Here is an 81,482-nt window from a genome sequence, read left to right on the forward strand (position 1 = left end):
CCGACGACGAGCCGCACGGCGTCGACGATGCCCGCGGGGGTCCCACGCACGCGGTGGATGGCGGCGGCCCCGGCGACGATCTCGCGGCGCCGCTCCACCGACCACGTGTCGTCCACCTCGATCCCCACCCACTCCGCGAGCCAGTCGAGGAAGTCGGGCGGCGCGAGCTCGGGGTCGACGTAGCAGGCGAGGGTGTCGAGGGTGAGGAAGAGCGGGGCGAACGCCGCGTCAAAGGCCTGGACGAAGCGCTGGAGGAACTCGTCCTCCTGGTAGACGGCCGGCAGCCGGTGCGCCACGGGCGCGACGCTGGGCAGGCGGGGGACGGTGCCGCGCACGTCATCGCCCCCCGACGACGCGCACCTGGTGCTGGTAGGAGAACACCAGTCCCTGCGGGTCGATGTCGATGCGCTGGACCGGTTCGCCGCGCTTGCCGGTGATCGGGTCCGCGCCGAAGAGCTTGACGTCCTCGACGATCTCGGTGCCGCGCAGCGCCTGGAGGACGGCGTAGACCTCCCCGGCGTGGACGGGGCGACCGAAGGGCCAGCCCTCGGCGTCGGGCCCGCCGGAGACGGGGTCGAAGTAGGTGTTGAGCGCGGTGACGGCCTCGCGCTCGAGCCGCTCGACGTCCGCGCGCGGGCGCGCCGCGAGCCGCGCCACGATGGTCACGCCCTGGTAGAAGGGCGGCTCGACGAGGAGCCGGGCCCCCACGGGGCGGCGGCGGTCGAGGTGCTCGGTGATCCGGGCGAGGGCCTCCTCGCTGGGGACGAGGTCCTCGAAGCGCAGCCGGCCGGTGTCGTCGGGCACGGCGGAGGGCACGACGAGCAGCCGGACACCGCCGGACTCCTCCGGCGTCGTCGCCGGCACGCAGCGCACCCGCGCCACCGAGGGCTCGGCCCGCAGCGCGAGCTGCTCGTAGTCCTCGGCGGTGATCGCGCGGTCACGGGTGCGCAGGAGCAGCGGGCCGCGCTGCCTCGCCTCGGCGACCGACTCCCCGGCCACGCCCCCGAGCGCCGGGCGGCGGTTCTCCACGCGGTCGACGAGCGGGATGGGGGTGCGCATGTCGGTGATCGTCCGCGCGGAGACGTTGCCCCGCGGCCCACCGCCCGTCCGGTAGACCGGCACCCGCAGCGGTGCGCCCTTGGGCGGCACGGCGCCGTAGGAGCGCAGGGTGCCGTCGGCCTGTCGGACCGCCGGCCCGAAGTGCACCTCGCCGGTGGCCCGGTCGAGGAGGAAGACCTGGTCCTCGGGTCCCGCGGAGGCGAAGGACTCCACCTCCACCCACTCGTCCCAGCCGCTGCCGGCGGCCACCTGCACGACGACGTCGCCACCGGCGACCACCGGGCTGCGGTCGAGGTGGAACACCTGGGCGGGCACCCCCTCGGACAGGCCGAGGATCTCGTCGCGGACCAGCTCGGCGTGGCTTGCGGGGACGGTGCCCCCCATCGTGAAGGCGGAGACCGCGCCGATCGTCGGTGAGGCGCTGTAGCGCGGGTAGCCCTCGGGCGGGTCGACGACGCGGCAGCGCAGCCAGCCGGCGCGCTTGCCGTCGATGATCGAGGCCCGGTGGTCGGGCACGTGCAGGACGACGTCACCGGAGCGGTTGAGGCCGCCGGTCCCGTCGGAGTCCACGTCACAGGCCCGCCAGCCGGTCCCGGTCCACGCCTCCCAGGTGATCGGCGGGAAGCGGGGGTCCACGCCCACGCCGCGGACCTCGCTGTCGAAGCGCAGGACGACGATGCACGACGGCGCCGCGTCGTCCAGGCCGAGGAGGACGACGTCGTCGTGCGCCGGGGTGTCGGTGAAGACGGCGAAGCGCTCCGCCGCCCGCAGCGCGTCACCGCGGTCGACGACGCCCCCGCCGAAGCCCTGCGTGAGGACGAGGGACAGCGACCGCGGGGGCACGACGAGGTCGCGGGTGGTGCGGAAGACGACCGGCTCCTCGGTCTCCGTGCGAGGCGTGACGGCCTCCGACTGGGCCGGGACGACGACGATCTGGTCCTGGGCGGCGGAGAGCCAGTAGGTGAGCTCCGCGGACGCGGCCGTCGGCGGGTGCAGCGTCATCCCGAGGAGGTCGAGGAAGGAGACGTAGAGCTTGTCCGGCACCCGGTTGAGCCGGTAGGACAGCTGGTCGACCATGAGCGCGAAGGTCTCCACGAGGGTGACGCCGGGGTCGGAGACGTTGTGGTCGCTCCACTCGGGGCAGGTGGCCTGGATGTGGCGCTTGGCGTCGTCGACGAGCTGCTGGAAGCGGCGGTCGTCGAGGTTCGGGGCGGGGAGCACGGCTAACCCTCCTCGTGCTGGGGGATGACGTAGAACGGGAACACGAGGTTGCGGGGGTCGTTGGTGCCCCGCAGCGTGTAGGCGATGTCGATGTAGAGCACGCCCTCGTCGATCGCGTCGAAGCGGACGACGACGGCGGCGAGCTCGATCCGCGGTTCCCACCGCTCCAGCGCGACACGGACGCTGTAGGCGATGTCGCCCGCGGTGGCGGCGTCGGCCGGCGCGAAGACGTAGTCGTGGACGGAGCAGCCGAACTCGGGGCGCATCGGCCGCTCCCCCGGTGAGGTCGCGAGGATGAGCCGGATGCTCTCCTCGATCTCGCGCTCGCCGGCGACGAGCGCGATCCGGCCGGTGGCGTCCGTGCGCAGCGGGAAGGCCCACCCGGTGCCGATGAACTCCTGTCCCATGACGAGCCCCCACTAGTTGATCTTCACGAGGGAGCCGCGGACGGTGGTGACGCCGGCGCTGGTGAGCTCGGCGGTCCCCTTGGCGTCGACCTTGACCGTGGCCCCGGTGAGGGCGGCGCTGGCCTGCGCGTCGGCGCTCAGCTGCGCGGCCATGAGTGCCAGCTTCGCGCTGGCCTCGATCGTCACGTTCATCGCCTTGAGGGACAGGTCCCCCGTGCTCGTGGTGACGGAGACGTTCTTCTTCCCCGTGACGGTGATGTCCTGCTCGGCGGTGACCTCCAGCGGCCCCTGGGAGATGAGGACGACCCCCTTCTGCCCGGTCTGGGTGAGGGTGAGGTGCTGGGCGCCGTTGTTGGTGGAGACCGTGAGGGCGTCCTGCTGCCCGTCCTCGAGGAACTCCACGACCATGCCGGTCCGGGAGGTGAGGGCGCGCCGCTTGACCGAGCCGTCGCTGTGGACGTGCGCGGCCCAGCCCGCACCGGCCACGTCCTTGCCGTTGTACAGGCCCCCGAGGACGTAGGGCTCGTCGAAGGAGCCGCCGAAGGCGACGAGGACCTCGTCGTTCACCTCGGGCAGCCACGACACTCCGCGCTGCGCTCCGGCACCGAGCTGGACGGGCCGCGCCCACCAGCTCTCGTAGCCGTCCGCGAAGGGGAACTTCACCTTGACCCGCCCGTGGTTGTCCGGGTCCTTGACGTTGGTGACGAGGGCCGTGGTGGCTTTCCACCCGGCGGCCGCGGGCGGCTGGCCGCCGGCGATGACTCCGTAGACGGAGCGGTCCGAGACGTCCGCGGCGCTGAAGGAGGTCACGTAGCCCTCCCGTTCCGCGAAGTCGTGCCGCACGGTGGTGAGGACGTACTTGCCGCTGAACTCGGGCCCGACGTCCACGACGTTGACCGCCGTCGCCGCCCGCAGCCGCGGGTTGCCGCGCACGAGCCCCTCGACCTCGGCGAAGCCGCCGGCACGGGCGGCCGCGCTCACCGTCGCCGCCGTGCGGGCCGCGTCCAGGGTGGCGAGCCCGGACACCGGGAGGAGGTGCTTGGTCCCCTTGAGGTCCCGGGCGAGCGCGACCGGGGTGGTCTGGAGCACGGCCGCCTGCGTCTCGACCCGTCCCGGGGCGACGACGTCGCGCTTGGCGGTGTAGTCCCAGCCGCGGGCCTCGACCTCGGGCACCTGGGTGGACGCGGTGACGGTCGCGCGGAAGGAGAGGAGGTTGCGGCCGGCGGAGAGCACCTCCGGCGTCACACGCGGGTCGGTTCCCGACGGCGCGGTGCTCGCCGTCGTCGGGGTGTCGAAGTGGACCGTCCGTCCCCGGACCCAGACCGCGGCGCCCACCGTCCGGGCGAGCCGGCAGAGGAGCTCCCAGTCCGACTCCCCGTCCCGGGACAGGTGCTTGTGCTTGGTCGTGAACGGACCGACCTGAGCCTGCAGCCCGGCCTCCCGCAGCACCTTGCCCACGACGTCCGTGACGGACATCTCCGTGAAGGCCTCCACCTTGGCGCCGGACTGGAGCCGGCAGCGCACGTCCAGGGCGCGCACGGTGGTGAAGGCGCCGGTCTCGTCGATCTCCTTCTCCAGCGCGGTGACGTCCCCGTCGAAGAGCGGGACCGGAGCCCCCTGTCCGCTCTGCTGCACCGCGACGGACACGGCGGCGCCGATCTTCGCCCCGATGGTGCCGAGGATGTCGTGGTGTGCGTCGCTGAAGCGAAGGACGGCCATGCTCGGGACGTGGACGGAGTCGTCGACGTAGGCGGAGGCGAGCATCGCCGTCGCGGCGGGCGGCAGCGCCGTCCCGTTGACGGACACGACGACCTGGCTGCTGTGCTCCTCACCGAAGGGCACGGGACACCTCCCCGCCCACCGGCGCGAGCTCCTCGACCGCGGGGAGCATGACGGCGGTGCCCAGGCGGACCCGGAAGGGGTCGTCGATCCCGTTCGCGGCCGCCACTGCCCGCCACAGGTCCGGCCGGCCGTACTCGCCGTAGGCGAGTGCGGGCAGCGTGTCCCCCTCGGCCATGACGTGGACGCGGCGCGGGACCAGGCCGCCGGACGTGGGGTTCTGCCCGGACGGGTCCCCGGACAGCTCCTCGAGCACGACGGAGACGACGGCGCGGATCGGCACCCCGCCGCTGGTGAAGAGGGTGTACTTCGCCGACACGCTGGAGATGTAGGAGAGGAAGCCGGTGATCCCGCCCCACCGGAAGACCGCCCACGGCGGGGAGTCGCGCTTCTGGTCGTGGGAGCTGGTGGTCGGCACGCAGCAGCCGAGGAGCAGGTCCACGGCCTTCACCACCGAGTCGTCCTGGGTGTCCGACGCGTCGAGGAACATCTCGAGGTTGAGCTTGGAGGGCTGCGGGCCCTTGTACTGGGGTGGTCCGCTGCTCCGGTTCCCGGTGCCGGTGGCGCGGGCCCAGGTCGCCGCCTTGGCGATGGTCAGCTCCTTGGGGTTGAACTGGAACTGGACCCGTTGGAGCGCCGCTCCGGGCTTGGCCAGCGAGCCGTCGCGCGAGGGCTCGTACAGCTGGAGGTAGGCCTTCTCGAACTTGCTGGCGCTGCCGGCCGACGCGGTCGCGGCTTCCAGCCCGGGGTTGACCATTGCCGCTGCCCTACTTTCCGGAGTCCAGGAATCCGTGGTGGGCGAGCTCGAGCGTCTCGGTGAGGACCTTGCCCTGGTCCGCGGTGAGCGAGGGGCCGGTCCACCGGACGGGGACGACGCGCTTGAGCTTCCACTCGGCGACGACCGTGCCCGACGCCGTCATCGCCTTGATCGTCCCGGTCACCTCCTTGTAGCCCCTCGCCACCCCCGCGATCCACGAGGCGATCTTGCTCGTGTCGGCGCCCAGCGGCCGGCTCAGCTTGATGTTCGAGTACTTGATCCGGGTGGGCAGCTGCCACACGAAGCGGTTGTTGCCGCCCTCCTCGCGCGTCTCGAGGACGAACTCGCAGCCGAGCCCCTCGCAGCTGCTGAACGCGCCGAGGTTGGCGTGGTCGATGGTGACGACGTACCGCACCGAGACCGCGGTGTCGGTCTCCGCCAGGACGGTCATGGCCATCTCCGATCTGTCCGCAGCCCCCGACGTTCGCGGTCGAGGAGGATCTCGTGCCGCATGCGTCGCAGCAGCGGCGGGAACAGCGCGTCGACGAGCCCGGCGAGCTGCGCCGGGTCCGGCACCGCGGCCGGGCTCGACCCGGCCGGCGCGTCGGCGGGGGCCGCGTCGGTGACGACGACGTCGGTCGTCCCCGTCGGCGCGTCCTCGGACGGCTCCGGCACGACGGCGGCGGGCGGCGTCTGCACGGCGACGTCGGCCGGCGCCGGGGAACGACGCCGGTGCTCAGCCAGGGGGCGAGGGCGCAGCCCGCGACCGCTCACCTGGCCGGGGACGAACTCCCCCTGCACGGTCGCGGCGTCCCAGCTGTCCGGGTCGCGGTGGGCCGAGGTGCCGGCGAGGAGCGGCAGGGCGCCGGACGGCACCTTACTTCCGGCCCAGACAGACACGGACGAGGTGGCGACGGACCGGGCCACGGCGGGCAGGTCCAGGGACCCGGCCATGGCCGACGTGCCGACAGGCCGTGCCGCGGCGGGGAGGTCGACGGACCTGGCCACGGGCGAGATGCCGACCGACCGGGCCACGGCGGGCAGGTCCAGCGACCCGGCCATGGCCGACGTGCCGACAGGCCGTGCCGCGGCGGGGAGGTCGACGGACCTGGCCACGGGCGAGATGCCGACCGACCGGGCCACGGGAGGAAGCTCGGCAGACCCGGCCATGGGCGAGATGCCAGCCGACCGCGCCACGGTGGGGAGCTCGACGGACGCGGCGAGCAGGTCACCGGCCCGGACGACGGACGGCATCCCGACGGAGCCCGTCCGTACGTCACCGGGCCAGGAGGCGCCCTGCGTCGCCGCGGGACCGACGGGCACGTCGGGGGACCGGTCGTCGGTGGGGGCGCCCGGAGCCCGGGCTGCGCTGGTGGCGGTCCGACCCGCCGACGGGACGTCGACGGACCGGGCCACGGCCGGCGCACCGGCGGAGACAGCGACCGGCCGCGCACCTCCGGACGTGCTCACGGCGGACGTCGCCGACCGGGCGACCGAGGCCACGGCACCTGGGCGGGACCGTGCGGACGACGGATCGCCGATGCCGAGCTGGCGGGCGGCGGTCGCAGCCACTCCTCGCTGCAGGGGACGCAGCCACTCCGCGAGCGTGCCGGTGACGGCGGAGCGCTGTGCCGCGAGCGGGGCCTCCCCCGGCGCCGGGTCGACCGCTCGGGGCGCCACGGTGCGCCACGGCAGAGGTGGCGCGGCGGCACCGGCCGCCACGCGGGCGACGACCACCACCGCCCGGCCGATGCCCTCTGCGCCAGGCGCCCCGGCGAGCGGCAGCTCAGGTCTGACGGCTCCGGCGGGCACGGCCGTGCTCCCCGTCCCACCGGCCGACGCATCGAGCGTCAGGTCCAGCGCCGCAGCAGGTTCTGCCAGGGTCGGCCCGGATCCCCCGGTGTCCGTTCCGGAGGCGGCACCGACGGACCCGTCGAGTGCGTCGGGAGAGGAACGACCAGCGGCAGGCTCGGCGCTGGGCTCGGTACCGGCCCGCTGGACCGACCACGCGTCAGGCGAGGCGGAGTCGGCCGCAACTGCGGCGTCCTCGCCGCCCGGGAGCGGGACGCTCGGCCGGGCGTCGGCGCCATGACCGCCGGGGACCGAGGCAACCGGGAGCTGCGCGTCAGCACGCTGAGCGACCGCCGTCGGGACCGGCGGCCCTGCACGACCCGTCGTCGTCGATGCCTCGCCGAGCGTTCCCGCCGTTCGGTCCTGCACCCGGGGCAGGCCACCGAGGGCGGGCGAGATCCCGGTGCCTGACGCCTCCGGCGACGACTCGAGCGCGGGCGTCGGCAGGTCCTCCGCGGAACGCTGGAGGGAGTCGGTCCGGCTCACGCCGCCGCCCGATGCCTGGCCCACGGCGGGCGGACCTGCTGCCGCCGCACCCGAGACCGGCGGTGGTGCTGCGTCCGGCCCGGCCACGCTCCTGCCGGCGACCGGCATGGCGGCGACGCCGAGTGCGGCGGAGGGCGGGGCGATTCTGCTTCCGGGGGGCGGTGCCGCGGGCGGTGTGCTGGCGGAGAGCAACGGCGCGGTGACCGCGGCCTGCGAGCTCGGCACCGAGGGTGGTGCCGCGGGAGCAGTGTCCCGGCTGACGGAGGACGGCGAGTCGGTCGCGCCCCGAGCCGACGGCGACTGCGAGGCCCCGGTGGCTCGGCTCACGGAGAGCGGCAGTGCGGCTGCCTGGGCCGGAGCTGATGGTGCCCCGGTGGCTCGGCTGACGGAGAGCGGCGGTGTGGTTGCCTGGCCCGGACCTGATGGCGCGCCCGTGGCAAAGCTGACGGCCGGTAGTGCAGCGGCCTGGCGCGGGGGCGATGGCGTCCCGGTGCCACGGCTGACGGAGACCGGCAGTGCAGCGGCCCGGCCCGGACCCGAGGCCGCCCCGGTGGGACGACTGACGGAGACCTGCGGTGCCGCCGCCCGGTCCGGAGCCGATGGCGCCCCGGTGGCGGCGGGGGTCAGCGGTGCGACTGGCTCGGCCGGAGCCGATGGCGCCCCGGTGGCGGCGGGGGTCAGCGGTGCGACTGGCTCGGCCGGAGCCGATGGCGCCTCGGTGGTGCCGCTGACAGTGGCAGTGGGTGTGGCTGTCGGACTCGGCAGCGACGGCGGTGTGCCGGGCGCGGTGTCCCCGCTGGGGGTGAGGGGCGCTGCGTCTGCGGGATCGGGCCGGGCGGGCGCTGTCGTCGCCCCGGCGGGACCGTCGGCACCGGAGCCTCGTGCCGCAGCGGCCACCCGGTTCACGGGGAGCTCTGCGGACCGGCTCACCGTCGGTGACGGCACCGCTCCCCCGCGTGTCGGCGCCGCAGCGGTGGTCGACGGGAACCGCGGGGAGCTCTCGCCGTTCCCGCCCGCAGGTGCTCGGCCGGCAGCGCTCCCCGGAGCACCGATCGTCCCGACGTCGTGGACGGCCGGGCCGTCGTCCGCCCCGGCCTGGGCAGCGGGAGGGTGCGAAGGTCCGGGCAGGGCGACGGCTCCGTCCGACGGACCTGCCGCCCCGACATCGCTCGAGGCGGCAGTGGGTGGCGCCACGGCACGCTGGACCGGCCGGAGGTGTGGCGCGTCGATGGTGACCCCGGCACCGGGCGAGGCGGCACCCGACGCCCCACCGGCCTGCCCGATCGGGGCCGCGGGACCGTCCGGTGAGCCGGCGCGGACGTCGGGCGTGGCTCGGCTCCCCGGCTCGACCCCACGGGCCGGCTGCCGGACGGGCGATGCGGGGCTGGTGCTGAGCGGGGCGCCCAGACCCAGGCGCCGCGGGACGCTCCGCTGCGCCGTCGGTCCTGCACCACCCGCGCCGTCACCGGCCACGGTCGGAGCCGTCCCGCCGGTGCTGCGCTGCACCGGCGGCGGGTCGAGAGGCCGACCGGGGCTGAGCGGGATCTCGACGACCGTGCCGTCGTCGAGCTGCAACGGGTTGGTCCACGCGACCGGCGGCTGCCCGGCCGCGTCGGGTGCCGCGGCCTCCTCCCGCCGCTGGACCGGCGTCCTGTCGGCCGCCGGCGGGGGCGGCAGCGGTCCGGGAGACGGTGCGAAGTGCACCACCGGCACACCCGGCGCGGCCGTCGCCCGGGTCAGCGGGCCACCGGTGGCCCCGCCGGTCGCCACCGTCGACGTCCCGGCAGCCGGAAGCCCTGTGGACGCGGCACGCGCGACGGTCGCCAGCCCACCGCCGTCGCCGTCGACCACCCCGGACCACGACGCCGCGCTCACCAGGTGCGACATCCGGCCGGTGAAGCCGATGTCGTGGCTTGTCGTGGTCCAGCCCGCCGCGGTGCCCTGGTGGACGGAGGTCATGGGTGCGATGGTCCGTTGCAGGGGCGCGTGGAACGCCCAGCCGCTCGGGCTCGGGGCCGGCCGCGCAGGGGCGCTTCGCGGCGTGGCCGCCGGTTCACCGCCGGCGGGCTCCGTCGCCCGCCGCTCCCAGGGCCACCGCATCACTCACCGCTCCTCGGACAGGCGCGTGTTGATCTGCGCGATCTCCCGGACGTACCGGAGCCGCTGGGCGTGCTCGAGGTCGAGGATGTCGTCGAGCGGCCAGTGGAAGTGGTAGGCGACGTACGCGACCTCCTCGTAGATGCTGTCGGGCGCGTACGTCACGATTCCCCCAGGCGGCCACCGGAGAGGTCCAGGGTGAAGCGGTGGGAGCACTCGGGGCAGGTGACCGCGGCGCGGGTGTGCCCCTCGGCGTTGACGCGGCGGTAGAGGTCCTGGAGGAAGGCGACGTCCGAGGCGAACATGTTCTCCACGACCGTCGCGTCGACCGTGGTGAGCGTGCCGAGCCGGGTGATGACCCGACCGAGGAGGACGACGGTGGTGTAGGCGGCGTTCTCCTGCACCCGCGCGTCGTACAGGGGCAGCAGCTCGTCGCGTGCCGTGGCCAGGCGCATGGTGCCGGACCGGTGGAGCGCGCCGTCGGCGTCGAGGTAGCCGCGGGGCAGCTCGAAGTCGAACTCGGTCCGCAGCGTCTCGCGCCCACCCGGGGCGGCCGTCTCCTCGACGGCCGCCTCGGGCAGGACGAGGCCGGGGGATCCTCGTCGCATCAGGCGAACTCCATCTCGTCCCAGCAGATCGTGAACGTCTCGGTCATGGGCTCGGTGGACCCGGCCTTGAGGGTGCCGCCCACCTCGACGTCCTTGATCCAGCAGTTGCGGTAGTTCAGCGTGCTGACGATCGCGCCGTCGGAGGACATGATCTTCACCGCTGCCGTCTTGCGGGAGCCGGCCAGGTCGCCCTTCATGATCTGGGCGAGCCAGCTGGTGATGGTCTTGGAGTCGGTGAGGCCGCGCTTGACCTTGAACTCCCCCGGCTTCTGCCGGCCCATCATCTGGCGGGTGATGAACTTCCCGCTCGAGTCCTGGTGCTGGTAAGCGATCTTGTCGACCTCCGCCTTCAGGCCGCTGACCTCCATCACGTAGGGCACCTGCACCCCGTCGATCGTCACGCTGAACGAGTACGCCGGGGCGAGGTCCATGGCATCTGGGAGAGGCATGGCGTCTTCACTTCCTTCTCAGTCGGTTTCTGGATCACTCGGAGACGAGGCTCGTGCCGCCAGAGAACTGCGCGAGCTGGAAGATGACGAACTCGGCGGGCTTCACCGGGGCCACCCCGATCTGGCAGGTGACCTGGCCGGCGTCGATCGCCTCGGCCGGGTTCGTCTCGCGGTCGCACTTGACGTAGAACGCCTCGTCCGGCGTGAGCCCGAACAGGGCTCCCTTGCGCCACTCGTTGACGAGGAACGCCGCGATCGTCCGCTCGATGCGCGACCACAGCGCGTCGTCGTTCGGCTCGAAGACCACCCACTGGGTGCCCATGAGGATGGACTCCTCGAGGTAGTTGAACAGCCGCCGCACGTTGAGGTAGCGCCATGCGGGGTCGCTCGACAGGGTGCGGGCGCCCCAGATCCGGATGCCGCGCCCGGGGAAGCTGCGCACGCAGTTGATCCCCACCGGGTTGAGGAGGTCGTGCTCGGCCTTGGTGAGGTTTGTCTGCAGGGCGATCGCCCCACGGATCACCTCGTTGGCGGGGGCCTTGTGGACGCCGCGGGAGTCGTCGTTGCGCGCCCACACCCCCGCGACGTGCCCCGACGGCGGGACGAACCTGTTGCTGCCCGTCGACGGGTCGAAGACCTTGATGTAGGGCCAGTACAGGGCGGCGTACTTCGAGTCGTAGCCGGCACCGTCCACCCGCCAGTCCTTGATCTGCTGCGGGGAGAGGTTGGGCGGCGGGTCGAGGATCGCCAGGCGGTCCCCCATGAGCTCGCAGTGGGCGATCATCGCGAGCTGGACGGCCTGGACGGTCTCGAGGTCGATCGCACCCTGCTCGTAGGCGGCCATGAGGTCGGGGACGGCGAGCATCGTCACCTCGTCGATCGCCTCGAGGCCGGCGAAGCCGGTGCGCTCGGCGGCATCCCCGACGTAGTCGTCGGCGCCCAGCCGCTCGGTCGTGACCGGCGCGGGATCCGGGGCGGGGGCGACGAGCTCGGTCTCACCCTTGTCGGGCCTCATGAGCGCGCTGCCCTGCGCGACCTCCTCGACGAGCACGAGCTTGGACTCGGCGCTCACCTTGGTCGCGAGGTTGTCCCCGCCCTTCTTCGTCGTGAGGCCGTCGAAGGTCTCGGCCGGCTTGCCGTCGACGTTGATGACCAGACGGAAGCGGTCCTCGGGCGCCTTCTCGTCCTCCGGTGTGGCGACCGAGACGGTGAGCCGCTTCGTGCCGGCCGACTTCGCCACCACCCGGTAGCCGCCGAGGAGTGCCTCCGGCCGTCCACCGACCTGCTTGCGGCCGTTGCCCGACTGCCCGTTGCCGCTGTCGGCACCGACCCGCACGACGTAGCAGTTGCCGCCGCCGTTGAGGAAGTAGCCGTAGACGCTGTGGGCGAGGTAGGAGGTGGGGACGAAGTCGCCGAATGTCTCGGCGAACTGGGTCCAGTTGGACACGAGGGTGGGCTCGTTGACGGGCCCCTTCGACGCGAGCCCGACAAAGGCCGCGACGGCGGTGCCTACGCCCTCGATCGGTCGAGACCCAGCCTCGACCTCCTCGACGTACACACCTGGTGACAGATAGGTCGGCATGATCGTTCCTCCGGGTACCGGCGAGCGTGTGGGTAGAACAGTGCGGGTGGTGCGCCGGCCGCCCGTAGTCCGCCGGGCCGCCGTCGCGGGTAGGCCGGGCTGCACGAAGGGGCATGCCCGGAGGGCCGGGTCAGCCCGGGTCGGCGCCCGGCACCTCCTCCTCGACCTCGTCACGCTGGACGAAGGCGCCCTGCAGCTCCTCCTCGTCCTCCTGCCGCTGGACGAAGGCGCCCTGCAGCTCCTCCTCGTCCTCCTGCCGCTGGACGAAGGCGCCCTGCAGCTCCTCCTCGTCCTCCTGCCGCTGGACCGGCGCTGGCGCCGGTCCAGCCATGACGGCCTCGGCCGTGGACGCCGCCTCGCGCTCGAAACGGTCGCCGGGGTCGGAGACCCGCACGCCCGTGCCGGTGTCGCTCCCGTCGACCGGCCCGCTCCGCTGCTGGACGACGTGGGTGAGCTCGTGGGCGAGCATGGTGCGTCCCGCCGTCGAGGACGGGTCGTAGCGCTGGAAGACGACGTCGGAACCCACCGTGTAGGCGTGGGCGCCGACGGCGCGGGCCGAGTCGCTCGCGGCGCCGCCGCTGTGGACGCGCACGTCCGTGAAGTCGGCGCCCAGGCGGGCCTCCATGTCCGTCTGCACGTCGGGCTCCAGCGCCTGCCCGCCGCCGGAGCCCACGACGTCGAGGACCGGGGACCGCTCCTGGAGCACCTCCCCGGTGGCCTCGTTCCCCACCAGCCGCTGCAGCCCGAGCAGGCCCTCGGCCCCGAGGACGTCCGGGCGGTGCGCGGCCGCGGCGCGCAGCAGGTGGGGCTCCGGTGCAGCCGGCCGGGAGGTCCGCGTCGATCGTTCCCCGGCCGGGGCCCGCTGGTCGTGCTCGCGCATCGTCACCCCTCGGTTCGGCTGCGTCCAGGGTTTCAGCGGGCGCCGAGCCGGTGAAGGGTCCGCGGTCCGTCCCAAGGGGAAGCGGCACGTGCCCGAACGGGCGCCCACTCACCGCACGAGGGGCCAGTACCCGCCGAACTCGCTGGGCACGGTGAGCCGGCCGAGCTTGCGGTACTCGCGCTGCACGGCGGTCACGACGTGGGCCATCGTCACCGTGCCGCCGTCGTCGGCCGCGAAGTACGCCGCGGTGACGGCGGCGGACCGGATCGCGCCCCCGGCCAGCTCGAAGGCGCCGGCGCAGAAGCCCAGGTCCAGCTCCGCCGCCCGGGGCAGCGTGGTGCCGAGGCAGCGGTCCCACAGCCGCTGCCGCTGGGCGACGTCGGGCACGGGGAAGTCGACGACGACGTCGAGCCGGCGGGTGAAGGCGTCGTCGATGTTGGCGCGCAGGTTGGTGGCGAGGACGGCGAGGCCGTCGAAGCTCTCGAGGCGCTGGAGGAGGTAGGCGCTCTCGATGTTGGCGTAGCGGTCGTGCGCGTCCTTGACCTCCGAGCGTTTGCCGAAGACGGCGTCGGCCTCGTCGAAGAGGAGGACGGCGTTGACGCCCTGCGCGGCGGCGAAGATCCGCTCGAGGTTCTTCTCCGTCTCCCCCACGTACTTGTCGACGACGGTGGCCAGGTCGACGACGTACAGGTCCAGCCCCAGGTCCTGGGCGACGACCTCCGCCGACATCGTCTTGCCCGTGCCGGAGTCACCCGCGAAGAGGGCGACGACGCCGCGCCCGCGGGCGCCGCCGGGTCGCATCCGCCACTCGCCGAGGACCTGCTCGCGGTGCCGCGCGCGCAGCGCGATCTCCTGCAGGCCGGTGAGCGCGGGTTCGGGCAGCACGAGGTCGGCCCAGCCCACCGCGGGCCGCACCCGGCGGGCCAGCCGCTCCAGGGCCGTGCCGTTCTCGGCGCGTGCGCCGGCGAGGAGGTGCTCCACCCCCACACTGCGCTCCCCGGCCAGGCGCGCCTGCACCCGCGCGGCGTGGGCGGCCCGCACGACCTGCTCCGGCCGCAGCCGGAGCTGGGAGGTGGCGGCCACCTCCTCCGGACCGACGCCGTCGGCGGCGAGCTCGGCCAGCCACAGCGCACTGCGCTCGCCGACGGTGCTCTCGGGGACGTCGACGAGGAGCGGCACCTCGGCCGACCACGCGGGGTCCCAGCTGCGGTCCCCGACGAGCAGCACGGGTGCCTCCCCCGCGGTGAGGACGTCGAGCACGCCCGCCGGGGGCGCCTCGACCGGTCCGGCGACGAGCCCGGCGCCGCGCAGCCGGGCCTCCCGCAGCACGAGCCGGGCGAGCTCGACCGGCTCGGGCCGGGCAGCGAGCGCCGCGAGGTCGACGTGGACGATGGCGCGCCCGCTCGCGCGCAGCGCGCGCACGGCCAGGGCACGTCCCGAGCCGGTGGCCGGCTCACGGAGGTAGGCCAGGCGCGTGCCCTCCTCCAGGGCGCGGGCGAGCGGCGCGGGGTCGCCCCACGCGACGTCGGGCAGCGCGCGCAGGAGCGGCGCGACGACCGGGTCAGGCGTGTCGTCGCCCAAGAGGTGCCCGACGACGCGGTCCGGCACCCGCAGGGCGCGCCCGGTGAAGGCGCGCTCACCGTCCTCGACGGTGAGCAGCCGCGCCGTCGTCAGCGGGCCGTGGAGGAGGCGGGCCCGTACCTCCGCCGCGGCGAGCGGGACCCCGCACAGCGCGAGCGCGACCTCGACGCTGGGCCGGCGGCGGGTGACGTCGTCGTTGAGGTAGCCGTACAGCGCCTCGAAGCGGACGTCGAGGTCCCCGGCGAGGGCGACGAGGAGAAGCTCCTCGTCCAGCGGCGTGAGGCCGAAGCGCCGGGTGAGCTCGCGCAGCCGCACCCGCTCACCGCGCGCCTCGGCGGCGTCGGCCAGCGCCTCGGCGGCCGCGAGTCCTCGCGCGTCGGTGGGTGGGCGGGGGGCGGCGGGCCCGGCCTCGAGCAGCCGGGTGACCATCTCCTCGCTGAAGTAGAGCCCGCGGAAGGGGTCGTCAGGCTGGGGGTCGGTGGCGCGACGCTCGGCGACGAGGTCACGCACCCGCTGCTCGACGACACCGAGCCGGGCGAGGAGGTGGGCGATCACGTGGGCTTCCTCGGCTTGCGCGCGCGCTTGGCGGGCGTGGTCGGCCTGGTGGAAGTGGTGGGCGGGGCCGGCTCCTCGGGACGGGTGCGGCGCCCACCGGCGCGCTCCTGCGCCGGGCCGCGCAGGTCGGAGATGCTGACGACGGTCGGCTCGGCCACCGGCGGACCGACCGGGAGGTCGGCACCGGAGCTGAAGGGGGCGGTGAGGACGACGTCGATCGACGGCTTGAGCTGGCCGCCCAGGGAGGACCAGACGTCGGCGAAGCCGCGGTCCTCCGGCGGGGGCAGGCCCACGGTCAGCGGCACGCGGACGCCCTCGAGGTCACTGCCGAGCATCTCCGGGGGCAGGATCTCGACGGCGAGGAGCGCGCCGAGCAGGGCGTCGAGGAGCCGGTGCTCGTCCTCGGGGCGCGCCGTCCACGCGGTGACGAGGTAGGAGAGCTTGAACAGCCGCGGCGCGGGCACCCGGCCCGTCACCGTCCCGTCCGCACCGGCACGGGGAGCCCAGCCGCGCTCCCGCCAGCGGGTGTCCTCGCGCAGGTCGTAGAGGTAGAGGTTGACGGTGGGGGCGTTGCGACGCGCGGCCCAGTCCGTCGTCGGCGCGTCGAGGACGACCTCGACATCGGAGCCGTCGAGCGCGCGCGTGCGCACGAGCTCGCGCAGGGCCTCGTCGATCTCACGGATCACGGCTCACCCCCGGGTGAGGAAGTCGGGCGGGGCGGAGGTCTCGGGGACGACGAGCATCGCCGGGGCGGCCACGTCGGCGAAGCCGGGACCGGACTCCCAGGTGGCAGTCGCGACCCGCTCGCCGAGCAGGTCACCGGGCAGGACGAGCAGCGGCGAGCGGACCGTGCCGTCCGGGGCGACGGTCACCGGCCGCACCCACGCCGTCAGGCCCGGCGCCCACGACAGCGTCAGCCGGGCGCCCGGCGGGAAGTCGGTGCCGTAGGCGAGGGTCGCCTCCCCGGGCTCCCCGACGGACGGCAGCAGCCGCAGCTCGGGCTGCAGGACGGTGAGCTCGGCGGCGCCGGTGTCGTTGCTACGGGTCAGGTCGAGCGCCGTCGTCGTCACCGTGGCCGTCACCGGGCCGGCACCCGCCGTCACCGGTTCCAGGGCGACGACGACGGTGCGGCTCGCTCCCGGCGCGAGCGTCCCGAGCGCGCACGGCGCCGCGGCGAGGCAGGCGTCGGCGCCACCGGCCGTGACGGCGTCGGGGTGGGCGAGCGTGAGGCGCACCCCGGTGGCCGGGCCCGCCGCGTCGTTGGTGACGACGAGCCGCGCGGCGACCGGGTCACCGCCCACCCAGGCGGTCGGCTGCCCGAGCTCCACCCGCACCGCGACGTCGGCCACGAGCGTGACCCGCGGCGGGGCGACGACCTCGACGGCGGCCTGGGCGGTGTCGTTCTCGCCCAGCGGGTCGATCATCCGGGAGGTGACGGTCGCGACGGTGACGTGGCTGCCCGCGACGGCGATCTCCAGGGGCACGGTGACGGTGTACGTGGCGTCCACGGGCAGCGCCTCCGGCGCCGCGCAGCTGAGCCCCGTGGCGGTGGCCGCGCAGCCGGCGGGGACGTCGACGAGGTGCTCACCGCCGCCCGGCAGCGTGATGTCGAGGCCTGCGCCCCAGGCCGGTGAGGGGCCGTGGTTGGTCGCGGTGACCGTCAGGTCGACCTGTTCCCCCACGTCGACCTCGGTGTCGGAGGCGGTGGCGACCACGGCCAGGTCGGCCCAGGGCTGGTGGTCGAGGTCGGCGAAGCCGTGGCGCTGGCCCGGGACGACCTCCCCGCGCAGCACCACCGGCTCCCCGCCGGTGGCCGGGACGGAGAGGAGGGCGTCGGCCCCGTCGGCGCCGGCGGCGCGTCCGACGACGGCGATCGAGCTGCCGTCCAGGGACCAGTCCGGGTCGGCCGGGGACCAGGACTGGTCTCCGGCGCCCGCAACTCGCAGCAGCTCCCCGACGCGGTAGGCGCCGCCCTCCGGCTCCCCCGCGACGGCGACCGTGTACAGCGCCTCCCAGTAGAGGTCCTCGGAGGCGACGAAGGCCAGCCGGGTGCCGTCCGGGGACCACGCGGGCATCCACCCCGTCAGCGGCTGGTCGCAGGACCCGGGCGGACCGGGGCACGTCTCCGGCACGACGACGACGGGGCTTGCGTCCTCGCCGTCGACGTCGACCACCCACAGCTGCCCGCCGGCCTCGACGGCGAGCCGTTCCCCGTCCGGCGACCACGCCGGGGCGGTGACGCGGCCCGGCAGCCCGGCGTCGAGGAGGCGCACCTCGCCGGTGGCGAGGTCGACGAGGGCAAGGCTGCTGCCCTCGCCGGAGGACCGGACGAAGGCGAGGCGGGTGCCGTCGGGCGACCACGCCGGTTCCTCATCGCTCGCCTCCGGGTCACGCTCGTAGTCGAGCGGCGTCACGTCGACGAGGCCGGTCTCGCCAGCCTGTGTCGTGCCGACCATGAGGCGCTGGCGCCCCTCAAGGACGTAGGACTCGCCCCCGGTGCCGTCGGTGACGAGCTCCCGGTCGGCGGCAAAGGCCAGGCGCCGCCCGTCCGGGGCGTAGCTCGGGTGGGTCTCGTGGGCACGGTGCTCCTGCCCGAGCGGGTCGGTGGGCCGCTCGTCGGCGAGGACCCGGAACTCCTCGCCGTCGGCCCAGAAGACGTCGGCGAGGTCGGAGGGCAGCTCGCTGCCGAGGTCGGGGACGTGACCGAACGCGAGGCGCGGCTCGACGCCCGTGCCCGGGACGCGGTCCTCGACGACGACGGCGGTGCTCGCCGTGTCGTTGCCCAGCACCAGGTCCAGGGTGCTCGCCGTGACCGTGCCGGTCACCTCGTGCTCCCCCGGAACGTCGAGGACCACGGTGAAGGTCAGCTCGAGGTCCGCCCCCGGCGCGAGCGGTCCCGCCTCCGTGCACGTCGCGGAGGCGTCCGAGACCGAGCAGTCGGCAGGCGCGTCGACGACGCGCTGCCCGGCCGGCAGGGTGAAGGTCACCGTCAGCCCCCACGCCGCCGAGGGGCCGGCACTGGTGACGACAGCGGTCAGCTCGGTGGGCGTGCCCGCGACGACGGCGCCGGCCGCTGGGCGCAGGATGATCCCGACGTCGCTCCACGGCTGGTAGGCCGGGTCCCCGTAGCCGCCGGGAGCGTCGTCGCCCCACTCGGCCACACGGACCTCGGGCGTGCCGCCACCCGCCGGGACGGCGTACAGGGCGGGCCACAGCCCGTCCACGACGCGGCCGACGAAGGCGATCTCGGTGCCGTCCGGTGACCAGGCCGGGTGCCAGGCAGCCTCGAGCGTCCCCGGTGGCTGCTCGCCCTCCGCGTCGGCCAGCCGGCCTGCGAGCACGCGGGAGCCGCCGACGGCGTAGAAGCCGTCCACGGGCTCGGGCGCGATGTCGTGGACGACGACCGCCGAGTACTCCGGGGCGTCACCGAAGACGGTGCCGTCCCCGGCAGCGACCTGCGCGCCGTCGGGCGACCACGCCGGCGCCACGGCCGCCACCGGGTCGAGGCACTCGAGCGGGCCAGCCGAGCAGCCCGCGGCCGGCGTGCCGGCGGGGTACCAGCTGCCGTCGTCGAGGTGGACGACCCACAGCTCCTCGTCCTCGGTGCGGTAGCCGTCGACCGCGACGGCGAGCCGCTGCCCGTCCGGCGCCCAGCTCGGGTCGGCGGCGCCGGAGCCGGCTCCCTCGGGGAGCTCGAGCTCCCGGGTGGCGCCCGTGGCGACGTCGAGGACGAGGAGGCGCGGGTTGAGCCCGTAGAAGCTGTCCTGGCGGGTGAAGGCGATCCGCGTGCCGTCCGGCGACCACACGGGTGCGAGGTCGCTCTGCCCCGGCTCCGTCACGTAGCCGAGCAGCCGCAGGTCGGTGACGGGCGTCTCTCCGGCGGGTACCGGCTCGGCGGCAAGGTCGCCCACGGCCAGGCGCAGGTCGGCAGAGACGGCGCCGTCGACGACCTGCGCGGCGCTGAGAGCGAGCCGGGTGCCGTCCGGGGAGTAGGCCGGGTGGCGCTCCTCGAGGTGGACCAGCTGCCCGTCGTCGGTCGTGACCGCCCGGTGGACGAGGAGCCGCGCGTGCTCGGCGCCCTGCGCGGGGACGTCGGCGAGGTCGGCGCTGTCGTCCCCGCCGGCCCGGTTCGCCCACCGGGTGTAGGCAAGGTGCGGCTCGAGCACGGGCGGCGGCACCTCCACCTCGAGGGTGACGACGGCCGCGTCGTTGCCCGGCTCGGGGTCGACCGACGCGGTCGCCCCCTCGGCGCGGACCGGCTGACCGCCCGGGGCCACGGCCCGCAGCTCCACCGGCAGCGTCACGGTCTCCCCGGCCGGCAGCGTGCCGGGGACGACGCACGTGAGCCCTGCGGCGTCCGGCGTGCACTGCGCCGGCCACCCCTCCAGCGTGGCCTCACCGGCGGCGACCGCGGGCAGCTCGACGGCGACCTCCACCTCCCAGGCGGGCGAGGGGCCGAGGTTGGTCACGGCTGCCGTCACGGTGGCGGGCTGTCCGGCGTCGACCGGCGAGGTCACCGACAGCTCGACACCGACATCGGCCCAGGGCTGGTAGACCGGGTCGCCCACGTCCGGCGCGACACCGGGGAGCTCCCGCAGGAGCGTCAAGGCCCCTCCGTCAGCAGGCACCGACAGGAGCTCACCCAGGCCGCTCGGCCCCTCGCCGACGACGGTGACCGAGCTCCCGTCCAGCGCCCACGTCGGTTCACGGAGCACGGGGTAGTCCTCGGGGTCCGGTTCCGAGACCAGCTGGGGCGGTGGGACGAGGTAGACCTGCTCCTCCCCCATGACGGTGAGGTCTTCACCGACCGTCACGGTGGACAGGCCGTCGACACCTTCCCCTGCGGACGCCGTGTAGGCGATGCGGTCACCCTCGGGCGCCCACGCCGAGTCGCCGCCGGCGACCGGTGCGAAACAGCTCTCCGGCCCTCCCGTGCACCCGGGCTGCTCCACCATGACGTCGTAGGCCGCGCCGTCGTCGGCGTGGACGACGGTGAGCCGCCGAGGTCGGAACTCGTCGAGGACGGGACTGGTGACGATCAGGCGCGTGCTGTCGGGGGACCACGAGACGTCGGTGGCGGGCACCTCCCAGTCCTGGACGGTGCCGGACTCGAGATGGAGGACGGCGAGCGTGGGCGTCCCGTCGCCCTCGCGGCGCAGGTAGGCGATGCGGGTGCGGTCGGGGGACCACGACGGCCGGGTGGCCGCGACACCGGGCTCGTCGGTCGGTGCCAGCACCTCCACGTTTAGCGCGCCCGCCGGCCCGACGTCCGCGACGAAGAGGGTGGGCTCGTCCGGCAGCTCACCGTCGCCGAGAACGTGACGCTCGCTGCTGAGGACGAGTCTGCGCCCGTCCGGGGAGTAGGAGGGGTGCTCCTCAGCAGGCCGCGCCAGGCTCTCGCCGTCGTCGACCACCTCGTCGACGAGGATGCGGAAGTCCGAGGCGTCGGCAGCGAGGACGTCAGCGACGTCGGCCCGACGGTCGTCCGCCGTGCTGTGCCGGTAGGAGAAGGCGAGGCGAGGTTCGGTGCCCACGGCGGGAGGGAAGGGCGCGTCTAGCGCGACCGTGGCGACGTTGTCGGTGGTGGCAGGGTCGGGCGCGAGGGCGTCGACGCGGACATCGGTGCGGTAGCTGCCGGGCTCGGGGACGGCGACAGTGACCGTGAGCTCCACCGTCTCCCCCGCGGCCAGCGGCTCGTCGAGGGTGCAGGTGAGGTACCCGCCGTCGCCGCTGCACCCCGGTGGCCAGCCGACCGCGGTCTCCATGCCCTCCGGGCCGCCCGGGAGCTCGTACTCCACGCTGACGCCCCAGGCGGTCGACGGCCCGGGGTTGGTGACGGTGGTGATGAGCTCGACGAGCTCACCCAGCCCGATCCCGGTCGTCCGGGAGGACTCGAGGGTCACCGCGAGGTTGCTCCAGGGCTGGTGGTCCGGGCCGGTGAGGTCTGTCCAAGCACCCGGTTCGACCACGGTGCGGTAGTCACCGCCCGCAACGGGGATCGCGAACAGGCCGAGTCCGGCCGGGTCCTTGCCGGTCGGCTCCTCGAAGGCTGCCACGGTCACCTCGGTGCCGTCCGGGGACCAGGAAGGGTCACGGAGGCTCGAGAGCGCCCCGGCCCCGTCCGGAGGTTCGTAGAGCGGGACCGGACCAACCACCACTGGGGCGTCCGGCGTGCCGGTGGGACCCTCGAGGACGGCGGTGACGAGTGCGCCGCTCCCCGCGTCGACGTAGGTGAGCTGCGTGCCGTCGGGCGACCACGCCGGCCCCTGCCCGACGACCGGCTCCAGCCCGTCCTCGGTCTCCTCCACCAGGGGGCGCAGCTCCCCCGCCTCCTCACCGAGGAGCCAGAGCTCACCGACGTCCCCCTCGAGCGGAGCGACGAAGAGGATGCCGGCGCCGTCGAGCGACCACACCGGGGACACCGCCACGACGTCGCCGGCGCCCACCGCCTCGAGCGGGTCGGTCACGGTGCCTGTCTCCAGGTCGAGGACACGTAACCCCGGGCCCCCGTCCTCCGGGTCCGTTCGCGTGAAGACGATCCGGTCCCCCTCCGGGGACCAGTCCGGCTCGCTGTCCGCAATCCCCGACTCCCACCCCGTGTCGAGCGGCTCTGCCTCGGCGAAGGGGTCGGCCGCCGGGTCACCGGTGGTGAGGTCGGCGACGTGGAGGCGGCTGCCTGCCTCGGGCTCGTCACCGGCCGCCGCAGTGAGGACGACGCGGGTGCCGTCAGGCGAGTAGGAGGGGTGGGTGTCGCCGAGAGGACCGTCATCGGCGGTGGAGGTGTCGACCAGTCGGCGCGGCAGACCGCCCGCCGCGAGCACGTCCCACACGTCGGCAGCAGAGTCGGCGGAGGCGGCGCTCGTCTCACCGGCGAACACGAGTCGCGGCTGTTCCGCCGCCGGCGGGAGGAGCTGCGTGACCGCGCCCGACGCCGGGGAGGCGAGGGGCAGGGCGGCGGGCGCGAGCAGGCTCCCCACCACCCCGAGCCCGGCGGCCGAGGCCACCACTGCGCGTCTCACCTCAGAGCCTCCACGGGTCCACGGTGTCAGCGGCCGGCAGCCCGGTCAGCGAGCGGCGGACAGCACTTCGGGCAGTCCCCGCCGCACGAAGGGGCACCGCCCCGACCTGGCGGTGGGCAGGGTTGTCCCCTGGGGTTTCTAGGTCTGTTCGTGCTTGGCGGTGATGAGCTGGCCGTGGCGGGTGTAGAAGTGCCAGCGCCCTGCGGCGCGGACGATGGTGGTGCCGTAGACGTGGACCCAGTCGTGGTGGTGCCAGCACAGCAGGATGCCGTGCTCGACGCAGGTGTCTCCGCCGTCGCGGTACCACTGCAGGGAGTGGTGGATCTCCCCGACCCCGGGTGGCTGGTCGCAGTCGGGATACTGGCACGTCTTGTCCCGGGCGATGATCGCGCGGACCATGTGGGCGGGGAAGATCCGCTGCTCCCGTCCCACGTCCAGGACGGTGGAGTCCGGTCCGAACACCACCCGCGAGAGCGCGGACTCGCACACCAGCCTTGCCAGCATGGCCGGTGGGATGGGGGTGCCGTCCTCCAAGGTGGCCGGCTTGATGCCGGTCACCGCTCGGGGGTCGATGGCGGTGGAGATGACGTGGGTGTCACCCGGCTGCCAGGCGTCCATCCAGGCCTGCGCCTGCGGTGAGAGCTGGAACGGATCCTGCGCGCTACGGCTGGGGTCGCGGGGACCGCCGGGTGCGGTGAACAGGGCCTCTTCCCAGAAGCCGAGCTCACCGCCCGGCTCGTGCTCCCGCCCACCGGCTGTGACCGGCGGGCGGGGTGAACCGGTGGCCCCAGCGAGGGCGCGCAGGGTCTCGATGTCGGCCGTGACGCTCACGTGGGGCCGGATACGGGCACCCTTGCCCTGCTCACCGGCGTCCAGTGACTGCCGCGCCAGCGACGTCAGCGCCGCCGCCCGGCGCTGGGCCGGGGTGCGCTCATCACCCTTGGCCTTGCGACCCATGTGCGCACGCAGCGCGGTGTCCACGCTCTGCCCCGACAGCTCATCCAGCCACCCGTTCAAGTGGTAGCCGTCCATGGTCCGCGACAGGGTCAGCTGCTCCTTGGCGCCGTCCTCCCGCCAGGCACGGTCGGCGGCCTCCGGGTCCGATGCGATCGCCCACGTGCCCACGAGCTTGGCGAAGGACCCGGCGTCCATCCGCTGAGCCTGCTCCACCAGGAACGCCTCACCGAGCTGATCGTCGGACAGCTGGACCCGCAACCGGTCCGTGGCGGTCGCCCCGCGCACCAGGACACCGACGTGCTCCTCACTGATCCGCCCCTGCGCCAGCGCCGCCCGCGACAGGGGCAGCAGGTCCCGCAGCGCACGCGCGTGACGCACCTGCCGCGACGCACTCTGGGCGGTCGCGTCGGTCTGCGTGCGCAGCCACGCGGCGAAGGTCCGCTGCCCGTCCAACGCCCAAAACCCGTTCGCCTCGATTGTCACCAGCTGCGCCGAGCGCACCCCGGCCAGGCGCCGCTCGATCTGCTCACCCCGCTCGAACGCCTCGTGCAGGCGATGACCGTCCATCTCGTGCCAGCTCATCGACTCCAGCCGCGTCAGGCACGCCAGGATCGTGTCCAGCTCACCCACCGCATCGGCCGCCACCACCCCGGTGGCCGGCCCGCGCCCGGAGGCGGGACCCGCGCCGTCGACCATCTCCTCGGTCACGGTCCCCACCCCCTCACACTCTCGATGTGCTGCTGGTCACATCGTCTCAGGGGGGTCTGACATTCGACGGCGCGGACGCGGCACTCAGATGAGACCCTCCCGCAGTGCGTAGGCGACGGCGTGGGAGCGGTTGCGCAGCTGCAGCCGGCTCGTCACGTCGTGCAGCACGTTCTTCACGGTGCGCTCGGAGTAGGAGAGCTGTCGGGCGACCTCCCCCGTGTCGTAGCCGTCCGCGATGAGGCGCAGCACCTCGATCTCGCGGGCCGCCAAGCCGGTGAAGGTGAGCCCTCGGGGCTCGAGGACCTGCCGCTGCAGCTTGCCCACCTGATCCATGAGCCGGCCCAGCAGGTCGGGCGGGACGGTGCCGTCCCCGGTCGCAGCGGCGCGGATGACCGCGACGAGCCGGTCGGACGTCGCCTCGCTGCGCCGCACCAGCCCGACCACGCCCGCCTCGATCGCCGTGACGAGGTCACTGTCCTCGAGCTGCCCGACGACGAGCACGGTGCGGGTAAAGCCCTTGCGCTGGACGGCGCGCAGCATCCGCAACGTGTCGCCGTCGAGGCTGTCGCTGATGACGACGGCGACGAGCGCGTCGTCGTCCTCGTCGCGCCCCACGATCCGCACCTCCGGGCGCGGTCGCAGCTGGCTCACCACCCCCGCCTCGGAGATCGGGTCGCGGGCGCTGACCCAGACCGGCACTCGTTCCATCATCATGTCCTCCTCCACCCCAGCACGGCAGCACCGCCGCGTGCGCCACACTCTCCGCCTGAGGACTCTTCGTGCACTCAACGCGGACTCAACGGGCAGAACCGCTGCCCCGCGAGCCGCCGTTTCGCCCTCCGACGCACGTCACCGCGGTCCTACCGTCTGACCATGACCACGACTGCGCGCCTGGAGCGCCCCACCGTCCAGCTGACGGCGGGCACGGTGGAGCAGGTGCCCCTCCAGATCCGCAACGACGGGGAGATCGTCGAGGGCTACCGGATCGAGGTGCTCGGCGTGCCGGGGGCGTGGGCCTCCGTCGAGCCGGCCGAGATCACCGGCCTGTTCCCCGGCGCGGAGACGACGGCGACCATCTCCTTCGCGCCGCCGCGCTCGGCGTCCGTCCCCGCCGGCCAGCTGAGCTTCGGCGTGCGGGTGGTGCCGACGGAGCACCCCGAGCAGACGGTCGTGCCCGAGGGCATGGTCGAGGTCCTGCCCTTCCTCGAGACCACCGCCGAGCTCGTCCCTCGCACCTCCCGTGGCCGGCGCGGTGCCACGCACCACGTGGCGGTCGACAACCGCGGCAACGTCCCGGTCACCGTCCGCCTCGACGCCCCCGACCAGGACGCGCTCAGGGTGGAGGCCCGGCCCCCGGCGCTCACGGTGCCACCCGGTGAGGCGGCCTTTGCCGACCTCCGGGTGGCCCCGCGGAGCCGGATCTGGCGCGGGGCCTCCGTCACCCACCCCTTCACCCTCACCGTCCACACCGAGGAGACGACACCGGTCACGCTCGAGGGCACGCACCTGCAGGAGGCGGTCCTGCCGCCGTGGTTCCTCAAGGCGCTGCTCGCCCTGCTTGCCCTGCTGCTCCTCCTTGCGGCGCTGTGGTTCCTCGTCCTGCGCCCCACGATCGAGTCGACGGCGCGGCGAGCTGTCGAGGAGGAGGTCGCCCAGGCGAACGAGGCCGCCCAGGAGGCCGCCGTCGCGGCGCAGCAGGCCGGTGAGGAGGCCGGGCAGGCGTCCAACGCCGCACAGGCCGCGCAGGGCGCGGCGACCGAGGCGGGCTCCGCGGCCGTCGAGGCAAACGAGCTCGTGGGTTCGCCCACCCTGGACGACCTCGTCGTGCCGGTCGGTGACCGGTTCCAGGTGAACACCGCGCCCGGGGCCACCCAGTCACCGGAGCCCTTCGTCGTTCCCGCGGAGGGGACGGTCCGGCTCACTGACTTCGTGCTGAGCAACCCGCAGGGTGACTTCGGGCGGGTCGAGGTCACCCTGGACGGGCGCACGCTCCTCGACCTCGCGCTGGAGAACTTCCGCAGCGTCGACTACCACTTCCAGGAGCCGATCGTCGCCGGGGAGGGCGCCGAGCTGACGATGACGGTGCGCTGCGACGAGGTGGGTGTCCCGCCCGCGCAGGACCCGCCGCCCACCAACTGCGACACCTCGGTGCTCTACGGCGGCACCCTCCTCCAGCCCGTCGAGGACTGAGCGGTGCCGATGGGGCCGGCGCTGCGGGCAGGCGACACGGCGCTGTGCCCCCTGTTCGACGGCCCCAAGCCGCACGTGGGTGGCCCGGTGACACCGGCAGCGGCGGTGCCGACCGTGCTCATCGGTGGGATGCCGGCGGCCGTCGCGAACGCCGTCCCGGGCGGAACCGTCTGCGTCTCCCCCGCCCCGAACGGGATCGCGATGGGCAGCATGACCGTCCTCATCGGCAACTTCCCCGCCGCGCGCCTGGGTGACCAGTCCCTCCACGGCACGCCGATCGCGCCCGGCCCGGGCTGCCCCACCGTCATCATCGGCGGCTGAGCCGCCTCGACACCGTCGCGCACCCGGCGACGACGTGCGCTCTCGATCACAAGTCATCGTCGGCGGCGGTGGGGGGCGGCGGGCGTGAGCGAACTGGTCGAAGGACGGAGCGGCCCTCCTCCGCTCGTCGGACCGGCACGCGCCTCGACCTGCGAGACGGCCGGCCGCGGGCGACGATCGAGGTCCGCCCACCGCCTGAAGGAGAACCATGGCCACGAGCATCGCCGAGCACCTCGTCCGCCAGCTCGCCGCCGCCGGCGTCGAGCGCATCTACGGCATCGTCGGGGACTCCCTCAACCCGGTGGTCGACGCCGTCCGACGCACCGACGGCATCGAGTGGGTCCACGTCCGCCACGAGGAGGCGGCGGCCTTCGCCGCGGCGGGCGAGGCCGAGGTGACCGGCCGGCTCGCCGTCTGTGCCGGGTCCGCCGGGCCGGGCAACCTCCACCTCATCAACGGCCTCTACGACGCCAACCGCTCACGCCTGCCCGTCCTCGCCATCGCCTCGCACATCCAGAGCAGCGAGATCGGGACGCAGTTCTTCCAGGAGACCCACCCCGACCGCCTCTTCACCGAGGCCTCCGTCTTCTCCGAGCTCATCTCCACCCCCGCGCAGCTGCCCCGCGTCACGCGCAGCGCGATCCAGCACGCCGTCGGCACGCCCGGCGTCGCCGTCCTCACCCTGCCCGGCGACGTCGCCGACGCCGAGCTCGACGACGACGGCCAGCACCTCGTCCCCGCCACGGGCGCGGCCACCCTCGTCCCGGCCGAGGAGGACGTCGCCGCCCTCGCCGAGGCGATCAACGCCGCTGGGAAGGTCACGCTCTTCGTCGGCGCCGGGGCGCGCGGCGCCCGCACCGAGGTGCTCGCCCTCGCCGAGCAGGTCGGCGCGCCGGTGGGCCACTCGCTGCGCGGCAAGGAGGTCATCCAGTACGACAACCCCTACGACGTCGGGATGTCGGGGCTGCTGGGCTACGGCGCCTGCCAGGATGCGATGGAAGGGGCCGACCTCCTCATCCTCGTGGGGACCGACTTCCCGTACACCGACTTCCTGCCGGCCGACGTGCGCACCGCGCAGATCGACGTCGACGTCACCCACCTCGGGCGACGCACGCGCCTGGACGTGCCCGTCCACGGCGACGTCGGCGCCACGCTGCGCATGCTGCTGCCCCTGGTGCGGCGCAAGAAGTCGCGGGCCTTCCTCAAGGACATGCGGGGGCGACACGAGAAAGTGATGACGAAGGTCGTCGGCGCGTACACGCGCAAGGTCGAGAAGCACCGCCCCATCCACCCGGAGTACGCGGCGGTGAAGCTGGACGAGGCCGCCGGGCCGGACACCGTCTTCACGGTGGACACCGGCATGAACAACGTGTGGGCCGCCCGCTACCTCACCCCCAACGGCCGGCGGCGGGTCATCGGCTCCTTCATCCACGGCTCCATGGCCAACGCCCTGCCGCACGCGATCGGCGCCGCCTTCGCCGACCCGGGCCGCCAGGTCGTCGCACTGGCCGGTGACGGCGGGCTGTCGATGCTCCTGGGCGAGCTCGTCACCCTGCGCCACTACGACCTGCCGGTCACCGTCGTCGTTTTCAACAACGCCTCCCTCGGGATGGTCAAGCTCGAGATGCTCGTCGAGGGCCTGCCCCACCACGCGACGGACTCCCCCGCCGTCGACTACCGCCATGTGGCCCAGGCGCTCGAGATCCCGGCCGTGCGGGTGGAGGACCCGCGCGAGCTCACCGACGCCTTCCGCGACGCCTTCGACCGGCCCGGTCCGGCGCTCGTCGAGGTCATGACCGACCCGAACGCGCTGTCGATCCCGCCGAGCATCTCGGCGGGGCAGGTGCGGGGCTTCGCGACGTCGATGACCAAGCAGATCTTCGGCGGCGGCTCTGGCGAGGTCATGGCCATGGCGCGCTCCAACCTCCGCAACATCCCCCGCCCGTAACTCCTTTGCACCTCGGCCTGACACACGTCAACCCTTGACGTAGGCCGTCGCCCTTCGTCACAGTGGGAAGTGCCGGCGAGGACGCCGGGACCTACGGGAGGGGATGGTCATGCGCAGGCTGCTTGCTGTCGGTGCGACGCTGGGCGTCGTGATCACGGGGGCGGTGCTCCCCGCCGCGGGAGCGCCGGACGACCGGGTGGGCTGGGACCGCACCGGCGCCACGCAGCGGGTGCTGCGGGACGGCACCGCGGAGGAGGTGGGGCTGATCGCCCGCGAGCTCGAGCAGATCGAGGCCGCGCTCCGCGAGGGCCTCACCCGCGAGCCCACCCCCTTCTACCCCGGTGCGGTGGCGCTCGTCGCGGCCGAGGGGGTCGTCGTCGAGCGCACCGCGGTCGGTCACGCCGTGCGGTGGGCGGACACGACCACCGAGCTGCCTGCCGAGGAGCAGGTCGAGATGCGCACCGACACGATCTTCGACCTCGCCTCCCTGTCCAAGCTCTTCACCGCCGTCGCCGTCATGCAGCTCGTCGAGGCCGGCGACGTCGAGCTCGCCGACACCGCCGCCACCTACGTCCCCGCCTTCGCCGCGAACGGCAAGGAGGCGATCACCGTCGAGCAGCTCCTCACCCACACGGCCGGCCTGCCGGCGTGGATCAACCTGTGGAGCGCGCCGGACGAGGCCGCCGCGCTCCAGCGGGTCTGGGACGTGAGGCCGACGAGCACGCCGGGCACGGGGTACCTCTACAGCGACCTCGGGCTCATCACCCTCGGCGAGATCGTCGAGCGGGTCTCCGGGCAGGGGCTGGACGCGTACGTCGCGGAGCACATCACCGGCCCGCTCGGGATGAGCGACACGATGTACAACCCGCCGGCCGAGCTGCTACCGCGCATCGCCGCCACCGAGTACCAGGCGACGCCGGCCCGCGGGCTCGTGCACGGCGAGGTCCACGACGAGGCCGCGTGGCGGCTCAACGGCGTGGCAGGGCACGCCGGCGTCTTCTCCACCGCCGACGATGTCGCGGTCTTCGGGCAGATGCTGCTGAACGGCGGCAGCTACGACGGCGCCCGCGTGCTCCAGGCGGCGACGGTCGAGCTGATGATGCGGGACTACACCGGCCGGCTCTCCTCCTCCCACCGCGGGCTCGGCCCGGAGCTGGAGGCGTGGTTCTACCACGACGTCCTCACCAGCGCGGAGTCCGCCGGGCACACCGGCTTCACCGGCACCTCGCTCGTCATCGACCCGCACACGGAGACCATCGCGATCCTCATGACCAACCGGGTCCACCCGAGCCGCGACTGGGGCAACATCAACCCCGTGCGACGCGCCGTCGCGCGCGCCGCCGGCCTGGCCCGCCCGATGACCGGCTTCACCCGGGGCGCCGCCTGGTACTCCGGCATCGGCGACGCGATGGAGCACACCCTCACCGTGCCGGTGACGCTCGACGGGGACGACGAGCTCGTCGTCGACCTGTGGTTCCACACCGAGCCGACCGACCTCCTCCACGTCGAGGCCTCGACCGACGACGGCGCCACCTGGCAGCCCCTGGACGGCACGCTCACCGCCGGCGGGCACACCGTCGCAGCGGCGGGCAGCGTCTCGGGCGACGGCGAGGGGCGCTGGTGGGAGGGCCGCTTCGACCTCGCGGGCCTCACCGGCGACGTCCAGCTGCGGCTGCGCTACGCGACCGACGCCGTCTACTCGGGCCGCGGCGTCTACGTCGACCGCATCGAGGTCCCGGGCACCTTCGACGACCGGGACCCGGCCGACCGGGCGACGGTGGTCGCGGACGGCTGGACGCGGGTCACCGCGGACGGGTCCCTCGGGCCCACGGACCCCGCCGGCGCGCTGAGTGGGCTGGACGCCGCGCTCGCGCGGCACGTCGCCTCCGGGGACGTCGCCGGGCCGATCGCCCACCAGCTCGCGACCGCGCTCGACCAGGCCCGCAGCCGCCTCGACGGCGGCCGCGAGTCTCAGGCGGTGCGCTCCCTGGAGCGGGTGCTGCGACACCTGGACGGCCCGCGCCGGACGGACACCCTGAGCGGGGACGCGCGGTCCGAGCTGCGCGGCTGGGCCGTCCTCACCCTCGACCTCCTCATGCCCTCCCCCGTAGCGATTGCGGACGCCGTGTGACAGGGGCCACACTGAGTAGACGCCGAGAGTGTGAGGTGACGTCGTGGACGCCGACATCGAGATCCTGCCCATGCTGTCGCGGGGAAAGCACCGCAGTCCGCGCAGGGGCGCCTGTTTCATGGAGCTGGCCTCCTACCTGGCCGGTGAGCGGTGGAGCGACAAGCCCACCTGTACCCATCCGCTGCTCGCCCACCTGGCGCGGCTCGTCAACGACCTCACCGAGGACGCCGAGCGGCCGCGGCTCGCGACGCTCATCCCGGCGGTCATTGGGCTGCGCAGCGGGGACCCGCGGTGGGACGACGAGCTCACGCTGCTCGCCGCCTCGCGGGCCCTGCCGGTGGTGAGTGAGCACCACCAGCGGGCCCTGGCGGTGGGCATCCTCAGCTGCGAGCGCCGGCGCGCCGAGCGGGCGGGGGCCGACGCCGGCCTGCACCCGGCGAGCCGCCGCGCGCTCGAGGCGGTCCCGCTCGCCGAGCGCTGGGCCCGCGCCTTCGTCGAGCAGGTGGGGGGCGTGGGCGCCCACCACCCGGGCTCCGCCGTCGTCGAGATCGCGACGGTGGGGCTGGCCACGGCCTGCGTCCCCGACCCCTCGGAGATGCTGCGCGACCTGCTCGCCGACGCGATCACCCTGTGCGAGCACCTCGCGGGGCGCGAGCAGCAGCGACGTGAGCCGCTGGCCCCCGAGCAGTGGCGCGAGGTCGTCACCCCCGCACCGGTCGCCTAGACCGCCAGCGTGGGCGCCGCGGCCTCGAGCTCGCGCCGCTTGCGGTGCAGGGCAACGCGCAGGACGAGGGACAGGAGCAGCGCCACGGTGCCCGCGACGACCGTCACCCGGTAGGCGCCGGTGTAGCCGGCGACGTCCGCCAGCCGCCCGGCCGTGCTCGAGCCGAGCGCGTAGCCGAGTGAGGTGGCGGCGGCGAGGATCATCATCGCGGCACCGAGCCGCGAGGGGTCCACGACCCGTTCGCACGCCGAGTACAGCGTGATCATGTAGGGCGCCACCGCCAGGCCGAGCACGGCGAGGACGGGGGCGAGCGCGCCCAGCGAGCCGACGACGAGCAGCGGCAGGGTGAGCACGGCCAGGCCCGCCGCGAAGACGGGCAGCCGGTCGGCGAGCCGGAAGCGCACCGGCAGGATGACGATCGTCAGGCCCGCGACGACGCTGCCGACGCCGAGGACCGCGTGGAGCAGCCCGGCGAGACCGGGCTCACCGGCCTCGGTGGCCATCGCCGTCGTCCCGGCCTGGACGGAGCCGAAGATCGTCCCGACGATGAGCTGCCCGGCGCCCAGCCCGACGAGGAGCGGGCTCACCCGGGGGCCGGTGGCCCCGCTCTCGCCGCGGTGCCCGCGCACGAGCTCGACCGTGGGGTGGACGGCGAACCACGTGGCGAAGACGGCCAGGCCGCCGGCCGCGACGAGGAGCGCACCGGCCGGGGAGACGAGCGCCGCCATCGTGCCGACGATGGCCGGGCCGAGGACGAAACCGGCCTCGTCCGCCGCGCCCTCGTAGGAGAAGGCGGTGGACAGGAGCGTGAAGCGCTCCTTGCCGCGGGTCTTGGTGAGCTCGCGCCAGCGCACCCGGGCCATCGTCCCGATCTGCGGCACGAACAGGCCCGCGACCCCGCTGACGACGGCAAGGACCTGCCACGGTACGTCCTGCCCGGAGAGGACGACGAGGGCGACCAGCGCGAGGGAGCCGCCCGCGGACTGGACGAGGAGGACGGGGCGCTGCCCGATCCGGTCGGTGAGGGCACCGGCGACTGGCGAGGCGACCGCGTTGACGATGGCGAAGGCGCCGGCCGCGGCGCCGCCGCCGCCGTAGCTGCCGCTCACCTCGGCGACGAGGAGGAGCGTGCCCATCTGCGCCATGGCCAGGGGCAGGCGCGCGACGAGCGCGACGACGACGTAAAGAGGACCCGTCAGCGAGAAGAGGCTGCGGTAGGAGGACAGGGCGGACAATCGGTCTCCACGGAGGATCGTTCCGCGCTCCTCCCACCCCGGAAGCGCTGCGAACCCTGTCGCGGCTCAGTCTAGCCGAGCGCGGACCCGCTCGACCTGCGAGACAGGCCACTGCAGCCGGGCGGCGAGCTGCGCCGTCGTCGCGGCCTCGCCGAGCGCGCGGGCGGCGTGCGCGACGAGACGGCGGCGCAGCACCGTCCGGCGCCGGCGGCGCAGCACCGCGGCACCGACGAGCCCGTGGCGCGGCGCGGCGAGGAGCGCGAGGAGGAAGGCCGCGCCGACGGCGCTCGCGATCATCCCGGCGATCGACAGGTCCCACACGACGGCGAGCCCGTACCCGCCGAGCACCGCGACGGCCCCCACACCGAACGCGGTGACGAGCATGAGTCCGAGCCGGTCGGTGAGGAGGTAGGCGGTGGCCGCGGGGCCGGCGAGGAGGGCGACGACGAGGATGGCACCCACCGAGTCGAAGGCGCCGACGACGGTAACGGACACGAGCGCCATGAGCACGTGGTGGACGAGCACCGGGGAGATCCCGACGACGGCGGCGAGCGCCGGGTCGAAGGTCGTCACCTTGAGCTCCTTGTACAGCAGGGCGACGACGGCGACGGCGAGGACCGCGACGGTTCCCGTGGTCCACCACGACCGGGGCCCGAGGTCCACCCCGCCGACGGTGAGGACGTGGAGCGGCGCGAAGGCGATCTCCCCGAAGAGGACGTGCTCGAGGTCGAGGTGGACGTTCCCGCCGTAGCGGGCGACGAGGAGCACGCCGAGAGCGAAGAGCCCGGTGAAGACGATCCCGGTGGCGGCGTCGCCGCGGACCTTCCCGCCGCGCTCGAGGAGGTCGACGAGGACGACGGTGAGGAGGCCGAAGGCGGCGGCTCCGGCGACGGCGGCGAGCGGGCCGAGGGAACCGGTGAGCAAGAAGGCGAGGACGATCCCGGGCAGGGCGGCGTGGGAGATCGCGTCTCCGACCATGACGCTGCGGCGCAGCAGGAGGAAGCAGCCGAGCAGCGCGCACGGGGCGACGACGAGCAGGGCGGTGACGATGATGACGACGTCGACGCTCATGCCGCCTCCCCCACGGCCGCGCGCCGGGCACCCGCCCGGGCGCGCAGCCGGCGCGCGGGCAGGGACAGGACGAGGACCGCCGTCGCGACGAGGACGACGAGCGGGCCGGTGGGCAGGTCGGTGGTCGTCGCGCTGAGCACGGCCCCGGACGCCCCGCTGAGGGCGCCGATGAGAGCGGCGAGCACGATCATCACCGCGAGCCGGTCGGTCCACTGCCGCGCGGCCGCCGCCGGGGTGATGAGGAGCGCCGCGACGAGCACGACGCCCACCGTCTGGATCCCGACGACGATCGCGACGACGAGCAGCACCGTGAGCAGCGCCTCGACCCGCCGCACCGGGTAGCCCACGGCCCGGGCGAAGGCCGGGTCGAAGGCGACGAGCTTGAGCTCCTTGTACGTGAGGGCGACGACGGCGAGCACCACCGCCGTCGCCACCGCCATGACCCGCACGTCGGCGGCGACGAGGCTGGCGGCCTGCCCGAGGACGAAACGGTCCAGACCCGACTGTCCCGAGGCACCGGTGCCGGCGACGTAGGTGAGCAGGACCGTGCCGGCCCCGAAGAACACCGACAGGACCAGGGCCAGGGCGGCGTCCTGCTTGACCCGCGTCCGCTGGACGACGACGAGGACGAGCCCGGCGGCGAGCGCCGCCGTCGCCGCCGCGCCGAGCATGAGCCCGGAGCCGGAGGTCGTGCCGGTGAGGAGGAAGCCGATGACGACGCCGGGCAGCGTCGCGTGGGCGAGGGCGTCGCTGAGCAGGCTCTGGCGGCGCAGCACCGCGAAGGTGCCCAGGGTGCCGCCGAGCAGGCCGAGGACGGCGGCGCCGAGCGCGACGGTCCGCAGCGTGTAGTCGCCGAGGAAGGCGCTGAGCTCACCCACGGCGGCCCGGCTCCGGCTCGTGGCGGGCCGCCCCACCATAGGTGCGGGCGATGTTCTCGGGGGTGAAGACCTCCGCCGTCGGGCCGGCGGCGACGAGCTCGCGGTTGAGGAGGACGACGGTGTCGAAGTAGTCGGCGACGGTGGACAGGTCGTGGTGGACGACGACGACGGTGCGCCCCTCGTCACGCAGCTCGCGCAGGAGGTCGACGACGACGCGCTCGGTGAGGTAGTCGACCCCGACGAAGGGCTCGTCGGCGAGATAGAGGCGCGCGTCCTGGGCCAGGGCCCGGGCGAGGAAGACGCGTTGCTGCTGCCCGCCGGACAGCTCCCCGATCTGCCGTCCGGCGAGGTCGAGCATGCCCACGCGCTCGAGGCAGCGCTCGGCGGTGCGGCGCTCGGCGGTGCCGGGCCGGTGCAGCCAGCCGAGCCGTCCGTAGGTGCCCATCTCGACGACGTCGCGGGCGTCGGTGGGGAAGTCCCAGTCCACGCTCCCCCGCTGGGGGACGTAGCCGACCTGGCCGCGAACCCGCTCGAGGGGCCGGCCGAAGATCTCGACGCCGCCGGCGACGGGCCGCACGAGCCCCATGGCGGCCTTGAGGAGAGTCGTCTTGCCCGCCCCGTTGGGGCCGACGACCCCGACGAGGCGGCCCTCTGGCACGGTGAAGGACACGTCCCACAGGACGGGCTCGTCGCGGTAGGCGGCGGTGAGCCCGTGGACGGACAGCGGCGCGGTCATGACCCTCCCAGGGCGGTGGCGATGGTCTCGGCGTTGGCGCGGAGCATCCCGGCGTAGCTGCCGGTGGGCGTGCCGGGCTCACCGAGGGCGTCGGAGTAGAGGCCCCGCTCGGGAACGCGCACCTTCCAGCCGCGGTCGGCGGCGGCCTCCCGGACGGCCTCGATGCTCGCCGGGGAGACGCTCGACTCGGTGAACAGCGCGGGCACCTGGCGCTCGACGAGGAGGTCGACGAGGCTGCGGACGTCCGCGACGCCGGCCTCGTCCTCGGTGGACAAGCCCTGGACGCCGCGGACCTCCAGGCCGTAGGCGCGGCCGAGGTAGCCGAAGGCGTCGTGGGAGGTGACGAGGACGCGGCGCCGCTCGGGCACGGCGGCGAGGAGCTCGGTGGCCTCGGCGTGGGCGGCCAGCGCCTCCTCGACGTAGGCACGCCCGCCGGCGGCGAAGTCCGCGGCGTGCTCGGGGGCGATCTCGCTAAGCTCCGCGACGACGGGGTCGACGACCTGCACCCACAGCACGGGGTCGAACCACACGTGGGGGTCGTGCTGGTCGGTGTAGTCGGCGGAGGCGAGGAGCTCCGCGCGGGGCAGGGTGTCCGTCAGCGCGAGCACCCGCTCGAGCGCCCCGGCCTCGAGCACCTCCTCCATCCGGCCCTCGAGGAAGAGCCCGTGGTAGACGACGAGGTCAGCTCCGACGAGGGCACGCACGTCACCCTGGCTCGCGCGGTACAGGTGCGGGTCCACACCCGGTCCCATGAGGGCGGTGACCTCGACGTGCGCACCGCCGACGGTGCGGAGAAGATCTGCCGCGTGCGTCGTCGTCACCGTGACGTCCACGCGGCCGTCGTCGGCACCGCCCGCCGGGCCGGCGCACGCCGCGAGCAGCACGAGGCCCGCCGCGAGCGCGACACGGTTTCGGATACCCGAACTCATATGGCAAGGCTAGCCGAACTTTTTCGTTCCGTGCACCTGGGCGCCGTGCGCCCGCTCGCCGTCCCAGCGGGCGCACGGCGCCGACGGCCGGTCTAGGCCGGCGTGAGGACCTCGGCCTCGAGCCGCGCGTAGCTCGTCTCCATCCCGTCGACCATGCCGGTCCCGAGGACGGCGTCGCGCGTCTCGGCGTCCGGGTAGGTGACGACGACGGTGAGCAGGGTGCCGCCGCCGACGGGCGTGAGGGTGAGCTCGTTGACCGCACCGGGACCCTCGACGCCGATCATCCGCTCGGTCGTCACCTCCCGGTACGGCGGCGCGGACTCGAGGAGCTCGCCGGTGAAGCCGAAGCGGTCCCCGCCGCCGTCGCGCTCCCACTCGCTGCGGAAGGTGTCCCCGACGCTCGTCGCGACCTCGCACACCGGCATGCTCCACCCGTCGGGACCGAGCATCCAGCGGCGGATCAGCGCGGGGTCGTGGTGGGCGTCCCACACGGTCTGCACCGGGCCGTGGATGACGCGGCTGATGCGGACGCGGGTGTCATCGAGGACGTGCGCCGCAGTGGGCATGTCCGCGCTGAAGGAGGCGAGGTCGGCGAGGACGGCGTCCACCTGCTCCATGGCGGCGGTCAGGCCCTCCTCCATCCCCATCGAGAGCAGCTGCTCGAGCGCCTCGAGGGAGGGGAAGACGGTCCGCGTCAGCAGCCGCGAGCCGGTACCGGTCGGCTCGAAGGTGTAGACCATGCGCGTGGAGGGCAGGCCGGCGTCGGGCTCGCCGTCGGGTGTGGCGAAGCCGTCGCGGACCTCGAAGGACCGGCCCGGCTCGACGGTGAGGAACTCCCAGTACCCGCCCGCCCGCTCGCCGTCCGGTCCGGTCATGTAGTAGTCGGAGCGGCCACCGACGGTGACGTCGTGGCGGGTGAAGGTCGCGGGCCAGCCGGGCGGGCCCCAGAACTTCTCGATCTGGCGGGGGTCGACGTAGGCGTCCCAGAGCCGGCTGACCGGCACGGGGAAGTCGGCGACGACGGTCATGGTGAGCGCGTCGAGGTCCTTCTCGACGGTGGTGACGGGCATGGCGGTGCCTTTCTGGCGGTCACTCGTCCTCGGTGAGGAGCGAGTCGAGCCGGGCGACCCGTCCGCGCCAGAGCTGCTCGTACTGGTCGAGCAGGAGCTGGGCCCGGCGGATCGTGTCGGGGTTGCCGCGCACGAGGCGTTCGCGGCCCTGCCGGTGCTTGGTCACCAGACCAGCTCCTTCCAGGACGGCGACGTGCTTCTGCACGGCCGCGAACGACATGTCGTAGTCGCCTGCCAGCTCGGTCACGGTCGCCTCCCCCACGAGGGTGCGCCGGACGATGTCGCGCCGGGTGGCGTCGGCCAGGGCCCGGAACACCCGGTCCGTCGCGGCGTCGTCCAACACGTCTTGTACAACCATGTGGTTGTACATTAGTGGCGAGCGACGTGTCCGTCAACCCCCGTAGCGCCGGGCGACCTCCACCGTCCGCGGGCCGTAGTGTCCGCCGAAGATCACCGCGTGCATGACGAGCATCGTCAGCTGGTGCAGCCCGACCCGCTCCTGCCAGCCCGCAGCCAGCGGGGAGACCTCCTCGTAACCGGCGAGGATGTCGGGCAGGCGGTCGACGCCGAAGAGCGCGAGCGCCGCGAGGTCGGTCTCGGCGTGCCCGCCGTGGGCCGCGGGGTCGATGAGCACGGCCTCGACGGCGCCGTCCCGCTGGGTCCACACGACGTTGCCGCCCCACAGGTCACCGTGCAGGCGCGCGGCTCCGTCCCCGACGAGGGCGGGCTGGTCGTGGTCGAGGTCCCCGGCCGCGAGCCGGTCGGCGACGCGCTCGAGGACGCGGGCGCCGTCGTCGTCGATGGAGCCGTTCGCCAGTGCACGCGGCACGTACGGGCGCAGCTGGTACTCGGCGTAGAACTCCCCCCACCGGGTGAAGGGCCCGTCGGCGTCGTGCTCGTGCAGCGGCATCGGGCCGGAGCTGCGCGGGACCTCCCCGCGCCACCCGGGCGGGGAGCAGCCCAGGGACGGGGCCCCGGCGGCGTGCGTGCGGGCCAGGCCGCGGCCGAGGGCGGCAGCGGCCTGCGCCGTCGGCTCGGCCGCGGGCAGGTGGACGAGGTCCATCCACCCCTCCCCCTCGGCGAGGATCTCGACGACGGGCGCGCCGCCCGCCCCCACCGTGAGCCAGCGCAGGCCGGCCGCCTCGAAGCGCAGCGTCACCGGCTCGTCGGTCTTGTGGAAGGTGCTCATGGGGCCATCGTGGCAAGGCGTGGGCCGCCCGGCGAGGGTGAGCCCGGTTCGCTACAGTCGTCACCGTGAGTGAAACGGGCGCGCGGGGCAACGCGGTGGTCATCGAGGACGACGCTGACATCAGGTTCCTCCTCGAGGTGACCCTGGGACAGGCGGGCTTCGAGGTGACGTCGGCGCCGAACGGCCAGGCGGGCGTCGACGCGGTGCGCGAGCTGCAGCCCGTCATCACCACCCTCGACATCTCCCTGCCCGACTTCGACGGCTTCGAGGTGGCGCGGCGCATCCGCGCCTTCTCCGACACCTACATCCTCATGCTCACCGGACGGGCGGACGAGATCGACACCCTCCTCGGGCTCGAGGCCGGGGCCGACGACTACGTGACCAAGCCCTTCCGGCCCCGGGAGATCCGGGCCCGCATCGAGGCCCTGCTGCGCCGTCCGCGCACGGTGGCCGGAGAGGCGCCGCCAGCGGCGGCGGCCGCTGCGCTGCCCGCTGCGCCGCCCGCCGCGGCCGAGGCCACGCAGGACGACGACGCCCTGCTCGTCCACGGCGACCTGCGCCTGGACCGCGACGCCCGCCTCGTCGAGCTGGGCGGGACACCGCTGGAGCTCACCCGCAGCGAGTTCGACATCCTCACCGCGCTGCTGTCCAACCCGCGCCGCGTGCTGAGCAAGTCCCAGCTCGCCGGCGTGCTGTGGTCCGAGGGCTACGACACCGGTCTCGAGGCGACCGACGCGGACCGCCGCTCGGTGGAGGTCCACGTCGCCAACCTGCGCCGCAAGCTCGGCGAGGACGCCACCAGCCCGCGGTACGTCGAGACGGTCCGCGGCGTGGGCTACCGGCTGGCGCTCAGCGCCCGCTGAGTGCGGCGCGCGCCCCGCGCAGCGCGTGGCACGTGGGCCCGGCGAGGGCCTCGACCTCGGCCAGCGCCCGTTCGGCGGCGGCCCCCTCCGTCGTACGGCACCGGGTGGCGGCGTCCGCGAGGTCGCGCGCCCCGAGCATCTGCGCGGAGCAGGCGAGGCTGAGGGACACGTCCCGCAGGTCCTCGCCGGTGGCGACGGCCTGCCGGAGCCGGGCGAGCCGCTCGCCGGCCATGTCGAGGAAGCGGTCGATCATCCCGACTGCGGCGCCGGTTCCGACCTGCTCGACGAGGCCGGTCAGCGGCCCACGGTCCAGCGGGCCCCCGGTCACGGCGTTCGTCCGTGCTCAGCCACAGTACGCCGCGCCGATGCCGACGCGCTCGACCCGGACCTTGGTGCTCGACGGCGCCGGGACGGTCGTGCCGTCGGTGAGCACCGCGGCCACGCGCAGGGTGTAGCTGTCGAAGCTGACGAAGTCGAACTGGTAGGGGCTGACCGTCGTCGTGCGCTGGCGGGCGGGGACGGTGCCGACCTCGCGCCACGTCCCACGGTCCTCGAGCTGGAGGCTCCACCGGGCCACGGTCTGGTTGAGACCGCCGGCGTCCCAGTCCCAGGCCAGGGTCACCCACTGGTTGAGCCAGCCGGGCGTGCAGCGCATGGCGGAGACGCTCGGGGCGGCCGGCAGCTGGTGGGTCGCGGTCCAGGTGTTCGCGGCGGTCCACGTGCCCGCGGTGGCGACGCCGTCGACGGTCGTGGCGAAGGCGAGGGCACGCCCCCCCAGCTGGACGCGGACCTGGTCGGAGGGGACGAAGGTGAGGCACAGGGTGCGGGCGCCGCTCATGCGCTCACCGCCGGTGACGGTGAAGGAGGTGCGGGCGCCGCTGAGGCCGGCGGTGTAGGCGACCGGGTCCGTCGCGGCGCAGGTGCCGTTCTTGCCGGCGAGGCGGTAGTCGACGCGGGAGCCGTCGAGCTCGGCGCCGGTGAGGGCGCGTCCACCGGAGGTGACGGTCACGGCGCCGGGGCGCCACGTGCCGCTCGTGTCACCGGACATGCCGAGCGTGGCCGTGGTGCCGGTGCCGGCGGTGGTGACGTCGACCTGGACGCCGCCGGTGCGCAGCTGCGGCACGGCCACGGTGGCCTCGTCGCTCCACGCGGCCAGGGTGGACTCGCTCGGACGCAGGAGGAGGACCCCGCCCAGCACGACGGCAAGGGCGAGGAGGCAGGCGGTGAGCCGCGTGGTCATGGCATCTCCTGGGTGAGCGTCCAGCGGATCGCGCCGGCGTCGAGGGTGGTGTGCTGGGCGACGGCGGCCGGGACGGTGAGGTCGACGACGGCGGTGACGGTGGCGCCGTCGTCGGCGGGCGTGACGGTCCAGCCACGCGTGCCGGCGGCCCGGAGCGTCGTCGTCACCCGCGGGCCGGAGCGGGTCAGGCCCTGCAGCCCGGTGACCTCGAGGCCGAGGGTGCCGGTGAGGAGCTCACCGGCCGCGCTCACGCTCACCGTGGAGGAGAGGCGCACGACGTCACCCGGAACCAGAGGCGTGCTCGCGGGCAGCGGCTGGGAGGTGCCGGGCCGCACGACGACGGTGCTGGCGCTGACCGGCTCGACGGTGAGCTCACCGGCGGAGACGACCTGGCCCTCGCGGAGCTCGGCGTCGTTCCACCCGGCGAGGGTGGTGCCGCTGCCGGAGAGGAGGACCACCGCCACGACTGCGGCGAGTGCGGCGCGGGTCAGGCGGCTGGGCACGATGGTTCTCCTCTCCGGTGGTGGGTGTGGTGCGGGTGCGTGGTGCGGGTCAGGCAGCGGGGACGGTGTCCTGCGTGAGGGTGACGTCCAGGCCGCCGAGGGAGACGTCCTGGCCCTGGCCGACGAGCTTGGCGGTGGTCGCGTCGAAGGCGACGGTGACGGCGACGGCGAGCGTCTGCTTCTCGTCCTCGGCGACGACGGCGGCGGACGTCCCGGTGACGGCCTCGCCGTTGAGGGACATCGTCGCGTTCGCGCGCAGCTGGGCGAGGAGCTCGGCATCGCCGGTGAGGCCCTCGAGGTTGTGGCGAACGGTTGCGCGGAGCAGGTCGCCCTGCGCGTCGATCGTCATGGTCTCGCGGTAGGTGAGGGCGTCGCCCGGCACGACGAGGTAGGACCCGTCCGCGACGGCGGCGGTGACGTCCGCGCCGGCGACGTTGGTCCACGTGCCCTGGCCGGCGGCGAGGTCGAGGACACCGGCGGTGATCTCGGTGTCGGTCGCCGCGGCCTCGGAGTCGGACCACTCGGCGAAGGTGGCGCCGCCGGCGCCCAGGACGACGATGCCGACGGCGGTGGCCGCGACGGCCTTCCAGGTGGTGCGGGTGGGGCGGGAGGTGGTGGAGCGTGCCATGGTCGTGCCTCTCGGTGCGGGGGCCGGTCTGTCCGGCGCTGCACCAAATATCGGTGGCCGACCTCAGCGGTCCCTGTCCCTCACCTCAGTCTCACCTCAGGACTGGCTCAGGATTCCTCAGAGCCAGCTGAGGACCCGGTTGCCGCCCTCCGCCACGGCCCGCTTCGCCCGCCGCGCAGCCAGCTCGCGGAGGGCGTCGAGCTCGTAACCGGTCTCGGCGTCGGCGGCCACCCCCAGGCTCACCCGCAGGCGCAGCCGGGCGCCGTCGACCTGGAGCGGCACGGCGATGACACGACGGCGCAGGTTCTCCGCCCACGCGTGGGCCTCGACGCCGGTGAAGCCGCGCAGGAGCACCTCGAAGACGTCGCTCGCGTCGTCGTCCACGCGCCCGGCGAAGGAGTTGGACGGGGGCGCGAGGACGCGAGCACTGTCGACGACCGCGACGAGCGCCGCCTCGGCGACGTCACGGTGGAAGCCCGTGGTGAGGTCCCCACGGCCCTCGACGACGACGACGACGACGGCCAGCGGGTCCCCGGCCCGCTTCGCCTCCCGGGTGGCCTCGGCCGCGCGCGGGAGGAACGTCGCCGGCGTGCGCAGGCCTGTCTGCGGGTCGAAGGCGCTGGCCCGGATCTCCCGGGTGTGGACCTCGTCGGTGCGGATGACGACCATGCAGTACCCGGCCGTGGTGATGAGGACGATGAGCACGAGCAGCGTCGTCGACGTCCCCAGCGCGCGCGTGAACGTCGGGGAGTCGGGGCCCTGGGCCAGGTACACGGCCAAGCGCGCGCTGTAGTACACACCAACGAGCAGGAGGACCCCACCGAGGACGACGCCCAGCCGGTGCTGCATCCACCGCCTGCGCAACGCCTCGACACCCCCCAGCAGCCCGCCGGCCGCCGTCCCGAGGAGCACCGCCCAGCCCCCTCCCCACTCACCGGCGTCCGGGCCGGCGAGGAGCGTCGCGAGCGCTGTGACCGCGGCAGCACCGAGCGTGACACCCAGCAGCGGGCGGCGTCCGCCGTCGGCGCGGATGCCGTTCCACATTGCCAAGGTGGTGACGACGGAGGACGCGTTGCCCAGCGCGACGAACCACCAGAGCGTCCCGCTCGCCGTGGCGGCGACGTAGAAGACGGCGGTGGTGGCCGCGCTGCTGAGCGCGAGGGTCCACAGCAGGTCGACGGGTGAGCGACCACGGCTGGCGACCTCGACGACGAAGGTGGTCGCGACGATCGTGACGACGACGATCGAGACGACGTAGAGCGTCGTGGCGTCGAGCATCAGCGTCTCCCCCCGCACGGCAGGACGACCTCGACGCGTGTGCCGCGGCCGGGCTCGGACGCGAGGGAGATCGAGCCGCCGAGGGCCTCGACGATCTGGCGGCTGATGTGCAGGCCCAGCCCGGTGCCCTGCACGGAGGTGTGCCGCACCTGCGGGGCGCGGTAGAAGCGGCTGAAGAGCTGGGCCTGGTCGGCGGCGGGGATGCCCGGGCCGTCGTCGGTGACGGTGAGGCAGACGCTGCTGCCACTGCCCCTGATCTCGATGTCGACGTGACCACCGTGGTGGGAGTACTTGACGGCGTTGGAGACGACGTTGTCGACGACCTGGGTGAGCCGCCCGACGTCCGAGCGGACGACGGCGGTGCCGGTCGTGGACACGGCGATCTCGATGTCGCGGTCGGTGGCACGCGGGGACTGGGACTCCACGACGTCCTCGACGACGGCAGTCAGGTCCACGTCCGCCCGCGAGCCTGCGTCGGACGCGGTGCGTGCGGCACCGAGGAGGTTGTCGATCAGCAGGCGTAGCCGGCCGGCGTTGCGCTCGGCCACCTCGAGGTAGCCCTTGACGTGCGCCGGCAGGTCGGGGTCGTCGATCGCGAGGTCGAGGTAGCCGGTGACGGACGTGAGCGGGGTGCGCAGCTCGTGGGAGACGGAGGAGACGAAGTCGTCTCGTTCCGAGAGCGCGAGCAGCTGGTCGGTGATGTCGTGCAGGGCCACGACCGTGCCCTCACCCTCACCGCCACCGTCCTCGTGCGGCAGCCGACCGGTGCTGATGCTGAAGGCGACGCGGTTGTCGGGAGCCTGTTCCCACCACACGACGCTGCGGTCGATCGCCTCTCCCCCGGCGACGGCAGCCAGGCGCTCCCGGTCCACGGGCGTGGTGCCGTCGGCGGAGAAGAGCCGGGGGGCAGCATCGACGAGGTGGGACCCGACGGCGAAGCCGCCGCCGCTCGCCTCGCGCAGCGCCCTGTTGACGACGACGACGGTGCCCTCCGGGTCGAGCACGGCGACGCCCGCGTCGATCGTGTTGAGCACGCCCTCGAGTCGCGCCCGGTCCAGTGCCGTCTCCTCGAGGATCTCCTCGACCAGCGCGCTCTGCCCGGCGAGGAGCTCGCGCCGCGCGGCGGACCGCTTCTCGGACAGGTGCAGGGAGCTGGCGACGGCGACGATGGCGGCGGGCACGGTGAACATCCGGCCGGCGTTGTCCGGGGTGATGGACAAGGCCCCCACCTCGAACGCGCGGACGATGTCCACCCCCATCGAGGCGACCACGCCGGCGAGGACGGCCGTCACCGTCGCGCCCCACCCCATCCGCGCGAGCCACACAACAGGCAGGAGGAGGAGCACCGAGGCTCGCGCCCCGACGCTGAGCACACAGACGATGGCGAGCATGTCGAGCAGCGGGACCACACCCTCCACCCGTCGCGGCAGCTGCTGCCAGGGCACCGCGGCGGCCAGCGCCGTGGCGACGAGGTTGATCGCGGCGCCGACGAGGACGGCGTCGGGCGTGCCCGGCCCCTCCTCCTCCCACGCGAGGAGCGCGACGGTCATGACGCCGAAGGCGACGAAGAACGGGAGCTGACGCCCGAGGACGGCGAACCGGCTGTGCGTGGTCTCGTCGGAGGAAGGGGCTAGCTGGCGCGACACGCTCCGAGCCTAGGCTGCCCGGCGTAGGGTGGCGCGAGCGGCGCGCGGCTGCCAGGACGGGAGGCGTGGTGGGCGGCGTTCTCGTCCAGGCGGTGTCGCTGGTCGCGATCATCGCGCTGGGGCTCGGGGTCAAGCGGCTCGGCTGGCTGTCGGTCGCGCACTTCCCCGTCCTCGCGACGATCGTCCTGCGCATCACGCTGCCGGCGGCGATCATCACCAGCGTCAACGACTTCGACCTCACCTGGGCGCTGCTGTCCCTGGCGGTGGTGGGCCTCGTCGTCAACGTCCTCCAGCAGGGCACCGGGATGCTCATGGGGCGCCGGCGGGGCCGGGAGGCGCAGGCCTTTGGCGTCCTCAACGTCGGCAGCTACAACATGGGCGCCTTCGCCATGCCCTACCTCGCCGGCTTCATGGGCCCGCAGGCGCTCGTGCTCGCCTCGCTCTTCGACGTCGGCAACGCGGTGGCCGCCGCCGGCCTGGGCTACGCGTGGGCCATGGCCCTGGCGCCCGGCGATCGGCGCATGGGCGTGGGCGGCTTCGTGCGGACGATGCTGCGCTCGACGATCTTCGTCACCTACCTCGTCATGCTGCCGCTGCGGCTGCTCGACCTCAGCCTGCCCGGCCCCGTCATCGGGCTCACCGGCACGATCGGTGCCGCCAACACCTTCCTCGCCATGTTCATGATCGGCGTGGGCCTGGAGCTGCGGCTGCCGCGCGCCAAGTACCGCCAGGCCCTCATGCTCCTCACGGTCCGCTACGGCTACGCCGTGCTCTTCGCGCTGGGGACCTGGCTGCTGCTGCCGGTGCCGGCCGAGGTGAAGGTCGTGCTGTGCATGGTGTACTTCGCGCCGATCGCGGCGATGGCCCCGGGCTACACCGCCGAGGTGCGTGGCGACGTCGAGCTGTCCACCTTCATGACGTCGGTGACGATCCTCGTCGGCATCGTCGCCATGCCCGTCGTCCTCACCCTGCTGGCCTGAGGCCTGCCCCACACCCCCGCCCTCCCTCACCCACCCTCCCGCCGACAGCCGGATCTCGCCGACAGCCGGATTCCGCCGACAGCCGGATTCCGCCGACAGCCGGATTCCGCCGACAGCCGGATCCCGCCGGTCGTCCGTCAGCCGACGAGCTCGGCGACCAGCTCCGGCACGAGCCTGGCGGCCGGCCCGGTCCGGACCTCGTCGAAGTAGCGCGAGACCTCGCTCGGCTCGAGGTTGAGCTCGAGCGTCCGGGCCCCGCTGCTCGCCGCCAGGGCGACGTAGCCGGCGGCCGGGTACACCGCGCCGGACGTGCCGACGGCGACAAAGAGGTCGCAGCCCGTGACGGCGCCGTGGATGCGGTCGAGCTCGTAGGGCACCTCGCCGAACCAGACGACGTCGGGGCGCAGCCGGGCCTGTCCGCACCTGGGGCAGGGCGGCGCGTCGAGGAGGTCGGCGTCCCAGACGGGCCGGGCGCCGCAGGCCTCGCAGCGGGCGCGGCGCAGCTCGCCGTGCATGTGGACAACCTGAAGGGAGCCGGCCCGCTCGTGGAGATCGTCGACGTTCTGCGTGACGACGAGCAGGTCCTCCCCGAGCGTCCCCTCCAGGGCGGCGAGCGCCCGGTGCGCCGGGTTCGGCCCGACGAGCGCGAGGTCGCGGCGGCGGGCGTCGTAGAAGCGGTGGACGAGCCCGGGGTCCCGGGCGAAGCCCTCGGGGGTGGCGACGTCCTCGACGTCGTGGCCCTCCCACAGCCCGCCGGAGTCGCGGAAGGTCCGCACCCCCGACTCAGCGGAGATCCCGGCACCGGTGAGGACGACGACGCGCATCCCCCCATTGTCGGCCCGCGGCTAGGATCGGCACATGAGCCCAGAGCCGGTCCGTGTCGTCGTCGCCGACGACCAGCCGCTCATGCGGCGAGCCATCGGTGAGCTCGTCGAGAGCGAGGCGGACCTCGAGCTCGTCGGACAGGCGAGCAACGGCGCGGAGGCCGTGCGGACCGTCCGCGAGACCGGTGCCGAGATCCTGCTGTGCGACCTCGACATGCCCGTGATGAGCGGCGTCGAGGCGATCAGGGAGCTGTCCGCCACTGCCGCGGTGCGGAGCATCGCGCTGACGACCTTCTCCTCCATGGACCTCGTCCTGGCGGCCCTGCGCGCCGGGGCCAGCGGTTACCTCGTCAAGGACGCCACGCCCGAGGAGATCGTCGACGCCGTGCGCCAGGTGCGCGAGGACTCCATGGTCCTCTCCCCGTCGGTGGTCAAGCTTCTCGCGGCGCACGTCACGACCCTGCCGGCCGCCGCCGTCAGCGAGCCGGCACCCGACGCGCCGGAGCTCTCCGAGCGCGAGCACCAGGTCCTGCAGCTGCTCGCCGGCGGCCTGAGCAACCGTGAGATCGGAGCCGAGCTGCACCTGTCGGAGGGCGCCGTCAAGCTGCACCTCGGCCGCGCGTGCGACCGCCTCGGGGCGCGGGACCGGGTCCAGCTACTCGTCCGGGCGGTCGAGCTCGGGCTCGTCACGCCCAGCCTGCTCAAGCCGGAGACGGCGATGGACCGCTACCGCTGACGGTGCCACCCGCTGGCCGACCGTCCAGGCGACAGTGGACGATGGGCCATCGCGGTGCCCGCTGCACCGGGGGAAGACTTGGAGACGTCACAGCGACCCCAGCACAGGAGGTTTCCACCGTGAGGCTTCGCCGCATCGCCGCCGCGTCCCTGGCCCTGTCCGTCACCATGCCCGTCGCCCTCGGGGCACCCGCCCTGGCTGCCGACGCGGGCCCGGCCGTCAGCGTCTCGGCTCCCGCCCCGCCGACCGCCGCCCCCGCGACCTTCCTCGGCGACCTCGCGTGCCAGGTGCTCGGCGACTTCTTCGAGAAGTGCTGACCCGGCCCTGAGTCCCGCCCGGGACACCGGGCCTCCCGGCGCGCGCCGGTGCTATCGTCCCAGCGATGGCGGGCGACGGTGAGCCGAGGAAGACTCCCCGCCGGCTGGGGCGCGTGCTCCAGGCGGCTCCCCGCCCGCTGTCCAAGGTCGCCACGACGGTCCTCGCGCTCCTCGGCGCCGTCCTGCTGCTCGACTTCCTGCTCGACACCCCCGTCGTCACGCTCGCCGAGCTGCTCCGCTGCGTGCTCTTCGGCCTCGCCTGCCTCGCCCTGCCCGTCAGCACCCGCCACCCGGCCGCTGCCACGGTCCTGTTCCTGCCCGGCAGCGCCGTCGCCGCCGTCGCCACCGACCGGATCGGCATCGTCACGATCATGGCGTGCGTGCTCGTCGCCGTCGTCGCGACCGTCACGAGCGCCCGGGCGGCCGCCGTCGTCCTGGGGGTCCTCACCGCGTGGGCGGCCGGCGTCTCCGTCGCCGTGTACGGCGACCTCACCCACCTGGGTCCGTACCTCCTGTTCGCCGTGCCCGCCATGGTCGTGGGACTCGCCTTCGGGCGCCTGCGCCTGCACACCCACCGCACCGAACGGCACAACCGTGAGCTGCTGCAGCGCCAGGCCGAGGTCCGCTCCCGCGAGCGCGCGTCCCTCGCCCGCGACCTCCACGACGTCGTCGCCCACCAGCTGACGCTCATCTCGCTCGTCGGCGGCAGCAGGGCGCGCAGCGCGGACCCCGAGAAGCTGCGGTCGGCGCTCGTGGAGACCAGCGAGCTCAGCCGCGAGGCGCTCGTCGAGCTGCGCAAGCTCCTGCGGGTGCTGCGGGACCCCTCCAGCCTCGCCACGGACGCGGAGCCCGCTCAGCGCGGGCTGGTCGACGTGGGCCTGCACGACGGCGTGCAGCTGCTCGTCCAGCGCCTGCTCGACCTCGGCTTCACCGTCGACCTGTCCTTCGACGCCCCCGCGCAGATCCGGGCGCCACGGACCACCGTGGAGTCCCTCCTGCGCATCCTCCAGGAGGCGACGACGAACGTCGTCAAGTACGCGGTGCCCGCCTCCCGCGTCGTCGTCGGCGTCCGTCTCTCCTCCGAGTCGCTGTCCCTCACCGTGGAGTCCGAGGTGGCGAGGGCACGTGGCCGCGTGAGCCCCGAGCTCGCGACCGGCCAGGGGATCATCGGCATGCAGGAGCGGGCCGCCCTGCTCGGCGGCGAGGCCATCATCGGCCCGGTGGGCCAGACGTGGTCCGTCCAGGTGGCCCTGCCTCTCCGCTGACCCCGGCGGCGCGGACGCACTGACCGATCGGCCTGCCCGAAGGCCTGCGCGCCGGCGACGTTCCGCACGCCCGGTCTGGACGGACGGGCATTGGCCGCGCCCCCCGTCCTGCGGTGGTGTGGTGCCTGTCACCGACGACCCAGCCCACGGTGGACCGGGAGGTGACGCACCCCGGGGAGTCACCCCACACAGCTCGACGAAGAGAGTGAGGAGTCCAATGAGCAAGCCCGAGTTCAGTCCCAACGCCGACGTCCTGATGGAGATCGACGACCAGGCCGTGACCGCCGACCAGGCAGGTCAGGGCTGGGGAACCATCGTGACCACGCTGACCTGCTACGGCGTCAGCTGGGCCATCGGCAACGACGGCAACTTCTGCACCGCCACCGTGGAGTGTCAGAAGAACTGTTCGTGAGGTCCGGTGCCGGTGCCCGCGAGCCGGGCACCGGCACCGCCGCCCAGTCCACCCACTCCGTCCGCCGAGGGGCACCCATGACTGTCGTGAGCACCGCCGGCCTCGACCAGGCCGTGGCCACCTACGTCCCCGAGCTCGCCGGGACGAGGCGTCCGGGCCTGGCCGCCCTGCTCTCCCACCACCGCCTGGACCGCCACCAGACCTTCGGCGGCAGCGACCGCACGGGCACCGCGCAACAGCTGCTCGCCCCGTTCATCGACCCGGCCCCCGGCGCAGACCCCGGGCCCGTCCCAGGCCGCGACCTCCGGTTCCTCGGCTGGACCCGGACGCTGGTGGACGCGTGGCTGCGGCCCGAGCACGAGTCGCTGTCCTGCCACCCCGCTCTCGCCGACGCGCCGGCGTTCACCGGCCCGCACGTCGAGGACGGCGTGGCGCTCGCGAGCGAGACCCTCGTCCGGACGCTGGTCGAGGTCCTGGCCGAGCGCCGGCAGGCGGGCGCGCTGCGTGGAGCGACGCCCGAGTCGCGCTTCGACGACTTCCGGGCGTGGATCGGCTCCCCCGACGGCGCCCGCGCCCTCGCCCGCCGCTACCCCACCGCGGTGATCCGGGCGCACGCCCTCGTCATGCGCCGCTCGCGGAGCGTGCGCGAGATCCTCGACCGCTTCGTCGACGACCTCCCCGACCTGCGGGCCACGCTGCCCGGCCTGGACGGCGACGCCCGCGTCCACGCCCTGCACCTGGGAGCCGGTGACAGCCATGACGGCGGACGGACCGTCGGCCTCCTCGACCTGGGACCGCACGGCCGCCTCGTCTACAAGCCGCGCAGCCTCGCCGCCGACCGAGCCTTCGCCGCTCTCGCCGGCGGTCTCAACGCGGAGGTCGGGACGTCGCTGCGGGTCCCGCGCACCCTCACCCGTGAGCACCACGGCTGGGCCGAGCTCATCGACGGCGACGACGCCCCTGCGGCCGACGGCCGCCACCCCTACCGCCTCGGCGAGCTGGCCGCCGTCCTGTACCTCCTGCGCAGCACCGACATGCACTACGAGAACGTCGTCACCGACGCGGCCGGCCGGCCCGTCGTCGTCGACGCCGAGACCATCCTGTCCGCCTCGCCCGTGCGCGAACCTACCTACGCGGACGGCGCCGGCTCCCGGCACGCGCGGGCGCTGCTCGAGGACTCCGTGGTCGGCGTCGGCCTGCTGCCCCTGCGCGTCAGCGTGCCCGGGCGCCCGGAGTCGCTGGACATCGGCGCCTCCGGCTCGATGGCCGCCGGTCAGGTCTCCCCCTTCCGCAGCCTGGCCCTGCGGGAGGTCGGGCGCGACGACATGCACATCGCCCTGGAGCCGGGGCGCGTGGGCTCGGGCAACGCCAACCCGCACGCGGGTTCCGACGACGTGGTCGCCTTCCGTGACGGCGTGCGGCACGGTCTGGAGGACACCCTCCGCCGGCTGCTGGACCGCCGTGACCTCGTCGCTGCCCTGGTCCGTGGGGAGTTCGCCGGCGTGCGGCTGCGCCACGTCAACATCCCCACGGTCTTCTACGCCCAGCTGCTGCGGATGTGCTCCCACCCCGCGCTGCTCGAGGACCCCTGCGCCCACCTCGCCGTCCTGGGGCGCGTGAGCCTCCGGAACGGCGCCGCCCGCTCCGCGGCCGGCCACGAGGTGACCCAGATGCTCGGGGACGACGTACCGCTGTTCACCGTCGACGCCCACGGCCGGGACCTGCTCGACGCGCGTGGCCGCACCCTGGTCCCCGGCTTCTTCGACGCCACCCCGGTGGACCGCGTGCTCGCGCGGCTGGACGCGCTCGACGAGGCGGAGGTCCAGCGGCAGGCCGAGCTCGTCAACGTCGCCTTCGTCCCCCGCGTCCCCGACGGCGGGGAGCGGACCGCGCCCCTCACCCGCACGCCCGCGCCCCGGCCGCCCACGCGGGAGGTCGTCACCGCGGCGGTCGACAGGATCCTGTCCCGCTGGGTGCCGGCAACGGACGGGGCCCACCCCGGCACGTTCTGGGGTCCCCTCGTCACCACCGCCGACGCCTCCCAGTGGACCCCGGGCTCCCTGGGCTACGACCTGTACGGGGGGAGCGTGGGCGTGGCCCTCGCGCTCGCCGAGGCCGGCCACCTGCGCGACCTGCCCAGGGCCCGGGAGGTGGCGGCGGCCGTGCTCGACCCGATCCGGGCGCAGATCCTCGGCGGCGCCCTGGAGGGGCACCCCGTCTCGGCCGGGGGGATGACGGGCATGGGCGGCACCGTGTGGGCCGTCGCCGCCTACGACCGGCTGTCCGGCAGGGGGACCGGTGACCACGCCCGGCTCCTCGACGCGCTGTCGTCGACGGTGGGACCGGGCACCGTCCCGGACCTCACCGCCGGCCTGGCCGGCGCCCTGGCTGCCGCCTGCGGCGTCGTCGAGCAGACCGGGGCCGCCCATCGCGAGGCCGTCACCACCGCCCTCGCCGGGCTGGCCGTCCGCACACTGCCCGGGCTGGAGCAGGTGGCCACCGGCTCCCCGGGTGACCAGCCGCTCTTCACCGGCTACGCGCACGGACTCGCGGGGATGCTCGCGCCGGCCCACCGCGCCGCGCACGCCCTGTCCCAGGCCCACCCCGGGCTGGCCGCACGCCTCGGCGCCGTCGGGTCCGCCCTCCTGGGGGTGCTCCTCGAGCAGACCGACGACGACGGCGACCTCCCCCGGACGGTCGGGGGCTCGGACTCCTCGTGGGCGTGGTGCCACGGCGCCCCGGGCGTCCTCCTGGGCCTCCTCCAGGCCGCCGAGCTCGGCGCCGACGTCCCCGAGCGGCTGCTCGTCGGACTCGGCCGGCAGACGCTGGAGCGGGGACTGGGCAACAACCCCACGTACTGCCACGGCGACCTCGGCTCCCTCGCGGCGCTGCACCGCCTGGCCGTGCACACCGGGGACGACGTCGCCCGGCATCGGTGGACGGCGGAGACCAGGTCCCGCGCCGCACGCACCGCCGTTCGCGACCACTCGACCGCCCGCGACCGCTACGCCGGCACCGACAGCCTCATGGTCGGCCGCGCAGGAGCGCTGCACGCGCTGCTGCGCACCACGGCCCCGACCGCCTGCCCCGACGTCCTCAGCCTGGAGTAGGGGCCCACAGCTCAGCCGGCCGACCCGGCCGGCTGACCCGGTCCACCGCGGCCGGGAGCACACCGCACGACGTACGACGAACGAGAGGAGAGCACCATGTTCACCACGAAGGACTACACGAGGGCCAACGGCTACGTCAGTGACGCCGAGCTGGTCGAGCTGACCGAGGACACCGCCGTCGACGCTGCCGCCGGGACCACCACCATCCCCTGCGCGATCGGCGGCGGCGTCATCGCCATCTCGGCCGCCCTGCCCGACTTCTGCCCGACCGGCGCGTGTACGACGCGCTGCTGAGCTGAGCCCGCCGACGAGCCGGGGCCGCGCCCCGCACGGCCCCGGCTCGTCGCACGCACCCACAAGGGACAGGGAATGGACATGACCAGTACCGCCTCGGCGTCCCTCGACGCGTCCGTCGAGCTCGCCCTGCACGCCGTCGACGGCAGGTTCCCCACCTTCCACCGCGCCCACCTGCGCGAGGCGGCGCAGCGGCTCGACGCCGTCCTGCGGGACACCGACGCGACGACGGTGCGCACCGAGCTGCTCAGCGACCTCGCGCTGCGTCTGGACACCCTGGCGGTCCGGACCCTCATCACCCTCTTCCAGTCCCGGCGCAGCTGCGACGCCGCCCTCGACTACACCGCCTTCGACGCCGGCCTCGCCGACCCCGCCGTCCGTGCCGAGCTGCGAGCCGGGCTGCCCGAGCTGGACCGCCTGCTCGACCTCACCGTGACGCGCTGGCTCGACCACGTCACCTGGGTCCTCGCCGCGGCCACCGCCGACCGTGCGCACCTCGCCGAGCGCTGGGGCACCGGCGGACGGCTCACCGCGGTCCGCCTCGGCCAGGGCGACCCCCACTGCGGGGGGCGGTCCGTCGCGATCCTCGAGTGGACCACCGGACCGCGGCTCGTGCTCAAGCCCGCGGTCAGCAGGGTGCACGCCGCCCTCGCCGAGCTCGTGCACCTCCTCGACGAGGACGGCACCCTGTTCGGTCCGGTGCTGCCCGACCGGCTGGGCCGCCACGGCCACGAGTGGCAGCGCTTCGCGACCCCAGCGACCTTCACCCACGCCTCGGCGGCCCGGTACCTGCGCCGGTACGGCCGGCTCTCGGCCCTGCTCCACGCCGTCGGCGCCACCGACATCCACCGCGAGAACGTCGTCGCCACGACGGAGGGGCCGGTCGTCGTCGACACCGAGACGCTGTGCAGCCTGCCCTCCTTCGAGCGCCGCGGCTCCGCCCACGAGGTCCTGGCCCGCTCCGTGGAGGCCGGGGTGCTGCGCACGATGATGTACCCCTCCCGCTTCCTCGGCGCCCGCATGCCCCTCGACCTCTCCGCCCTCGGTGTGCCCTCGGAGGCCGCGGGGCGCTACGAGGGCACGACGGTCACCGACGCGGGGACCGACGAGATCCGCTTCGACACGTCCCACCTGCCCCTCGAGGAGGTGCAGAACCGGCTCTGCACGGACGGCGGGGAGCAGATCGACCCGCGCCGCTACGCCGCCGAGCTGCTCGACGGCTACGCCGAGGGCATCACCCTCCTGCGCCGTCGTCGTGACGCACTGGGGACGGTGCTCGGCCGCCACCGGCTCGGCTTCCGCCAGGTCTTCCGCGCGACCTGGCGCTACGCCCGGCTCCTCGAGTCCTCGACGCACCCCTCCCGGCTCGTCGACCCGGACCGGCGGCTGGCGACGCTGGGACTGCTCACCCCCACGGCGCGCGGGGTGCCGCCGGAGGTCCAGGAGGCGGTGCGCGACGCGGAGGTCGACGCGCTGACCGACGGCGACATCCCCTACTTCGAGGTCACCGCGACCGGTGCACTCCACGCCAACGGCTCGCCCGTCCCGCTCGCCCAGCTCGACCGCACACCCGCCCAGATGATGACGGCGTGGTGGGACCACGTCCTCGACGCGCCCCTCGAGGACGAGCTGCGCACCCTGCGCCTGGCACTGGACGCCGCCGCCGACGACGCGTGGCAGGCCGGGCCGGACAGGGGGGTCAGGCAGGACCTCACCGTCCCCCCGCCTCCCCCCTCCGCGACCCTGTCCGAGGACGGCCGGACCGCCACCTGGCTGAGCAGCGTCCAGGTGGGCGACGGCCTCTACCTCACACCGGTCTCCACCTCCCTCTACGAGGGCGGCGGGGTCCTGTGCACCCTGTGGGAGACCCGCGCCCCGGGACGGACGGCGGCCACCCGCCAGCTCCTGCGCGGCGTCGTCGCCGGCGCAACCTTCCACGCGGTGCCGGCCGAGCCCGACGACGTCCACGAGATCGTCTACTCCCCCTACACCGGGGCCCTGGCCGACACCGTCGTCGACGCCGAGCTGGCCGTCCGCGGAGTCCTCACGCCGGACCGGGCGCGGGAGGAGCTCACCCGGACCGCGCTCCAGCTCCCCGCCCTGCTCGAGGAGCTGGGCCGCCGCTACACCGGTGAGCTGCTCGGCGGCGCGGGCGGGACGTTCACCGCCCTCAGCAGGTTCCGTGACCTGTGGTGGACGGGCGCCGAGAGCGTCCCGCCGCGGTGGCCCGCGGAGGTCGGGGACGCGCTCGCCCGGGTCATCGGGAGGCTGGACTCCCTGCTCGACGCTCCCGAGGCCGGGATCGCCCACGGCAACGTCGGCCGGCTGCTCGGCGTCGCCGAGGCCGTGGACCTCGTCGCGGCAGTCACCGGACGGGACCTGGCCGGCTGGCGGGCCGAGGTGGCCACCCGGCTCGATCGGGTCCTCGACTCCCTGCCCGGTAAGGACGCCTTCGTGGACCCACGGTCACGGCAGAGCTGGTGCCGGGGCGCGTCCGGCATCGCGCCCGCCCTCGTCCGTGTCCACGCCCTGACCGCCGAGGAGCCCGCGACGGCGTACGAGGCACGTCTGGAGATGCTGCTCGGAGTCCTCCTCGCCGACCCGCCCGTCGGCGCACGGGACCTCAGCCTCTGCCACGGGGCCGCGGGGCACGTCCTCGCGCTCACCACGCTCGGGCGCGACCTGGGCCGGCCCGAGCTCCTCGAGCACGCCGGTGCGCGGCGTGACCGCCTCCTCGAGGAGGTCGCGGGCCCGGGCTGGACCTCGGGCCTCGGACGCGGTCCCGCCGCGGAGGGCTTCTTCGTCGGCCGTGCCGGCTGGGACCTCGCCTGCGCCTCGCTGGCGGACCCCGACGTCCGGGTCCCGCGCCTGGTGGGCCTGACGTGAGGGCCCCGTCGCACCAGCGCGTCCCCGTGGTGCAGCAGTACGCGCAGAGCGAGTGCGGCCTGTGCTGCGCGGCCATGGTCCTCGGCGCGTGGGGCCGCCGGGCCGCCATCCGCAACCTCCGGGCGGAGGTCGACCCGGGCCGCGACGGCCTGTCGCTGCGTGACATCGCCTCGATCCTGCGCGGGCGAGGGATGCAGGTCTCGTTCTTCCGCGCCAACGTCGCCGGCCTGTCCCGCATCGACACGCCCGTCATCGCGCACTGGAACGGCAACCACGTGGTCGTCGTCGAGAAGGTCACCCCCCGGGGTGCGTGGATCGTCGACCCCGCCTCCGGGCGGCGGCACGTCGGGCTCGAGGAGCTCGAGGAGTCCTTCTCCGAGCTCGTCCTCGTGTGCACCCCCACCGAGGCCTTCGAGCGCGGTACCGAGGACTCGCGCTCGGTCTGGCGCGAGGTCATCGGGGCGGTCCGCCTTGGCACCGGGCGGCCGATGCTCGCCGCGGGAGCACTCTCGCTCGTCCTGTACTCGGTCGTGCTGGCCGTCCCCATGGCCACCGAGCGTCTCGTCAACGGCGCCGGGGCCGAGTTCCTCTCCGGCCCGGCGTCTGCGCAGATCCTCGTCCTCTGCGTCCCGGTGCTCGGCTACGTCCTCATCGCCGCGGTCCGCTCGAAGATCCTCGCGGCGCTCGTCGCCACCGTCGGGTCCTCCCTCATGTCCGCGACCTTCGGGCGACTCATCACGCTGCCCTACCGGTACTTCGCCACCCGGTCCCAGGGCGAGCTCATGATGCGGCTCAGCAGCGTGTCCCAGATCAGGGACATGCTGTCCAACCAGGTCACCGCCGCCCTGCTCGACGCGGGGACGCTCGTCGTCGCCCTCCTCTACGTCACCCAGAGCTCCGCCGGCCTCGGCGCCGTGACGATCGCCCTCATCGGCGTCGTCGTCCTCGTCAACACGATGACGTGGGGACGGCTGCGCCGTCGTACCGACCAGGAGATCACCGCTCTCGCGGAGGCCTCCGGTGTGCAGATGGAGGCCGTGTCCTCGATCGCCGCGATCAAGACCTCGGGCATGGGCGAGCGGTTCTACGCCAACTGGCGCCTCCGGTACGCGGCGGCCGTCCACCACGGACGGCGGCGCATGGAGCTGCAGGGCTACGTCTCCGCCCTCGTCTCGGGCGTCCAGATCTTCGGTCCCTTCGTCATCCTCGTCGTCGGGCTCAACATGGTGCTGTCCGGGCACGCCGACCTCGGTGCTGTCATCGCCAGCCAGGCGCTGGCTGCCACCGCCCTGGGCACCACGACGTCCCTCACCTCCACCGTGGCCCAGTTCGTCCAGGCGCAGGCACAGGTCCAGCGCATGGGCGACATCCTGCTCCAGCCCGCGGAGGAGACCATCTTCGGCACCGGTGCCCACGAGCCGCGCGGTGCGATCGCCGCCGAGGAGCTCAGCTTCTTCTACCCGGGCTCCAGCCGGCCGGCGCTCCAGGGCGTGAGCTTCCGGGCCGAGCCGGGCGAACGTGTGGCCGTCGTCGGGAGCACCGGCTCGGGCAAGTCGACCCTGGCCAAGGTGCTCGTGGGCCTGTACCCGGCATCCTCGGGCACCATCCGCCTGGACGGCCGCCCGATCGGGACCGTCCGCGAGACCGACTTCCGCGGCGGCGTGGCCTACGTCCCGCAGGACGTGGTCCTGAGCAACCGCAGCATCGCGGCCAACATCGACTTCTCCGCCGGGGAGCCGGACATGGAGCGGGTGCGCGAGGCGGCCGCGCAGGCGCACGTGCTGGACGCCGTGCTCGGCATGCCGCTGGGCTTCGACACCGAGATCCGCGAGATGGGCGCGAACGTCTCCGGCGGGCAGCGCCAACGGATCGCGCTCGCCCGGGCGCTGGCCCGGCGGCCACGGGTCCTCGTCATGGACGAGGCGACCTCGGCCCTCGACAACGCCACGGAGAACCAGGTGGCGCAGTCGCTGCGGGAGCTGCGGTGCACCCAGATCATCATCGCGCACCGGCTCTCCACGATCCGCGACGCCGACCGGGTCGTCGTCATGGACGACGGCCGCGTCGTGCAGACGGGCACCCCGGGCGAGCTGGCGGCCGTCCCGGGCCCCTACCGGCGGTTGGTCGAGCCCGCGGCCGGTGAGAACCGGACATCCGGACTAGACGAATGGCTCTCCCCCTCCCACGCCGATCCTTCCTAACGTGGTGGGAGAAGCCCTGCCCCACCCGGCCGACCACGAAGGACGAGCCCATGGACAGCACGACGACGGCGACGAACCGGCACGAGCCGACGAGCCACCAGGCGACAGTGCCCGTGATCATGGCGCGCAAGCTCGGGCGAGCCTTCGGTGACGTGCGCGCGGTCGACGGGATCGACATCGACGTCCACCGCGGACGCATCGTCGGCTTCCTTGGTCCCAACGGCTCGGGCAAGTCGACCACCCTGCGCATGATGCTCGGTCTGCTCGAGCCGACCACCGGCGGCGTGACGATCCACGGCGTGCCCTACGCCCGGCTCGAGTCACCGCTGACGACCGTGGGTGCCTCCCTCGACGGCCAGGCCTTTGCGCCCTCGCGGACCGGGCGCCAGCACCTGCGGTGCTGGGCGGGGCTCGCCGGCGCCTCACGCGAACGGGTGGACGAGCTCCTCGACCTCGTCGGGCTGTCCCGTGCCGCCGAGCGCCGGGTCGGCACGTACTCCCTGGGGATGAAGCAGCGGCTCTCCCTGGCCACCGCACTCCTCGGCGACCCGCAGATCCTCGTCCTCGACGAGCCGTCCAACGGGCTCGACCCCGAGGGCATCCTGTGGCTGCGCCGGACCCTGCGGGAGCTCGCGCGCGAGGGACGCACCGTCGTCGTCGCCTCCCACCTGCTCAGCGAGGCACAACGGATGGTCGACGACGTCCTCCTCATCCGCGACGGCGTCGTCCTCTACCAGGGCGCCCTCGCGGAGCTCCTCGCCTCGGTGCCCGCCCCCGAGCGCGGCGAGAGCGACCTCGAGCACGCGTACCTGCACCTCACCCGGCAGCGGGAGGTGGCGGCCTGATGGTGACGCAGCTGTCCTCGGAGCTCCGCAAGCTCACCACGACGTGGAGCTGGTGGGCCATCGGCGCCGCCATGGTCCTGTGCACGACCGCGCTCGTGGCCGTCCTGCTCCTCTCCGGCCTGCACGTCGAGCAGTCGCCGCTGGACCTGTCCACCGTCGCCGGCGTCAAGGCCGTCTACAGCCTCGGTGCGGGCATCACCTACGTCTTCACCCTCGTGGCGGGGATCCTCGTCGTCACGAGCGAGTACCAGACGGGGACGATGGCCCAGACCCTGCTCGCCAACCCGGACCGCCGCTCGGTGTACCTCTCCAAGGTCCTCGCAGCAGCCGTGTCGGGGCTCGTCTTCGGCGCCGTCACCCTCGCCGCGAGCGTGGCCACCACCGCCGCCCTGCTCGCCTCCGAGGGGCTGAGCCCGCAGCTGGGAGAGGCGGCCGTCACGCGGGGGCTCGGGGGGACCGTCGCCACCCTCACGCTGTGGGCGGTCATCGGCGCGGGCCTCGGCGCCCTGGTGCGCAACCAGCTTGTCGCCGTCGTCGCGGTGGTCGTCCTGAGCCAGGCGGTCGAGCCGATGCTCAGGATCGCGCTGCCGGGACGCGCGGCCGACTACCTCCCCAGCTCCATCGCCGACGCAGCGAGCGGGGGGACGGTGATGTCCCTCGCGATGGGCAGCAGCGCACTCGACCAGAGCACGGCGCTCGGCCTCATGCTTGCCCTGACCGCCGTCGTCGCGCTCGTAGGGGCGCACCGCTTCCGCCGCTACCAGGTGACCTGACCGACCGAGGAGAGGAACCGTCATGGACCAGCACACCCGTCCCGGAGTGTCCGAGATCGTCACGTTCGTCGCCGCCGCACTCTGCGCCGTCCTCGGCCTGCTCGTCTCGCCCAGGTACGGCGGGGCCACCTGGCTGGTCCTCGCGGTCGCCGCGCTGCTGCTGTGGCAGGGCGTCACGCTGCGGCGGCGCCGCACCGGCTCGACGAGCGAGTCCTAGCCGGGCGCCGCCCGCCGGGCTCCGCGCGGGCCTACCCTCCCGCGGTGACGGTCCGGTTGTGCTCGAGCGCGATCTCCAGCCAGGACGCGAGACCGTCTCCCGCCAGAGCGGTCGCCGCGACCTCGACCCAGCCCGGGCCCATGTCCCGGTCCGGTCCCATGACCGCCTGCGCCGCACCGGGCCGGGCGAGGAGCTCCTCGTGGCGGTCGGCGTCGACGCGCAGGAGCAGCCCGCCGTCCTTGACGGCGCTGGCGACGAGCTTCTCCCTCACGAGGAAGGAGCGCGTGCCGAACATCGTCACCTCCCGGACCGGCTCCTCACCGGCGAGCAGCGCTCGCACCCGCTCGACGAGCTCGGTCTGTGCGCTCATCACGGCTCGCTCGTCCCGGCGGACACTGCCCGAGGACCAGTCTGCCGCGGACGGGTGGGCTCCGGAGCGGCTTTCCGGTGCAGGAACGCCAGAGGCGCGGCACCCGGTGGGTGCCGCGCCTCTGACCAACTGTGGAGCTAGGGGGATTCGAACCCCCGACCTCTTCCATGCCATGGAAGCGCGCTACCAACTGCGCCATAGCCCCTTGCTGCGTCACCGAGTCTAGACGACGGCCGACCTCGCTGACCAATCGCTCGGCCGTGGTGCGCACCACACTGCTCAGGCGGTGAGGTTGTGCGCGGTGAGCCGCCAGCCGGGGCGCCGGCCGGGGTTCGGCGCGACGAGCGCCCACGCGCAGTTGTCCAGTCCGCTGAGCCCGAACCAGGCCCCGGCGTCGAGGTCGAGCAGGTGCGTGAGCCCCAGGGTGACGGCCGCTCCGTGTGCGACGGCGACGAGCACGCCGTCGTCCTCGACCTCACCGGCCGTCTCGAGGAGCGCTGCCGCGACGCGCCGCCCGACGTCGACTCGCGTGTCCGCCTCGATCCCCTCCGGCTCCTCCCCCTGCCGCCAGGCACGGAAGGCGGTCGGCCAACCGTCCTGGATCTCGGCCTGGGTCAGGCCCTCCCAGTGGCCGAAGGAGCGCTCCCGCAGCCGCGGCTCGGGCTCGACGGGCAGGCCGGTGAGCTCACCGAGGGGCGCCGCCGTCGCCAGCGCACGCTGGAGGTCGGAGCTGATGATGCGGGCCGGCCCCAGCTCGGCGATCCGGGCGGCAGCGGCCTCGGCCTGAGCGGTGCCGGTCTCGTTGAGCGGGATGTCGGACTGGCCCTGCAGCCGCCCGGAGGCGTTGAAGTCGGTCTGTCCGTGCCGCCACAGGACGATGGTGCGGGCGGTCATGTCGTGGCGCCGGCGTCGTCCTCCTCGGCCGGCCCGTGGAGGTCGGCGGGCAGCTCGATGACGGGGCAGTCCTTCCACAGGCGCTCGAGGGCGTAGAACTCACGGTCCTCGGTCTGCTGGACGTGGACGATGATGTCGCCGTAGTCGAGCAGCACCCAGTGCGCCTCGGTGACGCCCTCCTTGCGCATCGCCTTGGCGCCCTCGCCGTGCAGGGCCTCCTCGACGCCGTCGACGATGGCGCGGACCTGGCGGTCGGTGGCTCCCGACGCGACGACGAAGGCGTCGGTGAGCACGAGGCGCTCGCTCACGTCGAGCGCGACGATCTCCTCGGCCTTCTTGTCTGCGGCCGCGCGGGCGGCGACGACGGCAAGGTGGCGGGCTCTCTCGTCAGCTGGCACTGGACTCCTCGGGTTGTGTGGTGGTGGCGATGGTGGTGGTCAAGGCGTCGGTCGAGCCGGCGAAGGCGTCGGTGGCGAGCAGCCAGATGAGCGCGCCGATGATGGCGGCGACGAGCACGAGCACGGCGACCTTGATGATGGTCACCGCGGGGTTGTGCTCCTGGGGCGCCCGCGTCGCGGGGGCGGGCTGGGCGTCGGGCTCGGGCGCCGGGTCGCCGGCGCGCAGCGAGCGGCGCGAGGGCGCGGGGCCCGCGGCGGCGTCGGGGCTGGCGCCGGAGACGGCATCGATGGCCACCCACCGGGGCCGCAGGAGGACGTCGTCCTCGGTCTCCTCCGCACTCTCCGCCGTGTCGGGCTCCGGCAGCGCGGCACGGGCCGCGCGGGCCGGCCCGTCGAGGTTGAGGGAGAAGGTGGCGCGCTCGGACCAGACCGCCGGTCCGGTGGCCGGCTCCGCGTCTGCCGCAGCTGCGGTGGGCTGGGATCCTGGCGCGTCCGGACGGACGACGGGCTGGATGCCGGTGAGCTGGCCCGTGGCGTCCAGCGCCCGAATGCCCTGGGCGGTGCTCGGGGTGCGGACGACCGGTCGCCGGCCGGTCGCGGTGCGCTCCTGGGGGCGCTCGGCGGTGTCCGGCTGGGGTGCGCGTTCCCGCAGGGAGCGACGGCTGGGGATCCGCGGTTGCTCGGAGCCGGGCCGCGCGCCGCTCGAGGCGGCGGAGGCGGCCGACGGCGCGCTGACCGGCGACGGCGCGGAGACCGCCGTCGTCCCGCTCGCGGAGGCGGAGGGTGCACTCGGTGCGGACGCGGGCTGCGGCGTCGCGGCGGCGGACGTCGACGGCGCGGAACCGGCCGACGGCGCCCACTCAGAGGTCGTCATCGGCGGCGGGACCGGGCGCTCGTGGTGCTGGCCGAGCGGCAGCTCACCGGTGGCGATCGCCTCGAGGCGCGCGGCCTCCTCCGCCTGCTGCCAGCGCAGCTCACGACGGGTCAGCGGCCGGTCGCCACCGGTCTGCTCGGCGGCGCGGGCGGCGGCACGCTCGGCCTCCCGGCGACGGCGGCGCTCCCCCGCGGGACGGTCCGTCCCCTCAGTCATCGGCTCGTCCTCCTTCACGGCTGGGCGGCTTCGCACCGGCGCCGGAGGCGACCGGCGACCGGTACAGGTCGTGCTTGTGGATGTACTGCACTACGCCGTCGGGCACGAGGTACCAGACGGGCATGCCCTCCCGGACCCGGCGGCGGCAGTCGGTGGAGGAGATCGCCATCGCGGGCACCTCCATGAGCGAGACGCCGCTGCTCGGCAGGCCGGTGTCGTCGAGCTGGTGGCCCGGGCGGTTCACCCCGACAAAGTGGGCCAGGGACCACAGCTCGTCGACGTCCTTCCACGACAGGATCTCCGGCAGCACGTCGGCACCGGTGATGAAGTACAGCTCTGCGTCCCGGAAGGCGGCCTTGAGGTCGCGCAGCGTGTCGATCGTGTACGTGAGCCCGGGCCGGTCGATGTCCACCCGCGAGACGGTGAACCGCGGGTTGGACGCCGTCGCGACGACAGTCATGAGGTAGCGGTGCTCCGCGGGGGTGACCTCGCGGTCCTGCTTGAACACCGGCTCACCGGTGGGGACGAACAGGACCTCGTCCAGCGAGAACACGTCGGCGACCTCGCTCGCGGCCACCAGGTGGCCGTGGTGGATCGGGTCGAAGGTGCCTCCCATGACGCCGATCCGCCGCGCCTGGTGCTGGGTCATGCTCAGCGGCGGCGCGTGTGCACGTTGCGGTAGGCCAGCGTCACCAGCAGCAGGAGCAGGAGGATCGCAAAGGCGATGATCCCGTACATGATCGCCGGCATCGGGAGGTGGTTGGCGTGCTCCTCGGTCTGCTGGGCGAGGTTCACGAGCGAGCTCGTCATGGGGTCGGCTTCCTTCCGTCGAGACGTGCTACCCAGTCTCCCACGGTCAGGGAGGTGGGACCGTAGGGACCTTACTCGCGCACGTGGCCGTCGCCGACCACGATCCACTGGGTGGTGGTGAGCTCCCCCAGGCCCATGGGGCCGCGGGCGTGGAGCTTCTGGGTGGAGATGCCGATCTCCGCGCCCAGGCCGAACTGCCCGCCGTCGGTGAAGCGGGTGGAGGCGTTGACGATGACGGCGGCGGAGTCGATCTCACGGGTGAAGCGCTCCGAGGCGCGCAGGCTGGTGGTGCAGATCGCCTCGGTGTGGCCGCTGGACCAGCGGCCGATGTGCTCGATGGCGGCGTCGAGGTCGTCGACGACGCGCACGGCCAGGTCGAGGCTGAGGTACTCGGTGGCCCAGTCCTCGTCGGTGGCGGGGGTGACCTCCACGCCCTGCGGGGTGAGGGCGGCGGCGTCGTCGTCGGCGTGGATGCGCACGCCGGCCTCCCCGAGCGCGGCGAGCGCGACCGGGAGAAAGTGCGCGGCGGCGGCGCGGTGGACCAGGAGCGTCTCGGCTGCGTTGCACACCCCGGTGCGCTGGGTCTTGGAGTTGAGCACGATGGCGAGGGCCTGGGCGACGTCGACGTCCGCGTCGACGTAGACGTGGCAGTTGCCCACGCCGGTCTCGATGACCGGCACGAGGGACTCGCGCACGACGGTGCGGATGAGGTCGGCGCCCCCGCGCGGGACGAGGACGTCGACGAGCCCGCGGGCGCGCATGAGCTCGACGGCGCCCGCGCGGCCGTGGACGTCGATCGACTGGACGAGGTCGGCGGGCAGCCCCTGCGCCTCCAGGGCCTCGCCGAGGACCTCGACGATGACGGCGTTGGAGGAGGCCGCGGCCGAGCCGCCGCGCAGGATGACGGCGTTGCCGGACTTCAGGGCCAGGCCGGCGGCGTCGACGGTGACGTTGGGCCGGGCCTCGTAGATCATCCCGACCACGCCCATCGGCACGCGCACCTGGCGCAGGGTGAGGCCGTTGGGCAGGGTGGAGCCGCGCACCACCTCACCGACGGGGTCCGGGAGGGCGGCGAGCTCGCGCAGGGCCTCGGCGATGGCGGCGATGCGCTCGTCGGTGAGGGCGAGGCGGTCGAGGAGGGAGTCCGTCATGCCGCCCGCGCGGCCGCGGTCGAGGTCCTCGGCGTTTGCGGTGACGATCCGTGCGGACGACGCGACGAGCGCGTCCGCCATCGCGTGCAGGGCGGCGTCCTTGGTCGCGCGGGTGGCGGTGGCGAGCACCCGGGAGGCGGTCTTGGCCGCCCGTGCGACGTCCTCCACGGCGGCGCGCACGTCCCCGGTCACCGGCGCGGTGGGACCGGGGTCGGCGACAAGGTGGGCGGGCTCGAGCACAGGCGTGTCCGTCATGCCCTCCAGGGTAGGCCGGACCACCGACAGCCGGTAGGCGCGTCTCCCGGAGCAGTCACGGCGCCCCTGTGGCGCCCGGGCAGTGACGCCCGTCCCAGCCGTCGCCGCACGCTGGCGACGTACCCTGGTGGGGTGACCTCGACCAGTCCCCTGCCCGCGTCGGCCACACCCCCGGCCACCGCCTCCCCCGGACCGTCCCGCTCCCGCGACGGCCTCGTCGACCGCCTCACCTGGGGGCTGGCCGTCGCCAACCTCGTCGCGCAGATCGGGATCATCGTCACCGGCGGCGCCGTGCGGCTCACCGGCTCCGGGCTCGGCTGCTCCGAGTGGCCGCTGTGCGAACCGGGCTCCTTCACCCCGACGTTCCACGGCGAGAGCGACCTCCACCAGGCGATCGAGTTCGGGAACCGGACGCTCACCGGTCTGCTCGGGATCATCGCCCTCGCCCTCGTGTGGGCGGTGTACCGCCGCCAGCCGACCGCCTCGCGGCCCCCGTCGCTCAAGCGGCTCGCGCTGCTGCCGCTCGCCGGGATCGCCCTCCAGGCGTTCGTCGGTGGCGTCACCGTGTGGGTGGACCTGCACCCCGCGATCGTCGGCTCGCACATGCTCATCTCGCTGGCCCTGGTCGCGGTCTCGACCTACCTGCTGCTGCGCCTGGCCTCGCCCGATGCGCCCGCCCGGGCCGCGTCCTCCGGCCGCCTACGCACCGTCGGCGGGCTGGCCGGGCTCGTCGGCGTCGTGCTCCTCGTGCTCGGGGTGGTGACGACGGGCGCCGGGCCGCACTCCGGTGACGAGACCGAGCCCTACCGCTGGGCGCTGGACCCCGCGTTCATCTCCAGGCTCCACGCGCTGTCGGTGTGGACCTTCGTCGTCCTCGTCGCCGTCGGCCTGGTGCTCGCCCGCCGCGAGGGCAACACCGCGGCGCTCCGCGCCTGGGGCTGGCTGCTCGCGGCCACGCTGCTGCAGGGAGTCATCGGTTACGTCCAGTACTTCACCGGCCTGCCCGAGGTCCTCGTCGGACTCCACATGCTCGGCGCGGCGCTCACGGTCGTCGCGATCGTCTACGCCGTCGGCGCCCTCGCCACCCGCACCCCCGCCCCCCTCCCCGTCCACAGCTGACCCACGGCTCCGTCGCCGACAGCCGGATTCCTCGGCCGCCCGACGGGACGGGGAAAGCTCCAGCTGTCGGCGGACGCGGTGGGAGCGGAGGAATCCGGCTGTCGGCGAGGGAAGGCGGCAGGGGGCGAGGGCTAGCGGAACCAGGGGGCGTCGGCAGGGCGCAGGGTGGCCCAGCCGGCGGCGCGGGCGCTGGCCGCGGCGAGGATGCCGACGACGGCGCTCGGGTTGTGCAGCCGGCCCTCGTGAACCGCGGCGAGGGCCTCGTCGAGGGGCACCCACCGGGTGGTCATGTCGCGCTCCTCGTCGGCGCGCTCGTGCCGCTCCGCCTCGGGGACCTCGGTGACGTCGCGCGCGAGGTAGATGCGCAGCGACTCGTTCGAGCCCCCCGGTGAGGTGAAGTAGTCGACGAGGACGTCCCAGCGTCCGGCCTGCAGGTCGGTCTCCTCGGCGAGCTCGCGCTGCGCCGCGACGAGGTAGTCCTCGCCTGCGACGTCGAGCAGCCCGGCCGGGATCTCCCACAGCACGGCGCGCACGGGGTGGCGGTACTGGTCGACGAGCGCGACCTCCTCCCCCTGCGGCCCCTCGCGCAGGGCGACGACGGCGACCGCGCCGGGGTGGTCGAGGAACTCGCGCACCACCGGCTCGGCGTCGTCGCTCAGGCGCACGTCCTCACCGGCGAGGTCGAAGACCTTGCCCTCGTGCAGGACCCGCCGGGCGACGATCTCGCGGTCGGCGTCCCGCCGGTCGGCGATCGTCACGCGCCGGCCTTCCGGGAGGCCGGGGAGTGCTCGGCCGCGCCGGGCGCGGGCGTCTCGTCGACGAGGTCGGTCGTGCGCGGCACGCCCGCCTCGTCCACTCCGGTGCCGCTGGGCGCGGCAGGGACGCCGTCGCCCTCGACCTCGAGCAGCCGGGTGGCGCGCTGCCGCTCGAGCGCCGCACCGACGAGCCCGTGGAACAGCGGGTGGGCCCTGGTAGGCCGCGACTTGAACTCGGGGTGGGCCTGGGTGGCGACGTAGTACGGGTGCTTCTCGCGGTCCAGCTCGACGAACTCGACGAGGGAGGAGTCCGGGGAACGCCCGGAGATCTGCAGCCCAGCCTCGACGAGCGCGTCGCGGTAGTTGTTGTTCACCTCGTAGCGGTGGCGGTGACGCTCGGTCACGCGGGTGGTGCCGTAGGCCTCGGCGACGACGGAGCCGGGGGTGAGGACCGCCTCGTAGCTGCCCAGGCGCATGGTGCCGCCCATGTCGCCGCCGCCGCCCTCGACGAAGTCGACCTGCTCGGCCATCGTCGCGACGAGCGGGTCCGGCGTGCCGGGGTCGAACTCGGTGGACGAGGCGTTCTCCAGGCCCAGGACGTTGCGGGCGTACTCGATGACCATGCACTGCAGGCCCAGGCAGATGCCGAGCGTGGGCACCTGGTTCTCGCGCGCCCAGCGCAGCGCGCCGAGCTTGCCCTCGATGCCACGCACGCCGAAGCCGCCGGGCACGAGGATCGCGTCGACGTCCTGGAGGGCGCGGCGGGCGCCCTCGGGGTCGGCGCAGTCGTCGGCGGGCACCCAGCGGACGACCACCTGGGCGTGGCGGTGGAAGCCGCCGGCGCGCAGCGCCTCGGTGACCGAGAGGTAGGCGTCGGGCAGGTCGACGTACTTGCCCACGAGGGCGACCTCGACGGTGTTCCGCGGCTTGCGCACGCGCTGCAGGAGGTCGTCCCAGTCGCTCCAGTTGACGTCCCGGAAGGGGACGTTGAGGCGACGCACGACGTAGGCGTCCAGGCCCTCGCGGTGCAGGACGGCGGGGATCTCGTAGATGGAGGAGGCGTCCTCGCACTCGACGACGGCCTCGCGGTCGACGTCGCACATGAGGGCGATCTTGGCCTTGACGCCCTCGGGCAGCGCACGGTCGGTGCGGCAGACGATGGCGTCGGGCTGGATGCCGATGCTGCGCAGCTCGCTCACCGAGTGCTGGGTGGGCTTGGTCTTCAGCTCACCGCTCGCCTTGAGGTAGGGGATGAGGGAGACGTGGACGAAGAAGACGTTGTCGCGGCCGAGGTCGTGGCGCACCTGGCGGGCTGCCTCGAGGAACGGCAGGGACTCGATGTCACCGACCGTGCCGCCGATCTCGGTGATGATGACGTCGGGTGCCTGGGCGCCGTCGACCGGCTGCGCCTGGGCGCGCATCCGCGCCTTGATCTCGTCGGTGATGTGCGGGATGACCTGGACGGTGTCGCCGAGGTACTCCCCCCGGCGCTCCTTGGCCAGCACGGTCGAGTAGACCTGACCGGTCGTCGTATTGGCGGCGCGGGACAGGTTCACGTCGAGGAAGCGCTCGTAGTGGCCGATGTCGAGGTCGGTCTCCGCCCCGTCCTCGGTGACGAAGACCTCACCGTGCTGGAAGGGGTTCATCGTGCCGGGATCGACGTTGATGTAGGGGTCGAGCTTCTGCATCGTGACGCGCAGGCCGCGCGCGCGGAGCAGCTGGCCCAGGCTGGAGGCCGTCAACCCCTTGCCGAGGGATGACGCGACACCACCGGTGACGAAGATGTGCCGAGGGACTGTGTCGCCGCTAGTGCGGTGAAGGGTGACCACGGAATTCCACCTTAGCAGTCGGTCGGTCAGGTCCGGTCCGTACCGCGAGTGCGCTGCGGCACCACGGCTCGAGCGTAGACGTCGCGCAGCTGGGTGACGACGTCCTGTGGAGTGGGGAGGCGACCCGCCCGGGCCCGTGCGGCGTCCCGCAGCCGGTCGCGCTCGGCGTCGTCCGTCAGCAGCCGCGCGACGGCAGCGGAGAGCTGCTCAGCCCGCGGCGCGACGAGGACGGCGGCCTCGGCCGTCACCTCGCGCGTGCCGCCCACGTCGGTCGCGACGATGGCGGCCCCGGCCTGCAGGGCCTCCTGCAGGGCGAGCGGCTGCCCCTCCCACGTGCTCGTCGACACCACGACGTCGGCGACGCCGTTGAGGGCGGCGACGTCGTCGCGGCGGCCGGCGACGACGACAGGCAGCGCCTCGGCACGGACACGTCCGGAGAGCTCATCGGCGAGGGGCCCGTCCCCGACGACGACCCACCGGAAGGCCGGGGCGCCGTCACGCACGAGGGTGGCGGCGGTGTCGGCGAGGAGTCCCAGGCCCTTCTGCGGGGCCAGGCGCCCGACGGTGAGCACGAGCCGCTCCTGCGCCGTGAGGCCGAGGGAGGCGCGCAGCTGCTGCCGGGCGGCCTCGTCGAGCGTGCCCGTCTCGGCGCGGGCCGGTGCGGGGACCAGTGCCCGCTGCGCGGAGGCGCCCAGGCGGGTGGCGCGGGCGACGAGGTCGCCGCTCACCCCGAGGACGAGGTCGGCGCCGCGCGCGACGACGCGTTCGAGGACGGCCGCCACCGCCTGCACCTTGGGCCCTCCCACGGGAAGGTTGTGGAGGGTGACGACGACAGCGGGGCGCCCCCGCATCGCGCGGGTGGCGAGCACGGCGGCGGCCCCGGCGCGCAGCCCGTGGGCGTGGACGAGGTCGGTGCCGGCGAGCACGCCGCGCAGCCGCTTGAGGGCCGCGACGTCGCTGGGACGCGGCCGGTCGGCGATGTCGACGACGGCGGTCGGCACCGGTGACTCGGCGACGACGTCGGCCGGTCCGGCGAGGAGCACCTGCTCCCCCGCGTCCGCGAGGAGTCCGGCGACCTGACGCGCGTGCCGGGCGACGCCGCCCGCGCTCGTCGAGGTCAGCTGGACGATCCGCATGGCCCTCACCATGTCACGGCCTCACGACCACCGCGCGGGACGCAGCGCGGTGCGGTCGGCAAGCACCACCGCGAGCGCGCCGAGCAGCGCGGCGCACAGGCCGCCGGCCGCGGCGGCGAGCAGCCCGGACAGCAGCTGGGGCCCCACCGCCCCGAGGACGGCGTCGGTGACGAGCCGGCCGGCCAGTCCCCCGGCGGCCGCACCGACCGCGCCCACCGCGATCGTCCGCACGAGCCCGCCGAGCGCTGCGTCGGCACCGAGGGCACGCCGCAGCGCCCACAGCAGCAGGAGGCCGGCGACGGTCATGCCGATCGACGTGCCCAGCGCGAGGGACCTGAGCGTGGCCGGCCCGTTCCCGCCGTCGGGCGCGGTCATCTGGACGAGGACCGCCGCGGCGACGCTGACGACGAGCCAGCCGGCCGCCGTCGCCGTCACGGCGGCCCGGCCGCGGTCCAGGGTGTACAGGCAGCGAGACACGTGGAAGACAAGCCCGTAGCCGACGACGGCCGGGGTCAGCCAGGTGACCGCCGTCGTCATCCCCTCCATCGTGCCGCTGAGGGAGAAGACGGCCGTGACGCCCGGCGCGACGGCCGCGAGGATGCCCGCACCGACGAAGGACGCGGCGAGCACCGAGCGGGTGGAGCCGACGGCCATGGCCGCGAAGGCAGCCCGGTCGTGGCCCCCGGAGAGCTCGGCCAGCCGCGGGAAGACGGCAGTGGCCACCGGGACCGCGAGGACGGCGTAGGGCAGGAAGTACACCGCGCGGGAGTACTCCCAGATCGTGATCGTGCCCTCCACTCCCCCGGCGCGCGCCAGCACGATGAACACGACGACGCTCACCTGCTGGGCGAGCAGCGCGCCGATCCCGGCCGCGGCGAGGTTGAGGGCGCGGCGGCCCACGCCGGGCGGGAAGTGGAGCGCGGGACGCAGGCGCACGCCGCTGCGCACGACGGGCACGAGCAGCGGCAGGCTCATCGCCGCGACGCCCAGGGTGGTGCCCCAGGCGAGCCAGTCGAGCGCGGACTGCGCCAGGCGCTCGGGGTCGTCGGCCATCCCGCCGGAGAGCATCCCGAAGGCGAGGTAGGCGCCGATGACGACGACGCTGGACAGGAGCGGGGCGATCGCCGGGAGGAGGAAGCGCCGCTGTGCCTGGAGGACGCCGGTGAGGACGACGCCCACGCCGTACAGCGGGATCTGCAGCGCGAAGATCCGCAGGAAGTAGGTGGCCAGCTGGCGCTGCGTCTCGACGTCGGAGCCGACGGAGTCGGGCAGCAGCCCGACGATCGGGCCGGCGAGGACGGCGACGAGGAGCCCGAGCGGCACGAGGACGGCCAGCGTCCACGTGAGCAGCGCCGAGGCGATGCGATCGACGTCCCCGCGCAGGTGACGGGCGAGCGGGGCGGCGAGCAGCGGGACGACCGCACCAGCGAGCGCACCGCCGGCCGCGACCTCGAACAGGACGTTGGGCAGGGTGTTGGCGGTGGAGTAGGCGTTGGCGGTGGCGGAGTCGCCGAGCGTCGCCGACTGGACGAACCACCGGACGAAGCCGACGGCGCGCGAGAGCACCGTGACGGCCGCCATCATGCCCGCGGCGCCGGCGACCCCGGAGAGGATTCGGCGGCGGCCGGTGACCGGTTCGGTCACCTCCCGGCCACCGGGCTCACCGTCGGCCCCACTGGTCCAGGGCGTGGAGGGCCGGGGTCTGGTCGATGACGCGGGAGAAGCTCACGCGCTCGCTGAGCAGCGTGAGCCCGACGACAGCGGTCAGCGCACCGCCGCGTAGGGCACGGGACGGGTGCGCGGCCAGCGCGGTGCCCAGAGTGGCGCCCAGGGCGTTGGCGCCCGTGTCGCCGAGCATGGTGCGCTCGGACAGGTCGTCGCGCAGCCCGGCGGCGGCCGCGCCGAGGGCGGTGGCGGCGACGGGCGCACCCGGCCCACCGGCCAGCGTGGTGACCGCCGCCGCGGCGCAGGTGACCTTGAGCGCCCGGCCGGGGCGCAGGTCGAAGAGGTTGAGGAGGTTGGCGGTGCCGGCGATGAGCGCGGCGCTCGTGCCGCGGTGGATGAGGCGCGCGACGGGCCCCGTACCCCGGGCGGGCAGGATCAGCGCAGCGAGCAGCGCGCCGCCGCCGATCCCGGCGATCTTGAGCGCCCCGGTGGTGACCTGGCCCGCGCGCAGCGCGCCGAGGTGGCCGCGCAGGCCCTTGACGTGGCGGTCGGCCTCCCGCTCGGTGAGGTCGTCGACAGCGCCGAGCGCGCCCGCGGCCCCCGCGGCGACGACGGCCGCCGCGCCGGTGCGACCGGAGCCGAGCAGCGCGAGGCTCGTGCCGCCGGCCTGCGCGAGCCCACCGAGGAGGCTCACCTGCCGGCCGGCGTAGTTGGTGCGTTGCCAGCGCTCGGCCCCGCCGGGCGGTGTGCCCTCGACTGCCGCGGTCACCGCTCCGGTGGCGGCGACGCCGAGCAGCGCGGCCCGCAGGCGCCCCATCAGGTGGCGTCCTCGGTCTCGTCGGCAGCGGCCTCGTCCTGCTCGGGCTCGGGCACGGCCGGCGGGGGCAGGTAGACGGCGGGCGGGACGGGCGCGGTGGCCTCGGCTCCGACGCCGTAGTGACCCACCTCCCCGGAGATGTCGACGGCGAGGGCCATCGGCACGCTGAGGCGACCGGTCAGCTCGCTGACGGAGTCGGTGGTCGTCACGGTCGCGGCGGCCTCGGAGTCGGCGCGCACGGCGCTGACGAGGTCGAGCTCGGTGGCGGCCGAGCCGGCCACGACGGTGCCCTCACCCGTCGCGGCGATGCCGCGGGCCAGGGCGACCTCCTCGGCCAGCCGCTGCTCACGGGTCTCGACGTCGGCGGGCTGGGGGCTCTCGCCGGGGCCGGTCGCCTCGCTGCGCGGGGCGACGACGACGGTCGCGTTGGCGGCCTGCTCCGGCTCCTCGGTGACCTCGACGAGCGGGTCGTCGGCGGAGACGAGGAGCTCGAGGAGCGTCTCGGCGTCGGCCGTGGGTGTGCCGTCGACGTCACCGCGGGTGAGTGCCTGGCCCAGGGCGGTGCCGAGGATGACGCCGGCGTCGGCGCCGTCCGCGGGCGCGGGGTCGAGGTAGCCGAGGATCTGGCCGGCGAAGCTCGAGCGGAAGGTCGCGGTCGCCGGGTCGGTCCACGCCTCGGTCACCTGGACCTGACCGGTGACGGTGGCGCCGGCCTGCTCCAGACGCAGGCGCACGTCGGCGACGTCGTCCTCGTCCGCGGCGGGCAGGACGACGACGGCGACGCTGCGGCCCTCGAGGCGCGAGCCGAGGGTGGCGGGGGCGACCTCGTCGAGGAACTGGTCGCGGTTCTCGCGCTCGACCTCGCTGACCTCGAGCTCGGTGCGCAGCCGGTCACGGTCCTCGCGCAGCTCCTCGACCTGGCCGGTGAGCTGGTCACCGAGGGGCTGGTTGAGGGGGCCGGCGCCGAGGAGGATGCCCAGTGCCAGGGCCAGGAAGACGGCGATGAGAGAGACGAGGTGGTAGCGGAAGTCGATCATCGTGCTCCTACGAGGTGGGCGCGGGCGGGGCGATGCCCAGCAGGTCCTTGATGGCGGCGAACAGGCCGTCGAGCCGCGCCATGACGATCTGGAACAGCGCCTGGCCGAGCTCGGTGGAGAAGAGCGCCACCCCGATGGCCAGGAGCCCGGCGAGCGCGAGCAGCACGATCTGCAGCGTCGAGATCCGGGTGCGGTAGAGCTGGGAGACGCCCTTGGCGTCGACGAGCTTGGAGCCCACGCGCAGGCGCGTGAGGAAGGTCGAGGCCATGCCGGCGCGGCCCTTGTCGAGGAACTCCACGAGGGTGGCGTGGGTGCCGACGGCGACGATGAGCTCGGCGCCCTTGTCGTCGGCCAGCAGCATGGCGACGTCCTCGCTCGTGCCGGTGGCGGGGAAGACCACGTGGTCCACGCCGAGCTGCTCGACCCGGGCCATGCCGGGCGCGCGCCCGTCGCGGTAGGCGTGGACGACGATCTCGGCGCCGCAACGCAGGGTGCAGTCGGACACGGAGTCCATGTCCCCGACGATCATGTCCGGCGTGAGCCCCGCCTCGATGATCGCGTCCGCGCCGCCGTCGACGCCGATGAGGACGGGGCGGTACTCGCGGACGTAGGACCGCAGCATCGCCAGGTCCTCCTTGTAGTGGTAGCCGCGCACGACGATGAGGACGTGGCGGCCCTCGATGGCCGTGTGCACCTCGGGCACGCCGACGCCGTCGAGGAGGAGGTCGCGCTCCCGGTTGAGGAAGTCCATCGTGTTCCCGGCGAAGGCCTCGAGCTGGACGGACAGTCCCTCCCGGGCCTCTGCCATGGCCGCGGCGACGCTCTCCTCGGTCTGCTCGGTGCCCTCGGCCACGAGCACGTCGCCGGAGTAGACGGCGCTGCCGTCCACGCGCACGGGCCGTCCCTCACGCAGCGCCATCACCGAGCCGCCGAGGTCGTCGACGAGCGGGATGCCCTCCGCGACGATGATCTCCGGGCCGAGGTTGGGGTAGCGCCCGGAGGTGGACTTGGCGGCGTTGAGCACCGCGGCCGGGCGGCAGGCGACGAGCGCCTCTGCCGAGACACGGTCCAGGTCGAGGTGGTCGATGACGGCCACGTCACCGGGCTGCAGGCGCTTGGTGAGGTTCTTCGTGCGCGGGTCCACACGCACGGGACCGGTGACACCGGGCCCGGTGTCGGGAGGCGTGCGGCGACGGAAGAGGGGACTCACGCGAGTCATCGTGCCACGACGGCACGGTCGAGCAGCTCTGCGGCGTGGCGGCGAGCCACGTCGGAGTTCTCCTGCCCGGACAGCATGCGCGCCAGCTCCTGCTCCCGCTCGGGCCCGGTGATCTCGCGCACGTCGGTGATCGTTGTCTCGCCCGTGGATTTGCTCACGAGCAGGTGGGTGTCGGCGAAGGCGGCCACCTGGGGAAGGTGGGTGACGACGACGACCTGCGCCACGCGGGCCAGGCCGGCGAGCCGGCGGCCGACCTCGATGGCAGCCCGGCCGCCCACGCCGGCGTCGACCTCGTCGAAGACGAAGGTGGGGCGCACGGCCGCGTCCCCGTCCGGCGTGGCGACGGCGACCTCGAGGGCGAGCATGACGCGCGACAGCTCACCACCGGAGGCGCCGTCTCCGAGCGGGCGGGGCGGTGAGTCCGGCCGCGGCTGCAGCAGGAGGCCCACGTTCTCCGCGCCCCACGGGCCGGGCTCGGGCAGCGGCTCGAGGCGCACCTCGAGGTGGGCGCCGGGCATCGCCAGGCCGGCGAGCTCCGCGTCGACCACCTCGGAGAGCCGGGAGCCGGCGTCGGTGCGGGCGGCGCTGAGCCGCTCGGCGAGCTCGCCGAGGGTGGCGGTGAGCTCGGTGAGCTCCTCGCGAAGCGCGGCGCCGCCGTCCTGGGGGCCGTCGATCTCCGCCAGCCGGGCCGCGGCGGCCCGTGACCACTCGCCCAGCTCGTCGGTGCTCTCCAGGCCCAGGCGCAGCGCCGCGTCCCGTAGGGCGGCGCGGCGCTCGTGGACGGTCTGGAGGCGGTCGGGGTCCGCCTCGAGGGAGGAGAGGAAACCGGACAGCTCGGTGCCGACGTCGGACAGGAGGTAGGAGACCTCGGCGAGCCGGGTGGAGAGCGCCGCGAGCTCGGGGTCGCTGACGTCGAGGGCGCGGCGAGCGTCGTCGACAAGGACGGTGGCGTCCTGCTCGGCGCCCTCCCCGGCTCCGAGGAGGGCGGCGTGGGCGCGGCCGGCGGCCAACCGCAGCTCCTCGACGTTGCCGAGCCGCTCGGCCTCCGCGCGCAGGGCGTCGTCCTCACCGGGCTGGGGGTCGAGGGTCTCGAGGAGCTCGAGGTTGGTCCGCAGGCGCACGGCCTCCCCGGCCCGCTCGTCGGCCCGGGCCTGCCACTCCTCCAGGCGCGCCTGCGCCTCGGTGAGCCGCTGCCACGTGGCGCGGTACTCCCCGAGCAGGGCGGAGACGCCGGCGAAGGCGTCGAGGAGCGCCCGCTGACGGGCGGGTGAGCGCAGGCGCAGCTGGTCGGACTGGCCGTGGACGGTGACGAGGTCGGCGGCGAGCTCACCGAGGAAGGCCTGCGGGACGCTGCGCCCGCCGGCGAAGGACCGGGAGCGGCCCTGTGCGGGCACCGCCCGCGAGAGGAGAAGGGCGTCGTCGTCGAGGGAGCCGCCGGCGTCGGTGACGCGCGCGGCGACGTCGTCCCCGACGACGAACGTGCCCTCGACGACGGCGCGCTCGGCACCGCTGCGAACCATCGCGGAGTCGCCCCGTCCGCCGAGCAGGAGGTCGAGCCCGGTGAGGACCATGGTCTTGCCGGCACCGGTCTCACCGGTGATGACGGTGAACCCCGGACCGAGCCCGAGCGTGGCCGACGCGATGACACCGAGGTTCTCGATCCGGATCTCCTCGATCACGGGTCCTTCCTCCCCCCGCGCCACCCGGTGACGGGGAGCGCGAACTTCGCCACCAGCCGCCCGGAGAAGGGCGTCGGCTCGATGCGTGCCAGCCGCACCGGCTCGGTGCCGCGCCGCACGTCGATGTGGGAGCCGACGGGCGCGGGCAGCTGGCGCCGCCCGTCGCACCACACGTCGCCGCCGGAGAGGTTGCGGTCCAGCACCTCGACGGCGAGCACCGAGGAGGGCCCGGCGACGAGCGGGCGGGCGAAGAGCGCGTGGGCGGCGATGGGGACGACGAGGAGCGCCTCGACGTCGGGCCACACGACCGGCCCGCCGCCGGAGAAGGCGTAGGCGGTGGAGCCGGTGGGGGTGGCGATGACGATGCCGTCGCAGCCGAAGGAGGACAGGCCGCGGCCGTCGACGCCGAGGGCGAGCTCGATGACCCCGGAGCGGTCGACCTTCTCGATGGTCGCCTCGTTGATGGCCCAGCCGCTGTGGACCACGCCCGTCGGGGTCTGGACCTCGACGTCGATCGTCATCCGCTCCTCGACGGTGTAGTCGCGGTCGGCGATGCGCTGGACCACCTCCCCGAGGCTGTCCGGGTCGGCCTCGGCGAGGAAGCCGACGTGCCCGAGGTTGACGCCGATGAGCGGGACGTCGCGGCCGCGGACGAGCTCGGCGGCGCGCAGCAGGGTGCCGTCACCGCCGAGGACGAGGACGAGCTCGGGGTCGTGGGAGGGGTCGTCGTCGAGCTCGCGGACCGGTTCGATGCCGAGCTCGCGCAGCCCCGCCTCCGCCTGGGCGGCCGCGGTGACCGCCTGCTCGCGCCACTCGTGGCTGACGAGGAGGACCCGGCGGCTCACGGTGCCACCGCCGGGCGCTGGTCGATGGCGGCAGCGATCACGGCGTCGAGCTCCTCGGGTGGGTGGACACGGCTCGGGTCACGGCGCAAGCCTATGAAGTACTCGACGTTCCCGCTGGGACCGGGCAGCGGGCTGGGTACGACGGCATAGGTCCCCAGGCCCAGCGCCGCGGCGGCATCGGCGACGGTCCGCACGGACTCGGCGTGCAGGGCGGGGTCGCGCACGACACCGCCCTTGCCCAGGCGCTCCTTGCCGACCTCGAACTGCGGCTTGACCATGAGAAGGAAGTCGGCGTCCGGCACGGCCGCGCCGGCGAGGGCGGGCAGCACGAGGGTGAGGGAGATGAAGGACAGGTCCCCGACGACGAGCCCGGGCGCCGGGGCGACGGCGGCGGGGTCGAGGGTGCGGACGTTCGTGCGGTCCAGGACGGTGACCCGGGGGTCCTGCTGGAGGGACCAGACGAGCTGCCCGTAGCCGACGTCGACGGCGACGACGTGCTCGGCCCCGCGGCGCAGCAGCACGTCGGTGAAGCCACCGGTGGAGGCACCGGCGTCGAGCGCGCGGCGGCCGGCGACCGTGGGGGCCTGGTCACCGAGGGCGTCGAGGGCGCCGGCGAGCTTGTGCGCGCCACGGGAGGCGTAGTCGTCGGTGGGCGGGGCGACGACGCGCAGCGCCTGGGCGGGGTCGACCTGCCGGGCGGCCTTGGTGACGGCGACGCCGTCGAGGAGGACGTGGCCCTCTGCGATGAGCTCGGCGGCGTGCTGGCGCGAACGAGCCATCCCGCGGCGGACGAGCTCGGCGTCCACCCTGACGAGGCGCGCCACGTCAGGACTCGGCCGCGGACAGCTGGGCCGTCAGGGCGCGGTGGACGGCGTCGAGGACGGTGACGTGCTCGCCCAGGGGACGCTCCGCGAGGGTCTCGAGCTGCGCGAGCTCGGGGACCGGCTGGGGTGCCGTGGGGCCGGGGCGCGGCGGCGCGGGCCGAGGGGCTGGCGCTGGCGTCACGTCCGGCATGGGTCTCCTTCTCACGTCCGTCCTGCAGGGTCCGCTCCCCCGCCAATGTACCGCCGTGGCGGCCCGGACCGGCGGCGCCGCCCTCAGGTGAGGTTGACGAGCAGGACGTAGGTCAGGGTGCCGGCGCCGACGCTCAGCAGGGTGCGGCGCCCGCCGGTGAGGTGGACGGCGACGGTGACGGCGGCGGCCAGCGCGGCGTGGAGCAGGTGCCCGCCGGTGGCGGAGGAGCGGAAGGTCGCGGCGGCGAGCACGGCGAGGATGCCGGCGGGCATCCAGGCCGCCATCGTCGTGACGAGACGCGAGTCGCGCAGCGGCTCGAGGATCGCGAAGGGCACCGCGCGCAGCGCGAGGGTGATGACGAAGACGGTCGCGAGGACGGCGACGACGTAGCCCGGCTCAACCACGTGAGCCTCCTCTCGTGAGGGCGTACCGGCCGAGGAGGAGACCGACGAGCAGGACGAGTCCGAGGAGGAGGACGGAGTCGGGGGCGACGACGACGGCGCAGGTGAAGGCGAGCCCGGCGAGCAGCAGCGACGGGACCTCCCGGCGGCTGCGAGCCGCGTCGAGGGTGAGCGTGATGAACAGGGCGCACAGCGCGAACTCCAGGCCCTGGACCGGTCCGGGCAGGAGGGAGGCGACCGCGACGCCGGTGAGGCCGCCGCCCACCCAGTAGGCCTGGAAGCACACCTGCATGGAAACCAGCCGCCACGCCGTCCAGCCGCGGGGGCGCACGGCGGTCATCGCGTAGGCCTCGTCGATGAGGGCGTAGACCGAGTAGGCGCGGGCCACCGGGTGGCGCACGACGCGCAGGGGGAAGGAGAAGGCGTAGAAGACGTGCCGGAAGTTGACGACGAGGGTGGTGACGGCGATCGCCGCGATCGAGGCTCCCCCGCTGATCATCCCGACGAGGAGGAGCTCGAGGGAGCCGGCGAAGGCCGCGACGGACAGCGCGGGGGCGAGCCACCACGGCAGCCCGGCCTGGACGACGAGGAGGCCGAAGGCCACGCCGAGCGGGTACATGCCCAGCCCGGCCGCCAGGGAGGCCCGGACGCCCGCGCCGATCTCGGCGCGGCGTCCGGTGCCCCCCTGGGTGGTCGGCCGTGACACGGGAACCGGGGTCAGCCGACCACCAGGGCCGGGACGGCCTCCGGCGCGAGCGGGGCGCTGCGGTCAGCGGCGTCCCACGCGGCGACGCACAGTGCTCGCCAGCCGTCGAGGCTGACGCGTGCGCGGGTGCTGCCGCCCAGCCGCTGCGTGTCGGAGGGGCCGAGCGGGCCGGTGGGGTCGTCGAGGAGCTCGAGTGCGCCGTCGTGCACGCGTGCGAGGGCGGCACCGGAGCCCCACCAGCCGTCCTCGACCTCGACCGGCGAGGGGTGCTGGACGAACAGCCCGCGCAGGTCGATGGCGAGGAGGGAGGGGCGCTGGTGCGCCGGGGCGAGGACGGTGTCGCGCGCGGTGGTCACACCGGTGAGGACGAGGAGGCCGGGCATGCCGGCGGCCCGTGCGCCCTCGAGGTCGGTGTCCAGGCGGTCGCCGACGGCGATCGGCGTCGAGGCCCCGAGCCGGTCGGCGGCCTGGTGGTAGATCGCCGGGAGCGGCTTGCCGGACGCGAGGGGCTTGATGCCCGTCGCCTCGACGACGGCGCGCACGAGCGCACCGTTCCCGGGTGCCACGCCGCGCTCCTTGGGGATGGAGCCGTCAAGGTTCGTGGCCACGTGTCGGGCTCCGGCGCGGACGGCGTAGGCGGCCTCGGCGAGGTCATGCCACCCCAGGTCGGGGGCGAAGCCCTGGACCACTGCCGCCGGGGCGTCCGCGGCGCTCGTGACGAGCTCGAAGCCCGCCGCGCTCAGCGCGGTGCGCAGGCCCTTGCCACCGACCGGGAGCACCCGGGCGCCGGGCTCGAGCTCTTCCTGCAGCAGGAGAGCCACCGACTGGGCGGAGGTGACGATCTCCTGCGGCACGCAGGGGATGCCGAAGCCGGTGATCTGCGCGGCGATGTCCTCCGGTTCCCGGGAGGAGTTGTTCGTGACGTACAGCGGACGCAAGCCCCGCGCGGCGGCCGCCTGGATGGCGGCCGGCGCGTGGTTGACGGGCTCGTCACCCAGGTAGACGACCCCGTCGAGGTCGTACAGGGCGACGTCGTAGGTGTCGGCGGGTACGGCGGACCCGGTGAGAGTTGCCGTCACGGGCGCTCCTCCTCGGTGTCGGCGAACAGGTCGAGCTGGACCTGCTCGGGCTCGTCGGCGTCGTCCTCCTGCTCGGGCTCCGCGTCCGGCTCGGGCTCGGCCTCGGCCTCGACCTCGGGCTCGGGCTCGGCCTCGGCCTCCACCGCGGCCTCGGGCTCGGGGTCGGACTCGGGCTCCACCTCCGGCTCGATCTCGACCTCGGCCTCCAGCTCGGCCTCAACAGTGGCCTCCGCCTCCGGCTCCAGCTCTGCCTCAACGACGGCCTCATCCTCAGGCTCGGAAGCAACCTCGGGCTCCGCCTCCGGCTCGACCTCAGCCTCAGCGGCTGCGTCCGTCTCGGTGCCGTCCTCGGGCTCGGGCTGCGTCGCCACCGGGTGATCCGGCGCGTCGTCCTCGTCCTCGTCCCCGAGGAGGTCGACCACGACGAGCTCCTCGTCCTCGAGCTGCATCTCTCCCGCGGCCTCTCGGACAGCGGCTGCCTCCTCGTGACGACCGAGCGTCTCGAGACGGTCGGCGCGCACGAGCTGCAGCCGGCGCTTGGGCTCGGCGTCCTTGACCGCCGGGAGCAGTCGCTCCACGACGAGCAGCGCGGCTTCGTGCTCACCGAGGTCGGCGCGGGCGCCGCTCTCGACGAGGGTGAGCTCGACGGCCTCGGCAACGGGCAGCGTCCGGCCCTTGGCCTCTGCGATGACGCTGAGCGCCCGCTCCGGGCGGCCCAGGCCACGCTCGCAGTCCGCCTCGATCGCCGGGTGGGCGTCCATGCCACTCAGGCGGCGCACGGTGCGGACCTCACGCAGTGCCTCCGCGTACCGGCCGGTGGCGTAGGCGGTGAGCGCGAGAGCCTCGCGGACGACGTCGACGCGCCCAGCGCTGCGCACAGCGGTGCGGGCGTGCTCGTAGGCAAGCTCCGGCTCGGTGTCGACGAGCCTGCCGGCCATGATGAGGTGGGAGGCGACGTGGTCGGCGTTCGACTTCGTCAGCGTCCGCAGCCGGGCGCGCGCGGCGCGGTCCAGCATGTCGGGCGTGACGTCCTCATCGATGATCGGCTCCGGCTCGCGCTCGACGCGGCGCGGGTCGAGCTCACCGGGGCGGCTGGGGCGGCCGCTTCGCGCATTGGCCGCTGCGTCGCCACCCTCCTTGCTGAAGCGTCGGGGAGCGCGCGGGTCGTCGCGACGTGCGTCGCGACGCGGCCCACCGCGACGGTCGTCGTCACCGCGGGGCCGGAAGCCCCGGCCCTCTCGCCCACCGGAGGGCTGCTCGCTCCCACGGTGCGGGCGGGAGCTCCACTCGCCACGGCGCTCGTCGGAGCCGCCGGAACGACGGTCCTCGCCCCGAGGGCCGGAGTCCCGGGGACCACGACGCTCGTCGCCGCCACGGCTCGCACCGAAGTCACGGCCACCACGGGTGTCACCACCACGGCTCGCACCAAAGTCACGACCGCCACGGGTGTCACCATCACGACGCGGACCGAAGTCACGACCGCCACGGGTGTCTCCGCCACGGCTCGCACCAAAGTCACGGCCACCGCCACGGGCATCGCCATCACGGCGCGGACCGAAGTCACGACCACCGCCACGGGCATCGCCATCACGGCGCGGACCGAAGTCACGACCACCGCCACGGGCATCGCCATCACGGCGCGGACCGAAGTCACGACCACCGCCACGGGCATCGCCATCACGGCGCGGACCGAAGTCACGACCACCGCCACGGGCAT

Annotated in this window: 74 protein-coding genes and 1 tRNA gene (1 of these 75 cut by a window edge); 20 read left to right on the forward strand and 55 right to left on the reverse strand. The window is 74.3% G+C overall.

Translation table 11 applies throughout. The annotated features are described in order from the left end of the window. The 17 genes from M3148_RS11375 to M3148_RS11455 all read right to left on the reverse strand — a co-directional run. Positions 1-335, reverse strand: the 5' portion of a protein-coding gene (locus tag M3148_RS11375) for a phage tail protein (protein ID WP_251304818.1). The gene continues 223 nt to the left of window position 1, outside the view; 335 of the gene's 558 nt are visible here — the first part of the coding sequence; it begins with the start codon at positions 333-335; its stop codon lies off the left edge, out of view. A 1-nt stretch (position 336) separates the two neighbouring features. Further along, positions 337-2,280 carry a putative baseplate assembly protein gene (locus tag M3148_RS11380; protein WP_251304819.1) on the reverse strand — a complete coding sequence of 648 codons (1,944 nt, stop codon included), beginning with the start codon at positions 2,278-2,280 and terminating at the stop codon, positions 337-339. A gap of 2 nt (positions 2,281-2,282) precedes the next feature. Then, the gene (locus tag M3148_RS11385; protein WP_251304820.1) at positions 2,283-2,687 is read right to left on the reverse strand and encodes a GPW/gp25 family protein; all 405 of its coding nucleotides are present in this window, start codon (positions 2,685-2,687) and stop codon (positions 2,283-2,285) included. 12 nt (positions 2,688-2,699) lie between these two features. Then, positions 2,700-4,529 (reverse strand): VgrG-related protein, encoded by a 1,830-nt coding sequence (locus M3148_RS11390; protein WP_251304821.1) that lies wholly within the window; start codon positions 4,527-4,529, stop codon positions 2,700-2,702. Continuing rightward, positions 4,516-5,283: a CIS tube protein gene (locus tag M3148_RS11395; RefSeq protein ID WP_251304822.1), complete on the reverse strand. Its 768-nt coding sequence runs from the start codon at positions 5,281-5,283 to the stop codon at positions 4,516-4,518. The genes M3148_RS11390 and M3148_RS11395 overlap by 14 nt, the downstream gene beginning before the upstream one ends. Before the next feature lie 10 nt (positions 5,284-5,293). Next, positions 5,294-5,734: a phage tail protein gene (locus tag M3148_RS11400; protein ID WP_251304823.1), complete on the reverse strand. Its 441-nt coding sequence runs from the start codon at positions 5,732-5,734 to the stop codon at positions 5,294-5,296. After that, positions 5,731-7,620, reverse strand: a complete 1,890-nt coding sequence (locus tag M3148_RS11405; protein ID WP_251304824.1) for a hypothetical protein — start codon at positions 7,618-7,620, stop codon at positions 5,731-5,733. Before M3148_RS11405 ends, M3148_RS11400 begins: the two co-directional genes overlap by 4 nt. A 2,103-nt stretch (positions 7,621-9,723) precedes the next feature. Next, the gene (locus tag M3148_RS11410) at positions 9,724-9,882 is read right to left on the reverse strand and encodes a DUF6760 family protein (protein ID WP_181424619.1); all 159 of its coding nucleotides are present in this window, start codon (positions 9,880-9,882) and stop codon (positions 9,724-9,726) included. Beyond that, positions 9,879-10,325, reverse strand: a complete 447-nt coding sequence (locus M3148_RS11415; protein WP_251304825.1) for a hypothetical protein — start codon at positions 10,323-10,325, stop codon at positions 9,879-9,881. Before M3148_RS11415 ends, M3148_RS11410 begins: the two co-directional genes overlap by 4 nt. After that, a complete protein-coding gene (locus M3148_RS11420; RefSeq protein WP_251304826.1) occupies positions 10,325-10,774 on the reverse strand; it encodes a phage tail protein in 450 nt (149 codons plus the stop codon). The genes M3148_RS11415 and M3148_RS11420 overlap by 1 nt, the downstream gene beginning before the upstream one ends. 34 nt (positions 10,775-10,808) lie before the next feature. Next, positions 10,809-12,356, reverse strand: coding sequence for a phage tail sheath family protein (locus M3148_RS11425; RefSeq protein ID WP_251304827.1), 1,548 nt, complete (start codon positions 12,354-12,356; stop codon positions 10,809-10,811). A gap of 130 nt (positions 12,357-12,486) precedes the next feature. Then, complete coding sequence (locus M3148_RS11430) at positions 12,487-13,236, reverse strand: eCIS core domain-containing protein (RefSeq protein WP_251304828.1); 750 nt, start codon at positions 13,234-13,236, stop codon at positions 12,487-12,489. A gap of 108 nt (positions 13,237-13,344) precedes the next feature. Beyond that, positions 13,345-15,372: an AAA family ATPase gene (locus M3148_RS18150; protein WP_251304829.1), complete on the reverse strand. Its 2,028-nt coding sequence runs from the start codon at positions 15,370-15,372 to the stop codon at positions 13,345-13,347. Continuing rightward, complete coding sequence (locus M3148_RS11440; protein WP_251304830.1) at positions 15,369-16,058, reverse strand: DUF4255 domain-containing protein; 690 nt, start codon at positions 16,056-16,058, stop codon at positions 15,369-15,371. Before M3148_RS11440 ends, M3148_RS18150 begins: the two co-directional genes overlap by 4 nt. Before the next feature lie 3 nt (positions 16,059-16,061). After that, entirely contained in the window at positions 16,062-22,391 is a 6,330-nt protein-coding gene (locus M3148_RS11445; protein ID WP_251304831.1) for a hypothetical protein, read from the reverse strand. A gap of 138 nt (positions 22,392-22,529) precedes the next feature. Beyond that, positions 22,530-24,056: an HNH endonuclease signature motif containing protein gene (locus M3148_RS11450; protein WP_251304832.1), complete on the reverse strand. Its 1,527-nt coding sequence runs from the start codon at positions 24,054-24,056 to the stop codon at positions 22,530-22,532. An 84-nt stretch (positions 24,057-24,140) separates the two neighbouring features. Then, positions 24,141-24,770, reverse strand: a complete 630-nt coding sequence (locus M3148_RS11455; RefSeq protein WP_251304833.1) for a response regulator transcription factor — start codon at positions 24,768-24,770, stop codon at positions 24,141-24,143. Positions 24,771-24,929: 159 nt separating this feature from the next. On the opposite strand from M3148_RS11455, the gene M3148_RS11460 reads away from it, so the two are divergent. The 5 genes from M3148_RS11460 (at position 24,930) to M3148_RS11480 (ending at position 31,370) form a co-directional block, all read left to right on the forward strand. Next, complete coding sequence (locus M3148_RS11460; protein WP_251304834.1) at positions 24,930-26,246, forward strand: COG1470 family protein; 1,317 nt, start codon at positions 24,930-24,932, stop codon at positions 26,244-26,246. A gap of 9 nt (positions 26,247-26,255) precedes the next feature. After that, entirely contained in the window at positions 26,256-26,567 is a 312-nt protein-coding gene (locus tag M3148_RS11465; protein ID WP_251304895.1) for a PAAR domain-containing protein, read from the forward strand. A gap of 208 nt (positions 26,568-26,775) precedes the next feature. After that, positions 26,776-28,515, forward strand: a complete 1,740-nt coding sequence (locus M3148_RS11470) for a pyruvate dehydrogenase (protein WP_251304835.1) — start codon at positions 26,776-26,778, stop codon at positions 28,513-28,515. Between the two features lie 109 nt (positions 28,516-28,624). After that, on the forward strand, positions 28,625-30,646 hold the full coding sequence (locus tag M3148_RS11475; protein ID WP_251304836.1) for a serine hydrolase: 2,022 nt from the start codon (positions 28,625-28,627) through the stop codon (positions 30,644-30,646). Positions 30,647-30,689: 43 nt separating this feature from the next. Beyond that, positions 30,690-31,370, forward strand: coding sequence for a hypothetical protein (locus M3148_RS11480; RefSeq protein WP_251304837.1), 681 nt, complete (start codon positions 30,690-30,692; stop codon positions 31,368-31,370). On the opposite strand, the gene M3148_RS11485 is transcribed toward M3148_RS11480, so the two are convergent. The 8 genes from M3148_RS11485 to M3148_RS11520 form a co-directional block, all read right to left on the reverse strand. Next, entirely contained in the window at positions 31,367-32,605 is a 1,239-nt protein-coding gene (locus tag M3148_RS11485) for an MFS transporter (RefSeq protein ID WP_251304838.1), read from the reverse strand. The two genes, M3148_RS11480 and M3148_RS11485, sit on opposite strands and share 4 nt — an antisense overlap. Positions 32,606-32,671: 66 nt before the next feature. Then, positions 32,672-33,676: a metal ABC transporter permease gene (locus tag M3148_RS11490; protein WP_251304839.1), complete on the reverse strand. Its 1,005-nt coding sequence runs from the start codon at positions 33,674-33,676 to the stop codon at positions 32,672-32,674. After that, a complete protein-coding gene (locus M3148_RS11495; RefSeq protein WP_251304840.1) occupies positions 33,673-34,554 on the reverse strand; it encodes a metal ABC transporter permease in 882 nt (293 codons plus the stop codon). Before M3148_RS11495 ends, M3148_RS11490 begins: the two co-directional genes overlap by 4 nt. Beyond that, positions 34,547-35,290, reverse strand: coding sequence for a metal ABC transporter ATP-binding protein (locus M3148_RS11500; RefSeq protein ID WP_251304841.1), 744 nt, complete (start codon positions 35,288-35,290; stop codon positions 34,547-34,549). The genes M3148_RS11495 and M3148_RS11500 overlap by 8 nt, the downstream gene beginning before the upstream one ends. Beyond that, positions 35,287-36,219 carry a metal ABC transporter solute-binding protein, Zn/Mn family gene (locus tag M3148_RS11505; protein ID WP_251304842.1) on the reverse strand — a complete coding sequence of 311 codons (933 nt, stop codon included), beginning with the start codon at positions 36,217-36,219 and terminating at the stop codon, positions 35,287-35,289. The genes M3148_RS11500 and M3148_RS11505 overlap by 4 nt, the downstream gene beginning before the upstream one ends. A gap of 92 nt (positions 36,220-36,311) precedes the next feature. Beyond that, positions 36,312-37,289 (reverse strand): SRPBCC family protein, encoded by a 978-nt coding sequence (locus M3148_RS11510; protein ID WP_251304843.1) that lies wholly within the window; start codon positions 37,287-37,289, stop codon positions 36,312-36,314. Between the two features lie 19 nt (positions 37,290-37,308). Continuing rightward, positions 37,309-37,647 (reverse strand): ArsR/SmtB family transcription factor, encoded by a 339-nt coding sequence (locus M3148_RS11515; protein ID WP_251304844.1) that lies wholly within the window; start codon positions 37,645-37,647, stop codon positions 37,309-37,311. Positions 37,648-37,680: 33 nt separating this feature from the next. After that, positions 37,681-38,478, reverse strand: a complete 798-nt coding sequence (locus M3148_RS11520; protein ID WP_251304845.1) for a fructosamine kinase family protein — start codon at positions 38,476-38,478, stop codon at positions 37,681-37,683. 65 nt (positions 38,479-38,543) lie between these two features. Here M3148_RS11520 and M3148_RS18340 point away from each other — a divergent pair, with 65 nt between their 5' ends. Next, positions 38,544-39,341: a response regulator transcription factor gene (locus M3148_RS18340; protein ID WP_251304846.1), complete on the forward strand. Its 798-nt coding sequence runs from the start codon at positions 38,544-38,546 to the stop codon at positions 39,339-39,341. On the opposite strand, the gene M3148_RS11530 is transcribed toward M3148_RS18340, so the two are convergent. From M3148_RS11530 to M3148_RS11555, 6 genes are all read right to left on the reverse strand, one after another. Continuing rightward, positions 39,328-39,669 (reverse strand): hypothetical protein, encoded by a 342-nt coding sequence (locus M3148_RS11530; RefSeq protein WP_251304847.1) that lies wholly within the window; start codon positions 39,667-39,669, stop codon positions 39,328-39,330. The genes M3148_RS18340 and M3148_RS11530 overlap by 14 nt on opposite strands. A gap of 15 nt (positions 39,670-39,684) precedes the next feature. After that, the gene (locus M3148_RS11535; protein ID WP_251304848.1) at positions 39,685-40,581 is read right to left on the reverse strand and encodes a hypothetical protein; all 897 of its coding nucleotides are present in this window, start codon (positions 40,579-40,581) and stop codon (positions 39,685-39,687) included. Continuing rightward, positions 40,578-41,084: an alternate-type signal peptide domain-containing protein gene (locus tag M3148_RS11540; protein ID WP_251304849.1), complete on the reverse strand. Its 507-nt coding sequence runs from the start codon at positions 41,082-41,084 to the stop codon at positions 40,578-40,580. The genes M3148_RS11535 and M3148_RS11540 overlap by 4 nt, the downstream gene beginning before the upstream one ends. A 49-nt stretch (positions 41,085-41,133) precedes the next feature. Next, complete coding sequence (locus M3148_RS11545; protein WP_251304850.1) at positions 41,134-41,712, reverse strand: alternate-type signal peptide domain-containing protein; 579 nt, start codon at positions 41,710-41,712, stop codon at positions 41,134-41,136. Positions 41,713-41,829: 117 nt separating this feature from the next. Then, positions 41,830-42,990, reverse strand: a complete 1,161-nt coding sequence (locus M3148_RS11550; protein WP_251304851.1) for a hypothetical protein — start codon at positions 42,988-42,990, stop codon at positions 41,830-41,832. Then, complete coding sequence (locus M3148_RS11555; RefSeq protein WP_251304852.1) at positions 42,990-44,636, reverse strand: sensor histidine kinase; 1,647 nt, start codon at positions 44,634-44,636, stop codon at positions 42,990-42,992. Before M3148_RS11555 ends, M3148_RS11550 begins: the two co-directional genes overlap by 1 nt. Before the next feature lie 65 nt (positions 44,637-44,701). Here M3148_RS11555 and M3148_RS18345 point away from each other — a divergent pair, with 65 nt between their 5' ends. After that, positions 44,702-45,616, forward strand: coding sequence for an AEC family transporter (locus M3148_RS18345; protein ID WP_251304853.1), 915 nt, complete (start codon positions 44,702-44,704; stop codon positions 45,614-45,616). Between the two features lie 137 nt (positions 45,617-45,753). Here M3148_RS18345 and M3148_RS11565 read toward each other — a convergent pair whose 3' ends face one another. Further along, positions 45,754-46,440 carry an NAD-dependent deacylase gene (locus M3148_RS11565; RefSeq protein WP_251304854.1) on the reverse strand — a complete coding sequence of 229 codons (687 nt, stop codon included), beginning with the start codon at positions 46,438-46,440 and terminating at the stop codon, positions 45,754-45,756. Between the two features lie 34 nt (positions 46,441-46,474). On the opposite strand from M3148_RS11565, the gene M3148_RS11570 reads away from it, so the two are divergent. The 11 genes from M3148_RS11570 (at position 46,475) to M3148_RS11620 (ending at position 59,496) form a co-directional block, all read left to right on the forward strand. Beyond that, positions 46,475-47,176, forward strand: a complete 702-nt coding sequence (locus M3148_RS11570) for a response regulator (protein ID WP_251304855.1) — start codon at positions 46,475-46,477, stop codon at positions 47,174-47,176. Between the two features lie 119 nt (positions 47,177-47,295). Then, a complete protein-coding gene (locus M3148_RS11575) occupies positions 47,296-47,493 on the forward strand; it encodes a hypothetical protein (RefSeq protein ID WP_251304856.1) in 198 nt (65 codons plus the stop codon). 65 nt (positions 47,494-47,558) lie between these two features. Beyond that, on the forward strand, positions 47,559-48,758 hold the full coding sequence (locus tag M3148_RS11580) for a sensor histidine kinase (RefSeq protein ID WP_251304857.1): 1,200 nt from the start codon (positions 47,559-47,561) through the stop codon (positions 48,756-48,758). A gap of 217 nt (positions 48,759-48,975) precedes the next feature. Further along, positions 48,976-49,170, forward strand: a complete 195-nt coding sequence (locus M3148_RS11585; protein ID WP_251304858.1) for a plantaricin C family lantibiotic — start codon at positions 48,976-48,978, stop codon at positions 49,168-49,170. Between the two features lie 77 nt (positions 49,171-49,247). Next, complete coding sequence (lanM, locus tag M3148_RS11590; protein WP_251304859.1) at positions 49,248-52,280, forward strand: type 2 lanthipeptide synthetase LanM; 3,033 nt, start codon at positions 49,248-49,250, stop codon at positions 52,278-52,280. Positions 52,281-52,376: 96 nt separating this feature from the next. Next, positions 52,377-52,574, forward strand: coding sequence for a class II lanthipeptide, LchA2/BrtA2 family (locus M3148_RS11595; RefSeq protein ID WP_251304860.1), 198 nt, complete (start codon positions 52,377-52,379; stop codon positions 52,572-52,574). 81 nt (positions 52,575-52,655) lie between these two features. After that, positions 52,656-55,460, forward strand: coding sequence for a DUF4135 domain-containing protein (locus M3148_RS11600; protein WP_251304861.1), 2,805 nt, complete (start codon positions 52,656-52,658; stop codon positions 55,458-55,460). Further along, positions 55,457-57,661 carry a peptidase domain-containing ABC transporter gene (locus tag M3148_RS11605; RefSeq protein WP_251304862.1) on the forward strand — a complete coding sequence of 735 codons (2,205 nt, stop codon included), beginning with the start codon at positions 55,457-55,459 and terminating at the stop codon, positions 57,659-57,661. Before M3148_RS11600 ends, M3148_RS11605 begins: the two co-directional genes overlap by 4 nt. Positions 57,662-57,711: 50 nt before the next feature. Then, complete coding sequence (locus M3148_RS11610) at positions 57,712-58,506, forward strand: ABC transporter ATP-binding protein (protein ID WP_251304863.1); 795 nt, start codon at positions 57,712-57,714, stop codon at positions 58,504-58,506. Further along, on the forward strand, positions 58,506-59,279 hold the full coding sequence (locus M3148_RS11615; RefSeq protein WP_251304864.1) for an ABC transporter permease subunit: 774 nt from the start codon (positions 58,506-58,508) through the stop codon (positions 59,277-59,279). Before M3148_RS11610 ends, M3148_RS11615 begins: the two co-directional genes overlap by 1 nt. Before the next feature lie 22 nt (positions 59,280-59,301). Further along, positions 59,302-59,496: a hypothetical protein gene (locus M3148_RS11620; RefSeq protein WP_251304865.1), complete on the forward strand. Its 195-nt coding sequence runs from the start codon at positions 59,302-59,304 to the stop codon at positions 59,494-59,496. Between the two features lie 31 nt (positions 59,497-59,527). On the opposite strand, the gene M3148_RS11625 is transcribed toward M3148_RS11620, so the two are convergent. The 8 genes from M3148_RS11625 to M3148_RS11660 form a co-directional block, all read right to left on the reverse strand. Then, positions 59,528-59,866, reverse strand: coding sequence for a TfoX/Sxy family protein (locus M3148_RS11625; protein WP_251304866.1), 339 nt, complete (start codon positions 59,864-59,866; stop codon positions 59,528-59,530). A gap of 132 nt (positions 59,867-59,998) precedes the next feature. Beyond that, positions 59,999-60,071 (reverse strand) — tRNA-Ala (locus M3148_RS11630). Between the two features lie 74 nt (positions 60,072-60,145). Further along, a complete protein-coding gene (locus M3148_RS11635) occupies positions 60,146-60,760 on the reverse strand; it encodes a histidine phosphatase family protein (RefSeq protein ID WP_251304867.1) in 615 nt (204 codons plus the stop codon). Continuing rightward, positions 60,757-61,158: a ribosome silencing factor gene (gene rsfS / locus M3148_RS11640; RefSeq protein ID WP_251304868.1), complete on the reverse strand. Its 402-nt coding sequence runs from the start codon at positions 61,156-61,158 to the stop codon at positions 60,757-60,759. Before rsfS ends, M3148_RS11635 begins: the two co-directional genes overlap by 4 nt. Then, a complete protein-coding gene (locus M3148_RS11645; protein WP_251304869.1) occupies positions 61,148-62,248 on the reverse strand; it encodes a hypothetical protein in 1,101 nt (366 codons plus the stop codon). The genes rsfS and M3148_RS11645 overlap by 11 nt, the downstream gene beginning before the upstream one ends. Further along, complete coding sequence (gene nadD, locus M3148_RS11650; protein WP_251304870.1) at positions 62,241-62,897, reverse strand: nicotinate-nucleotide adenylyltransferase; 657 nt, start codon at positions 62,895-62,897, stop codon at positions 62,241-62,243. The genes M3148_RS11645 and nadD overlap by 8 nt, the downstream gene beginning before the upstream one ends. A 2-nt stretch (positions 62,898-62,899) precedes the next feature. Continuing rightward, positions 62,900-63,058, reverse strand: coding sequence for a hypothetical protein (locus M3148_RS11655; protein ID WP_251304871.1), 159 nt, complete (start codon positions 63,056-63,058; stop codon positions 62,900-62,902). A 71-nt stretch (positions 63,059-63,129) separates the two neighbouring features. Beyond that, the gene (locus M3148_RS11660) at positions 63,130-64,464 is read right to left on the reverse strand and encodes a glutamate-5-semialdehyde dehydrogenase (RefSeq protein ID WP_251304872.1); all 1,335 of its coding nucleotides are present in this window, start codon (positions 64,462-64,464) and stop codon (positions 63,130-63,132) included. Between the two features lie 132 nt (positions 64,465-64,596). Here M3148_RS11660 and M3148_RS11665 point away from each other — a divergent pair, with 132 nt between their 5' ends. Then, a complete protein-coding gene (locus M3148_RS11665) occupies positions 64,597-65,583 on the forward strand; it encodes a COX15/CtaA family protein (protein WP_251304873.1) in 987 nt (328 codons plus the stop codon). Between the two features lie 131 nt (positions 65,584-65,714). On the opposite strand, the gene M3148_RS11670 is transcribed toward M3148_RS11665, so the two are convergent. The 15 genes from M3148_RS11670 to M3148_RS11740 all read right to left on the reverse strand — a co-directional run bounded on the left by M3148_RS11670 (position 65,715) and on the right by M3148_RS11740 (position 80,781). Continuing rightward, positions 65,715-66,341, reverse strand: a complete 627-nt coding sequence (locus M3148_RS11670; protein ID WP_251304874.1) for an NUDIX domain-containing protein — start codon at positions 66,339-66,341, stop codon at positions 65,715-65,717. Continuing rightward, positions 66,338-68,167, reverse strand: a complete 1,830-nt coding sequence (locus M3148_RS11675) for a CTP synthase (RefSeq protein ID WP_251304875.1) — start codon at positions 68,165-68,167, stop codon at positions 66,338-66,340. The genes M3148_RS11670 and M3148_RS11675 overlap by 4 nt, the downstream gene beginning before the upstream one ends. Before the next feature lie 26 nt (positions 68,168-68,193). Continuing rightward, positions 68,194-69,303 carry a glycosyltransferase family 4 protein gene (locus tag M3148_RS11680; RefSeq protein WP_251304876.1) on the reverse strand — a complete coding sequence of 370 codons (1,110 nt, stop codon included), beginning with the start codon at positions 69,301-69,303 and terminating at the stop codon, positions 68,194-68,196. Positions 69,304-69,324: 21 nt separating this feature from the next. After that, on the reverse strand, positions 69,325-70,947 hold the full coding sequence (murJ, locus tag M3148_RS11685; RefSeq protein ID WP_308203241.1) for a murein biosynthesis integral membrane protein MurJ: 1,623 nt from the start codon (positions 70,945-70,947) through the stop codon (positions 69,325-69,327). A 16-nt stretch (positions 70,948-70,963) separates the two neighbouring features. Then, positions 70,964-71,785, reverse strand: a complete 822-nt coding sequence (locus tag M3148_RS11690; protein WP_251304877.1) for a hypothetical protein — start codon at positions 71,783-71,785, stop codon at positions 70,964-70,966. Continuing rightward, positions 71,785-72,822: a copper transporter gene (locus tag M3148_RS11695; protein ID WP_251304878.1), complete on the reverse strand. Its 1,038-nt coding sequence runs from the start codon at positions 72,820-72,822 to the stop codon at positions 71,785-71,787. The genes M3148_RS11690 and M3148_RS11695 overlap by 1 nt, the downstream gene beginning before the upstream one ends. Before the next feature lie 7 nt (positions 72,823-72,829). Beyond that, a complete protein-coding gene (gene steA, locus M3148_RS11700; RefSeq protein WP_440136934.1) occupies positions 72,830-74,041 on the reverse strand; it encodes a putative cytokinetic ring protein SteA in 1,212 nt (403 codons plus the stop codon). After that, the gene (gene recN / locus M3148_RS11705) at positions 74,038-75,720 is read right to left on the reverse strand and encodes a DNA repair protein RecN (RefSeq protein WP_251304880.1); all 1,683 of its coding nucleotides are present in this window, start codon (positions 75,718-75,720) and stop codon (positions 74,038-74,040) included. Before recN ends, steA begins: the two co-directional genes overlap by 4 nt. Next, positions 75,717-76,565 carry an NAD kinase gene (locus M3148_RS11710; protein WP_251304881.1) on the reverse strand — a complete coding sequence of 283 codons (849 nt, stop codon included), beginning with the start codon at positions 76,563-76,565 and terminating at the stop codon, positions 75,717-75,719. Before M3148_RS11710 ends, recN begins: the two co-directional genes overlap by 4 nt. After that, positions 76,562-77,389 carry a TlyA family RNA methyltransferase gene (locus tag M3148_RS11715; RefSeq protein WP_251304882.1) on the reverse strand — a complete coding sequence of 276 codons (828 nt, stop codon included), beginning with the start codon at positions 77,387-77,389 and terminating at the stop codon, positions 76,562-76,564. Before M3148_RS11715 ends, M3148_RS11710 begins: the two co-directional genes overlap by 4 nt. A gap of 1 nt (position 77,390) precedes the next feature. Next, positions 77,391-77,579 carry a hypothetical protein gene (locus tag M3148_RS11720; protein WP_251304883.1) on the reverse strand — a complete coding sequence of 63 codons (189 nt, stop codon included), beginning with the start codon at positions 77,577-77,579 and terminating at the stop codon, positions 77,391-77,393. 83 nt (positions 77,580-77,662) lie between these two features. Continuing rightward, complete coding sequence (locus tag M3148_RS11725; protein WP_251304884.1) at positions 77,663-77,983, reverse strand: AzlD domain-containing protein; 321 nt, start codon at positions 77,981-77,983, stop codon at positions 77,663-77,665. Then, on the reverse strand, positions 77,976-78,686 hold the full coding sequence (locus tag M3148_RS11730; protein ID WP_251304885.1) for an AzlC family ABC transporter permease: 711 nt from the start codon (positions 78,684-78,686) through the stop codon (positions 77,976-77,978). Before M3148_RS11730 ends, M3148_RS11725 begins: the two co-directional genes overlap by 8 nt. A gap of 11 nt (positions 78,687-78,697) precedes the next feature. After that, on the reverse strand, positions 78,698-79,765 hold the full coding sequence (locus M3148_RS11735) for an HAD-IIA family hydrolase (protein WP_251304886.1): 1,068 nt from the start codon (positions 79,763-79,765) through the stop codon (positions 78,698-78,700). Then, positions 79,762-80,781, reverse strand: coding sequence for a hypothetical protein (locus M3148_RS11740; RefSeq protein ID WP_251304887.1), 1,020 nt, complete (start codon positions 80,779-80,781; stop codon positions 79,762-79,764). The genes M3148_RS11735 and M3148_RS11740 overlap by 4 nt, the downstream gene beginning before the upstream one ends. On the opposite strand from M3148_RS11740, the gene M3148_RS11745 reads away from it, so the two are divergent. Then, the coding region (locus M3148_RS11745) for a hypothetical protein (RefSeq protein ID WP_251304888.1) at positions 80,722-81,482 on the forward strand (761 nt) is incomplete at its 3' end. The two genes, M3148_RS11740 and M3148_RS11745, sit on opposite strands and share 60 nt — an antisense overlap.

This window comes from Georgenia satyanarayanai, from assembly GCF_023715365.1.
GTDB lineage: Bacteria > Actinomycetota > Actinomycetes > Actinomycetales > Actinomycetaceae > Oceanitalea > Oceanitalea satyanarayanai_B.

Bases quoted from the DNA above. Each gene is read 5' to 3' on its own strand.
- M3148_RS11520 (WP_251304845.1), bottom strand. From the start codon at position 38,478: ATGAGCACCTTCCACAAGACCGACGAGCCGGTGACGCTGCGCTTCGAG.
- M3148_RS11395 (WP_251304822.1), bottom strand. From the start codon at position 5,283: ATGGTCAACCCCGGGCTGGAAGCCGCGACCGCGTCGGCCGGCAGCGCC.
- M3148_RS11600 (WP_251304861.1), top strand. From the start codon at position 52,656: ATGACCAGTACCGCCTCGGCGTCCCTCGACGCGTCCGTCGAGCTCGCC.
- M3148_RS11430 (WP_251304828.1), bottom strand. From the start codon at position 13,236: ATGCGCGAGCACGACCAGCGGGCCCCGGCCGGGGAACGATCGACGCGG.
- M3148_RS11660 (WP_251304872.1), bottom strand. From the start codon at position 64,464: ATGACGGACACGCCTGTGCTCGAGCCCGCCCACCTTGTCGCCGACCCC.
- M3148_RS11690 (WP_251304877.1), bottom strand. From the start codon at position 71,785: ATGGGGCGCCTGCGGGCCGCGCTGCTCGGCGTCGCCGCCACCGGAGCG.
- M3148_RS11570 (WP_251304855.1), top strand. From the start codon at position 46,475: ATGAGCCCAGAGCCGGTCCGTGTCGTCGTCGCCGACGACCAGCCGCTC.
- steA (WP_440136934.1), bottom strand. From the start codon at position 74,041: ATGACTCGCGTGAGTCCCCTCTTCCGTCGCCGCACGCCTCCCGACACC.
- M3148_RS11415 (WP_251304825.1), bottom strand. From the start codon at position 10,325: ATGCGACGAGGATCCCCCGGCCTCGTCCTGCCCGAGGCGGCCGTCGAG.
- nadD (WP_251304870.1), bottom strand. From the start codon at position 62,897: ATGACCCAGCACCAGGCGCGGCGGATCGGCGTCATGGGAGGCACCTTC.
- M3148_RS11565 (WP_251304854.1), bottom strand. From the start codon at position 46,440: ATGCGCGTCGTCGTCCTCACCGGTGCCGGGATCTCCGCTGAGTCGGGG.
- M3148_RS11475 (WP_251304836.1), top strand. From the start codon at position 28,625: ATGCGCAGGCTGCTTGCTGTCGGTGCGACGCTGGGCGTCGTGATCACG.
- M3148_RS11680 (WP_251304876.1), bottom strand. From the start codon at position 69,303: ATGCGGATCGTCCAGCTGACCTCGACGAGCGCGGGCGGCGTCGCCCGG.
- M3148_RS11400 (WP_251304823.1), bottom strand. From the start codon at position 5,734: ATGACCGTCCTGGCGGAGACCGACACCGCGGTCTCGGTGCGGTACGTC.
- M3148_RS11580 (WP_251304857.1), top strand. From the start codon at position 47,559: ATGGCGGGCGACGGTGAGCCGAGGAAGACTCCCCGCCGGCTGGGGCGC.
- M3148_RS11465 (WP_251304895.1), top strand. From the start codon at position 26,256: ATGGGGCCGGCGCTGCGGGCAGGCGACACGGCGCTGTGCCCCCTGTTC.
- M3148_RS11610 (WP_251304863.1), top strand. From the start codon at position 57,712: ATGGACAGCACGACGACGGCGACGAACCGGCACGAGCCGACGAGCCAC.
- M3148_RS11655 (WP_251304871.1), bottom strand. From the start codon at position 63,058: ATGACGAGCTCGCTCGTGAACCTCGCCCAGCAGACCGAGGAGCACGCC.
- M3148_RS11460 (WP_251304834.1), top strand. From the start codon at position 24,930: ATGACCACGACTGCGCGCCTGGAGCGCCCCACCGTCCAGCTGACGGCG.
- M3148_RS11740 (WP_251304887.1), bottom strand. From the start codon at position 80,781: ATGCTGGACCGCGCCGCGCGCGCCCGGCTGCGGACGCTGACGAAGTCG.
- lanM (WP_251304859.1), top strand. From the start codon at position 49,248: ATGACTGTCGTGAGCACCGCCGGCCTCGACCAGGCCGTGGCCACCTAC.
- M3148_RS11515 (WP_251304844.1), bottom strand. From the start codon at position 37,647: ATGGTTGTACAAGACGTGTTGGACGACGCCGCGACGGACCGGGTGTTC.
- M3148_RS11510 (WP_251304843.1), bottom strand. From the start codon at position 37,289: ATGCCCGTCACCACCGTCGAGAAGGACCTCGACGCGCTCACCATGACC.
- M3148_RS11615 (WP_251304864.1), top strand. From the start codon at position 58,506: ATGGTGACGCAGCTGTCCTCGGAGCTCCGCAAGCTCACCACGACGTGG.
- M3148_RS11420 (WP_251304826.1), bottom strand. From the start codon at position 10,774: ATGCCTCTCCCAGATGCCATGGACCTCGCCCCGGCGTACTCGTTCAGC.
- M3148_RS11720 (WP_251304883.1), bottom strand. From the start codon at position 77,579: ATGCCGGACGTGACGCCAGCGCCAGCCCCTCGGCCCGCGCCGCCGCGC.
- M3148_RS11695 (WP_251304878.1), bottom strand. From the start codon at position 72,822: ATGATCGACTTCCGCTACCACCTCGTCTCTCTCATCGCCGTCTTCCTG.
- M3148_RS11535 (WP_251304848.1), bottom strand. From the start codon at position 40,581: ATGACCACGCGGCTCACCGCCTGCCTCCTCGCCCTTGCCGTCGTGCTG.
- M3148_RS11635 (WP_251304867.1), bottom strand. From the start codon at position 60,760: ATGACCGCCCGCACCATCGTCCTGTGGCGGCACGGACAGACCGACTTC.
- M3148_RS11595 (WP_251304860.1), top strand. From the start codon at position 52,377: ATGTTCACCACGAAGGACTACACGAGGGCCAACGGCTACGTCAGTGAC.
- M3148_RS11505 (WP_251304842.1), bottom strand. From the start codon at position 36,219: ATGAGTTCGGGTATCCGAAACCGTGTCGCGCTCGCGGCGGGCCTCGTG.
- M3148_RS11625 (WP_251304866.1), bottom strand. From the start codon at position 59,866: ATGAGCGCACAGACCGAGCTCGTCGAGCGGGTGCGAGCGCTGCTCGCC.
- M3148_RS11425 (WP_251304827.1), bottom strand. From the start codon at position 12,356: ATGCCGACCTATCTGTCACCAGGTGTGTACGTCGAGGAGGTCGAGGCT.
- M3148_RS11620 (WP_251304865.1), top strand. From the start codon at position 59,302: ATGGACCAGCACACCCGTCCCGGAGTGTCCGAGATCGTCACGTTCGTC.
- M3148_RS11385 (WP_251304820.1), bottom strand. From the start codon at position 2,687: ATGGGACAGGAGTTCATCGGCACCGGGTGGGCCTTCCCGCTGCGCACG.
- M3148_RS11645 (WP_251304869.1), bottom strand. From the start codon at position 62,248: ATGACTGAGGGGACGGACCGTCCCGCGGGGGAGCGCCGCCGTCGCCGG.
- M3148_RS11470 (WP_251304835.1), top strand. From the start codon at position 26,776: ATGGCCACGAGCATCGCCGAGCACCTCGTCCGCCAGCTCGCCGCCGCC.
- M3148_RS11585 (WP_251304858.1), top strand. From the start codon at position 48,976: ATGAGCAAGCCCGAGTTCAGTCCCAACGCCGACGTCCTGATGGAGATC.
- M3148_RS11545 (WP_251304850.1), bottom strand. From the start codon at position 41,712: ATGGCACGCTCCACCACCTCCCGCCCCACCCGCACCACCTGGAAGGCC.
- M3148_RS11550 (WP_251304851.1), bottom strand. From the start codon at position 42,990: ATGCTCGACGCCACGACGCTCTACGTCGTCTCGATCGTCGTCGTCACG.
- M3148_RS11500 (WP_251304841.1), bottom strand. From the start codon at position 35,290: ATGACCGCGCCGCTGTCCGTCCACGGGCTCACCGCCGCCTACCGCGAC.
- M3148_RS11455 (WP_251304833.1), bottom strand. From the start codon at position 24,770: ATGATGATGGAACGAGTGCCGGTCTGGGTCAGCGCCCGCGACCCGATC.
- M3148_RS11490 (WP_251304839.1), bottom strand. From the start codon at position 33,676: ATGAGCGTCGACGTCGTCATCATCGTCACCGCCCTGCTCGTCGTCGCC.